This window comes from Yoonia sp. 208BN28-4, assembly GCF_037543925.1.
Lineage (GTDB): Bacteria > Pseudomonadota > Alphaproteobacteria > Rhodobacterales > Rhodobacteraceae > Yoonia.
In genome coordinates, this window is the sequence record NZ_JBBIFY010000003.1 from 343,326 (window position 1) to 456,796 (window position 113,471).

Annotated in this window: 107 protein-coding genes and 4 tRNA genes (2 of these 111 cut by a window edge); 61 read left to right on the top strand and 50 right to left on the bottom strand. The window is 58.8% G+C overall.

The window, feature by feature from the left end:
* From V8J84_RS11790 to pyrC, 9 genes are all read right to left on the bottom strand, one after another.
* Positions 1-590, bottom strand: the 5' portion of a protein-coding gene (locus V8J84_RS11790) for an ABC transporter ATP-binding protein (protein WP_339931346.1). It extends 130 nt beyond the left edge of the window; the window shows 590 of its 720 coding nt (coding positions 1-590); the start codon lies at positions 588-590; its stop codon lies beyond the left edge, outside the window.
* Positions 587-1,360, bottom strand: a complete 774-nt coding sequence (locus V8J84_RS11795) for an MlaE family ABC transporter permease (protein WP_339931348.1) — start codon at positions 1,358-1,360, stop codon at positions 587-589. The genes V8J84_RS11790 and V8J84_RS11795 overlap by 4 nt, the downstream gene beginning before the upstream one ends.
* Complete coding sequence (gene alr / locus V8J84_RS11800) at positions 1,361-2,395, bottom strand: alanine racemase (RefSeq protein ID WP_339931350.1); 1,035 nt, start codon at positions 2,393-2,395, stop codon at positions 1,361-1,363. It abuts the gene before it with no gap.
* 48 nt (positions 2,396-2,443) lie between these two features.
* Positions 2,444-3,247 (bottom strand): hypothetical protein, encoded by an 804-nt coding sequence (locus tag V8J84_RS11805; RefSeq protein ID WP_339931352.1) that lies wholly within the window; start codon positions 3,245-3,247, stop codon positions 2,444-2,446.
* Entirely contained in the window at positions 3,244-4,527 is a 1,284-nt protein-coding gene (locus V8J84_RS11810; protein ID WP_339931354.1) for a hypothetical protein, read from the bottom strand. The genes V8J84_RS11805 and V8J84_RS11810 overlap by 4 nt, the downstream gene beginning before the upstream one ends.
* 73 nt (positions 4,528-4,600) lie before the next feature.
* Positions 4,601-4,987, bottom strand: a complete 387-nt coding sequence (locus V8J84_RS11815; protein WP_339931356.1) for a VOC family protein — start codon at positions 4,985-4,987, stop codon at positions 4,601-4,603.
* A gap of 3 nt (positions 4,988-4,990) precedes the next feature.
* Positions 4,991-6,490, bottom strand: a complete 1,500-nt coding sequence (locus V8J84_RS11820; RefSeq protein WP_339931358.1) for a replicative DNA helicase — start codon at positions 6,488-6,490, stop codon at positions 4,991-4,993.
* A 202-nt stretch (positions 6,491-6,692) separates the two neighbouring features.
* Entirely contained in the window at positions 6,693-7,370 is a 678-nt protein-coding gene (locus V8J84_RS11825) for an orotate phosphoribosyltransferase (protein WP_339931360.1), read from the bottom strand.
* A gap of 57 nt (positions 7,371-7,427) precedes the next feature.
* On the bottom strand, positions 7,428-8,480 hold the full coding sequence (pyrC, locus tag V8J84_RS11830; RefSeq protein ID WP_339931363.1) for a dihydroorotase: 1,053 nt from the start codon (positions 8,478-8,480) through the stop codon (positions 7,428-7,430).
* A 159-nt stretch (positions 8,481-8,639) separates the two neighbouring features.
* Here pyrC and V8J84_RS11835 point away from each other — a divergent pair, with 159 nt between their 5' ends.
* Positions 8,640-9,260: a hypothetical protein gene (locus V8J84_RS11835; RefSeq protein WP_339931365.1), complete on the top strand. Its 621-nt coding sequence runs from the start codon at positions 8,640-8,642 to the stop codon at positions 9,258-9,260.
* On the opposite strand, the gene V8J84_RS11840 is transcribed toward V8J84_RS11835, so the two are convergent.
* Both V8J84_RS11840 and V8J84_RS11845 read right to left on the bottom strand, forming a co-directional pair.
* The gene (locus tag V8J84_RS11840; RefSeq protein ID WP_339931367.1) at positions 9,261-10,223 is read right to left on the bottom strand and encodes a phosphoadenosine phosphosulfate reductase; all 963 of its coding nucleotides are present in this window, start codon (positions 10,221-10,223) and stop codon (positions 9,261-9,263) included.
* A 104-nt stretch (positions 10,224-10,327) separates the two neighbouring features.
* A complete protein-coding gene (locus tag V8J84_RS11845) occupies positions 10,328-11,545 on the bottom strand; it encodes an acyl-CoA dehydrogenase (protein WP_339931369.1) in 1,218 nt (405 codons plus the stop codon).
* Positions 11,546-11,676: 131 nt separating this feature from the next.
* Here V8J84_RS11845 and V8J84_RS11850 point away from each other — a divergent pair, with 131 nt between their 5' ends.
* The 7 genes from V8J84_RS11850 to V8J84_RS11880 all read left to right on the top strand — a co-directional run bounded on the left by V8J84_RS11850 (position 11,677) and on the right by V8J84_RS11880 (position 19,251).
* Positions 11,677-12,579, top strand: a complete 903-nt coding sequence (locus V8J84_RS11850) for an AAA family ATPase (RefSeq protein WP_339931371.1) — start codon at positions 11,677-11,679, stop codon at positions 12,577-12,579.
* A 65-nt stretch (positions 12,580-12,644) separates the two neighbouring features.
* The gene (locus tag V8J84_RS11855; RefSeq protein ID WP_339931373.1) at positions 12,645-13,973 is read left to right on the top strand and encodes a vWA domain-containing protein; all 1,329 of its coding nucleotides are present in this window, start codon (positions 12,645-12,647) and stop codon (positions 13,971-13,973) included.
* Positions 13,970-14,443: a DUF1203 domain-containing protein gene (locus tag V8J84_RS11860; protein ID WP_339931375.1), complete on the top strand. Its 474-nt coding sequence runs from the start codon at positions 13,970-13,972 to the stop codon at positions 14,441-14,443. The genes V8J84_RS11855 and V8J84_RS11860 overlap by 4 nt, the downstream gene beginning before the upstream one ends.
* A complete protein-coding gene (locus tag V8J84_RS11865; protein ID WP_339931377.1) occupies positions 14,436-15,389 on the top strand; it encodes an XdhC family protein in 954 nt (317 codons plus the stop codon). Before V8J84_RS11860 ends, V8J84_RS11865 begins: the two co-directional genes overlap by 8 nt.
* A 127-nt stretch (positions 15,390-15,516) precedes the next feature.
* Positions 15,517-16,002, top strand: coding sequence for a (2Fe-2S)-binding protein (locus V8J84_RS11870; protein ID WP_339931379.1), 486 nt, complete (start codon positions 15,517-15,519; stop codon positions 16,000-16,002).
* Positions 16,003-16,073: 71 nt separating this feature from the next.
* On the top strand, positions 16,074-18,446 hold the full coding sequence (locus V8J84_RS11875) for a xanthine dehydrogenase family protein molybdopterin-binding subunit (RefSeq protein WP_339931381.1): 2,373 nt from the start codon (positions 16,074-16,076) through the stop codon (positions 18,444-18,446).
* A 13-nt stretch (positions 18,447-18,459) separates the two neighbouring features.
* Positions 18,460-19,251, top strand: coding sequence for an FAD binding domain-containing protein (locus V8J84_RS11880; protein ID WP_339931383.1), 792 nt, complete (start codon positions 18,460-18,462; stop codon positions 19,249-19,251).
* Between the two features lie 86 nt (positions 19,252-19,337).
* Here V8J84_RS11880 and V8J84_RS11885 read toward each other — a convergent pair whose 3' ends face one another.
* Positions 19,338-20,483 carry a phytanoyl-CoA dioxygenase family protein gene (locus V8J84_RS11885; protein ID WP_445285970.1) on the bottom strand — a complete coding sequence of 382 codons (1,146 nt, stop codon included), beginning with the start codon at positions 20,481-20,483 and terminating at the stop codon, positions 19,338-19,340.
* A 152-nt stretch (positions 20,484-20,635) separates the two neighbouring features.
* On the bottom strand, positions 20,636-21,241 hold the full coding sequence (infC, locus tag V8J84_RS11890; RefSeq protein WP_339932048.1) for a translation initiation factor IF-3: 606 nt from the start codon (positions 21,239-21,241) through the stop codon (positions 20,636-20,638).
* 145 nt (positions 21,242-21,386) lie between these two features.
* Here infC and V8J84_RS11895 point away from each other — a divergent pair, with 145 nt between their 5' ends.
* Positions 21,387-22,472, top strand: coding sequence for a hypothetical protein (locus V8J84_RS11895; protein ID WP_339931385.1), 1,086 nt, complete (start codon positions 21,387-21,389; stop codon positions 22,470-22,472).
* Positions 22,473-22,549: 77 nt separating this feature from the next.
* Here V8J84_RS11895 and V8J84_RS11900 read toward each other — a convergent pair whose 3' ends face one another.
* The 6 genes from V8J84_RS11900 to cysG form a co-directional block, all read right to left on the bottom strand.
* Positions 22,550-23,398 (bottom strand): ferredoxin--NADP reductase, encoded by an 849-nt coding sequence (locus tag V8J84_RS11900; protein WP_339931387.1) that lies wholly within the window; start codon positions 23,396-23,398, stop codon positions 22,550-22,552.
* 82 nt (positions 23,399-23,480) lie between these two features.
* Positions 23,481-23,891, bottom strand: a complete 411-nt coding sequence (locus V8J84_RS11905; protein ID WP_339931389.1) for a DUF934 domain-containing protein — start codon at positions 23,889-23,891, stop codon at positions 23,481-23,483.
* A gap of 61 nt (positions 23,892-23,952) precedes the next feature.
* Positions 23,953-24,642 carry a phosphoadenylyl-sulfate reductase gene (locus V8J84_RS11910; protein WP_339931391.1) on the bottom strand — a complete coding sequence of 230 codons (690 nt, stop codon included), beginning with the start codon at positions 24,640-24,642 and terminating at the stop codon, positions 23,953-23,955.
* The gene (locus V8J84_RS11915; protein ID WP_339931394.1) at positions 24,632-26,302 is read right to left on the bottom strand and encodes a nitrite/sulfite reductase; all 1,671 of its coding nucleotides are present in this window, start codon (positions 26,300-26,302) and stop codon (positions 24,632-24,634) included. The genes V8J84_RS11910 and V8J84_RS11915 overlap by 11 nt, the downstream gene beginning before the upstream one ends.
* 4 nt (positions 26,303-26,306) lie before the next feature.
* Positions 26,307-26,606, bottom strand: coding sequence for a DUF2849 domain-containing protein (locus tag V8J84_RS11920; protein ID WP_339931396.1), 300 nt, complete (start codon positions 26,604-26,606; stop codon positions 26,307-26,309).
* The gene (gene cysG, locus V8J84_RS11925) at positions 26,603-28,000 is read right to left on the bottom strand and encodes a siroheme synthase CysG (RefSeq protein WP_339931398.1); all 1,398 of its coding nucleotides are present in this window, start codon (positions 27,998-28,000) and stop codon (positions 26,603-26,605) included. Before cysG ends, V8J84_RS11920 begins: the two co-directional genes overlap by 4 nt.
* 141 nt (positions 28,001-28,141) lie before the next feature.
* On the opposite strand from cysG, the gene V8J84_RS11930 reads away from it, so the two are divergent.
* Positions 28,142-28,603, top strand: a complete 462-nt coding sequence (locus tag V8J84_RS11930; RefSeq protein ID WP_339931400.1) for an Lrp/AsnC family transcriptional regulator — start codon at positions 28,142-28,144, stop codon at positions 28,601-28,603.
* Positions 28,604-28,835: 232 nt separating this feature from the next.
* On the opposite strand, the gene V8J84_RS11935 is transcribed toward V8J84_RS11930, so the two are convergent.
* Positions 28,836-29,999 (bottom strand): cytochrome P450, encoded by a 1,164-nt coding sequence (locus tag V8J84_RS11935; protein WP_339931402.1) that lies wholly within the window; start codon positions 29,997-29,999, stop codon positions 28,836-28,838.
* A 60-nt stretch (positions 30,000-30,059) separates the two neighbouring features.
* Between V8J84_RS11935 and V8J84_RS11940 the strand changes: the two genes are divergently transcribed.
* The 5 genes from V8J84_RS11940 (at position 30,060) to V8J84_RS11960 (ending at position 36,455) form a co-directional block, all read left to right on the top strand.
* The gene (locus tag V8J84_RS11940) at positions 30,060-31,796 is read left to right on the top strand and encodes a sensor histidine kinase (protein WP_339931404.1); all 1,737 of its coding nucleotides are present in this window, start codon (positions 30,060-30,062) and stop codon (positions 31,794-31,796) included.
* Positions 31,793-33,019, top strand: coding sequence for a sigma-54-dependent transcriptional regulator (locus V8J84_RS11945; protein ID WP_339931406.1), 1,227 nt, complete (start codon positions 31,793-31,795; stop codon positions 33,017-33,019). The genes V8J84_RS11940 and V8J84_RS11945 overlap by 4 nt, the downstream gene beginning before the upstream one ends.
* Positions 33,020-33,248: 229 nt before the next feature.
* Positions 33,249-34,271, top strand: a complete 1,023-nt coding sequence (locus V8J84_RS11950) for a DctP family TRAP transporter solute-binding subunit (RefSeq protein ID WP_339931408.1) — start codon at positions 33,249-33,251, stop codon at positions 34,269-34,271.
* 76 nt (positions 34,272-34,347) lie between these two features.
* Positions 34,348-35,034: a TRAP transporter small permease gene (locus V8J84_RS11955; RefSeq protein WP_339931410.1), complete on the top strand. Its 687-nt coding sequence runs from the start codon at positions 34,348-34,350 to the stop codon at positions 35,032-35,034.
* Between the two features lie 5 nt (positions 35,035-35,039).
* Positions 35,040-36,455 (top strand): TRAP transporter large permease, encoded by a 1,416-nt coding sequence (locus tag V8J84_RS11960; RefSeq protein WP_339931412.1) that lies wholly within the window; start codon positions 35,040-35,042, stop codon positions 36,453-36,455.
* Between the two features lie 126 nt (positions 36,456-36,581).
* On the opposite strand, the gene tpiA is transcribed toward V8J84_RS11960, so the two are convergent.
* The 4 genes from tpiA to V8J84_RS11980 are packed head-to-tail and all read right to left on the bottom strand — an operon-like array spanning position 36,582 to position 38,404.
* Complete coding sequence (tpiA, locus tag V8J84_RS11965; protein ID WP_339931414.1) at positions 36,582-37,325, bottom strand: triose-phosphate isomerase; 744 nt, start codon at positions 37,323-37,325, stop codon at positions 36,582-36,584.
* Positions 37,326-37,342: 17 nt separating this feature from the next.
* Positions 37,343-37,639 carry a TfoX/Sxy family protein gene (locus V8J84_RS11970; RefSeq protein WP_339931416.1) on the bottom strand — a complete coding sequence of 99 codons (297 nt, stop codon included), beginning with the start codon at positions 37,637-37,639 and terminating at the stop codon, positions 37,343-37,345.
* Entirely contained in the window at positions 37,636-37,998 is a 363-nt protein-coding gene (locus V8J84_RS11975; RefSeq protein ID WP_339931418.1) for a HesB/IscA family protein, read from the bottom strand. Before V8J84_RS11975 ends, V8J84_RS11970 begins: the two co-directional genes overlap by 4 nt.
* Before the next feature lie 43 nt (positions 37,999-38,041).
* Complete coding sequence (locus V8J84_RS11980) at positions 38,042-38,404, bottom strand: SUF system Fe-S cluster assembly protein (RefSeq protein ID WP_339931420.1); 363 nt, start codon at positions 38,402-38,404, stop codon at positions 38,042-38,044.
* 185 nt (positions 38,405-38,589) lie between these two features.
* Between V8J84_RS11980 and tgt the strand changes: the two genes are divergently transcribed.
* From tgt to V8J84_RS12045, 13 genes are all read left to right on the top strand, one after another.
* Positions 38,590-39,717 carry a tRNA guanosine(34) transglycosylase Tgt gene (gene tgt / locus V8J84_RS11985; RefSeq protein ID WP_339931422.1) on the top strand — a complete coding sequence of 376 codons (1,128 nt, stop codon included), beginning with the start codon at positions 38,590-38,592 and terminating at the stop codon, positions 39,715-39,717.
* Between the two features lie 80 nt (positions 39,718-39,797).
* Complete coding sequence (locus tag V8J84_RS11990) at positions 39,798-40,571, top strand: hypothetical protein (protein WP_339931424.1); 774 nt, start codon at positions 39,798-39,800, stop codon at positions 40,569-40,571.
* Positions 40,572-40,689: 118 nt separating this feature from the next.
* The gene (locus V8J84_RS11995) at positions 40,690-41,271 is read left to right on the top strand and encodes a hypothetical protein (RefSeq protein ID WP_339931426.1); all 582 of its coding nucleotides are present in this window, start codon (positions 40,690-40,692) and stop codon (positions 41,269-41,271) included.
* Positions 41,272-41,342: 71 nt separating this feature from the next.
* Entirely contained in the window at positions 41,343-41,915 is a 573-nt protein-coding gene (locus tag V8J84_RS12000; protein WP_339931428.1) for a hypothetical protein, read from the top strand.
* Positions 41,916-42,170: 255 nt separating this feature from the next.
* On the top strand, positions 42,171-44,582 hold the full coding sequence (lon, locus tag V8J84_RS12005; RefSeq protein ID WP_339931430.1) for an endopeptidase La: 2,412 nt from the start codon (positions 42,171-42,173) through the stop codon (positions 44,580-44,582).
* Between the two features lie 159 nt (positions 44,583-44,741).
* Positions 44,742-45,158, top strand: coding sequence for an HU family DNA-binding protein (locus tag V8J84_RS12010; RefSeq protein ID WP_339931432.1), 417 nt, complete (start codon positions 44,742-44,744; stop codon positions 45,156-45,158).
* A gap of 53 nt (positions 45,159-45,211) precedes the next feature.
* Positions 45,212-45,286, top strand: a tRNA-Val gene (locus V8J84_RS12015).
* A 51-nt stretch (positions 45,287-45,337) separates the two neighbouring features.
* Positions 45,338-45,634 (top strand): hypothetical protein, encoded by a 297-nt coding sequence (locus V8J84_RS12020; RefSeq protein ID WP_339931434.1) that lies wholly within the window; start codon positions 45,338-45,340, stop codon positions 45,632-45,634.
* Entirely contained in the window at positions 45,631-46,191 is a 561-nt protein-coding gene (locus V8J84_RS12025; RefSeq protein ID WP_339932050.1) for a histidine phosphatase family protein, read from the top strand. The genes V8J84_RS12020 and V8J84_RS12025 overlap by 4 nt, the downstream gene beginning before the upstream one ends.
* A 42-nt stretch (positions 46,192-46,233) precedes the next feature.
* A tRNA-Val gene (locus V8J84_RS12030) sits at positions 46,234-46,309 on the top strand.
* A gap of 155 nt (positions 46,310-46,464) precedes the next feature.
* Entirely contained in the window at positions 46,465-47,403 is a 939-nt protein-coding gene (locus tag V8J84_RS12035) for a pirin family protein (RefSeq protein WP_339931436.1), read from the top strand.
* Positions 47,404-47,549: 146 nt separating this feature from the next.
* Positions 47,550-47,626 (top strand) — tRNA-Asp (locus V8J84_RS12040).
* A 36-nt stretch (positions 47,627-47,662) separates the two neighbouring features.
* A tRNA-Asp gene (locus V8J84_RS12045) sits at positions 47,663-47,739 on the top strand.
* A gap of 108 nt (positions 47,740-47,847) precedes the next feature.
* On the opposite strand, the gene V8J84_RS12050 is transcribed toward V8J84_RS12045, so the two are convergent.
* Together V8J84_RS12050 and V8J84_RS12055 are read right to left on the bottom strand one after the other, a co-directional pair.
* Positions 47,848-48,807, bottom strand: a complete 960-nt coding sequence (locus tag V8J84_RS12050; RefSeq protein ID WP_445285976.1) for a calcium/sodium antiporter — start codon at positions 48,805-48,807, stop codon at positions 47,848-47,850.
* Between the two features lie 146 nt (positions 48,808-48,953).
* Positions 48,954-50,330, bottom strand: a complete 1,377-nt coding sequence (locus tag V8J84_RS12055; protein ID WP_339931440.1) for a M20/M25/M40 family metallo-hydrolase — start codon at positions 50,328-50,330, stop codon at positions 48,954-48,956.
* A gap of 199 nt (positions 50,331-50,529) precedes the next feature.
* Here V8J84_RS12055 and V8J84_RS12060 point away from each other — a divergent pair, with 199 nt between their 5' ends.
* From V8J84_RS12060 to V8J84_RS12080, 5 genes are all read left to right on the top strand, one after another.
* Positions 50,530-51,111, top strand: coding sequence for a cytochrome P460 family protein (locus tag V8J84_RS12060; protein WP_339931442.1), 582 nt, complete (start codon positions 50,530-50,532; stop codon positions 51,109-51,111).
* Positions 51,112-51,369: 258 nt separating this feature from the next.
* The gene (hemA, locus tag V8J84_RS12065) at positions 51,370-52,593 is read left to right on the top strand and encodes a 5-aminolevulinate synthase (protein WP_339931444.1); all 1,224 of its coding nucleotides are present in this window, start codon (positions 51,370-51,372) and stop codon (positions 52,591-52,593) included.
* Between the two features lie 113 nt (positions 52,594-52,706).
* Complete coding sequence (locus tag V8J84_RS12070) at positions 52,707-53,903, top strand: helix-turn-helix domain-containing protein (protein WP_339931446.1); 1,197 nt, start codon at positions 52,707-52,709, stop codon at positions 53,901-53,903.
* Between the two features lie 91 nt (positions 53,904-53,994).
* Positions 53,995-55,128, top strand: a complete 1,134-nt coding sequence (gene ispG, locus V8J84_RS12075; RefSeq protein WP_339931448.1) for a flavodoxin-dependent (E)-4-hydroxy-3-methylbut-2-enyl-diphosphate synthase — start codon at positions 53,995-53,997, stop codon at positions 55,126-55,128.
* A gap of 46 nt (positions 55,129-55,174) precedes the next feature.
* On the top strand, positions 55,175-55,759 hold the full coding sequence (locus tag V8J84_RS12080; protein ID WP_339931450.1) for a thermonuclease family protein: 585 nt from the start codon (positions 55,175-55,177) through the stop codon (positions 55,757-55,759).
* A gap of 36 nt (positions 55,760-55,795) precedes the next feature.
* On the opposite strand, the gene V8J84_RS12085 is transcribed toward V8J84_RS12080, so the two are convergent.
* Positions 55,796-56,563: an MBL fold metallo-hydrolase gene (locus V8J84_RS12085; protein WP_339931452.1), complete on the bottom strand. Its 768-nt coding sequence runs from the start codon at positions 56,561-56,563 to the stop codon at positions 55,796-55,798.
* A 66-nt stretch (positions 56,564-56,629) separates the two neighbouring features.
* Positions 56,630-57,370 carry a DsbA family protein gene (locus V8J84_RS12090; RefSeq protein WP_339931454.1) on the bottom strand — a complete coding sequence of 247 codons (741 nt, stop codon included), beginning with the start codon at positions 57,368-57,370 and terminating at the stop codon, positions 56,630-56,632.
* Positions 57,371-57,468: 98 nt separating this feature from the next.
* Between V8J84_RS12090 and V8J84_RS12095 the strand changes: the two genes are divergently transcribed.
* The 5 genes from V8J84_RS12095 (at position 57,469) to V8J84_RS12115 (ending at position 64,497) form a co-directional block, all read left to right on the top strand.
* The gene (locus tag V8J84_RS12095) at positions 57,469-58,614 is read left to right on the top strand and encodes a pyridoxal phosphate-dependent aminotransferase (RefSeq protein WP_339931456.1); all 1,146 of its coding nucleotides are present in this window, start codon (positions 57,469-57,471) and stop codon (positions 58,612-58,614) included.
* Entirely contained in the window at positions 58,608-59,822 is a 1,215-nt protein-coding gene (locus V8J84_RS12100) for an N-acetylmuramoyl-L-alanine amidase (protein ID WP_339931458.1), read from the top strand. Before V8J84_RS12095 ends, V8J84_RS12100 begins: the two co-directional genes overlap by 7 nt.
* 134 nt (positions 59,823-59,956) lie before the next feature.
* A complete protein-coding gene (locus V8J84_RS12105; RefSeq protein WP_339931460.1) occupies positions 59,957-62,473 on the top strand; it encodes a penicillin-binding protein 1A in 2,517 nt (838 codons plus the stop codon).
* Between the two features lie 79 nt (positions 62,474-62,552).
* Positions 62,553-63,680 carry a peptide chain release factor 2 gene (gene prfB, locus V8J84_RS12110; RefSeq protein ID WP_339931462.1) on the top strand — a complete coding sequence of 376 codons (1,128 nt, stop codon included), beginning with the start codon at positions 62,553-62,555 and terminating at the stop codon, positions 63,678-63,680.
* A 61-nt stretch (positions 63,681-63,741) separates the two neighbouring features.
* Positions 63,742-64,497, top strand: coding sequence for a DUF2189 domain-containing protein (locus V8J84_RS12115; protein ID WP_339931464.1), 756 nt, complete (start codon positions 63,742-63,744; stop codon positions 64,495-64,497).
* A 52-nt stretch (positions 64,498-64,549) separates the two neighbouring features.
* Here the strand turns inward: V8J84_RS12115 and V8J84_RS12120 are convergent, their stop codons facing one another.
* From V8J84_RS12120 to bcp, 4 genes are all read right to left on the bottom strand, one after another.
* Positions 64,550-65,059: a bactofilin family protein gene (locus V8J84_RS12120; protein WP_339931466.1), complete on the bottom strand. Its 510-nt coding sequence runs from the start codon at positions 65,057-65,059 to the stop codon at positions 64,550-64,552.
* Entirely contained in the window at positions 65,049-66,356 is a 1,308-nt protein-coding gene (locus V8J84_RS12125; RefSeq protein ID WP_339931468.1) for a M23 family metallopeptidase, read from the bottom strand. Before V8J84_RS12125 ends, V8J84_RS12120 begins: the two co-directional genes overlap by 11 nt.
* 195 nt (positions 66,357-66,551) lie before the next feature.
* Positions 66,552-67,364 carry a ferritin-like domain-containing protein gene (locus tag V8J84_RS12130; protein ID WP_339931470.1) on the bottom strand — a complete coding sequence of 271 codons (813 nt, stop codon included), beginning with the start codon at positions 67,362-67,364 and terminating at the stop codon, positions 66,552-66,554.
* A 17-nt stretch (positions 67,365-67,381) separates the two neighbouring features.
* Positions 67,382-67,849 carry a thioredoxin-dependent thiol peroxidase gene (gene bcp / locus V8J84_RS12135; RefSeq protein WP_339931472.1) on the bottom strand — a complete coding sequence of 156 codons (468 nt, stop codon included), beginning with the start codon at positions 67,847-67,849 and terminating at the stop codon, positions 67,382-67,384.
* Positions 67,850-67,921: 72 nt separating this feature from the next.
* On the opposite strand from bcp, the gene V8J84_RS12140 reads away from it, so the two are divergent.
* From V8J84_RS12140 to lpdA, 5 genes are all read left to right on the top strand, one after another.
* Entirely contained in the window at positions 67,922-71,236 is a 3,315-nt protein-coding gene (locus V8J84_RS12140) for a YhdP family protein (protein ID WP_339931473.1), read from the top strand.
* A 2-nt stretch (positions 71,237-71,238) separates the two neighbouring features.
* Complete coding sequence (gene queA, locus V8J84_RS12145; RefSeq protein WP_339931474.1) at positions 71,239-72,303, top strand: tRNA preQ1(34) S-adenosylmethionine ribosyltransferase-isomerase QueA; 1,065 nt, start codon at positions 71,239-71,241, stop codon at positions 72,301-72,303.
* Positions 72,304-72,397: 94 nt separating this feature from the next.
* Complete coding sequence (locus V8J84_RS12150) at positions 72,398-73,756, top strand: MFS transporter (RefSeq protein ID WP_339931476.1); 1,359 nt, start codon at positions 72,398-72,400, stop codon at positions 73,754-73,756.
* Positions 73,743-74,318 carry a DUF924 family protein gene (locus V8J84_RS12155; RefSeq protein ID WP_339931478.1) on the top strand — a complete coding sequence of 192 codons (576 nt, stop codon included), beginning with the start codon at positions 73,743-73,745 and terminating at the stop codon, positions 74,316-74,318. Before V8J84_RS12150 ends, V8J84_RS12155 begins: the two co-directional genes overlap by 14 nt.
* Positions 74,319-74,552: 234 nt before the next feature.
* The gene (gene lpdA / locus V8J84_RS12160; RefSeq protein ID WP_339931480.1) at positions 74,553-75,947 is read left to right on the top strand and encodes a dihydrolipoyl dehydrogenase; all 1,395 of its coding nucleotides are present in this window, start codon (positions 74,553-74,555) and stop codon (positions 75,945-75,947) included.
* Positions 75,948-76,022: 75 nt separating this feature from the next.
* Here the strand turns inward: lpdA and V8J84_RS12165 are convergent, their stop codons facing one another.
* Entirely contained in the window at positions 76,023-79,196 is a 3,174-nt protein-coding gene (locus V8J84_RS12165) for a vWA domain-containing protein (protein WP_339931482.1), read from the bottom strand.
* Between the two features lie 108 nt (positions 79,197-79,304).
* Complete coding sequence (locus tag V8J84_RS12170; protein WP_339931484.1) at positions 79,305-79,943, bottom strand: hypothetical protein; 639 nt, start codon at positions 79,941-79,943, stop codon at positions 79,305-79,307.
* A 304-nt stretch (positions 79,944-80,247) separates the two neighbouring features.
* On the opposite strand from V8J84_RS12170, the gene uvrA reads away from it, so the two are divergent.
* Both uvrA and V8J84_RS12180 read left to right on the top strand, forming a co-directional pair.
* On the top strand, positions 80,248-83,121 hold the full coding sequence (gene uvrA, locus V8J84_RS12175) for an excinuclease ABC subunit UvrA (RefSeq protein WP_339931486.1): 2,874 nt from the start codon (positions 80,248-80,250) through the stop codon (positions 83,119-83,121).
* A gap of 4 nt (positions 83,122-83,125) precedes the next feature.
* A complete protein-coding gene (locus V8J84_RS12180) occupies positions 83,126-83,725 on the top strand; it encodes a GIN domain-containing protein (RefSeq protein ID WP_339931488.1) in 600 nt (199 codons plus the stop codon).
* Here the strand turns inward: V8J84_RS12180 and mmsB are convergent.
* The 6 genes from mmsB to V8J84_RS12210 all read right to left on the bottom strand — a co-directional run bounded on the left by mmsB (position 83,722) and on the right by V8J84_RS12210 (position 89,287).
* Positions 83,722-84,588, bottom strand: coding sequence for a 3-hydroxyisobutyrate dehydrogenase (gene mmsB, locus V8J84_RS12185; RefSeq protein WP_339931490.1), 867 nt, complete (start codon positions 84,586-84,588; stop codon positions 83,722-83,724). The genes V8J84_RS12180 and mmsB overlap by 4 nt on opposite strands.
* The gene (locus V8J84_RS12190) at positions 84,585-85,628 is read right to left on the bottom strand and encodes an enoyl-CoA hydratase/isomerase family protein (RefSeq protein WP_339931493.1); all 1,044 of its coding nucleotides are present in this window, start codon (positions 85,626-85,628) and stop codon (positions 84,585-84,587) included. Before V8J84_RS12190 ends, mmsB begins: the two co-directional genes overlap by 4 nt.
* On the bottom strand, positions 85,625-86,764 hold the full coding sequence (locus V8J84_RS12195; protein ID WP_339931495.1) for an acyl-CoA dehydrogenase family protein: 1,140 nt from the start codon (positions 86,762-86,764) through the stop codon (positions 85,625-85,627). Before V8J84_RS12195 ends, V8J84_RS12190 begins: the two co-directional genes overlap by 4 nt.
* Positions 86,765-86,887: 123 nt before the next feature.
* Entirely contained in the window at positions 86,888-87,235 is a 348-nt protein-coding gene (locus tag V8J84_RS12200; protein WP_339931498.1) for a plastocyanin/azurin family copper-binding protein, read from the bottom strand.
* A 70-nt stretch (positions 87,236-87,305) separates the two neighbouring features.
* Positions 87,306-87,728 (bottom strand): hypothetical protein, encoded by a 423-nt coding sequence (locus V8J84_RS12205; RefSeq protein ID WP_339931500.1) that lies wholly within the window; start codon positions 87,726-87,728, stop codon positions 87,306-87,308.
* A gap of 59 nt (positions 87,729-87,787) precedes the next feature.
* Positions 87,788-89,287, bottom strand: a complete 1,500-nt coding sequence (locus tag V8J84_RS12210; RefSeq protein ID WP_339931503.1) for a CoA-acylating methylmalonate-semialdehyde dehydrogenase — start codon at positions 89,285-89,287, stop codon at positions 87,788-87,790.
* Positions 89,288-89,425: 138 nt separating this feature from the next.
* Here V8J84_RS12210 and V8J84_RS12215 point away from each other — a divergent pair, with 138 nt between their 5' ends.
* Both V8J84_RS12215 and coaD read left to right on the top strand, forming a co-directional pair.
* Entirely contained in the window at positions 89,426-89,860 is a 435-nt protein-coding gene (locus V8J84_RS12215; RefSeq protein WP_339931505.1) for a CBS domain-containing protein, read from the top strand.
* 78 nt (positions 89,861-89,938) lie between these two features.
* A complete protein-coding gene (gene coaD / locus V8J84_RS12220; protein WP_339931507.1) occupies positions 89,939-90,433 on the top strand; it encodes a pantetheine-phosphate adenylyltransferase in 495 nt (164 codons plus the stop codon).
* Positions 90,434-90,489: 56 nt separating this feature from the next.
* Here coaD and V8J84_RS12225 read toward each other — a convergent pair whose 3' ends face one another.
* The 3 genes from V8J84_RS12225 to V8J84_RS12235 form a co-directional block, all read right to left on the bottom strand.
* Positions 90,490-90,648, bottom strand: a complete 159-nt coding sequence (locus V8J84_RS12225; protein WP_339931509.1) for a hypothetical protein — start codon at positions 90,646-90,648, stop codon at positions 90,490-90,492.
* Between the two features lie 221 nt (positions 90,649-90,869).
* Complete coding sequence (gene gap, locus V8J84_RS12230; RefSeq protein WP_339931511.1) at positions 90,870-91,871, bottom strand: type I glyceraldehyde-3-phosphate dehydrogenase; 1,002 nt, start codon at positions 91,869-91,871, stop codon at positions 90,870-90,872.
* A gap of 99 nt (positions 91,872-91,970) precedes the next feature.
* Entirely contained in the window at positions 91,971-92,114 is a 144-nt protein-coding gene (locus V8J84_RS12235) for a hypothetical protein (protein WP_339931514.1), read from the bottom strand.
* Positions 92,115-92,283: 169 nt separating this feature from the next.
* Here V8J84_RS12235 and V8J84_RS12240 point away from each other — a divergent pair, with 169 nt between their 5' ends.
* A complete protein-coding gene (locus tag V8J84_RS12240; RefSeq protein ID WP_339931516.1) occupies positions 92,284-93,141 on the top strand; it encodes a transferrin-binding protein-like solute binding protein in 858 nt (285 codons plus the stop codon).
* An 18-nt stretch (positions 93,142-93,159) separates the two neighbouring features.
* Here the strand turns inward: V8J84_RS12240 and gap (V8J84_RS12245) are convergent, their stop codons facing one another.
* The gene (gene gap, locus V8J84_RS12245) at positions 93,160-94,161 is read right to left on the bottom strand and encodes a type I glyceraldehyde-3-phosphate dehydrogenase (RefSeq protein WP_339931518.1); all 1,002 of its coding nucleotides are present in this window, start codon (positions 94,159-94,161) and stop codon (positions 93,160-93,162) included.
* Between the two features lie 182 nt (positions 94,162-94,343).
* Here gap (V8J84_RS12245) and V8J84_RS12250 point away from each other — a divergent pair, with 182 nt between their 5' ends.
* On the top strand, positions 94,344-94,724 hold the full coding sequence (locus V8J84_RS12250) for a DoxX family protein (protein WP_339931520.1): 381 nt from the start codon (positions 94,344-94,346) through the stop codon (positions 94,722-94,724).
* Here the strand turns inward: V8J84_RS12250 and V8J84_RS12255 are convergent.
* Positions 94,696-95,391, bottom strand: coding sequence for a DUF4329 domain-containing protein (locus V8J84_RS12255; RefSeq protein ID WP_339931522.1), 696 nt, complete (start codon positions 95,389-95,391; stop codon positions 94,696-94,698). The genes V8J84_RS12250 and V8J84_RS12255 overlap by 29 nt on opposite strands.
* A 31-nt stretch (positions 95,392-95,422) precedes the next feature.
* Entirely contained in the window at positions 95,423-97,441 is a 2,019-nt protein-coding gene (gene tkt / locus V8J84_RS12260) for a transketolase (RefSeq protein ID WP_339932052.1), read from the bottom strand.
* Between the two features lie 280 nt (positions 97,442-97,721).
* Here tkt and V8J84_RS12265 point away from each other — a divergent pair, with 280 nt between their 5' ends.
* Positions 97,722-98,195, top strand: coding sequence for a hypothetical protein (locus V8J84_RS12265; RefSeq protein WP_339931524.1), 474 nt, complete (start codon positions 97,722-97,724; stop codon positions 98,193-98,195).
* A gap of 3 nt (positions 98,196-98,198) precedes the next feature.
* On the top strand, positions 98,199-98,591 hold the full coding sequence (locus V8J84_RS12270) for a cell division protein ZapA (protein ID WP_339931526.1): 393 nt from the start codon (positions 98,199-98,201) through the stop codon (positions 98,589-98,591).
* Positions 98,592-98,661: 70 nt separating this feature from the next.
* Here V8J84_RS12270 and grxD read toward each other — a convergent pair whose 3' ends face one another.
* From grxD to V8J84_RS12290, 4 genes are all read right to left on the bottom strand, one after another.
* The gene (gene grxD, locus V8J84_RS12275) at positions 98,662-99,021 is read right to left on the bottom strand and encodes a Grx4 family monothiol glutaredoxin (protein ID WP_339931528.1); all 360 of its coding nucleotides are present in this window, start codon (positions 99,019-99,021) and stop codon (positions 98,662-98,664) included.
* A 61-nt stretch (positions 99,022-99,082) separates the two neighbouring features.
* The gene (locus V8J84_RS12280; protein WP_339931530.1) at positions 99,083-99,319 is read right to left on the bottom strand and encodes a BolA family protein; all 237 of its coding nucleotides are present in this window, start codon (positions 99,317-99,319) and stop codon (positions 99,083-99,085) included.
* 105 nt (positions 99,320-99,424) lie between these two features.
* Positions 99,425-101,584, bottom strand: a complete 2,160-nt coding sequence (gene purL / locus V8J84_RS12285; RefSeq protein ID WP_339931532.1) for a phosphoribosylformylglycinamidine synthase subunit PurL — start codon at positions 101,582-101,584, stop codon at positions 99,425-99,427.
* A gap of 354 nt (positions 101,585-101,938) precedes the next feature.
* Positions 101,939-102,847 (bottom strand): LysR family transcriptional regulator, encoded by a 909-nt coding sequence (locus tag V8J84_RS12290; protein ID WP_339931534.1) that lies wholly within the window; start codon positions 102,845-102,847, stop codon positions 101,939-101,941.
* Positions 102,848-102,999: 152 nt separating this feature from the next.
* Between V8J84_RS12290 and V8J84_RS12295 the strand changes: the two genes are divergently transcribed.
* From V8J84_RS12295 to V8J84_RS12340, 10 genes are all read left to right on the top strand, one after another.
* The gene (locus V8J84_RS12295; RefSeq protein ID WP_339932054.1) at positions 103,000-106,419 is read left to right on the top strand and encodes an indolepyruvate ferredoxin oxidoreductase family protein; all 3,420 of its coding nucleotides are present in this window, start codon (positions 103,000-103,002) and stop codon (positions 106,417-106,419) included.
* Between the two features lie 75 nt (positions 106,420-106,494).
* Positions 106,495-107,307, top strand: coding sequence for a glutamate racemase (locus V8J84_RS12300; RefSeq protein WP_339931536.1), 813 nt, complete (start codon positions 106,495-106,497; stop codon positions 107,305-107,307).
* Positions 107,308-107,461: 154 nt separating this feature from the next.
* Entirely contained in the window at positions 107,462-108,490 is a 1,029-nt protein-coding gene (gene argC, locus V8J84_RS12305) for an N-acetyl-gamma-glutamyl-phosphate reductase (protein ID WP_339931538.1), read from the top strand.
* Positions 108,487-108,954, top strand: a complete 468-nt coding sequence (gene ccmE / locus V8J84_RS12310) for a cytochrome c maturation protein CcmE (protein ID WP_445285971.1) — start codon at positions 108,487-108,489, stop codon at positions 108,952-108,954. The genes argC and ccmE overlap by 4 nt, the downstream gene beginning before the upstream one ends.
* A 47-nt stretch (positions 108,955-109,001) precedes the next feature.
* A complete protein-coding gene (locus V8J84_RS12315) occupies positions 109,002-109,616 on the top strand; it encodes a holin-associated N-acetylmuramidase (RefSeq protein WP_339932058.1) in 615 nt (204 codons plus the stop codon).
* The gene (locus V8J84_RS12320) at positions 109,604-110,161 is read left to right on the top strand and encodes a holin family protein (protein ID WP_339931540.1); all 558 of its coding nucleotides are present in this window, start codon (positions 109,604-109,606) and stop codon (positions 110,159-110,161) included. Before V8J84_RS12315 ends, V8J84_RS12320 begins: the two co-directional genes overlap by 13 nt.
* On the top strand, positions 110,151-110,369 hold the full coding sequence (locus V8J84_RS12325) for a pseudouridine synthase (RefSeq protein ID WP_339931542.1): 219 nt from the start codon (positions 110,151-110,153) through the stop codon (positions 110,367-110,369). The genes V8J84_RS12320 and V8J84_RS12325 overlap by 11 nt, the downstream gene beginning before the upstream one ends.
* A gap of 74 nt (positions 110,370-110,443) precedes the next feature.
* Positions 110,444-112,414: a heme lyase CcmF/NrfE family subunit gene (locus V8J84_RS12330; RefSeq protein WP_339932060.1), complete on the top strand. Its 1,971-nt coding sequence runs from the start codon at positions 110,444-110,446 to the stop codon at positions 112,412-112,414.
* A complete protein-coding gene (locus V8J84_RS12335) occupies positions 112,411-112,854 on the top strand; it encodes a cytochrome c-type biogenesis protein (RefSeq protein WP_339931544.1) in 444 nt (147 codons plus the stop codon). Before V8J84_RS12330 ends, V8J84_RS12335 begins: the two co-directional genes overlap by 4 nt.
* 72 nt (positions 112,855-112,926) lie before the next feature.
* On the top strand, positions 112,927-113,471 hold the 5' portion of the coding sequence (locus V8J84_RS12340; protein ID WP_339931546.1) for an enoyl-CoA hydratase-related protein. The gene runs 232 nt beyond the window's last position; 545 of the gene's 777 nt are visible here — the first part of the coding sequence; the start codon lies at positions 112,927-112,929; its stop codon lies beyond the right edge, outside the window.

Below are 113,471 nucleotides of genomic sequence, written 5' to 3' on the forward strand. Positions count from 1 at the left end.
ACGCTGGTCATGTCGTGGGTGATCGTCACGGAAGTCACGCCCAGATCGGTGACCACTTCTCGGATCAGCGCGTTGATTGTGCCGGCACGGATCGGATCAAGCCCTGTTGTCGGTTCGTCAAAGAAAATCACCTTGGGGTCGGCTGCAATCGCACGGGCCAGACCCGCGCGCTTTTGCATACCGCCGGACAGTTCGGCCGGAAGTCGGTCGGCGACATCGGCCTCCAATCCGACGCGGGCCAGCTTTGCAATGGCGATGTCACGGGCCTTGGCGCGGCTATGGGTGCGCAGCAGGCGAAACGCCACGTTCTGCCAGACGGGCAGGCTGTCAAACAGGGCGGCCCCCTGAAATAGCATGCCAAAATCGGCCAGGAAGTGATCACGATTGGTAGGTGTCAGCGCTTGCCCGTCGATAGTGATGCGACCCGCGTCAGGGGTCACAAGGCCAAGGATGCATTTCAGCATGACCGACTTGCCAGACCCTGACGCGCCGATCACAACCATGCTTTGCCCACGCGGCACATCAAGATCAACGCCGCGTAATACCGGCTTGTTATCAAACGCTTTATGAATGCCGTTGAGCGTGATCATCGGGTGAAAAACGCCTCTGTCAAAAAGAAGTTCGCGGCAAGGATCAGGACCGATGCCGCAACCACGGCCCCTTTTGTCGCGGACCCGACGCCAGCCGCGCCACGCGCTGATTGCATCCCGAAGTAGCAGCCCATCACGGCAGCGATGAAGCCAAAGGCGGCCCCCTTGACCAGTGACGAGATCAGATCGCGGCTTTCCAAGAAATCCACGGTGTTTTTGATATAGCTGGCCGGATTGAACCCCAGCCGTTCGGTGCCGACGATATAACCGCCCATGATGCCAATCGTGTCACCCACCGCGACCAAAAGCGGCACGACGAGCGTGGCGGCCAGCACGCGCGGCACTGTGAGGTATTTCATGGGATGGGTCGACAGCGTGACCAATGCGTCGATCTGTTCGGTCACTTTCATCGTGGCAATCTCGGCCGCGATGGATGATGTTACGCGGGCTGCGATCATCAGACCGACCAGTACGGGGCCCAGTTCGCGTACCATACCAATCGCCACGATCTGCGGGACAACCGCTTCGGCAGAAAAACGTGCGCCGCCTGCGTAGATTTGCAACGCGAGGGCGCCGCCGGTGAACAGGGCGGTCAGGCCGACAACAGGAAGTGACAGAAACCCGATCTGGATCAGCGCCTTGCCAAATTCACCGCTGTAAAACGGGGGCCGGATCAGATGCGCCAAGGTTTGTGCGACAAAGATCGCAACACGTCCGATGGCCGCAAGACCGGCCAGAACAGCGGCCCCGATTGCGGCCACAAAGCGCATCTACCCGATGGTCCGGCGCGAATAGCGGCTGCCAAGCGACGTCAGGATTTCATAACCGATTGTGCCAGCGGCACGGGCCAGATCATCAACCGATTGCTGCGGGCCAAGCAAGGTCAGCGCCTGCGGTGTTTCCGGCAGGTCGGTCACATCGACTGTGATCAGGTCCATCGACACGCGCCCCACAAGGCGGCAGGGGGTATCGTCATAGTAGAACATCGCCCGATCGGACATCGCGCGGATGAGGCCATCAGCATAACCCGCTGATACGGTTGCAATCTTTGACGGACGCTCTGCCTGCCATGCGTTGCCGTATCCCACCACTTCGCCTTCATCCAGATCGCGGATCTGGATCACTGGCAGGTCAAGGCGCGCGACAGTTCTGGACTGTCTGAACGGCTCACCACCATAAAGGCCGATGCCCGGACGCGTTTGATCAAAGTGATAGTCCTTGCCGAGCAGGATACCGCCAGTGGCCGCCAAGGATCGCGGTGTGGTGATCCCGTCCGTCATCTGGTGGAATACGTCCAGCTGATAAGGGTTCATCGGGTGGTCAGGTTCATCCGCGCAAGCCAGATGCGACATGACCACGGTCGGACGTTGGGCCAGCGCGATCTGCGCGATGGCGGCCCATTCATCCCATTCCATGCCAAGACGGTTCATCCCTGTATCAAGCTGGATGCCAAACGGGTGTCCGGGCAGGCTTTCAAGATGGCGTGTCACCTGATCAATGGAGTTCAGCATGGGCGTCAGGCCCAGATCGCCAATCATATCGGTATCGCCGCGCATATGCCCTGAAAACACGCCGATCTCGACGTTCGGGCCAAGCGCCTGCCGCACAGCCGCGCCTTCTTCCGCGACGGCCACATAGAACTTGCGAGCGCCAGCCTTGGCCAGCGCCTTGGCAACGGTGCCAGCGCCAAGCCCGTATCCATCTGCTTTGACAACGGCTGCCGTTTCACAGTTGGTTTTTGCGTCCAGCGCGCGCCAGTTTTCGGCAATCGCGCCAGCATCAATCGATAGGTGTCCAGTACTCATGGCAAACCTATTGTTGGCAGATGCGGCGCAGGTCAAGGGGGAAGGGGCTTATTCCTCTGGCGCTGGCAGGAAATCGTAGGCCACAAGCTCGTCCTGGGTCAGGATATAGATTTCGTCGGGTGGTGTGATCAGCGCGTGTTGCATGACCAGTGGGTCGATGCCCATGTCGTTCAGATAGGTCATCACATCGCCCTGACCGCGCTGGATGTCCTCGACTGCCAGAAACGCCGGCAAGGCCACGTTTTCACCAAAAAAGTGCTGGTGCACACCGACCCAAGCCCCCTCGGGAATGGTGCGGGTGATGCCAGCGGCAAGGATGTAGGGGCAGGCGGACAGGCACACGTCGCTTTCCGACATGGCCGTTGCGGCATCAATCGCGCGAAGCTGACGTCCAATGGCCAGCGCATCACCGACCGAACCGCCGGGCGAATTGAGAAACACAATCTCGGGGTCTTCGCGGGTGGCAATGTACTCTGCAAAGCGGTCTGCGTCACCACCTGCAATCGCACCCGTCACAACAAGCGCGCGTTGCCCGTCCCAGTTGGTTGCCTCGAACAAAAGCCGTGACGGCATATCGCCAGTTGCGGGAAGGGGGCGGCTGTTGGGGCTGGCTTCGCGGGTTGGGACACGGGCCGGATCATAGCGGCGGGTCTGGTCGCCGGGGCGCAAGGGTTCGGTGAGTGCCGGTGCGTTGGACGGGCTGGCCAGTTGCGGCAGCACACGCGCCATGTCGCCACCAAACAGCACGGCAGCAAAGCCGAACTGCACCAAGAGCACGGCCTTGAGCATCCGCGCCGCTGTCCAGAACGGCGGGCGCGGGGGCGCTTCGGTCGGGTGCAGCGTCGCGCTCATTCTGCGGGCTGCTTGGTTTCGACCACAGTGACTTTGGCAGGCTGTGGCTGTGGCGCTTGGCTATCCTCAATCTCGCGCAGCGCCGTCATAGCAGCACGCAGGTCGGCCAGTGTCATCATGTCTTCGGACGTTGATCCGTCACGGCCCGCGCGGATCGCGGATTGCGTGACGGCGATGATCAGGACAAGGACCATTGGCAACAAATCAATCGCAATGGCGCCCGCCCAAGAGGGGATAAAATTGCCCGCATACCGGATGACCGCATCGGCGGTGGAAATTGGTGTATAGACCGTATCAGGAGCAGGTGCCATTTCCGTGACAGAGGTCGCCGCAAGGCGCAGCGTCTCGGCCCGTTGGCCCAACACAACCAGCACCGAATCCACCGTAGCGGCCTGTTGGTCGCGGGTGACGGCGTTGTTTGTGCTTAACTGCGGTGTGACGACAGAGGCCGACAAATCCTGCGCGGCCCGCACGACAAGGGGGGCCACCGAAAGCTGGCGCAGCTGCGTGATGATATTTGCAAGGCGCACCGCCTCTTCGCTGAACAAGACTGAGCGGGGTTCAACCGGGCCCGCCTCAACCGTCAGCGCGCGCATCCGGCTCAGGATCGCGTTCCCTTCGGCAAAGGCGGCGTCCACAAAGGGTTGCTGGCTGGCGATCTGGTTTTCGAGTGCTGCCAATTCGTCGGATTTCTGTTGCAGCAGGCGGAACACGGCCCCTTCGCCCGCAATGCCGGACAGGTTGCCAGTGGCTTCCTGATTGCTCAGGTCCTCAAACCCTTGCCGCACGCGTGCGACATCGCGCTGCAGACCTTGGGCGCTGACAGCTATGGTATTGGCCCGCTCCAACGCTGTTTGGTAGTCCTGAACGGTGGTCGCAAGGTGCTGTTCCACGGCCGCCGCTCCTGCCAAGGCGGCGGCGTTCAGCCACGACGACATGGCGATAATCGCAAGACTGCCCATGCACATCGACAGGAAGAGCCCGATCCGTGCCCCCGCCGTGCGCACCGCTGGCAAAAGTCGCATCAGGTAGGACCAGAACACAAAGATCGCGACCGACACCGCAACGGAATACGCCATCGCCGCAAAGAAACTAAGCGCGCCGGTGTCATCAAGCAGGGATGACACGCCAAGGTAGGTATAGATGCCCGATGCCACGGCCAGCACGCCAAGGGCCGTGCCTGTGATGCCATCCAGCCATCCAAGATGTGTTTCAAGTTCGCGCGAATGGCGCAGGGCCTGTGCTTGGCTGCGGCTGGTGTGGCGGTCGTGATCTGGCATATGCGGCGTCCCTCTGGGTTTGAGCTAAGATAGGGCGCGTGTGGCCAAGTCGCAAATCACGGGGGCGTTTACCTCAGGCCTCTCGGTAACCTGCGGGCGGGTTGCTGCGGCAATGCGCCAAGCGAGAGGCCAGCGACCCGTCGTGCAGTTCCAGCTTGTGGCCATCCGGGTCCAGGAAATAGAGCGACGCGCCCTCGCTGCGGTTTTCTTTCCAGCGGGGGGCGGTGATGCGGGCGCTGTCGGTTGCGAAATTGTCGGTGGCAAAGGCGATATGCGTATCATCATCGCGTGGCATCACTGTCGCAGCAACCTCGAGGCACAGCCATAGCGATCCGATCTCCAGATACGCGCCGCGATCCCAGATTGCTGCGACGCGTGCGCCCAACATGTCATGGTAAAACGTCACCGACCTGGCCAGATCGGTGACGCAAAGGGTGATGTGGTTCACGCCCGTCAGCATGGATCAGAATTCCTGATCGCCGCCGCCTTCGGTCTGCCATGGTTTCACAAGGTTGCCAAAGCGGGTGAAGCGACCCTCGAATGACAATTCAACGGTGCCGATGGGACCGTGACGCTGCTTGCCGATGACAACCTCGGCCTTGCCGTGCAGGCGCTCCATCTCTTCTTGCCACGCGGCCATCTTTTCCATCTCGTGATCGCCGGGCTTTTCGCGCTCTTTGTAGTATTCCTCGCGATACACAAACATCACGACGTCGGCGTCCTGCTCGATCGAACCGGATTCGCGCAGGTCTGACAGTTGCGGGCGCTTGTCCTCGCGGCTTTCCACCTGACGCGACAGCTGTGACAAAGCGATAACGGGGATTTGCAATTCCTTTGCAATCGCCTTGAGGCCCATCGTGATTTCGGAAATTTCGTTCACACGGTTTTCGGAGCGTCCGGTGCCGCGCACAAGCTGCAAGTAGTCCACCATCAGCACGTCCAGCCCATGTGTCCGCTTCAGCCTGCGGGCGCGGGCGGCCAGTTGCGAAATCGGTAGGGCAGGCGTGTCGTCGATGAAAAGCGGACAGGCCTCAAGCTGTTTGGCGGCATCCACAAAGCGGCGGAACTCGGCCTCGGTCATATCACCGCGCCTGATCTGCTCGGACGGCACTTCGGAGGCTTCCGACAGAATACGCGCGGCCAGCTGGTCTGCGGACATCTCAAGCGAATAAAACCCGACAACGCCGCCGTTCACAGCCCCCTCGGACCCGTCTGGCATGGTGCCTTTGCGGTAGGCCTTGGCGATGTTGTAGGCGATATTGGTGGCCAGCGATGTCTTACCCATCGACGGACGACCGGCAAGGATCAGCAGGTCCGACTTGTGCAAGCCACCCAGCTTTTTATCCATATCAATCAGGCCGGTCGAAACTCCCGACAAATCCCCATCACGCTGGTAGGCCGCGTTGGCAGAGTTGACCGCGGTGGTGACCGCCTTGAGAAAGGACTGAAAGCCGCTTTCTGTTGTGCCTTGCTCGGCCAGACGGTACAGTTCTTGCTCGGCTTCCACGATTTGTTCGCGTGGCTCCGAGGCGACATCAACCTTGGCGGCCTTGGCGGCGATTGTCTGGCCGACCTCGATCAGATCGCGGCGGGTGGCCAGATCATAGATCATCTGGGCATAGTCCTTCGCCGCAAAGGCCGAGATCGCAGCCGCAGCCAGACGCGCCAGATACGCAGGACCGCCCAATTCCTTGAGCCCTTCGTCATCCTCCAGAAACGCCTTGAGCGTGACAGGCGAGGCCAGCGCGTTCTTGGCGATGCGGTTGGCGGCCACCTCAAAGATGCGGGCATGTACGGGATCGTAGAAATGTTGCGGCCCGATGATGGACGCTACGCGGTCAAACACATCGTTGTTGGTCAGAATCGCGCCCAGCAGTTGCTGTTCCGCCTCAATGGAATGGGGCATGGTTTCGGCCTCTGCCGTCTCCACGCCGCTTGCGTTGAATGTGGTGATCTCGTTCATTTTGCTTTTGTCCCGCTCGCCAGTGTCCCCGTGCAGGGTCTTACCGCAACGGCTTGCGCGCCGCCTATCTGGATAAGTCTTGGCCTGATGTGGATGTTTACCACATCTTGGGCATTTGTCACCGGATTTGGTGGAACGCAGGCGCGAAATCGCAACATAGGGTAAACACAGCGCGCAAGTTATCCCGCGCTGTGGATAAGTTTTATGTCGCGCGTGCCGCTGACCATGCGTCGGGGTCGTTCAGATAGGTTTCAACCTCGGCCAAAGTGGCATCGTCATAGGCACCGCGTGCTTTGGCTTCGGCCAGAACGTCCCACCATGTGCACAAGTGCAGCAGTTGCACGCCATGATCGGCCAGCGTTTTTTCCACACCGTCAAAGATGCCGTAGTAGAAAATCACGGCTGTGGCTGAGCAACTAGCGCCTGTGTCACGGATTGCGTCGACGAATGACAGCTTTGATCCCCCGTCCGTGGTCAGGTCTTCGACCAACAGCACGCGCTGACCTTCTGTCATCACACCTTCGATCCTGGCGTTGCGTCCGTAACCCTTGGGCTTTTTGCGGACGTAAGTCATCGGTAGGGCCAGCCGTTCAGCCACCATGGCAGAAAAGGGGATGCCCGCGGTCTCACCACCGGCGATATTGTCAAACGCCTCGAACCCCGCTTCGCGCATGATGGTGACGGATAGGAAATCCATCAATGTGGCGCGGATGCGCGGGAACGAGATCAGCTTGCGGCAGTCCACATAGGTGGGGGCCTGCTTGCCCGATGCATGCGTGAACGGCTCGGTCGCGTTGAAGTCAATCGCGCCAATTTCAATCAGCATACCGGCAGTCAGGCGGGCCATTTCTTCTTTGGTGGGGAAACTGGTCGGGATCATGGTGCGCGTCTCATCTTCATTTGGCCAAAACAACTCCCGCCGGAGGCTCCTGCGGGATTAATCAGCAACCCGCCAGTGCAGCGGAAAGCCGGGGTCGAATACGGTCACGGGGCCATCACCGGTGGCGATATGGCTGGGATAGGTCACAGGCTCTCCCCGTGTCAGGGTCATTGCCTCGTCACTGGCGGACAATCCGTAGAATCGCGGTCCGTTCAGCGACGTGAACGCCTCGAGCTTATCAAGCGCGTCGGCGGCTTCGAACACTTCGGCAAGGCACGACATCGTGTTGCTGGCCGAAAACACACCGGCGCAGCCGCAAGCCTGAAGCTTGTTGGGGTCCGTGTGCGGCGCAGAGTCTGTGCCAAGGAAAAACCGTTTGTCACCAGACACCGCGGCCTGAACCAGCGCCACGCGATGCTGTTCGCGTTTGGCGACAGGCAGGCAATAGTAATGCGGCCTGATTCCGCCTGCCAGAATATGGTTGCGGTTGATGATCAGGTGATGCGTGGTGATCGTTGCAGCAAGGTTCTTGGGTTGATCGCGCACGTAGTCGACTGCGTCCAGCGTCGTGACATGCTCCATCACAATCCGCAGATCAGGGTTTTTCTTGCGGATGGGTTTCAGGATCTTGTCGATAAAGACCGCCTCGCGATCAAAGATATCAACATCTGAATGGGTCACCTCGCCGTGGATACACAGTGGCATTCCGATCTCGGCCATCTTTTCCAGAACGGGGCGCACCTTTTCAAAGTCGCGCACGCCCGAGGCTGAATTTGTCGTGGCCCCGGCGGGGTATAGCTTGACCGCTGTAGCGATCCCGTTGGCGTGGGCTGCGGCCACATCTGCGGGATCGGTGTCTTCGGTCAGATACAGCGTCATCAACGGCGTGAAGGACATGTCAGCGGGCAGGGCGGCCATTATGCGGGCGCGATAGGCGCTTGCATCCGCAGCCGTGACCACCGGCGGCATAAGGTTCGGCATGATAATCGCACGTCCGAAATGGCGCGCTGTTTCAGGAAGCACGGCGCGCAGCATGGCGCCATCCCGCAGGTGCAGGTGCCAATCATCTGGGCGGCGGATCGTAAGGCTGGTGGTCGGTTTATCTGTCATGCGCATCCCTTAAACCGAAAACGTGATGTCTGGCCAGAGACTACACCGAAATTGACGACAGACCAAAGGCAGACAAGTCCCGTGCAAGGTCAGGTATTCGCGGCCTTGGCAGCGACAGTCTTTTTTGGAACACTCATCCACAATTCCAAGGAGAGATTTATGAGACCACTTTTTCAATATCTGACCACCGCTGTGGTCATGGCCGTATCACCGATGGCGCTGCACGCGGCCTGCTTTGACACATCCGACCTTGGCCGTGGGCTTGTTGTCACGTTCGAGGACGGCAATCAGGTATTTATGCAGCGCACCGGCACTGGCGATGTGGCCGTCCGGGAAACCTACAATAACGACGACTATGACACGCTTTATACGGGGCCATACGGTCTGTATTTCAGGGAAGAAGTTGATGTGCTGAACGGTGTCATCCAGCCCGCGTCACGGTTGCAAATTGATTTCAGCGTGGGTGACAGCTTCCCGCCCGAACCCGCTATCGGCGTCAGTTGGAGCGGTCCGACGGTCAATATCTGGACCGATGGCAATACCCGCGACGAGATTTACAGCGTCAAGATATCCGACAAGACGACATATGACATTTCAGGATGCACCTATGAGGCCCTGATTGCGCAGGTGCGCTATGAATGGCCCAACGAAGGTGGCGGGTTCGGTCTGGAATACGCATATCTTCCGGCGATTGGGTCCGCGTTTCTGCTGTCGAGCGCGGTGGATGACGGGTCTATCCCGCCAAACGTGCCCGCATCGCTGGAACGGATGAGCAAATAGCTATTCAGCCGCTTCGATATTGAACGGTATGGTCGGGTTGTGACCCTTGGCCAGCAGCTCTTCCAGTTTCTTGGAAAAGAACCCGTCTGGGCCTTCGCGCAGCACGTAGGCTGCGACATTGGCCGCCAGAACCGGATGGTCGCGGCGGATCATCTGGCTGAACAGCCCGCGACGGTAGCGGATATGGCTGCGGCGGGCGCGGATCAGCTTGGCAAATGATGCGGTATCAAGCGTGTCGTCCATCGCGTTGCGGATCATCTCGTTGTGGATGTCCAGCTCATCAAGGCTGAACTCAAGGCGGTCGCCCATGCAAACGCACCGCAAAGGGGTCATATTCTTGCGGGTGAAAAGGGCGGCATGCACAGCATCCATCTGTAGCAATGGATCAAAGGCAATGAACGCTTCCTGCGTGGCATCGATCATGTCAGGCGCATAGCCGTACCGGCTTGTGAAGTCGTTGCGCCGCTGCTCGGTATGGCGCGGATCGAAACCCGTGATGCGCGGGTCCAATGTGGCTTGCGGGCGGATGGCCAGCACGGTGCAACCGGGGGCGGCCACGCTATAGGCCGCTGCTGCATAACCCGCCGCATTCGCACCGTGAAACAGAACCTTGTCAAAGTCCTCGAAAAAGCCGTCGTCAATCAGCCGGTCGAAATAGCCAAAGATCGCAGGGTCGCGGAACCAGCTTTCGCTGTCTGAGATGATCGCCAGATGGGACCAGCCTTCTTCACGCACAAACTTAAATCCGCGTGGCTCTGCGTCGGGGTAGTGCTTGCGAATAATCTCGGCGTCTTCAAAGGTGACCAGCAATTTGGGTCCGGCATCGATGAAAGCGACCATATGATTGTCGCCCAGAGGTTCAAAATACCCCAGATCGTCGGCGATAGCGTCAAGTTGATCGACCCAAAGATCAGGTTCCAGACCTTTCAGGCCGGATTCAAATGCAATCCGCGTGTCTTTCATCATCACACCTTTTCAATCAACTTATCGCTTCGCGTTGCGGGCCTGTATCCTTTTGCATTGCGGCAAAATTGGGCAGTTGCCGTGCCAGATTTGCGATAATTTTCTTAGAAAAACGCCTGTAGCCCTGTTTGCGCGCGACCAAGGATCAGGGCGTGCACGTCATGCGTGCCTTCATAGGTGTTGACCGTTTCAAGGTTCACCATGTGGCGCATGATCTGGAAATCCTCGGAAATGCCGTTGCCGCCGTGCATATCGCGGCTCATCCGCGCGATATCCAGTGCTTTCCCGCAGTTGTTGCGTTTCATCATGCTGATTATCTCGGGTGCTGCGCGGCCTTGGTCCAAAAGGCGACCTGTTTGCAACGCACCTTGCAGGCCCAGCGTGATCTCGGTCTGCATATTGGCCAGTTTCAACTGGAACAGTTGTGTCTGGGCCAAGGGCTTGTTGAATTGCTTGCGATCCAGTCCGTATTGCCGTGCCGCATGCCAGCAGAACTCTGCCGCGCCCATCACGCCCCACGCGATGCCATAGCGTGCACGGTTCAGACAGCCGAACGGCCCCTTGAGACCCTGCACACCGGGCAGCAGCGCGTCTTCGCCCACTTCCACGTCTTTCATCACAATCTCGCCGGTGACAGAGGCCCGCAGCGACAGCTTTCCGCCGACCTTGGGCGCGGACAGGCCCGCCATGCCTTTCTCAAGTACAAAGCCGCGAATTTTGCCGTCGTGCGCGTCGGATTTCGCCCAGACGACAAAGACATCGGCAATAGGGCTGTTGGAAATCCACATCTTGGAGCCGTTCAGCACGTAACCGGTGTCGGTTTTCTTGGCCGTGGTTTTCATGCCGGCCGGATCGCTGCCCGCGTCCGGTTCCGTCAGGCCGAAACAGCCGATCAGATCACCCGCTGCCAGACCGGGCAGGTATTTCTTTTTCTGCTCTTCGGACCCGTAGGCGTGGATCGGATACATCACGAGCGATGATTGCACCGACATCATCGACCGATAACCACTGTCCACCCGTTCAATCTCGCGAGCGACAAGGCCGTAGGTCACGTAAGACGCGCCAAGCCCGCCGTATTCTTCGGGAATCGTCAGGCCCAACAGACCCGCGTCACCCATCTGTTTGAAAATTCCGGCATCCACTGTCGCCTCGCGGTAGGCATCCGTCACCTTGGGCTGCAAGACATCCTGCGCAAAGGTGCGGGCCGCGTCACGCAGCATCCGCTCATCCTCGGACAACTGATCCTCAAGGCGCAGTGCATCAGCCCAGTCAAATGGCCCAAGGTCGGGGCCGTGACCTGCGGTATGGACGGTATCTTTCATCGGGCAATGCTCCTGCGGTGGGTTTGGCGCAAAGATACGGGGTTGAGCCACCAACGGCAATGGGGCCACATGCCGCTGGCTCTTGACGCCACGCTGTCAGGGTGCAGTTCTAGCACGGCAGGGGGGATGACATGGCATTTGACGACATTGATGCGGTACAGGCCGCGCTGGCCCGACAGGATTACGTCTGCGGCAGGCCCTTGGCCACAGTCGCCTTTCTTGCGCTCAAACTGGGCCGCCCGCTGTTTCTGGAAGGCGAGGCTGGGACTGGAAAAACCGAGATCGCCAAGGCTATCGCCGCAGCACTTGGCCGCCGCCTGATCCGGTTGCAATGTTACGAGGGGCTTGATGCGTCGTCGGCTGTCTACGAATGGAACTTCGCTGAACAGATGATCGCCATCCGCGCGGCCGAGGCTGCGGGCGGCGCTGACCGCGATGCGCTGAAATCGGAGCTTTTCACCGAAGATTACCTGATCGCGCGCCCGTTGCTTGAGGCCATGCGCCCGCAGCCCGGCGGCGCGCCTGTCTTGCTAATCGACGAGTTGGACCGCACGGATGCCCCGTTTGAGGCGTTTCTGCTTGAGGCGCTTAGCGATTTCCAAGTCACGATCCCTGAACTGGGCACGATCAAAGCGCCCGAGCCACCCATCGTCATCCTCACCTCCAACCGCACGCGCGAAGTGCATGACGCCCTCAAGCGCCGGTGTCTCTATCATTGGGTTGATTACCCCGATTTCGATCGTGAGTTGGAGATCCTGCAGGCCCGCGCGCCAGAGGCATCGAAAGCACTGAGCGAGGAGGTCGTTGCCTTTGTCCAACGCCTGCGCGGCGAAGATCTGTTCAAAAAGCCGGGCGTGGCCGAAACCATTGACTGGGCGAAATGCCTGCTGGCGCTTGATGTGATCAATCTGTCGCCAGAGGTCATCAGCGACACACTTGGCGCTGTGCTGAAATATCAGGACGATATCCAGAAACTCCAAGGCGCCGAGGCCAAGCGTATTCTTGACGATGCCCGCAGCGGTCTGCCTTCCTAGATGCTTCTTTTGGACGGAAATACTTTACGGGGGTTTGGGGGTGTAAAACCCCCATTCAGCACATCGTGCTGACACATCCGGCTCTTGACCTGCCGGACGATCCCAAGCTGGCTGGCAACATCACCCACTTCGCCCGCGCCTTGCGCCGTGCGGGCCTGCCGATTGGATCGGGGCGGGTGCTGAATGCGATTGCGGCTGTTCGGGCTGCGGGCTTCACCAACAAACCTGATTTCTACTGGACGCTACACGCCTGTTTTGTGTCCAAACCGGAAGAGCGTCTTATCTTTGCACAAATCTTCCGCCTCTACTGGCGCGATCCGCAGTTCATGGAACACATGATGGGATTTCTGACGCCGATGGTGCGCGGCATGCAGGAAGAGCGCCTCGCCGCACCAGCCGAACGGCGCGCAGCACAGGCTTTGCTGGACGGGCAGGACCATGATGTGCCGGATACAGCGACAGATGGCGACGAGGTCGAGATCGACATTGACGCCAGCCAGACGGCAAGCGCCGAGGAACGGCTAAAAACGCTGGATTTCGAACAGATGAGCGTCGCTGAAATGGCGCAGGCCAAACGGGTTTTGGCTCGGATGCGGCTGCCGATCAAACCGCTGCAAAGCCGCAGGACGCAGCGCCTTGCGGGGCCGTTGCCCGATTGGCGCGGGACCATGCGGGCCGCCATGCGCCAAGGCGGCGAGATCAGCGCCATGGCCACACAGCGGCGGCGCGAAACATATCCCAATCTGATTGTGCTGTGCGATATCTCTGGTTCCATGTCGCAGTATTCCCGCGCGGTTCTGCATTTTGTCCACAGCGTCGCAAACGCCAAGGGGCAGGGCTGGGCCGAGGTCCACGCCTTTACCTTTGGCACACGCCTGACAAACATCACCCGCCATCTGCGCCAGCGGGATGTGGATGCCGCGTTGGCTGCCGCAGGGGCAGAGGCGCAGGATTGGGAAGGCGGCACGCGGATTGCGGCGTGCCTTGATCGGTTCAATCGTGACTGGTCGCGCCGTGTCGCGGGGCGGGGTGCCGTAGTCGTGCTGGTCACCGATGGATTGGACCGTGATTCCGATGCCGATCTGGGGGCTGTGATGCGCAAGTTGCGCTTGTCATCACGGCAGCTGATCTGGCTGAACCCGCTTTTGCGTTGGGACAGATTTGTGCCCAAAGCGCGCGGGGTGGCGCAGATGCTGCCGCATGTCACCAGCTTTCGCGCGGGCCACAATATCGCGTCGCTAGAAGGGTTAGCCGATGCGCTGGGCCGCCCCGATGATGCAGGTGATAAAGCCCGCTTTCTTGCGCTGATGGGTGATAAAGCGCAGGATACGGATCGTCTGGGCTGGTCGCTGACCGGTAAGCTGCCGTCACACACACAAGGAGCTTCCCGATGACCATCGCCTTTCTGCCATACGACCAAGAAACTGTTGACCATCTGCGCGCGGGGGGAGGCGATGCCTATTGCAATCCCGCCGAAAGGGCTGTCTCGGATGGGCAAGGGATGCCATGCCGGTCGTGCCTGCAGGATATTCCGGCGGGCGCTGACATGCTGATTTGCGCTGCCCGCCCGTTTCCTGACCCGCAGCCCTACGCAGAAACCGGCCCGATTTTTCTGTGCGCTGATGCGTGCCAGCCGTATGACGGGGGCGATTTGCCACCCGTGCTGACAACATCGCCTGATTACCTGCTGAAAGGCTACAGTGCGGATCACCGAATCGTTTATGGCACGGGTCAGGTGACAGACAGCGCCGCCATCGTGGCCTATGCGCAGGATCTGCTGGCGCAAGACGGGATTGCCTTTGTCGACGTGCGTTCTGCCCGTAACAACTGCTTTCAAACGCGGATTGTCCGGCGCGATGACTAATCTGTTGGCATTGGCACTGGGTTGGCACGATGCGGGCCGCAAGGTGGCGCTGGCCACGGTTGTAGACACGTGGGGCTCTGCGCCGCGTCCGACAGGTAGCCATCTCGTGATTGACGCGGACGGCGCGATGGAAGGGTCGGTGTCCGGCGGATGCGTTGAAGGTGCTGTTGTGGCCGAGGCGCAGGACGCGCTGGGCGAGGGGGCGTCACGCTTGCTCGAATACGGCGTCAGCGATGATGATGCCTTTGCCGTTGGGCTTGCTTGTGGCGGGCGTATCCGCGTGCTGGTGGATACGATTGGCGGATCGCTCCCCGTTGATCTTTTGCGCGACCTTGTGGCGATGCGGGCGGCAAAAACGCCTGTGTCTTATGTGGTTGATCTGGAGGGCGCATCGCGCGAAATTGGCCAAGTGGCAGACGATCCGGCACGTTTTCGGTCAGATCGGTCTGGCATCGCTGAGGACGGGCGGACGTTCACACGCATTTATAATCCGCCACTACGGCTGATTGTGGTCGGGGCCGTCCACATTGCCCAGCATCTGGTGCCGATGGCGCAGGCCTGCGGGTTTGATACCGTTGTCATCGATCCACGTGGGGCCTTTGGCAGCGCGGCACGGTTTCCTGATCAGGACATTGATGATGCGTGGCCGGATGATGCAATCGCGGCATTGGCGCCCGATGCGCGCACGGCCGTTGTCACGCTCACACACGATCCCAAGCTGGATGATCCTGCAATTATCGCAGCGCTGGATAGCCCTGCGTTTTATATCGGCTCCCTCGGATCAACGCGCACGCACGCCAAGCGCGCCGCGCGGCTGGACCGCGATCTGACACGGCTGCATGCGCCCGTGGGGCTCGATATCGGCTCCAAAACGCCTGCTGAAATTGCGGTCAGCATCATGGCCCAAATCATTGCGCAGTTGAGGCGTCCAAGTGACGCGGCATAAGGCCTAAGTCTGTCCTCTGTCGGAACAAATCCGCGCGACCGTGCAGGTGCAGCGACGTTTATAGGTTCTCAAGTCGCTGTGTCCCGTGCTTAACTCCACCCAAAGATGCACAGATCGGGAGGATGTCATGCCGCAAATCTCAATGACGGTGAACGGAAAAGAAGTTTCAGGAGAGGTCGAAGGGCGCACGCTGCTTGTCGATTTCCTGCGTGGCGATTTGCGCCTGACAGGAACGCACGTGGGCTGCGACACCAGCCAGTGTGGGGCCTGCGTCATTCACGTTGATGGCCAGTCGGTCAAATCCTGCGCGATGTTCGCGGTTGAGGCGGATGGCGCTGATGTGGCCACCATCGAAGGGCAAGCCAATGCAGACGGATCGCTGAATGTGATCCAGCAGGCGTTTCAGGACCACCACGGGCTTCAGTGCGGTTTTTGCACACCAGGCATGGTGATGACCGCAGCGGCGCTTTTAAAAGAGAACCCCAAGCCCAGCGAAGCTGATGTGCGCCAGTATCTTGAAGGCAATATCTGCCGCTGCACAGGCTATCATAACATCGTCAAGGCGATCATGGCCGCGTCCGGTCAGGATGTGTCGGCCATCGCAGCCGAATAAGAATTTTCTAGAAAATTTGTTGGGCCATGCAGAATTCCAGAATTTTGCGGCCAGCAACGGGAGGACTATGAATGCCGAAGGATCATGATGGAATTGGTGCCGACACAAAGCGCCGCGAAGACGTCCGGTTTCTGACAGGACGCGGGAAATATACAGACGATATTCAAATCGCAGGGCAGGTGCATGCCTGTTTCGTGCGCTCTGACGTGGCCCATGGCGAGATTGTGTCGATTGACAGCTTCGCCGCCGAGGCGATGCCTGGCGTGTTGGCCGTGTTTACCGGTGCCGACTTTGCCGAAGTAGGCGGCAACCCCGCTGGCTGGCTGATCAATTCGCGCGATGGCGAGCCGATGAAAGAGCCCAAGCGCCCCGTTTTGGCACACGGCAAGGTGCGCCACGTGGGCGATGCCTACGCCGCCGTGATTGCGGAAACGCCAGAGCAAGCGCAGAACGCCGCCGAGGCGATCGAGGCCGACATCAAGGAACTGCCTGCTATTGTGGATATGGCAGAGGCGCTGAAAGGCGGCCGCTTTGTCCATGATGAAATTGAAACCAACCAGTGTTTTGACTGGGGCTGGATCGAGGATAACCGCGCTGCCACCGATGAGGCGATCAAGAACGCACCGCACGTCACGACGCTGGAACTGGTGAATAACCGCCTTGTGCCCAACGCAATGGAGCCACGCGCGTCTACCGGCATTTATGATCCGGGCACAGATGAATACAAACTGTACACCACATCACAGAACCCGCACCTGACGAGACTGCTGATCTGCGCGTTTGTGATGGGTATCCCAGAGAACAAACTGACCGTAATCGCGCCTGACGTGGGTGGCGGTTTCGGGTCGAAAATCTACCACTATGGAGAAGAGGCACTGGTGCTGGCCGCGTCCAAACGTCTGGGCCGCCCCGTGCGCTGGACGGCGTCCCGTTCCGAGGCGTTTTTGACAGATGCCCATGGCCGCGACCACGTGACCAAGATCGAACTGGCCTGCGAAAAGGACGGCACGTTTATCGCCTTCCGCACCGAAACCATGGCCAATGTGGGCGCCTATTTGTCGAACTTCTCGACCGCGACACCCACGTTCCTGCACGGAACGCTGATGGCGGGCAACTACACCGTTCCCAACGTCTATGTGAACGTGAAGGCCGTGTTCACCAACACTGCCCCCGTTGACGCTTATCGTGGCGCTGGGCGGCCAGAGGCCACCTATTCGCTTGAGCGGGTGATCGACATGGCAGCCCGCGAGTTGGACATGGATCCGATGGAATTGCGCCGCAAGAACTTCATCAAGCCCGATCAGTTTCCATACGCCAGTGCGGCAGGTCTGGAATATGACACCGGCAACTACGACCAGCTTGTCGATAAGATGGAAGAAATGTCCGACGCCGCAGGCTTCGCGGCCCGCCGCAAGGAAAGCGAGGCCAAAGGCATGCTGCGCGGGCGCGGCGTGAACGCCTATATCGAGGCATGCGGCATCGCACCGTCGAACCTTGTGGGCATCCTCGGGTCGCGCGTTGGTCTTTATGACGCGGCGACTGTGCGCGTGAATGCCACCGGCACGCTGTCGGTTATGGTCGGCGCACACAGTCACGGGCAGGGGCACGAGACAGCCTTCCCGCAGGTTGTGGCCGATATGTTGGGCATTGATGCAAGCTCTATCGACATCGTGCACGGTGATACGTCGAAAATTCCGTTCGGGATGGGGTCTTACGGCTCTCGCTCGCTGGCTGTTTGCGGCTCTGCCGTGGTGCGTGCCACCGAAAAGGTGATCGCCAAAGCCAAGAAGATCGCGGCACACATGTTGGAAGCTGCCGAGGGCGATATCAGCTTTGAGGATGGTAACTTTAGCGTGGCTGGCACCGATAAATCGGTCAGCTTTGGTGAGGTCGCTTTTAAGGCTTACGTCCCCCACAACTTCCCGCTGGAAACGGTGGAACCGGGGCTGGAAGAGACAGCGTTTTATGATCCTGCTAACTTCACCTATCCATCTGGCGCCTACACCTGCGAGGTCGAAGTGGACCCCGATACGGGCAAGGTGCGGGTGGACCGGTTTACTGCCGTCGATGATTTCGGCAACGTGATCAACCCGATGATCGTGACCGGACAGGTGCACGGCGGTTTGGCGCAAGGCATCGGGCAGGCGATCTACGAAGAAACAACGTATGACGACAACGGTCAGCTAACCTCGGCATCCTACATGGATTACTGCATGCCGCGCGCGGACGATCTGCCGTTCTATGGCGTGGACCATTCCTGCGCCACGCCCTGCACGCACAACCCGTTGGGCGTGAAAGGTTGCGGCGAGGCGGGGGCGATCGGATCGCCGCCAACAATCGTCAACGCCGTGATCGACGCGCTGCAATCGGGCGGCAAAGACGTGAAACATATCGACATGCCTCTGACGCCGAACCGCGTCTGGGCCGCGATGAACGCAAACTAAGGAGACCGCGACAATGTATGAATTTGAAATCAAGCGGCCAACGACGATTGCGGATGCGGTCAAGGCACTTTCGGAAGAAGACGCGCAGGCGCTGGCAGGGGGTCAAACGCTGATCCCGACGCTGAAGGCGCGTCTGGCGATGCCCTCTGCATTGGTCAGCCTGACAGACATTCCCGAGCTTAAGGGCGTCTGTCAGGCCGATGACGGTGCCGTGTGCATTGGGGCAGGGACCACCCATGCGGCGGTGAAGGCGGAATGCGCATCGCTGTATCCGGCACTGTCTGAACTGGCATCCCACGTGGGCTGTCCTGCGGTGCGCAATCGCGGCACAATCGGTGGCTCTGTCGCCAACAACGATCCATCGGCCTGCTATCCGGCAGCCGTGCTGGGGTCGGGGGCCACGGTCATCACCAACACGCGCGAAATCGCGGCTGATGACTTCTTTGACGGGATGTTCGCCACGGCACTGGACGAGGGTGAGATCATCACCGAACTGCGCTTTCCGGTGCCGGAAAAGGCGAATTACCAAAAGTTCGTGCAGCCTGCGTCCCGCTTTGCCTTGGTCGGCGTGTTTGTCGCCAAGTACGCCGATGGCGTGCGCGTTGCCGTCACTGGCGCGTCCGAGGATGGCGTCTATCGTTGGTCAGAAGCAGAGGAGGCGCTGTCGTCGAACTTTAGTGCTGACGCTTTGGGCGGACTTAGCGTGGAACCTGACGATATGATCGCTGATCTGCACGGATCCAAAGACTATCGCGCCCATCTGGTGAAAGTCATGACAGGGCGCGCGGTAAAAGCTGCGGGCTAAATCCGAGCGATACTTTTTGAGAGGCCCCGCATTCAAGCGGGGCCTTTTGCTTTGCCGGACCTTAGCTTGTGATCCACTGTCTACGGTCAGGCTGACTGCCGCTGTCTCAACGCCTCAAGTGATGCGCCAAACTGAACCGGCGTCCAGTCTTCGGCCAAAGCGCGGCGCATAATGTCGGCTTGGCTGGCGGGGGCCAGCCCACCAACTGGCGGATCGGTATCAAGGTTCGTGGGGAAGGAATACCCCTCTGCACAGGCCGCGACGGCTGCATCCTGCAAAGGCTGCGGCAAGGCCAGCTCTTTCAAAGCCGGGAAAAGCGCTTTGCACATTGCGCCACGGTCCACATTCTCCAACGCGCGGCCAAAGGCAGAGGACACCTGTAGAAGGTTCGCCATGCGGTCGATGTCGGTGGTGCGGTTTTCCCCAGCCGCGTGAAACAGGGCTGGATTGAAAAACAGCGCATCACCCTTGGAAAGGGGAAGCTGGATGAAATGATCCTCGAAATAGTCCCGAAAGGCTGGCAACCGATACGCCTGATAGCCCGCCCGATATTTCTGCGAGAACGGCAATAGCTTGGTCGGGCCGCTGTCCACCGGCATATCGCAATGGGCAACGGCCCCCTGAAGCGTCAGGAACGGTGACAGGTCGTGCACATGCGAGGGGTAGGCGGCTGACACGTCATTGGTCTGAAACCCCAGATGATAATCGCGATGGCAGGTCTGTGCAGAACCGCCGGGATAGACCAGATTGACCTGTGCCGTCATTTGATAGTTCGGCCCAAGCCACGCCTCGGACGCGGCCTGCAAGGCGATGTTACCGAAATAGGTCGCAAAAACCTTTGGATCGGCAAGGCACAGTTTTTGCAGGCTGTTCCAGACACGATCATTGGTGCCCTTTGAGAAATGATCCGCATTGCTGCCACCGGCTGCTTTTTCGCCTTGGATGGTATCGAGATAAATCTGCGTCGCCGCATCGATCGCGCTGTGATCGCTGTAGGCGCGGCGCAGAACGATCACACCCGCACCATCGCGCATCACCGCAGCCCATTCTGCAAGCAGGGTCTGGCGATCGGGTCCAGATAGGACATCGGTCAGTGCGGCAATGTCATAAACTGGGACGGCGCTTTGCACGTCAGCGGCATAGGGAGTGGGTGTTGGGTGCGATTGCTCGCACAGCGCGGCAAAGGCCGCGATATCGCAGGTGGTTTCATCGAAATATGCGGGACCGGTCATCGTCATCCTTTCGATCATCGCTCTTGCCTGAACAGGAAACGCCGACGACCTGCTGTGGTCAATCTTTCTTTGGATATTACCATCCAAACGCAAAAAAGGCGCCGCATACGGGCGCCTTTTCGTTCATCCTATCAGACGGCTGAGGCCGGTCGTTACTTCGACAGCGGCCCGATCAGCATGACCATTTGACGGCCTTCCATCTTGGGGAAGTTCTCGATCTTGCCGTGTTCTTTGGTGTCCTCGGCCACACGCTCAAGCAGTTGACGCCCCAGATCCTGGTGGGCCATCTCGCGACCACGATAACGCAGGGTGACTTTCACCTTGTCGCCGTTTTCCAGAAACTTGAAGACATTGCGCATCTTCACATCGTAGTCGTGATTGTCCGTATTCGGGCGGAACTTCACTTCCTTGATCTCGATGATCTTCTGCTTCTTGCGGGCCTCGGCCTCTTTCTTCTGGGTTTCGTATTTGAATTTCCCGAAGTCCATGATCTTGCAGACAGGCGGCGATGCGTTGGGCGAGATTTCGACCAGATCAAGTCCGGCATCTTCTGCCATGACCAATGCACGTTCGGGTGTCACCACCCCGACGTTTTCGCCTTCCGCCCCGATAAGACGGATTTCTGCGGCCCTGATACGTTCGTTGATCCGTGGGCCAGTGTCGCGCTGTGGTGGCGCGTTATGGGGTCTGCGTCCTATGGTACTTATCCTTTGATTGTTCAGCAGGTGTTCCGACAAGGTAAAGCTGCGACAGGCCACCTTCAACCCGCAAAACGGGGCAAAAAAGCGAAGTTATCGGCAATTTTCCCCACTTGTGGATACTTTTACTTCCTTGTGCGTTCTGACATATGACCTGTAAGGCCCGAATGGGGCCGCTGCCTGATCAATTGAAAGGATCATTCTGATGAGAGCGATATTAATTCTTGTCGTTGCCGCGATTCTCGGCTTCTTCGGCTACCAGTATGCCGCAAATGGCCGGACCCCGACCGAGGCGTTTGGTGTTCTGACCGGCGCGGCCGAAGAACTGGGCGCGGAAGCCGCTGACGCTGCAAGCGATGCCGCCGATGCCGTGGCTGACACCGTGTCCGAAGGTGCCGACGCAACCGAAGAGGCCGCAGAAGAAGCGGCTGCCGAAACAGCCGAATTGGTTGATGAAGCAGCACAGGCCGCTGACGATGCTGCATCCGACGCTGCTGCGGCCCTTAATGACGCGGACGAGCTGGAAGCGGACAACACCAACGAGAACGTCACAGACGTGACCGCTGAAGTTGATACACCCGTTGATGGTGAGCCTGCTGCCGAAACAGACGGCCCAACCGACGAAGAGCGCGCTGCTGCCGAAGCCGAAGCTGCTGCGAACGCGGCCGCCGAGCAGGCAGCTGCCGAAGAAGAAGCCGCTGAAGCTGCTGCTGCCGAAGCTGCTGCCGCAGAAGAAGCTGCCGCTGCTGAAGCCGCCGCCGCTGAAGAGGCTGCTGCTGCCGCTGCAGAAGAAGCTGCCGCCGCTGAAGCCGCTGCTGCAGAAGAAGCCGCCGCCGCTGCCGCTGAAGAAGCTGCTGCGGAACAAGCCGCTGCTGAAGCTGCTGCCGCAGAAGAAGCTGCTGCTGCCGAGGCTGCCGCTGCTGAAGAAGCCGCTGCTGCTGCCGAAGCCGACGCCGTGACTGAAGAGACAGCAGAAGCTGTTGCCGAGGAAACAACGCAGGCTGGTGAAGACGCAACATCCGAAGCTGCCGGCGCGGACGCTGATGCCGTGACTGACGAAACAGCAGAGGCGCTTGCCGAAAACATCACAGCTGCTGAAGAGGCGACATCGCCTGCCGATCTGCTGACGGCTGACGGCTTTGACGTTGATCAGGTGCTTGAGATGATCGACGGCTCTGACCTGTCGACTGTCCAGAAGACCGCACTTGCCGCAGCTGTGAATGCAGTCAAAGACGATCCGGCCTTGCTGGAAGCGACGCTGACACGTCTGCGCGAAGCGATGGGCCTCTAAGCCCTTTCAAATAGCGAAACAAAAAGGGCCGCGTCAGAAACGACGCGGCCCTTTTTCTTTGAATTCTGTGATACGGTCTAGCCAACAAAGGCCTTCTCGATCACAAACTCACCCGGTTCGGAATTCGCGCCTTCATTGAGGCCCGCCTTTTCCAGCAGCGTCTTGATATCAAGGTTGAAGGCCAGCGACCCGCAAACCATCGCACGGTCGGTGGCAGGGTTCAGAGGCGGCACGCCCAGATCGTCAAACAACTCGCCATTTTCGATCAGCGTCGTAATACGGCCCATCTTCAGGCTCTGCTCGCGGGTGGTCGTGGGATAGTACTTGATCTTGGCAAGGTTCTCTTCACCCAGCAGTTCGATCATCATCTCGTCCTGCTTGAGGTTCTCGATCAACTCACGGCCATAGGTCAACTCGTCCACATCACGGCAGGTGTGCGTCATGATGATCTCGTCGTAGTTTTCATATGTCTCCGGCTCGCGCAGCAAGCTGGCAAAGGGCGCAAAGCCCGTGCCGGTGGCAAAAAAGTAGAGCCGCTTGCCGGGCAGCAGCGCGTCATGCACCAGCGTGCCCACAGGCTTGGGCCGCAAGATAATCTCGTCACCCGGCTGGATGTGTTGCAGCTTGGACGTCAGCGGGCCGTCTGGCACCTTGATCGAATAGAACTCCAGCTCCTCGTCCCACGACGGTGACGCGATCGAATAGGCGCGCAGAAGTGGCTTTTGCTTGCCGGTCTCGGGGTGCGGATCGCCCATCAGGCCGATCATCACAAATTCACCCGACCGGAACCGCAGGCTGGCGGGGCGCGTCACGCGGAACGCGAACAGGCGGTCGGTATAGTGTTTTACGGATGTGACCGTCTGCGCGTCGGGCAGGGTGGGCACGGGCTTGGCATTGGCGTCAGTCACGGGGCGTTGCTCTGTCATAAGTCATATTGGCGACCCGCATACAGGGCCGCCCTCCGTTTAGTCATTGATCTGGATCAGGGAAAGGGTGCTTATCCGCGCATCATCCACGCAGGCGGCTTTGGTAGTCATGCGCCTGCCAGTTGGCACGCGCCAGCCACTGTGCCTCAGGTTGACGGCTGGCTAGATCGTCGCTGATCTCGACCTCGTCAAAACCCGACCGCCGCGCCATCGCGTATTGGTCCGCAATCACATGGCCCTTGGCCCGCAAACGCCCCTTGTAGCCCAAGCCGCGCAACCGCGTGGCCAGCGTAAAGCCGCGCCCGTCAGCAAAGCTGGGAAAATCAACGCGAATCATTGCCACGTTCAACAGTCCCGCAAGAGCAGCCGTATCGGTGTCGCTGGGCAGGTCCACGCCCTGCGGGCAATCGTTCGCTGGCTGTGTCTCAAGATCGCGGAACCCGCAGTCCCAGTCATCGGCGCCAAAGCCAGTATCGTTGACAATCACACTCATTGCGTCAGTCCTCCGGGCGCGGGGCCCATGCTCGCTTTTTTCAAAATACTCAAATCCGCGCTCACAAATGTATGCCACATTCGGTCTTTGCACTGCTTTCCCAGCGGCCCGCACGCGGATTGCTTACGTCGCTCACGCGGTTCGTGCAGGGCCAGCAACCGACAGAGGGGTAGCCCTTTGCCTCCAGTGGATGGCGCGGCAGATCATGCTCATTCATGTAGGCCGCAATCTCATCGCGCCCCCAACGGGCCAGCGGGTTCACCTTGATCCGGGCAGAGCCTACTTCCTTCTCGAACACGGGTAGGTCGGTGCGCTGCCCGCCGTGATATTGCTTGCGCCCTGTGACCCACGACCCGAAGCCCGCGAGGGCCTTTTGCAGCGGCTCGGTCTTGCGCAGGGTGCAACACGCATCAACATCCGCCTGATGCAAAAGCCCTTCGCTGTCGCGGATGAGGAGGCCGGCACGGTCGGGCCGGACGACGCGCACATCTGTCAGACCAAGCGTTTGCGCAACCTCGTGCTGATACGCGAGCGTTTCGGCAAACAGCATTTCGGTGTCCAGAAAGATCACCGGTACGGATGCGTCGATTTGGGCGGCCATATGCAGCAGAACGACGCTTTCCGCGCCAAACGAACTGACCAGCGCCGTGTCACCCAGCCGCACATCCTCAATCGCGTGGCGCAGAATGGTCTGCGCGTCACTTTTACGGTGCAACAGGTTCCGGCGGTCTGCGATTTCCTTAAGCGGCATTTTGAGCAGCCTTTTCTGGATAAAGGATGGCTTTGAAGGGTGCGGCACCCAGACGGCGGTAGGCTTGCAGGAATGTCTCGTCCGCATCCACGCGCAGGTCGAGATAGCCCAGCACAAGCCGCTCGATCGCGGGCACAATATCGTCGGGGCCAAAGCCGGGACCGGCGCGTTCGCCAATCGTCGCGTCCTCGGATCCGTCACCGCCCAGCGTGATCTGGTAGTTTTCCACGCCCGCACGGTCGAGGCCAAGGATACCGATGTGACCAACATGGTGGTGCCCGCAGGCGTTGATGCAGCCCGAGATTTTGATCTTCAGCGGACCCACGTCATGCTCCAGCTTCAACTCGTCGAACCGCGTGGCGATCTCTTGCGCCACAGGGATGGAACGCGCCGTCGCCAGCGCGCAATAATCCATGCCGGGGCAGGCGATGATATCGCTCACCAGCCCGATGTTCGCCGTTGCCAGATCGGCCTCGCGCAAGGCGGCATAGACAGCAGGGAGATCGGCTTTGTGGACGTGAGGCAGAATGACATTCTGCTCGTGGCTGATCCGCAATTCGTTGTGGCCGAAGGTCTCGGCAATATCTGCCAGTGCGCGCATCTGGTCGGACGACGCATCGCCCGGCGTGGCACCATGCTTCTTGATGCTGACACTCACGATGGCATAACCGTCCGCTTTGTGCGCTGTCAGGTTCGTGTCGGTCCAAGAGCGGAAGGCGGGGTTTGCCAGACGTGCGGCCTCATAGCCGTCCGTGCTGGCGGTCTTGAAAGCGGGCGGGGCGAAATGTGCTTCGATCTTGGTCAGCAGTTCCTGATCAAAGCCGCCAAATGTCGGCTTGATCTCGGCAAAGCGTGCCTCGACCAGCTCCTGAATTTTCTCCAGACCGTTCTCGTGGACCGTGATCTTGATCCGCGCTTTGTATTTATTATCGCGGCGACCCAGCAGGTTATAGACGCTGACAATCGCCTCGCAGTAGGGCAGCAGGTCAGAAACGGGCAGGAAGTCGCGGATCACTTTGCCGACCATCGGTGTGCGGCCAAGGCCACCGCCGACGATCACCTCAAAACCAGCCTCGCCAGCCGCGTTGCGCACCATGCGCAGGCCGATGTCATGCGCCTTGGTCACAGCGCGGTCATTGGGCGAGCCTGTCACTGCAATCTTGAACTTGCGCGGCAGGAACTGGAATTCGGGGTGATCGGTGGACCACTGGCGCAGCAGCTCGGCCACGGGGCGGGGGTCCGCGATCTCATCCGCGGCGGCACCGGCGAAGTGATCGGCGGTCACGTTGCGGATTGTGTTACCGGATGTCTGGATCGCGTGCATGCCGACTTCACCCAGCGCATCGAGCATGTCAGGCACATCGGGCAACTTGGGCCAGTTGTACTGGATGTTCTGACGCGTGGTGAAGTGGCCATAGCCTTTGTCCCACTTGTCCGCGACCTCGGCCAGCTTGCGCATTTGCGGCGCGTTCAGCGTGCCATAGGGAATGGCCACGCGCAGCATGTAGGCGTGCAGTTGCAGGTAAAGCCCGTTCATCAGGCGCAGCGGCTTGAATTCGTCCTCGGTCAGTGATCCGTCGACGCGGCGTTCAACCTGCGCGCGGAATTGGGCGTTACGTTCGGCAATAAAGGCGGTGTCAAAGTCGTTGTAGCGATACATGGGATTATGCCTCTGCCTGTTTGCCGTGGTTGTAGTTGGACGGGCCGCGTGTGCGGAACGTTTCGCGGAAGTGTGTTGGCTGCGGGCCGTCCGCGGTCTGTGTGACGTCCGCCAGATACGCCCCTGCGATGCGGTCCTGCTGTGCTTGTGCCTGCAGCAAACGCAGGTCGGCATCAGCTTCGTCGGTCAGTACCTCGGCCTGCGCGATGTCGCCTGTCCATGTGCTGTCTTGCGTGAACCAGACGGCGTCGCCTTCCAGAAGTGCGTTGGCGGTGATGACTTTGGGTGTGAAAGCGCGGCTCATTGGGCGGCCTCCTTGAGTAGCAATGTATTGGCAGCGGCCAGAGCGTGACGCGGGGCGAGGCCGTAGAATGTGATGGCGGGACCGGAGAGGTTCGCATTGGTCAACGTTGGTTCCAGTTGCGACAGGGTGGTCGCAAGGATGCGCTGATCGGTGCGGCTTGCGTTCTCGATCACGGTGACGGGCGTGTCAGGGTTGGCACCGTGCATCAGCAGGCGGCCCTGAATGAAACGCGCGGATTTCTTACCCATGTAGATCGCGGCAACTTCACCAGCGGCGGCCAGCGCACGCCAGTCGTGATCGGCAAAGCCTTTGGTGTCGTGGCCGGTCAGGAACCGAATCGCGGAGTTGCGACCCCGTTTGGTCAGCGACTGCCCGATGCCCGCCACGGCGGCAGAGGCAGCTGTGATGCCCGGCACGATACGGTAGGAGATGCCAGCGGCTTCAATCGCCTCGATTTCTTCGTCCAAGCGTCCAAAGACGGTTGGATCGCCCGCTTTCAGGCGCACAACATGCAAGCCCTTCGCGGCGTGTTCCACAATCAGCGCGTCGATATCGCCCTGCGCCATGGATGCGCCGAAGCCTTCTTTGCCAGCGTCGATAATCGTCGCTTCGCGACGCGCCAGTTCGAGGATTTCGGGCGTGACAAGGCGGTCGTGGATGACCACATCTGCTTTATCCAAGGCGTTGCGCGCTTTGAGCGTCAGCAATTCGGGATCACCGGGGCCAGCGCCGACCAGATCGACGTGACCAGCCTTGTCGGTGGTCATGATGTGTTCGTCCAGCAGTGTTTCCAGCGCGGGGATCACAGCGTCTTGGCCTGCTTCGATCGCTTTGGGACCACGGTTGAAATAGAACGCGGACCAGAAGTCGCGGCGTTTCGCGCCCATGGGCAACACGTCAACCGCGTGGCGGAACGTCTTGCCGATCCGTGCAAGCACGCCAAGGGACGCGGGCAGGGCGGCTTCGACATCGGCCTTGATCTTGCGGGCCAGCACGGGGGCTGCCCCTTCCGTGCCGATGGCCACGACCACGGGATCGCGGTCCACGATGGCGGGGGTGATGAACTGGCTGTCGTGCAGGTTGTCGACGATATTGACCAACGCGCCTTCTGCATTGGCGATGGCGGCTGTGCGGGCGTCCTCTTCCGCGTCCTCGTTGGCGGCGTAGAACAGGGCCGCACAGATCGCATCGCCGCGATCCATCGCGCGGGGGGTGAGGGTCAGCTTGCCCTCGGCAGCCCAGCGGTGGATTTCGGGGGCAGCGTCAACAGCGACCACATTGATGTGGCCTTCGGTCTTCATCAGAAGGCGTAGTTTGGCCAAAGCGGCATCACCCCCACCGGACACAACGATCCGGCGACCGGCGATGGCAAGGAAGATCGGAAAATGTTGCATGGTCGCTTACCTGCTGTCTTGTTCACCACTCAAGATAGAATAATGTTCTGGAAAATGCAGCCTATGCGCCGTAGTTAGGGACGTGTGTCCCGTGATCGGCTCAAATAGGGCCATGTGTTTGCGAAATGAGGAAAATCAGGAATGTCAGTACGGATCGACGAAACAGACCGGAAAATCCTTTCGGAGATGCAACGCGATGCGGCGCAATCGCTTGATGAAATTGCCAAAAATGTAGGCAGTTCGAAGACGCCTGTGTGGAATCGCATCCGCAAGATGAAGGATGCGGGGATCATCGGGCAGCAGACCGTGATGCTGGATGCGGAGGCGTTGGGGTTCGAGGCCTGCTTCTTTGTGTTAATCCGTACATCAGAGCATGAAGCGGACTGGCAGCAGCGGTTTTTGGCGGCCCTGAAGGCACGGCCTGAAGTGCAAGAGGCGCATCGGCTGGCGGGTGATATCGATTATATTTTGAAGGTGCGGGTCGCCAATGCGCGGGCCTACGACGCGTTCTATCAGGCGCTCATCTCAGAAGTGCGGGTGCATAATGTGACAGCGCTTTTGTCGATGGAAGAGATCAAATCGAGCGTTGCCCTGCCATTGTGATGGTCTGATCCAAAGGAGTGCTTCCGCACATTCTCAATATTGAAATAGGCATGGTGTCGCATCGTGGAGAGTGCGGCTTTGGTTGGGAGGAATGGGATTTCTGCTGGGAGGCGGTTTACGGGCAGGTCTGCCGTAAACCAGCCACTGCGATCCTGTTGTGGCGATTCCCCAAAGCCTCAAGGCAAACCACGCCAAGGCGTGGCGCGTGCCGCGGCCTTGACCCTTTGTGGAATCATCGTGTGACGGTGAGGGACTGTAAGCCGTGAAAATGAAAGACGTCGGCGTAGGCGGGGGGTGCGGCCAGTTTTAACTCGGGGCAGCGCTTAAACAGCACGTCGAGGGCGATCTTGACTTCGAGCCGCGCCAAAGGGGCACCGACGCAGAAGTGGATGCCGCCGCCAAAGCTGGTGTTTTGTTTGATCGGGCGTGTGGGATCGAATGTGTTCGGATTTCCGTAAGCGGCCTGATCGCGGTTTGCGGCACCTAGCAGACAGCCGATCTGGTCGCCGCGTTTCAGCGCCACACCGCCGATTTCGACGTCTTCGTAGACCCAGCGTGTGAACATATGCAGCGGTGGATCAAAGCGGAAAATCTCTTCGATTCCCTGATCGGAAAAATCGCGATGGCCTGTTTCCAGCAGGGTTTTCACGCCGTTCCCCAGTGTATGCACCGTCGCCTCATGGCCCGCGTTCAGCAACAGGATGCAGGTTGTAATTAGCTCGTCGGTGGTAAGCTTTTCGCCATCTTCCTCTGCGGCAATCAGGGTTGATATTAGATCATCACGGGGGGCTTTGCGCTTTTCAGCAATGTAATCTTGCAAAAACGCGGTGAATTCGCGGCATGCGACCACCGCTGCCGCCTCGATCTGGGGTGTGCGGCTGGCCTGATACATCGCGACCATTGCATTTGACCAGCGCAGCAGATTATCGCTGCTGTCTTCGGGAACGCCAAGCAGGCGGGCGATGATCCGCACGGGCACGGGCTGTGCATAGTGTGTCAGCAGATCAAAGGGTTCGGCCGGAAATGCGTCGATGAGGGTGTGACACAGCGCTGTGATTTCCGGGGCCAGTTCTGCAATCCGTCTGCTGGTGAAAGCGCGCAGGACCAGACCGCGCAGGCGGGTATGGCGGGGCGGTTCAAGTTCCAGCATGGAGTGTGCTTCGATGGCATAGAAAGGCTCCAATCCTTTTGGGACGGGCGGGGCGCATTCGGGCGGGGCTTCGCGGCCCATGCGCCTGTCTTTGAGTGCAGCACGCACGGCATCATAGGATACAGCACAGACCATATCATAGTCGGACCACCAGAAAACCTCGGCCTGCGCGCGGGCGCGGTCGTAAAACGGATAGGGGTTCTGGACGAAGGCGGGATCAGTAGGGGATTGTGAAAGGCGTAGCATAGCCGCGTTTGTGACGCTGGACGCTGGCCAAGGCAAGGCGGGCTGCGCTATGCGGGGGACATGACACAGCAGATTTTGCGCAACGGAACAATCGGAGCGGCCTGTCTGACCGTTATCGGTTGCTTTGCCGGTGTGGTCTGGTGGGTGGGATACGGCGCGGCACTTGATGGCTTGGAACGGCGGGGCCGGTCAGATCTTGCGCTGGCCGCTGATAGTCTGACCAGCGAGTTGGAGCAGTATCGCGCATTGGCTGTTCTGACAGCGGATCATCCGGTCGTTCTTCCGGCGCTTGAACGCGGTGTGCCAGATGCGGAGGTGCAAACCCTGCTGCGGCGGGTCGCGGACAAGTCGGGCGCGTATGATATCATTCTGGCCGCGCGGGACGGGACGATCCTTGCGGCGAGTTATCCCGATGCACTGCCTGATCTCGCGGTGGCCGAGTATTTCCAGCGTGCGCTTGACGGTGCGATGGGGGCTGATCACGTCTTCAGCGGCATCTATGGGCGGCGGGCCTTTCAGTTTGCCGCTCCGGTGTTTTCGGATGCGGGCCCGGTTGCGGGTGCGCTAATTGTGGTGGCTGATATCGAGGCGTTAGAGGCGTCTTGGCGCGGGGACCGCCCTGCGGTGTTTTTCACCGATACGGACGGCGTGATTTTTGTCTCTAATAGGTCAGAGCTAGTCTTTCGGCAAAGGACTGGTGGCGAACGGCCATTTGTTGATCACACGGCCCGCGACGTGCGCGGGCATGATCTATGGCGCGTCGATGGCGGGCGCTATCTGCCCGAACGGGCGCTGCATCTGACGCTTGATCTGCCGGTGATCGAGATGACGGGTGAAATTTTGCTCGACGTTGCGCCTGCGCGGCGCATGGCCCTGTTGCAGGTTGCTGTAGCAGCCGCGCTATGTCTGGCTTTTGTGGCGCTGCTATTGTCAGCCACCGCGCGGCGCCGTGCGCTCACGCAAGCCAACGCGGCCTTGGAAAAACGTGTGGCGCAGCGCACAGCGGCGCTGGAACAGGTGAACGCCGATTTGCAGCACGAGGTCACGGAACGGACAGCGGCAGAAGAGCAGCTCAAGCAATTGCAGGCCGATCTGGTGCAGGCGGGCAAGCTTAGCGCGCTTGGTCATATGTCAGCCGGTATCAGCCACGAATTGAACCAACCGCTCATGGCAATCCAGTCATATGCCGAAAACGCGCAGGGGTTCTTACAGCGGGACAGGGCGGATGTAGCCGGTGAAAACCTTGGCCGGATCTCGCAACTTGCCCGCCGCATGGCGCGGATCATCCAGAATCTGCGTGCCTTTGCACGGCACGAAAGCGCCCCGATCCGCAATGTCGAAGTGATTTCCATCATCGACGGCGCGGTTGAGACCGTCGCCCCCAAGGCTGAACAGACCCGTACCCGTATCATTTGGGAGCCGCCCGCCGACCCGTTGCATGTTATCGCGGGCGAGGTGCGGCTGGGGCAGGTGGTGGTTAATCTTCTGTCAAACGCGATGGACGCGATGGAGGGTCTGACCACGCGGCAGGTCACCGTGCGGGTAGACCGGACGGCGGAACAAGCCATGATCGTTGTCACGGATACAGGGCCCGGCATTACCGAGCCCGAGAAGATTTTCGATCCATTTTATTCGACCAAGCAGGTCGGGGATGGCATGGGGCTTGGCCTGTCGATTTCTTATGGATTGGTGCAAAGTTTCGGGGGCATGATCCGCGGCCAGAACTGCGCAGGCGGTGGCGCTGAATTTACAGTCACGCTTGAGAGGGCGGATGCGATGCAAGGGCAGGTGGCATGACAAAGACGGTCCTTTTGGTCGAGGATGAGCCTGAAATTCGCGCGGCCCTTGAGCAAACGCTGATGTTGGCAGACCTGACACCGCGGCTTGCGGGATCGTTTGTCGCTGCAAAGGATCAGATCAGGCGGGACTTTGACGGCGTTGTCGTCACCGATGTGCGGATGCCCGGGCGTGACGGCTTTTTTCTGCTAGATCACGTTCGGCAGATTGATCCCGAATTGCCGGTGATCTTGCTGACGGGCGAGGCGGATGTGCCAATGGCAGTTCGCGCCATGGCGGCAGGCGCGTTTGATTTTCTGGAAAAACCATGCGCGCCAAAGGATTTCCTGTCGGTCATTGAACGGGCATTAGCGGCCCGCGCACAGGTGCTTGATAATCGCCGCCGCAAAATCGCGCTTGATAGCGGGGATGCCGCAGAGCGGATGATCTTTGGACAATCGGCCAAATCCACGGCGCTGCGCGACAAGGTGCGCAGTGTGGCGCGTGTCGGCGGAGAGGTGCTTCTGACAGGCGATCAGGGCTCTGGCACGTCCAAGATTGCCGAAGTGATCCATTTGTTGTCAGCGGCAGCCCCGCATCCGTTCGTGAAGCGCGCTGGCGCATCATTGGGCAGCGCCGCTGTGGCCGAGGCGCTGGACGCTGCTGCAAACGGCACGCTTTACATCGACGAAGTGTCGGCCATGCCCGCCGAAGGGCAGTTCGCGCTGTTGGAACGTCTTGAAACGGGTGGCGGGGCGCGTGTGATTGCGGCGACGACCCGCCCGATCGAGGATGCCGTGCAGAACGGCGCGTTTCACGGCGACTTGTTCTATCGGCTTGATCTGTTGCGCGTCCGTATCCCTGCCTTGCGAGAGCGGCCGGAGGATATACCGGTTCTGTTTCGTGACTATGTGGCGCAGGCCTGCGAGCAGGCCAATTTGCCAATGCCCGATATTACGCCTGATGTGACTGCACGGCTAATGGCGCAAGACTGGCCGGGCAATGCGCGTGCGCTGATGAACACCGCCATGCGCTTTGTGATGGGATTGCATCAGGGCGATGATCCGGCAGGGCTGGGGCTTGCCGAGCAGATGGCGCAGATGGAACGCGCGTTGCTTGTGGGCGCGATGCAGCGGCACAACGGGCGCGTGACTGACATCGTGGTCGACCTCAAGCTGCCGCGCAAAACCTTCTATGACAAGTTGGCCAAACACGGCTTGCGGGCCGAGGATTATCGCGCCTGACCGATGTGCGGATTTCCGCACAGTTAGCGGCAACGGCTGTGCGTTTATCCGCGCAACCTGAAGTGATCGGTTCATTCTTCGCAACAGGAACGCCGCCTAAGCTACTTTAATAATTGCAAAAGTAGTAACTTCCAGCGGGTCGAAATATTGCAGCTTTGGAGGATCACGCCGCCGTGTTTAACTTTGCCCAGCTCATCAAGAGCGCGAACTATGTCTCAGGGAGGGACCTATGAAATTCTTGAAAGCCTCAGCGCTTGCCGCTGCCGCATCAATCGCTGCTACATCCGCATTCGCAGATGGCCACTCCGGCCCGGGCGGCTGTGACGAAGGCGAAATCGTTGTCAAATTCAGCCACGTCACAAACACCGACCGTCACCCCAAAGGCATCGCAGCAACCCTGCTGGCCGAGCGTGTGAACGCCGAGATGGACGGCACAATGTGCATGGAAGTTTTCCCGAACTCCACGCTTTATACAGACGAGCAGGTTCTGGAAGCCATGTTGCGCGGTGACGTTCAGATGGCGGCACCGTCACTGTCACTGTTTGAGTCGATCACCAAAGCCTACCGCTTGTTCGACCTGCCGTTCATGTTCACCAACATCGAAGCGGTTGACGCATTCCAAGCCTCTGAAACCGGTCAGAATATGCTCGACGCCATGCAGCGCCGCGGCGTTCAGGGTCTGGCCTACTGGCACAACGGCATGAAGCAAATCTCGGCCAACGTGCCGCTGATGGATCCAACGGACGCCAACGGTCTGAAGTTCCGCGTACAGCCATCCGAAGTGCTTGTCGCACAGATGGAAGCACTGGGTGCCTCGCCACAGCCAATGGCCTTCTCCGAAGTTTACGGCGCGCTGCAAACCGGCGTTGTGGACGGGCAAGAGAACACTTGGTCCAACATCTATGGCCAGAAGTTCTTTGAAGTGCAGGACGGTATCACCGAATCCAACCACGGCATCATCGACTATATGGTCGTGTCCTCTGTGGACTTCCTTGACAGCCTTGACGCCGACGTGCGTGACCAGCTGCTCAGCATCGTGGCCGAAGTGACCGAGACACGGAACACTGAATCCACACGCGTGAACGCAGAGGCCCGTCAGGCGATCATCGATGCAGGCGGCGAAGTGCGCCAGCTGACACCCGAACAGCGTGCGGCATGGGTCGAAACCATGAAGCCCGTCTGGGAACAGTTCGCTGATGAAGTTGGTCAGGAAAACATCGACGCGGCACAGGCCATCAACGAAAGCCTGTAAGCGATTGATCTGACATCGCTTTGGCCCGGCCCACACGGTCGGGCCAAAGTCACATATACCTGTTGGGGAGGGTGCCATGAGTGCCGGGTATAAGTACGAACCGCAAACGGGATTTGCGCGCTTCGTCCACAGTTTCGAGGAAAACGCGATCGCGACCGCACTTGGTCTGATGACCTTGCTGACGTTTGTGAACGTCGTGCTGCGTTATGCCTTCAATTCAAGCATTATCTGGTCGCTAGAGGTCGTGTTGGTGCTGTTCGCGTGGCTGGTGTTGTTTGGCATTGCCTACGGGTTCAAGATCACAGCGCACCTTGGGGTCGACGCCTTGGTCAACGTGCTGCCCTCGCGCGGCAAACGGATCATGGCGGTTGCCGCCGGTATCCTGACGCTGTTTTACGCAATGTTGCTGTTCAAAGGGGCGTGGGACTACTGGGCGCCGTTCGCCGAACTACCGCCCACCACCGGCCGTTGGTTCCCCACAGGGTTGAACTGGGACGCGCGGGGCACGTCGTATTTCGAAACGGACCAAATCCCCATGCTGGAATGGCTGCGCTGGCTGGAAGGCGCGATCAACTACGATGAACGCTACGCCAAGCTGCCGCGTGTTGTGCCTTATGTGATCCTGCCAATTGCGACCGCGCTGATATTTCTGCGCGTCATTCAAGCGTTCATTCGCATCCTGCGTGGCACGCAGGACAGCCTGATCGTATCCCACGAAGCTGAAGAGGCGGTCGAAGAAGCTGCCGCTTTGAATAAGGGTTAGACGCAATGGACGTTATCCTTCTTTTCACGATGATCATCGGCATGTTGCTGATCGGTGTGCCGATTGCGGTGTCGCTAGGCCTGTCGTCGATCATCTTTCTGCTCGCGTTCTCTGACACATCGCTTGGGTCTGTCGCACAGTCGCTTTATCAGGCGATGGCGGGGCACTACACGCTGCTGGCGATCCCGTTCTTTGTGCTGGCGTCGTCATTCATGTCGACGGGTGGTGTGGCGAAACGTATCATCCGGTTTGCGATTGCCTGCGTGGGCCACCTTCAAGGCGGTCTGGCGATTGCGGGCGTGTTTGCCTGTATGATGTTTGCGGCCTTGTCAGGGTCATCGCCTGCGACGGTTGTCGCCATCGGTTCTATCGTGATCGCGGCAATGACGCAGGTGGGCTACACCAAGGAATTCGCGGCCGGTGTGATCTGTAACGCAGGCACGCTGGGCATTCTGATCCCGCCATCTATCGTGATGGTGGTTTATGCCTCTGCCACGGACGTGTCGGTGGGGCGGATGTTCCTGGCTGGTGTGATCCCCGGCATCATGGCCGGTGGCATGCTGATGATCGCGATCTACGTCATCGCGCGGATCAAAAACATGCCCAAGGGCGAATGGCTGGGCTGGGGCGAGATCGGCGCCAGCTTCCGTGATGCGCTTTGGGGGCTTTTGCTGATCGTGATCATCATGGGCGGTATCTATGGCCACCCGTGGATCGGCTCCGCAGGGCTTTACTGGAAGGGCGGGGCGTTCACGCCGACAGAAGCTGCAGCTGTGGCGGCGGTTTATGCCTATATCGTTGCGACCTTCATCTACCGCGACATGGGGCCGCTTTATAACGGCGAGGGGAACCGCCCGACATCGCTGCTGCGCAAGCCTTGGGCTCTGGTGACAGGCCTGATCCATGCGGACACGCGGCGCACGCTGTTTGAAGGCGGGAAGCTGACGATCACGCTGATGTTCATCATCGCCAATGCGCTTATCCTCAAACACGTGCTGACCGACGAGCAGATCCCGCAGCATATCGCCGAGGCGATGCTGGCGGCGGGCCTTGGCCCTGTGATGTTCCTTGTGGTGGTCAATATCATCCTGCTGATCGGTGGCCAGTTTATGGAGCCGTCAGGCCTGATCGTGATCGTGGCGCCACTGGTGTTCCCCATCGCCATCGAGCTTGGCATTGATCCCATTCACCTTGGCATCATCATGGTGGTGAACATGGAGATCGGGATGATCACGCCGCCTGTGGGCCTGAACCTGTTCGTCACATCAGGCGTTGCAGGCATGCCGATGATGAGCGTTGTGAAAGCGGCGCTGCCGTTCCTGGCCGTGCTCTTCGTGTTCCTGATCATGATCACCTATATTCCGGCGATCTCTACCTTCCTGCCCACGACCTTTATGGGGCCGGAGATTATCGTGAACTAGCCTGATCCAAAGGGGCGCTTCCGCGCGTTTTTGATATTGAAATAAGAGGGGCGCCGCATCGTTTTGATGTGGCGCCTTTTCATTGTGTCGGAGCCTCCGGCGGGAGTATTTTGGGCAAAATGATACTCAGGCTGATTCAAGCGCCGCGATGATGGGAGAAAAGTCATCGGCTTTGAGGCTGGCACCGCCCACAAGCGCGCCATCGACGTCCGGAACGGCGAAAATCTCGGTGGCGTTGGAGCCTTTGACGGAGCCTCCGTAAAGGATGCGGACGTCTGCGCCGTCTGGAAAACGCGCGGTGAGGCGCTGGCGGATGTGGGCGTGGACCTCTGCGATCTGGTCCAGCGTCGGGACCTTGCCTGTCCCGATGGCCCAGACGGGTTCGTAGGCGATGACTGTGTTCTGGGCTGTGGCGGTGTCGGGAACAGAGCCTGCAAGCTGTGTGTCGATCACGTCAAGTGTCGTGTGGCTGTCACGCTCTGCCAGTGTCTCACCGATGCAGATCACCGCAATCAGGTTCGCGTCATAGGCCGCTTGCGATTTGTCAGCGATTTGTGCGTCTGTCTCATTGTGATCCGTCCGCCGTTCGGAGTGACCGGTGATCACTGCCGTGGCCCCGGAATCTGCTAGCATCTGGGCGCTGGTGTCACCGGTGTGGGCACCGTTGGTGTTGCCGTGACAGTCCTGCCCGCCGATCATCAGAGGGTGACCCGCGGCGATGGCAGCGGCGCGGTCAATCAGGGTGGCAGGCGGACAGATCAGCAGGTCAACGGACGGGTCAGGATGCGCGGCGGTCAGCGCTGTGATTTCGGACAGGCCTGCGCCAAGACCGTTCATTTTCCAGTTTCCGGCGGCAAGTTTACGGCGCATGGGCAGGTGTCCTTTGTTCAGAGCGTTTGCATGGTTTGGCGCGCCAGATCAGTCGCGACCTCGGGATCATCGAGCGCGTGATCGGGCAGGGACCAATAGGGCATGTTGTGAAATTGTGTGCTGCCATCATCGCGCAGCTGGTCCGACATCGGCGGCTGCGCCTTGAGGTAGATCTGCCCGTCGCTGCTGCACAGCGCGAAGATGTCACCTGCGTGATACAGGCAGATGCCGCCAAACATTTTGCGGTGGGTCAGGGCGCCGAGCGGGGCGAAAAGCTCTTTCGCGAAAGCGATATCGGCGTCTGTGATGCTCACTTCGCGGCGAGGGTTTCGTCGAATTTGATCGACTCGCCACAGCCGCAGGCATCAACCACGTTGGGATTACGGAACTTGAACCCTGCTTCGAGCAGGCTGACTTCGTAGTCGATCTCGGTGCCGAAAAGGAACATCTGCGCCATGGGTGCGATCATCACGCGGGCACCATCCTGTTCGACCACTTCGTCCATCGGATCAACCTCGGTCACGTAGTCCATGGTGTATTCCATGCCCGCGCAGCCGCCCTTTTTCACGCCGATGCGCAGACCCATATGGCCGTCCTTGGCCATAAGTTTCGCCACTTGTGCGGCGGCTTTGTCGGTGATGGTGACAGCTTGCTTTCCTGGGATGCCGAACATGCGTCTTACTCCTGATTGGAGGTTTTATACCAAAGGCGTGCGGCTACATAAAGCCCAGTTCCAGACGGGCCTCGTCGGACATCATTTCCATGCCCCATTGGGGTTCGAACACCATTTCGACGTCGACGTGTTTCACACCGGGCAGGGGTTCGACCGCATCGGCAACCCAACCGGGCATTTCGCCGGCAACCGGACAGCCTGGCGCTGTCAGTGTCATGATCACGTTCACCGCATTATCGTCTTTGATATCAATCGTGTAGATCAGGCCCAGATCGTAGATATTCACCGGAATTTCAGGATCATAGACGGACCGGATTGCCTGCACGACATCCTCGTATAAGGGATGGTCTGTGGTTGAGGGGGCAATCATCGGCGTGCCTTCAAGAGGGGGCGTGGCGTCGTTCATATCGGTGATCCTGCTATTCCTGACCAGTTATATAGGAATTGGCTGCGGTGGGGTAAAGGGGGCGCCAAAAGACGGGTATGATTTGCGTGCACCGGGCGTGCACTGCACGTGCACCGACAACGGCAGGATTGCGCGGCACGAACCGATACGGCATATGCCGATCTGTTGACGCAGGCGGTAACCACATGACCAAATTTAGTTTTACAAAGTCGGCTCAGGACGGAAAAGCACGGACGGGCGTGATCTCCACGCCGCGCGGTGATATTCGCACCCCTGCATTTATGCCTGTTGGCACAGCGGCCACGGTTAAGGCGATGATGCCGGAAAGCGTTGCCGCGACGGGTGCAGATATCCTGCTGGGCAACACCTATCACCTGATGTTGCGCCCCACGGCAGAGCGGATCGACCGCTTGGGCGGGCTGCATAAATTTATGAACTGGGACAAGCCGATCCTGACAGACAGCGGCGGCTTTCAGGTGATGAGCCTGTCGGACCTGCGCAAGCTGACCGAAGAGGGTGTGACGTTCAAAAGCCATATCGACGGGTCAAAGCATTTTCTGTCCCCCGAGACGTCGATGGAAATTCAGCGGCTGCTGGGGTCGGACATTGTGATGTGCTTTGACGAATGTCCTGCGCTGCCTGCGGACCGCACGCGATTGAATGACAGTATGCAGATGTCGATGCGGTGGGCTGCGCGGTCGCGTGAGGCGTTTGGTGATCGTCCCGGCCATGCGCTGTTTGGGATTCAGCAGGGTGGCTTGGAAGAGGATCTGCGCGAGGAGAGTGCCAAGGCTTTGGTTGATATCGGATTTGATGGCTATGCCGTTGGCGGGCTGGCCGTGGGTGAGGGGCAGGACGCGATGTTCTCTTGTCTTGATTTCGCGCCGGATCAGCTGCCTGAGGACAAGCCGCGCTATCTGATGGGTGTGGGCAAGCCTGACGACATTGTGGGCGCGGTGAAGCGTGGGATTGATATGATGGACTGCGTGCTGCCGTCGCGGTCAGGGCGCACGGGGCAGGTGTTTACCCGTCGCGGTGTGGTCAATATCAAGAACGCGCGGCACGCCGATGATCCGCGCCCCTTGGATGAAAACTGCGCATGCCCGGCCTGTTCAAATTATAGCCGCGCGTATCTGCATCATGTGTTCCGCAGTCAGGAAATGATCTCTGGCATGCTGCTGACCTGGCATAACCTGCGGTATTTTCAGGATATCATGGCGGGCATGCGGGAAGCGATTGCGGCGGGCACGTTTGCGGCTTGGGAGGCCGACTTTCATGCGGGCCGTGCGCAGGGCGATATCGAACCGCTCTGATCCCCCTTTCGCGGGGGATACCTGCCATTCCAGTGACGGCGGATAAGAGTGCCCAGCCCAATCCTATGACGGAGCATGACATGACGCGTGGACGAAATCGAAAGACCTTGGGGATCGTTTGCCTGATCGCAGGCCTCGCCGTCGCGCCCGCAATGGCCGAGGACGTGCCAACGCAGGATTTCTGGGATCATCCCGATCTGCGCGAACTTGGCTTTGACGAATATGCCGCAGTCGAGGCGTCGCTGGCGGCAAAACTAAAGGCGGTGCAGGACGGCACGCTTGATCAGGGCGAGATGATCGCGGACCTGACACCGAATGAATACCTGATCTTCACGTTCATGTTCCCCGATTGGGAAACCGAGACGTTTGATATCTGCAATCTGGGTGCTGCGGGACGGATACTCGGGTTGGAAGGTGATCTGGGCGGTGACGACTGGCAGATCACGATGACGCGCAATTATGTGACGCATAACGGCATTTTGCTCCCCAAGGATGATAACGAAACGACTATCCCCACATTGCCCGCCCGCTTGGATCGCAAGCGGGGCGGTTACGATCTATACATTGCATCACGCAAAGTGCCGGATGAGGTGCGGTGGCAGTCACCGGGAGATATCGGGCTTGATGTGACGGTGGACGAGGCGTTTGCGGGTGCCAGCACGTTGCGCGGCGAGATGGAACTGCTTGCCAATTGCGGGTTCGAAGATATGCCGACGATGATCTCTTACCGTGAGATGGATAACGGCTGGGATCAGACGATCATGTGGCCGCAAAGTCCCGATTACATCATCGGCATCACGCAATCACAGCGCCGCGATGCGTTGGCGACATATCATTTCCAGATGTCACGATAGGCCGGCGGCGCACTGCTCAAACCTCTGAAAAGGTGTGGAATCGCTGACTTGGCTGAAAGTGCCGCTTTTGACATGCTTGTTTTCGAAATTTTCGAGACGAGGAGATTTGATGATGTTTATGGGAACACGCACAGCTTTCGTTCTGGCGGCCGCCTTGTCAGGCAGCGCCGCTTTCGCACAGGACACATGGAACCCCTGCGGTCTTGATCCCGCGCAAATGGCACAAGAGGTTCGTGAGAACATCGCCGGCAGCTGGACCGTGAAAAACGGGCTGGGCATGTTCACCATCATGGGTGATGCGATGCCGATGCCGCCCGATGCAGATGCAGCCGCTGATTTTGTGCTCAAAGGCGACGAGCTTTGGGTCACGGATTGGGCCGAAGGATCGGACCGCGAATATCTGGTCCGAATTGGAGGCACAGACGGGGAGATCGCCGAGGCGTTTGATAAGCTCAATGCGTTTCCCACGATTTCGATCATTCCGGCCGAGGATGTGGCCACTGTGGCTGGCTGTACCCTTGCAGATGCGCCGCACCTGCAGCTGAGCGGGACATTGTCGATGGACGGCACCGTTCTTCAGTTTCAGGCTGATCTGATGGTGCTGGAAGAAAATCTGATGACCGGCGCCATGACGTTTCTGATGACCGGCGATTCCCCCGGATTTCTGGATGGCGTGCGACAAATCACGCTGAGACGCTAAGCAAAATCGTCGGGTAAGATGTGACCACCCGACGAACGAATGGACGATGCTACATTTTAAAAGGTTTTCCTATGCGCCCTGTTTTTTTATCCGCCCTGCCGGCACTTGGCCTTGCTGCATCTTCTGCGGCTGCTCTTGACGGTTGCAACATTGCGGCGTCGCAATACGCCAGCGTGGTCGAACCCGCCCTGATCGGGACGTGGTCGGCGATGCAGGGCGAAGGCATTTTGCAGGGCGGTGGGCAGGTGATCGGGTTTGATGCCGAGGACGCCCCGCCAGCCCAGGACGTGCAAATCTCGCAAATCGGCGGCGAGATGGTGCTGACGTTTCCAAATGGCCAAAGCCTGTATTTTGATGTGATGCGCAACACGGTTGGTGGCGATTACAGTATTGAGTTGGCCGAAGGGACGGGGCTTTCGGCTGTGATCGACGACCTGTGGGCGGGCAATGTGGCGTGTGATGAAAAGCAGCTCCCGCTCTTGAAGGTTGCAGGGCCAATGACGTCGGAAGACGGGGTTGTGATGGATATCAACGGGTGGCTGCATTTCATCGACGACACGACAATTTCGGGAACATGGCAATGGAATGCAACGGTGGAGGGCACCGATATGGTGATGCGGCATTTCCTCACACTGTCGCGCTAACGCGCGGGTGCGGGCCGACGCTTAATCAAATTGAGACAAAGTGTGCGTAAAAACACCTGCAAACGGGCTGTTTTACGCGACACGACGGCATTAGTGCGCTTGCGGCTGGTCGGTGAATTCGTCAAAGTTACTGCCAAGAAAAGGCAGTGTTGGTTGAAATAGCCAAAGCGCCGCCCAACTATAACAAACATGACAGGAAACAGGCCGCGTTGCCGCAAAGCGGGACCGGACTGTTGGCCAAAAAAGGAAAAGAGCATGCAAGAACGTCTCAGTTCATCTTACCCCGTCCTGCCGCTGCGCGACATCGTGGTTTTCCCCCACATGATCGTGCCGCTTTTTGTGGGTCGGGAAAAGTCTGTCCGCGCTTTGGAAGAAGTGATGAAGGACGACAAACAGATTTTGCTGTCCAGCCAGATTGATCCCGCAGAGGACGATCCAAAACAGGACGGTATCTATAAAGCCGGCGTGCTGGCCAATGTGCTGCAACTGCTGAAACTGCCCGATGGCACCGTGAAGGTGCTTGTCGAAGGACGCAGCCGTGTGCGCATCACCGAATTTGTGGACAACCCAGACTTCTTTGAAGCGGGCGCTGAATACCTGACCGAAATGCCGGGCAACGAAGAAGAGACAGAGGCGCTGACGCGGTCGGTCGCTACTGAATTCGAACGCTATGCCAAGGTCAAAAAGAACATCCCCGAAGAGGCGATGGCCGCTGTCAGCGACACTACAGAGCCTGCCAAACTGGCCGATCTGGTCGCCGGGCATCTGGGCATCGAAGTAAACCAGAAGCAGGAACTGCTTGAGACACTGTCCGTGTCCGAGCGTCTGGAAAAGGTCTACGGCCTGATGCAGGGCGAAATGTCTGTGCTGTCGGTTGAGAAAAAGATCAAAACCCGCGTGAAATCGCAGATGGAGCGGACCCAGCGCGAGTATTATCTGAACGAGCAGATGAAGGCCATTCAGAAGGAACTTGGCGATGGTGAGGACGGCCAGAACGAGGTCGCCGAACTGGAAGCCAAGATCGCCGAGACAAAGCTGTCCGACGAAGCCCGCGAAAAGGTGGATGCAGAGCTTAAAAAGCTCAAGAACATGTCGCCTATGTCCGCCGAGGCGACAGTTGTGCGCAACTATCTGGACTGGATTCTGGCTGTGCCGTGGGGCGTGAAGTCGCGCACCAAGAAGAACCTTAGTGCGGCGCAAAAGGTGCTGGATGACGACCACTATGGCCTTGAAAAGGTGAAAGAGCGGATCGTCGAGTATCTTGCCGTGCAACAGCGTTCCAAGAAGCTGAAAGGCCCGATCATGTGCCTTGTCGGCCCTCCGGGTGTGGGTAAAACCTCGCTGGGCAAGTCTGTTGCCAAAGCCACGGGGCGCGAGTTCATTCGCATCTCCTTGGGTGGTGTGCGGGATGAAAGCGAAATTCGCGGTCACCGCCGGACCTATATCGGCTCCATGCCCGGTAAGATCATTCAGGCGCTGAAAAAGGCGAAAACCACAAACCCGCTCATCCTGCTTGATGAGATCGACAAGATGGGTCAGGACTTCCGTGGTGATCCCGCCTCAGCGATGCTTGAGGTGCTTGATCCCGAACAGAACGGCACATTCGTCGATCACTACCTTGAGGTGGAATATGATCTGTCGAACGTGATGTTCCTGACAACGTCGAACTCTTACAACATGCCGGGGCCGCTTCTGGACCGGATGGAGATCATTTCGCTGTCGGGCTACACCGAGGACGAAAAGCGCGAGATCGCCCGCCAGCACCTGCTGCCCAAGGTCATGAAGAACCACGGCCTGAAGGACAAAGAGTTCAGCGTGTCCGATGATGCGCTGACGGCGATGGTGCGCGTTTACACCCGCGAGGCGGGCGTGCGTAACCTTGAGCGTGAGTTGGCGAAAGTGGCCCGTAAAGCGGTGACCAAGATCGTGAAGAAGGAACTGGATGTCGTTGAAGTGACAGCAGAAAACCTTTCTGACTATCTGGGCGTCGAAAAGCACCGCTTTGGTCTGGCCGAGGAAACCGATCAGGTCGGTGTTGTAACGGGTCTGGCATATACGTCTGTGGGTGGAGAGCTTTTGAACATCGAAGCGCTGCGCCTCCCGGGCAAGGGCCGGATGAAGACCACCGGTAAGCTGGGTGACGTGATGAAGGAAAGCATCGACGCGGCATCAAGCTACGTGCGGTCTATCGCGCCCGAGATCGGAGTGAAGCCGCCGAAGTTCGACAAGATCGACATCCACGTGCACGTTCCTGATGGTGCCACGCCGAAAGACGGACCAAGTGCCGGTCTGGCCATGGTGACGTCGATTGTGTCGGTGCTGACGGGTATTCCGGTGCGCAAGGACATCGCCATGACAGGCGAGGTGTCGTTGCGGGGTAACGCCATGCCAATCGGCGGATTGAAGGAAAAGCTTTTGGCGGCACTGCGGGGCGGGATCACCACGGTTCTGATCCCCAAGGATAACGCCAAAGACCTGCCCGACATTCCCGACAACGTCAAAGCGGGCCTGACGATCATTCCGGTAGAACACGTGTCAGAAGTGCTGGAGCACGCATTGACTGCCAAGCCGGAACCGATTGAGTGGGACGAAGCCGCAGAAGAAGCCGCCGCCGCGAAGGCCGCGCTTTCAAAGGGCGGTGACACGGCCGGTGCCGTGACCCACTAACGTCAAACAAGCGTAAGAAACGAAGGGGGCGTCACACAGGTGGCGCCCTTTTTGCGTGTAGCGGCACCATATCAGACGAAAAACCGCACGTTGATGCCATAGTTGACTGGCAAGGTGCTGCAAAAGCGATAAGCTGAACGCAACGCAAAGAGGTACAAGATGGCAGGCAAAAAGACAGACGACGACGGCACGGTCAAGCTCAGCGCGGTCAAGCCGGCAAAGGACGCGGGACCGGTTGCAAAGGTTGTCGCAGCGCCAAAGGCCGCTGTGGTCAAACCGGTCATCGTTGCCGGATCCGATAGCGGGCAGGGTGCTGCATCCGCAGGTGGGGCCGCCAAGGGGCGTGTGATCAAAAAGCAGGACTTTTTCGAACGCATCCTGAAACGCGGCGATATGAAGAAAAACCAGATCAAGCCGGGCGTGGAAGCAGCACTCGAGGTCATCAGCGATGCGCTTCTTGCCGGAGAAGAATTGCACTTGCCGCCCTTGGGCAAACTGAAAGTGCAGAACGTCAAAGATGTGGGCGGCGGTGCAAAAGCGCTGACGCTAAAACTGCGGACGCCAAAAGAGTTCTGATCGCGCAAAGGGGGCTTGCGGTGGTCTGGTGTGGGCGCTAAATCCACGCTGACGGGTGATTAGCTCAGTGGTAGAGCGCTTCGTTCACATCGAAGATGTCAGGAGTTCAAATCTCTTATCACCCACCATTTTTCCAAGGCGTGCCCATCGGCGCGCCTTTTTCATATGATCGGATCGCAATGGATCGTGCGGCATTGGAAGCAAACTGGCTGGCCCTGACCAAAACGGCCTTGCCGCAGGCCGCCAAGGGGCGCGACTGGCCTGTGCAACTTGATCATTGCTTTCAGCGCATCTGTCTGGATCATGCCTGTGGCGGGTGCTGGTACGACACAATCACCGACCGTCCAGCCTACAAAAAAGCGCCTGACGATATTCTGACGCGTGCGGTGCAGTTGGCACAGGATATTCTGGCCGACCACAGCGATCTGCACGCCCTGAACCGGCAATCCCTGATCTGGAGAGGCAAAGCCACATAATGTTTCCCGAGCTTTACATCCTGCGCCACGGCGAGACGACGTGGAACGCTGAAAACCGCATGCAAGGCGAGTTGAATTCGCCGTTAACGCCAAAAGGCGAGATGCAGGCCGCGCGGCAGTTCGAGATTTTGCGCACGCGGGCTTTGGACGGCTTTACCTTCCTGTGCAGCCCGCAAGGGCGTGCGTTTCAGACTGCCGCGATTGCCTGCGCGCCGTTCGCGACGACGATCCGCACGGATGATCGATTGCGTGAAATTGGTGTCGGGGACTGGTCGGGTCGTCTGCGCGACGAACTGCCGATGCCAGAAGGCAAAGACCCGTTCATGGCGCAGTATGAGATTGCACCAAATGGCGAAGGTTTCGCCGCGCTAGAGGATCGCTGCCACGCGTTTCTGGCCGATCTACAAGGCCCCTCCGTGCTGATTACCCATGGCATCACAAGCCGGATGATCCGCTCGATCGTGGGCGGCGAGGCGGCGATTTCCACGCCGACGCTGCATGGCGGTCAGGGTTGCGTCTATCATCTGCAAAATGGTGTGCAAAACTTGCTCACCTAAGGCTTGCACCGCCTCGCGGATTGCCCTAAACGACGCGTCATCGGGTGATTAGCTCAGTTGGTAGAGCGCTTCCTTTACACGGAAGATGTCGGGAGTTCGAGCCTCTCATCACCCACCATGCTTCCTTTAGATGTTGATGTTGGAATGTCCGATCGCGGGCGTTTGCGCTTTCGTGCGGTCACGCCGCCGTCAGCGCACAGATCCTCTGCGTGGCTACGGCGTTCTCATTTCCGCGCAACGGCTTATGTTAAGGTCTAACGTAGGAGACACATCATGAGCTGGAACCCCGCACTCGACCCCGATTGTCCAAAAGGCGATGCCGTGGATGCGATTGAAACCGTGATCGTGCCCCGTGCGCGCGATCTGGGCGGGTTCGAGGTGCGTCGCGCGTTGCCAGCGCCCAAGCGGCAGATGGTCGGGCCGTTCATTTTCTTTGACCAAATGGGGCCAGCCGAATTTCTGACGGGGCAGGGGATTGATGTGCGTCCGCACCCGCATATTGGCCTCGCGACGGTCACGTATTTGATGAAAGGGACCATCCATCACCGCGACAGCCTTGGCACGGATCAATGGATCGCGCCGGGTGCGGTTAATCTGATGACAGCGGGTCATGGAATCACCCACTCCGAACGGACAGACGGAGAGATTCGCAACACGCCGCACAGCCTGTTGGGTATCCAGACATGGATGGCCCTGCCAAAGGATGCCGAAGATGATCCTGCCGACTTTGTCCATATTCCAAAAGGTGATTTGCCGCTGCTTGAGGGCGAGGGCAAACAGGTCCGCCTGATCCTTGGGGATGCTTATGGCGAACGCGCCCCGGCTGAAACCGCGTCAGAGATGTTCTACCTGGATGCGCAGCTTGATCCGGGGGCAAAGCTGCCGCTGCCCGACAATCACGAAGACCGTGGGGCCTATGTCATGGACGGTGCCGTTACGATTGCGGGCGATACGTTTGAGGCTGGTCGGATGATGGTGTTCCGCCCCGGTGATCGTGTGTCAATGACTGCGGGCGAAGAGGGCGCGCGGGTGCTGCTTCTGGGCGGTGCCACGCTGGAAGGATCGCGTCACATCTGGTGGAATTTTGTAGCGTCGTCCAAGGAGCGGATTGATGCGGCAAAAGAGGCTTGGCGCGCGGGCGATTGGGCGCACGGGCGTTTTCAGTTGCCGCCGGGCGATGATGAGGAATTTATCCCGCTTCCAGACCGTTGAAACGGTGCCCGACCGCGGCAAAATCACGGCGGGATCAAGGTAGTTTTGCCTGATCGTGATTTTTCGCGTGTGGACCGCTTGACGCAGGTTATGCGCCCGCATAGAAGCCTCACACGTTCCGCCAAACAGCGGGAAATTGTAGATGCGCGGTTGTAGCTCAGTTGGTTAGAGTACCGGCCTGTCACGCCGGGGGTCGCGGGTTCGAGCCCCGTCAACCGCGCCACTACAAAGTTCCTGATCCGGCGGCATGTGAAAGTGCGCGGTTGTAGCTCAGTTGGTTAGAGTACCGGCCTGTCACGCCGGGGGTCGCGGGTTCGAGCCCCGTCAACCGCGCCACTTTTCTTTCTCCACATGCAGTGTTCACCGAGTGATACCTTTTCGGCGTACAGCTGGATCAAGCCCATATTTCTAGTGTTCGGCGACACAACGAATGGTTGCCAAGCGTCATTGCGCCGCGAAAACATAGATGCCGTAGCCGAGTAACATCATCATACCAATTCCGCGCCCGATCTGTGAACGTGTTAGCAAAAGGCCTATCAAGACGCCTGACGCACCAATCATGACCGGCAAATCGAACGTCAAGAAACGTGCAGTAACGGGTATGGGGGCGATCAGGGCTGTCACACCCAAAATTCCTAACACGTTGAAAATATTGGACCCGATTACGTTGCCGATTGCGATATCCGACTGGCGACGAAACGCGGCGATAAGTGACGTTGCAAGTTCGGGCAACGAGGTCCCGACGGCCACAATAGTCAGCCCGATGAACGCCTCAGACACGCCAAAACTCCGCGCCGCAGACACGGCGCCATCAACCAGGAACTGCGCTCCAAACATCAGTGCCGTAAGGCCAAATGCGACCCAAAACAGTGAAATTCCCATTGGAGATTGCTTGTCTGTGCTTTGAACGTCCACCGCGTCCTGCCGCGACATCTTGAAGGTCCAAACCAAGTAGGCAGTTAATCCGCCGACAAGAATGAGACCAGCCAAACGACCGACTTCGCCCAACGCAAAAAGCGGTGCCAGCAACAATGCTGATGCCGCCATAAATCTTAAGTCACGTCGCAAAGCGGCAACTTTGACGCGGATAGGCCATACAAGGCAGGTCAGACCAACAATCAGCAAAATGTTTGCGATGTTTGAGCCAATGATGTTGCCAATTGCGATATCTGGAACGCCGCGTAAGGCGGCTTGCACTGAGACCAAGAGTTCGGGTGTTGACGTGCCGAAGCCGACAACAGTCAACCCAATGACAAGCGGCGAAATCGACAGTCGCTGCGCAATATTTACGCTTCCCCTAACAAGCGCTTCGCCACCAAAAAACAAACCGATCAAGCCGGTCACAATATACAGATAGTCCAAGGAATTCCCCCGACGCAGCGTGCTGCTACGTATGGTGTGCATATTGGCTTTGACGCGCGATGCGACAAGAATGCCTTGAGAATAATTTATTTTGAAAAGCAGCCATTGGCGAAAGCGCAGCGGATGTCCGCTATGTCCCGCAAAACAGTCATCCACCCGTCATTGAACGTCGGTCTTGACGCGCGCCGTCAGTCTTTCGACAAAGCCGCTAAAATCCGCGCCCATGAGCGGATGCCTTTGTGGAAGCTCGACAGGTCGTACTTTTCGTTTGGGGAATGGATCGCGTCGTCGTCTTTGCCGAAGCCGATCAGCATTGCGTCCATGTCCAGTACGGTCTTGAAATGGCCCGCGATGGGGATGGAGCCGCCGCAGCCGACATAGGCCGCAGCGTTGGGCCATTCGTCTGACAGCGCGGCAGAGGCTTTGGCGAAAGCGGGGTTTTCGGTGGACATCTGGCCAGCGGCACTCGCGCCGTGGTCGCTGAATTCCACCGTGCAGTCGTCAGGGACCAATGAGCGGACCATCGCGCGGAAGTTGTCGCGGATGGCCAGCGGGTCTTGGGTGCCGACAAGGCGGAAGCTGATCTTAGCCGATGCTTTGGATGGCAGCACGGTTTTGAAACCGTCGCCGGTATAGCCCGAGATCATGCCGTTCACCTCGCAGGTGGGGCGGGACCAGATCATCTCAAGCGGGCGGCGGCCAACTTCGCCTGCGGGGATCGACAGGCCGACTTCGCCAAGGAAATTCTCATGGTCGAATTTCAGGTCGTCCCAGCTTGCGGCCAGTTCGTTGGACAGCTCCGGCACGCCGTCGTAGAAATCCGGCACGGTGATGCGGCCTTGGTCGTCGTGCAGGGAGGCGATAATTTTGGCCAATACCCGCGCGGGGTTCATCGCGATGCCGCCGTACATGCCAGAGTGCAGGTCGAGCGAGGGGCCGGTGATCGTGATCTCTTCGCCCAAAAGCCCGCGTAGCTGTGTGATGATCGCAGGCGTGCTGTCACCGTAAAGGCCGGTGTCACAGATCAGCGCCACGTCAGCGGTCAGTTCCTCTGCGTTGTCCTGCATGAAGGGGACCAGCGAGGGCGAGCCTGATTCTTCTTCGCCTTCGAAAAAGATCGAGATTTTCGCGGGCAGAGTGCCGTGCACGGCCTTCCACGCGCGGCAAGCCTCGACGAATGTCATCAGTTGGCCCTTGTCGTCGGATGAACCGCGACCACGGATGACCTTGCCCTTGGCGGTGTCTTCGATCTGGGGATCAAAGGGGTCGCGATCCCATAGATCAAGCGGATCAACGGGTTGCACGTCATAGTGTCCGTAGAATAACACGTGCGGCCCGTCGCCTTCGCCGTGTGCGACGACCATCGGATGACCGGGTGTGGGGCGTTTGGATGCGGCAAGTCCGATGCTTTCCAGATCAGCGACCAGCCAGTCGGCGGCGGCATCGCAATGTTCTTTATACGCCGGATCGGTCGAGATGGACGGAATGCGCAGCAGATCGAGCAGGCGTTCCGTGGCAGCAGGCAAATCGGCATCGATACGGGCGAGGACGGGATCAAGGGACATGAGGCGGGCCTTATGAAGGAATGGGTGTTCGCATCATACTGCGGGCAATCGGGGGCGGGGTGCAATCAGTTGGTAAGGTCAAGCAGCTACATTCCGCAGTAATCCTCTCCATTTCGTGAGAGGGCGTGTGTATCTATGACAGAATGTCGCAGCTAAGGTGCAGGCAATCAAACCAAGATCCAAGAGGGATGGAGACACCATGAAAATGATGATGACAGGCGTGGCTGCGGCGCTGGTAATGATGGCGGGCGCTGCAAGTGCACAAGACAGCTGTAATTTCACCGACGATCCTTATGACTTTGATCAGGCGCAGGTGGATGCACTTTATGAATGTGTCAGCGCCGATCTGGAAGAACGCTATGGCCGCGAAGGCCACGAGGTTGGCAGCGTCTACCGCACATGGGGGGCCACGGCGACAGGGCCGTTCCTGCCCGGTCCGCATGGTGACCGCTTCCTGAACACATTTGCAAACGACATCGCCTTTGAGACCTATGTGCAATACGGCTATGGCGAGGATTTCAGCATGCCTGTGGGCTCTGTGCTGGCCAAGGAAAGCTATAAGCTGCGCAATAACGGCAACCCGCGCCCCGGTCCGCTATTCATCATGACCAAGGTCGCCGAGGGCGAGGCGGATGAGTATGGCAACTGGGTTTATTCCGGCGTGCAGCCTAACGGGAAAACCATGGGCGTGAACCAAGCCTTTTGTCACGACTGCCATCAGGCTTTCGCCGATCAGGACAGCATGGGCTACCCCGCGCCAGAAGTGCGCCTGAACCAGTAGAATCGCTGTGTTCGCGGCCCTGCCGTGCGCCAAGGGATGACCCCAAGCATCCCGCAGCGCCACGGTGGGGCTGACATGTTGTCAGGACACAAATTTCTTGATCTGCATCAAGGCAGTGACAACGGGTGAGGCATATTGTCCGTTGAAACCCCATCCGTTGTTGCCCGCGCGCAGATCGGACTATATGAGGTTTAGAAATATTCTAAGACCCTTGCGACATCTGCTGTGTGCAAGGGGACGACTGCGAAGGAATGCCACGTGAACTATGACGCTCAGCTCGATCAGGCGATCAACCGTTTGCATGAAGAGGGGCGCTACCGCACCTTTATCAACATCGAACGGACGCGCGGACAGTTTCCGCATGCGGTCTGGACAAAGCCGGATGGCAATCAGGCACCAGTGACGGTTTGGTGCGGCAACGATTATCTGGGCATGGGCCAGCAGCAGGTCGTGATGGACGCCATGCACGAGGCGATTGCGGCCACAGGTGCAGGATCGGGCGGCACGCGCAACATTTCCGGCACAACGGTCTATCATAAACGGCTTGAGGCTGAACTGGCAGATTTGCACCGCAAGGAAGAGGCGCTGCTGTTCACGTCGGCCTATATCGCAAATGACGCCACACTTTCCACACTGCCAAAGCTGTTTCCGGGCTTGATCATTTATTCAGATGCGCTGAACCACGCTTCGATGATCGAAGGTGTGCGCCGCAACGGCGGTGCGAAGCGTATCTTCCGTCACAACGACGTTGCCCACCTGCGTGAACTGCTGGAAGCAGACGATCCGAATGTGCCAAAGGTCATCGCCTTTGAGTCGATCTATTCCATGGACGGCGATTTCGGCCCACTGGAAGAGATTTGCGATCTGGCACAGGAATTTGGCGCGCTGACCTATCTGGACGAAGTGCACGCAGTAGGCATGTATGGTCCACGCGGCGGCGGTGTTGCTGAACGTGACGGCCTGATGGGGCGGATCGATATCATCAACGGCACGCTGGCCAAGGCTTACGGCGTGATGGGCGGCTATATCGCCGCATCTGCCAAGATGTGCGACGCGATCCGGTCTTATGCGCCGGGCTTCATCTTTACCACGTCGTTGCCGCCAGCGGTTGCAGCGGGGGCGGCCGCTTCGGTCGCGCACCTCAAGACAGCACAGCACTTGCGCGACGAACATCAGACGCAAGCGGGTATCCTGAAGCTGCGGCTTAAGGGGTTGGGTCTGCCGATCATTGACCACGGCAGCCACATCGTTCCGCTGATCGTCGGCGATCCGGTCCACACGCAAAAGCTGTCTGATATGCTGCTGTCGGACCACGGAATTTACGTGCAACCGATCAATTTCCCGACCGTGCCACGCGGCACGGAGCGTCTGCGCTTTACCCCGTCGCCGGTCCACGGTCCGCGCGAGATGGACGCGCTGGTTTCCGCGTTGGACACGCTATGGTCCCATTGTGCGCTGAATCGTGCCGAACTTGCGGGTTAATCTGTTTCTGCGGATGCAAACATTGTCGTGATGTGTTAGCAATTCGTTAGACGATGTAGTGACGTCGAATCGCGATGCACTACATCTGGGGACTTAAGGCGACGGGACAGCCAATGATTGTGCGAGGCTTCAGGCGAGCGAAAGCGACTGAGGAAGTCGAATCCAACGGATTCGACGCCTTCGAGTTGCGCCTTGGCGACCTGATGCGCGGTGAGCGTGCGACCATGGGAAAGAGCCTTTTGGACGTGCAGCGCGAGCTGAAAATCAAGGCGGCCTATATCGCGGCCATCGAAAACTCCGATCCGACAGCCTTTGACACGCCCGGCTTTATTGCGGGTTATGTGCGGTCCTATGCGCGTTATCTGAACATGGACCCCGATTGGGCGTTTGACACGTTCTGCCGTGAAAGCGGCTTTGCCACGGCCCACGGGATGTCCGCTGCCGCATCTGCCGCCAAACCAGTGCGCGTGGATATGGGTCCGATTGGGAGCAAAGACATCTTCTCAGGCTCGGCCACGCCGTTTGTTCCGGCAGGCGACAGCATGTTCGGGCGGGTTGAGCCCGGTGCGGTTGGATCGCTTTTGGTGCTGGTGGCCCTGATTGGCGGCCTTGGCTACGGCGGCTGGACCGTCTTGCAAGAGGTGCAGCGGGTGCAGTTCGCGCCGGTTGAGCAAACACCAACAGTTGTTTCCGACATCGATCCGTTGGCTGGTGCGACCGCATCGCAAACCGCGACAGATGATGTGGCAGGCTTTGTCGCGCCGTCGACAGAGGCTTTGGATCGTCTTTATCGCCCGCAGGCGCTTGATGTGCCTGTGCTGGTGTCGCGTGATGGCCCTATCGCCAGCCTGAACCCCGGCACATTTGGCGCCGTGGTGCCTGAAACCGACTTGACCACTGCTTTGGCAGACGCCGGTGTTGTGGCGCCCGCCATCGAAGCCCAGACACCAGCCATCCAAGTGCTGGAAGGCCCCGTGCCAGAGGTCCAGCTTGTCGCGGCCAGTGCGGCCTGGGTCCGCGTGCGCGCGGCTGATGGCGCTGTGATCTTTGAAGGGATCATGGAAGAAGGCGATACGTTTGCGCTGCCAGCCACTGAAGAAGCACCAACCCTGCGTGTTGGTGAAAGCGGCGGCATCTACTTTTCGGTCAACGGGCAGATGCACGGGCCTGCCGGTCCACGCGGGTCGGTCACATCGAACCTTGAATTGTCTGCCGCCAACCTTAGCGGTAACTTCCCGACGGCCAATCCATTTGGCGACGCGGCACCGGCTGTGCCGACAAACGTCGCGCAAGTGCAAGCCGACCAGTAATTCTTTCCCATGTGCGCTGAAACGGCCCGTTGCCCCCGTGCGACGGGGTGCTTAGGTTATGGGCAACTGACAGATCAAAGGCTTCCTCTTCATGTCGCTCAATCATATTCGCCCGTGGCGCAACATCTATCGCCGTGAAAGCCGCCAGATCATGGTGGGCAGTGTGCCTGTTGGTGGTGGCGCGCCGATCTCTGTGCAGACGATGACAAATACGCTGACGACAGATGTGAAGGCCACGATCGCACAGATTAATGCCGCGTCTGATGCTGGTGCCGATATCGTGCGTGTGTCTGTGCCGGATGAGGCGTCTTCAAAAGCGCTCAAAGAGATTGTGCCAGAGGTTTCGGTGCCTTTGGTCGCCGATATCCATTTCCACTACAAACGCGGGATTGAGGCGGCAGAGGCGGGTGCGGCGTGTCTGCGGATCAATCCGGGCAACATCGGTGACGAAAAGCGCGTGAAAGAGGTCATCAAGGCCGCGCGGGATCACAACTGTTCGATCCGCATTGGCGTGAACGCAGGGTCGCTTGAAAAGCACCTGCTGGACAAATATGGCGAGCCAACCCCTGACGCGATGGTCGAAAGCGGGCTGGATCACATCAAAATCTTGCAGGACAACGATTTCCACGAGTTCAAAATTTCCTGCAAAGCGTCTGACGTCTTTATGGCGGCGGCAGCTTACCAGAAACTGGCCGATGCCACTGACGCGCCGATCCACCTTGGAATTACCGAGGCGGGCGGCCTGATTTCCGGCACCGTGAAATCCGCTATTGGCATGGGCAACCTGCTGTGGATGGGGATCGGCGACACCATTCGTGTATCGCTGTCCGCTGATCCGGTGGAAGAGGTGAAGATGGGATTTGAAATTCTCAAATCCCTTGGCCTGCGGCACCGTGGTGTGAACATCATTTCCTGCCCGTCCTGCGCACGGCAGGGCTTTGACGTGATCAAAACGGTCGAAAAGCTGGAACAGCGTCTGGAGCACATCAAGACGCCCATGTCGCTGTCGATCATTGGCTGCGTGGTCAACGGACCGGGTGAGGCGCTGATGACCGACGTCGGCTTTACAGGCGGCGGTGCGGGGTCGGGGATGGTCTATCTGGCTGGCAAGCAAAGCCACAAGCTCAACAACGACGAGATGGTCGATCACATCGTGGAGCAGGTCGAGAAAAAGGCCGCCGAACTGGATGCGGCCAAGGCAGACGAGACGCAAGCGGCGGAGTAGTCCGACACTGTTGGCTGAAACTAGCATGATGCTTGTAGGGTGATCTATGGAACTGGGTGTTCTTATCCTTGTTGCTGTAATCGTTTGGTTATGCTGGCCGAAAACAAGACCGAGCGAACCTCTATCAAGCCCACCACGGAAAACCGCGCAGCCGTCCCGTCGCCCAAAACCGCAAGTTCGTCCGAAGAAACCTGCCATCGCCAGAGGGCATCAGCTTAAGGGCTTAGCTTACGTTATAGATGGCGATTCACTTCGAATCAAAAAAACCGAAATCAGGCTGTTTGGCGTGGATGCGCCCGAGTTTCATCATCCGTTCGGTAAAATGGCAAAAAGCAAGCTTATCAAGCTGGTGAAAGGCCATGTCGTTTGCGCAGAGATTATTGATAGCGACGATCATAACCGATGCGTTGCGATTTGCTATCTCGCTGACGGACGAGATCTGTCGGCTGAGATGGTCAAAGCCAATCTCGCACTTGATTGGCCAAAGTTTTCGGGCGGTGCCTACAAACACTTGGAGCCGCCGGATGCGCGGCGCAGAATGTGGTTGGCGGACGCACGGCAGCGAGGACACATGCATGTGTGGGCGAAGTTTGATGCGCAAACAAAAAAGAAATCTCAAAAGTCGCAGTGACGTTTCTTTGATCACTGCGACGATTGAAACTTTAATTTAGCTATACCAGCCGCCCATTTTCGCGGCGATGCCATCGGCGAGCATTTCGGCGAACTCTTGTGGGTCTTGCGTGCCGTTGTCGCGCCCGCGGTAGTGGTAGGGGTAGACGTTTTTCGGCTCAAATTCGTTCACGGCAGAGGCGGCGGCTTCGGCGTCCATCGTGAACGGCAAGTTCATGCAGACAAAGGCCAGGTCGATGTTCTCAAGCGCGCGCATTTCGGGGATGTCTTCGGTATCGCCCGAAATGTAGATCCGCATTTCATCAACCTCGACCAGGTAGCCGTTGTCGCGTCCGACGGGGTGAAAATCGGTGCGGCCTTCGGTGATGTTGTAGGCGGGGATGGCGTAGACATCCAACTTGTTGAATTGTGTCGCGTCACCGTTGTCCAGTGATGTGGCGTTGGCCTGCATCGCCTCGGGCAGCATGCCGTAAACGGATGAATTGGCGATGATCGGCATGCCGTCTGTGACGACGGCATCAAGCAGGGCCTGATCGTAGTGATCGCCATGTTCGTGTGTGATCAGGATCATGTCGGGGGCCGGCTTGTCCGCATAGGCGGACGGATCGCCAACCGGATCAACCCAAACCGTGCCTTCGGGTGTGGTCATCACGAAAGAGGCGTGACTGATCGGGTGGATTGTCACTTCGCCATTGGCGGTCGGAAACGTGTCAGGCGCATGGCCGTCAGCGCGGGCGGTAAATGGCAGAACGGTCAGCGCTGTTGCAGCTGACGTCTGGACGAGGAATTGGCGGCGGTTGGGCATCGGGATACTCCTTAAGGGTCGTTGATCCCTTCAAGAAATAGCCCGACGATTACCTTTGTCGAAGTTTTAGCCCGCGTCAGCGCGGACCTGCGCGACAATCGCTTCCATTTGGGCCAGTGGCACATACCCACGGACCATCTGGTCCTCGAACACAAACGACGGCGTGCCGCTAATCTGAAGCTGCTGTCCCAACTGGCGGTTCTTTGCGATAATCTCGCTCACTTCGGGGCCTGCCATCAGGTCCGAAAGTGCCGCGTGGTCAAACCCGAAGGCACCGGACACTTGCGACAAAGACGCGTCAGACACATCGCCACGAAATTCGATCAGCGTGTCATGCACGGTCTTGTAGGTCTCGTCGCCTTCCATGAGTTGCACCGCAATGGCGTAGCGTGATGCCAGATCGGACTGCTCGCCAAGGATCGGGAACTCCTTGATAACATAGCGGATATTCGGGTCAGCGGCGAGAAGGGCGGTCACTTCCGGGTGGGCGCGTTTGCAGTAACCGCAGCGATAATCCATGAACTCAACGATGGTGATGTCGCCATCGGGATTGCCGCCAACAAAGGAGTGACCGTCGTCAAACAAGGCGGCTGCGTTGCGCGAAACCATGTCACTGTCGGCTTGTGCGGCGGCTGTCGCCTCGCGCTGTTCCAGCACGCCGATTGCCTCCATCAACACTTCGGGGTTTTCCATCAGGTATGCACGCACTTCAGCGCGGAACGCCGCACGTTCATCGGCGGTCATTTCTTGGGCGGCGGCAGGCAAGGCAAGCGCGGCACTGAATGCAAGGGCAAGACGGTAAGACATAAGGGGAAACTCGCTCTGGTGGCCGAAGTGGCGTCTGATGGATTGCACCCCGCGCACAGGCAGGGCAAAACCGTTGCAACAGGTATAAGGGACGGCGGATGCAAAGCTCAACCCGTGGGGATGTCGATCCCTTCATTGTGATGGATGTGATGGAGGCGGCACGACAGGCCGAGGCGCAGGGCCGTCACATAATTCATATGGAGGTCGGCCAGCCCGGCACTGGTGCGCCGCGCGACGCGGTTGCCAAGCTGCAGGCCGAGCTGGATCAGCCGCTTGGCTATACCGTGGGATTGGGGTTGCCTGAATTGCGCGCGCGGATCGCGCAGCACTACAAAGACTGGTATGATGTGGACATCGACGCAGGGCGCGTTGTGATAACCGCAGGCGCGTCCGGTGCATTCATTCTGGCGTTTAGTGCATTGTTTGATAACGATAATAAGGTTGGTTTGGGTGCGCCCTGCTATCCATCTTACCGCCAGATTCTTAAGGCGATGGGGCTAGAGGCGGTGACGATGCCAACGACGCTAGAGAACCGCTTTCAGCCGGTGCCGTCGGATGTTGTGGCGCATAATCTGGACGGTCTGATTGTGGCCTCACCTGCCAACCCCACCGGCACGATGCTGGATCACGCAGAGCTTGCCGCATTGGCGGAAGCCTGCGCAGACAACGGTACGGCGCTGATCTCGGACGAGATTTATCACGGGATCGGTTATGATCGGCGTGCCGTGTCCGCGCTTGAGGTGACCGACGATGTTTACGTGGTCAATTCGTTTTCAAAATACTTCTCTATGACCGGCTGGCGGGTGGGCTGGATGATTGTCCCCGAGGATCACGTTCGGACGGTCGAACGTCTGGCGCAAAATATGTTCATCTGCGCGCCACATGCGGCACAGCGTCTCGCCTTGCACGCCATCGGCGCGCCCGACGAACTTGAGGCAAATCTTGATGTCTATCGCGCTAACCGTGACATGATGATTGCGGGGCTGACGCAGGCGGGTTTTACAAAATTTGCACCGCCTGACGGGGCATTCTACATCTATGCCGATGTATCCGACTTTACCGATGACAGCCTGAGCTTCGCGTCAGAAGTGCTTGAAAAGGCGGGTGTGGCCGTGACCCCGGGTCTTGATTTTGATCCGGTTGACGGGGGCAAATGGCTGCGATTTTCATATGCGCGCGCCACCGCCGATATTGCCGAAGGATTGAAGCGATTGCAGACATTTATGGCAGAGCGCCAATGCTGAAGCGTGCTTTTGCCCTCGCAGCACTTATGGCGCTTCCCGCTGTCGCGCAGGATTTCAGCGGGCTGGCGCGGGTCGATATGGGGCAAAGCCAGATCGTGGACGCGGGGCGCAGCTTGCAGATTGACCTGCATCTCAGCCAGACCGTGCCGTATCGGGTTTTCACGTTGGATGAACCGCCGCGTCTGGTCGCAGACTTTCGCGAAGTGGACTGGACCGGGGTCAATCGCGCCGGCTTGGACAACGCCGATCTTGCGGAAGATGTGCGGTTTGGCGTGCTGCGCCCAGGCTGGTCGCGCCTTGTGATCGCCATGGCCGGACCGCTGGGTATCGCGCAGGCCGGAATGACGGTTGAGCCTGACAGCGGGGCGGCGCATCTGGCGATTATGCTTAATCCCGTCACTGAAGATGCATTCGCCGCCAACGCAGGGGCGCCGCAAACGCAAGGTTGGGGGCCGCTTGTGCCTGAAACGCCAGATCTGCCGGCGCCGGTGCCGGACGCGGACGGCACGCTGACCATCGTCATTGATCCCGGCCACGGCGGCATTGACCCCGGTGCCGTGACTCACACCGTGCACGAAGCTGATCTCATGCTGGCCCTTGGTATCGAAGTGGCTGACGCATTAAACCGTGCCGAGGGGTTTCGCGCCATCCTGACCCGTGATGCGGATGTTTTTGTGCCGCTTGAGGCGCGCATGTCGATCGCGCGGGCTGCGGCGGCGGATTTGTTTATTTCGTTGCATGCCGATGCGCTGGAAGAGGATGAGGCCGAGGGCGCGTCCGTTTACACGCTGAATGCTGAAGGCAGTGACCGCGCGTCGCAACGCATGGCTGAACGTCACGAAAGGGGTGATCTGCTGGCAGGATTGGACCTGACCGGACAGGACGACACGATTGCCGGCGTGTTGATGGACCTTGCGCGTGCCGAAACAGCACCACGGGGGCAGCGGTTTGCAGATACGCTGGTGGCGGGCCTTGAGGGCGCAGGGGCCAAACTGAATTCCCGCCCCAGACGTGAAGGGCGGCTGGCTGTTCTGAACGCGGCTGATTTTCCGTCGGTCCTTGTCGAAGTGGGGTTTTTGTCAAATGCGGATGACCGCGCGCTTTTGCAAACCGCCCAAGGCCGCGCGCGTATCGCAACCGGCATTGTGTCCGCGATCCAGACATGGGCGCTGGACGAGGCTGTGCGCGCGCCTTTCGTGCGCCAGTAGCGTGAAGTAAAATCTTCAAGAAGACGTGACATAAATCAGGGCAGATTTAGGCTGATCTGTGCCGATCCGCTTTTGACCATTGCGGCGCGGCGGCGTATACCAGCCACCAAGCGTTTCATAAGGAACATCAGGCAGTGCTGCGTTTTATCATGTCATTTTTCGGGGGCATCTTTTCGATGCTCACGCTTGGGATCGCAATGGGTGCGCTGGCCCTTGGTGCGATCTTTTATATGTATGGACGCGATCTGCCTTCCTACGAGGTGTTGTCGCAATACACGCCCAAGACCATCAGCCGGATTTATTCGTCCGAGGGGCAGATTATTGATGAATTTGCCACGGAACGGCGTTTGTTCACACCTGCCGAGGAAATCCCCGATCTGGTGAAGCACGCGTTCATTTCTGCCGAAGATAAGAATTTTTATACGCACAACGGCTTTGATGCACGCGGTATGGCTGCGGCTTTTGTCGATGCGGTGCGGTCGCGTGGTGAGGATTTGCGCGGTGCGTCGACGATCACGCAGCAGGTGATGAAGAACTTCCTGCTGGATGGATCGCGATCCGCCGAGCGGAAGATCAAAGAGATCATTCTTGCAGTGCGGATCGAAGGGTCCATGCCGAAAGAGCGTATCCTCGAGCTATACCTGAACGAGATTTTTCTGGGTCAGAATAGCTTTGGCGTGACCGCAGCGGCGCTGACATATTTCAACAAACCGCTGTCCGAGCTGACGGCGGGCGAGGCGGCGTATCTGGCATCATTGCCAAAGTCACCATCAAACCGTCACCCGGTGCGTGAACGCGATACCGCGATTTTCTGGCGCAACAACACCCTGCGCGAGATGTTTGAAAACGGATATATCGACAAGGCGACATATGACGCCGAGCGTGAGGCACCGTTGTTGTCGGTGCAGGGCGGTGACTATGAAAGCTTCCGCTCTGAATTGCCGCCGCGCGATTATTTCACCGACGAAATCCGCCGCCAGCTTAGCCAGAACTTTGGTGAAGAAGAGTTTTTCTCGGGCGGTTTGGCAATCCGCGCCACGGTGGATGCCGAATTGCAGGTTGTTGCGGCCCATGCGCTGCAACGCGCGCTTGAGAATTTTGATCGCGGGCAGGGGCGCTGGCGTGGAACGGGCGAAACCGTGCCTGTTGAAACGCTGGACAACGAAGACGAGTGGCGCGCAGCCCTTCGTGATGTACGAGTGCCGCGTGATATCACGCTTGAGAACCCGTGGTATCCGGCGGTTGTCCTGACGGTTGGCGAGGGCGAGATGGACGTCGGTATCGAAGGCGTTGCCGAGACCGAAGCCGAGCCCACAATCATACCGCGCCGCGATATCGAATGGATGCGCGGCAGCTTTGCCGATAATTTTGAGCGCGGCGATGTCGTGCTGGTCCGGCGCATGACGCAGGACAGTGATGGTGCATTCATTCGCTGGACGCTGCGGCAAGTCCCGGAAGTGCAGGGCGGGTTCATGGCGATGGACGTGAACTCTGGCCGCGTGATCGCGATGCAGGGTGGATTTTCTTACCAGCATTCGGTCTTCAACCGTGCGACACAGGCACAGCGCCAGCCGGGGTCGGCCTTTAAGCCGTTTGTCTACGCCGCTGCACTTGATTCCGGCTATTCGCCAGCGACCATCGTGGTGGACGCGCCAATCGAGATCAACACGCCGCAGGGTGTCTGGCGTCCGCAAAACGCGTCCCGCCAGTTCTATGGCCCCACGCCGTTGCGCACCGGTATCGAACAGTCGCGGAACCTGATGACCATCCGCCTCGCGCAAGAGGTCGGCATGGGCACTATCGCGGAATATGCCGAACGCTTTGGCGTTTACGAGAATATGAACCGCGTGCTGGCTGCATCGCTTGGCTCGGATGAGACCACGCTGTTCAAGATCGTTGCGGCCTACGCCATGTTTGCCAATGGCGGTGAACGGGTTGAACCTACGCTGGTGGACCGTGTGCAGGATCGCTATGGCGACACTGTCTATCGGCACGACCAGCGCAACTGTGTGAACTGCGAGAACCTTGCGCTGGCCGGTGGTGAGGCACCGCGCATCATCACCAACCGTGAACGGGTGATGAACGAAATTACCGCTTATCAGCTGACATCCATGATGCGCGGCGTTGTGGATCGCGGGACGGCGCGGCGCGCGATCAATCAGTCTGTGCCGATCGCTGGTAAAACAGGTACGACAAACGACAGCAAAGACGTCTGGTTTGTCGGCTTTTCCAGCAACATCGTCGCAGGCTGTTATATCGGCTACGATACCCCTCGCACGATGGCGGGCGCGTCCGGTGGCGGCACCTGTGCGCCCGTGTTCAACACCTTTATGACCGAGGCCGTGCGCCGTTTCGGCGGTGGCGCGTTCAACACGCCAGAGGATTGCCAGTTCATCAAGATTGACCGGTTTAGCGGTGCGCGTCTGCCAGACGGCGCAAGTGGTGACAATGTGATCGCTGAATGTTTCCGCCCCGGCGAGGAGCCTGTGTTCGGCATTACCTTTGACGGTGGTTTTGCAATGGCGGGCGATCTGCCGCTGTTTGAAGAGGTCAGCCGCCAGACCCGTCAGGTGCAGACATCAACCGGTGGAACGGCTACGGTTGGCCCCAATGCGTCCTTCGGGTCGCTGTCGTCAGGCGGGCTTTACTAATACCGCTTCTTGCCCGCGCGTGATGCGCGGGCTATCACCCCATTCCAAAGACCACCCCAGCGCCAAAGGGCCATTTGTCATGCGTGCAGAGACACAACAACTTGTAGCGGCCATCGAAAAGTCGCTGACGCTGCTTGCGCAACGGATGGATCGGGATACCGCGTCGCACCGGCTGGAAGAATTCAACGCGCGTGTTGAAGATCCGACCTTGTGGGATGATCCGGCGAATGCACAAAAACTGATGCGCGAACGTCAGATGCTGGTCGATGCGATGGCCGGATACGACGGCATCAAGCAGGACCTGCAGGACAACGTCGACCTGATCGAACTGGGCGAGATGGAAGATGACGCCGAAGTGGTGGCCGAGGCTGAAGCAGCACTTAAGGCGCTTGCCGACAAAGCCGCCGAGAAAGAGCTTGAGGCCCTGCTGAATGGCGAGGCCGACGGCAACGATACCTTCCTTGAGATCAACTCGGGCGCGGGTGGCACCGAAAGCTGTGACTGGGCCAATATGCTGGCGCGGATGTATGTCCGCTGGGCCGAGCGTAAGGGCTACAAGGTCGAGCTTCAGTCCGAAACACCGGGTGAAGAGGCCGGGATCAAGTCTGCCGCCTATAAGATCAGCGGGCAGAACGCCTATGGCTGGCTGAAGTCGGAAAGCGGTGTGCATCGCCTCGTGCGCATCTCGCCGTTTGATAGTGCTGCCAAGCGGCACACGTCTTTTACGTCCGTAAAGGTCTATCCGGTTGTCGACGATAACATCGAGATTGAGGTGAACCCGTCAGATATCCGCATCGACACCTACCGGTCATCCGGCGCGGGCGGTCAGCACGTCAACACGACCGACTCTGCTGTGCGGATCACACACGCGCCGACAGGGATCGTGGTTACCAGTTCTGAAAAATCCCAACACCAGAACCGTGATATCGCGATGAAGGCGCTGAAATCGCGTCTTTATCAGATTGAGCTGGATAAACGCTCTGCCTTGGTCAACGAGGTGCACGAGAATGCGGGCGACGCGGGCTGGGGCAACCAGATCCGGTCGTATGTTTTGCAGCCATATCAGATGGTGAAAGACCTGCGCACCCGGTACGAAACATCGGACACCCAAGGTGTGCTGGATGGTGATCTGGACGGCTTGATGGCGGCCACGCTAGCCATGGACGTGTCAGGGATGAGCCGCGCCGACGCCAATAGCGAAGACTAGGGTCTTGCAATAAATCCACGCTGGCGGCACCCTTATCCCATTGTTGCAAAGGGGTGAGACGATGGCAGAGCAATCGGTTATCACGCGGATCGGGCAAATCGGCTTTACCGATATTGCCGATGTTTTGCGCCTTGGCTTCAACGATTTTCGCAAAGCGCCGCAGTTCGGGCTGTTCTTTAGCGCGGTCTACGTGTTGGGCGGTTTTATCATGCTGTGGCTGGGCGCAGGGCACGTAACATGGACTCTTGCCACGTCGCTTGGCTTTCCATTGTTGGCCCCGTTTGCGGCTGCCGGTCTTTACGAGACAAGCCGCAGACTTGAAACCGGAGAGCCGCTGACGTGGCGCGGGGTTCTGGGTGTCGTCTGGCAAGAGCGCACGCGCCAATTGCCGTGGCTGGGTGCCATCATCGTATTCTACTTTCTGTTCTGGACCTTTCTGGCGCACATGATTTTTGCGCTGTTCATGGGGCTTGGGCCGATGACGAACATCTCGCAAAGCTGGGATATTCTGTGGACGCCGCAAGGGATGACGATGTTGGCCGTCGAGTTTGGGGTGGGGGCCGTGCTCGCGTTTCTGCTTTTTGCCCTGACTGCCGTGAGCCTGCCATTGGTGCTGGACCGTGAAGTTGATTTTGTAACGGCCATGCTGACAAGCCTGCGCTGCGTGTCTGACAATTTGCTGGTGATGCTTGTCTGGGCGATCCTGATCGCCATTGGCACGTTTCTGGCGTTACTGCCCTGGTTCCTCGGGCTTGTGATTTCGCTGCCTTTGTTCGGTCATGCGACGTGGCACATGTATCGCAAACTGGTCGCCTGAAACGAAAAAGGGCGCCGCAAGGGCGCCCGTTTCCAAAATGTTTGACAAGGCGTTAGCCCTGCTGGGATTTGGCTTCCGGCATTTTTGCCTTTGCCTGACCGCCAGTGGACAGCGGATCATCCTGACGCTGCACGGAACCCTCAAAGTGCGCGCCGCTTTCAATCGCGATGGTCTTGTGGATGATATCACCCTCGACCCGTGCGGTGGATGTCAGGCGGACCTTCAGGCCACGCACGCGGCCCACAACGCGGCCATTGACGACAACATCGTCGGCCATCACTTCGCCTTTGACGGTGGCGCCTTCGCCAACTGTCAGCAGGTGCGCGCGGATGTCACCATCAACCTGACCTTCGATCTGGATATCGCCGGTGGTCTTGAGGTTACCAGTGATGTGCAGGTCAGAGGACAGCTGCGATGCGGCAGGCTTTGCCTTTGGGGGCGAGGCCTTGAAATCGCTTGATGCAGGGGCTGGCGCAGGCTTTGCGGAAGCGGTCGCATCTGCTTTGGGTGCGGTATCGCCGGCTTTTGGGCCAGGCTCATTGATTTTGCTTTTAGAAAACATCTTGTCCAGCTCTTATGTAAGTCATTGGATTGACGGGAGTGCCGCCGACGCGGATCTCATAGTGAAGGTGCGGTCCGGTCGACCGTCCGGAATTCCCCATATCACCAATCCGCTGTCCGCGCGAGACCCTTTGTCCGACAGACACGCGCATCGAGTTGAGGTGGGCGTAGCGTGTCTCGATCCCGAACTCGTGCTGGATCTTGATCAGACGGCCATAACCGGATGACCAGCCAGCACTGGTGACGACGCCATCAGCCGTAGCATAGATGGGTGTGCCAATGGGTGCGGCGAAGTCGGTGCCTGCATGCAAGCGCCCCCAACGTTGACCGAAGCCGGATGTAAAGCGGAAGGCTGCTTTGACGGGTGTGTCAAAAGGCGCGCGCTCTGCGGCGATACGGTAAAGGTTGATGCGATCCATCGACGATAGGATGCCATTGGCACGCGCCGCATCAGGATCGGGTGCACCGCCACGTGTCGAGAATTGCAGCGGGGTAAGGGGGCCGCCCTGACCGGAATAGCCACGGCGCACCTGCGCCAGGAGGTTGTCAGGGTTCATGCCGGCGGCGCGGAACATGTCGTCAAGCGGTTCAACCGACACCAGCATCGCTTCTTCAAGCTGGCGGAAAATCTCGTCGTTCTTTTCTTGCAACAGGCGCAGTTCAAGCTCTGTCTCGGCTGCGTGATCCAGTGCAAAGCGGGCGTCTGACGCGATCGAATCGCGCTCTGCGGCTGTTTCGGCAAGGGCTGTTGCCAGCAGGTCGACGGTGCTGTTGGCTTCGGCGGAAAGCGTGGCTGCCGCTGTGCCGTTCGGATCGTCGGCCATCAACGCCAGCTGGTCGCGGGCGTCTTCACGTTCGCGCATCGTGTTGCGCAGGGTGGCCTGAACAACTTCCAGACCTGTCTCAAGCTCGCGGCGCTGATCTTCGGATCGCAGCAATTCCGACTGCATCATCGAAATCTGCTCAAGCGCGGAGGAAAAACGCTCTTGCGCTGCGACAGCTTCTTCCGCGCGGTTGTCGCGCTCGGCCGACAGGGCATTGAGGCGGTTTTCGTAGATCATCTGGTCCCGCTCGGCTTGCGCGCGGAAGTTGCCGGACCCGATGCTGTCCATCAGCAGGATCGCGGTTGCGATGATAGTCCAGGCAACAAGTGCCGTCGCCCCGGCCCATGCTACCAGCTGCGTTTCGGATTTGAGGCGAATGAATCGCGTCTCAGTATCAGATCGCAGGAAAAGGCGCTTTTCTGGAAAGTGCCGTTCAAGAAATGCGTGTAGTCGCGTTGTCAGCCGTGAGCGCACGTAAAATACCTCTGTCCCGTCCCGTAAACCAGCGGCAGGTTCCCACGCCTTTGGCGCCGCTGAGCGTCTTGTTAGTGGACCTGCGACTTTGCAGCAACAAATAATCCTTATTTGATTGCTATAACGGCGGGTTAAGCCTGTTTTGGGCGGGTTTCTGCCGACCGATTCGCGTCAAGAGTGACATGCCGCCGCAGTTCAGCGGCCCTGATTGGCCAGAGGCCAGTAGAAATCAGGGGGAATCCCCGCCTCGGCGCGCTTTTCTTCATTGAAGGGCGGACGCAGCGTGCTGTGGAAATATCGCCCGACGAGATCGTGAAATGTGGGTGTCGGATCAAGCCCGTCGCGGCCACACAGATAATGAAACCATTTTGACCCGTAGGCGACGTGGTGCACCTCATCGGCATAGATCTCGTCCAGTGCGGCGACCGCGTCGTGGGCTTTGGCCTGTTTGAACAGCTTGATCATGCCGGGCGTGACATCCAGCCCGCGCGCCTCGAGCACCATAGGGACGACGGCAAGACGGCCCATCAGATCGGCTGTGGTATCGGACGCGGCGCGCCACATGCCAGCGTGGGCTGGTAATGCGCCGTAGTGGCTGCCAGCGGTTTCGAGGCAGTCGCACATCAGGTTGAAGTGCTTTGATTCCTCGTCTGCCGCTTTGACCCAGTCGTCGTAGAAACCAATGGGAAAGCGTGTATCGGTGAAGCGCGCGATTAAGTCCCAGTGCAGATCAACGGCGTTCAGCTCAATATGCGCTACGGCATGCATCATCGCGATGCGCCCTTCCGGCGTGCCGGGTTTGCGCACGGGCACGTCGCGCGGTTCAAGCAGCGCAGGGGTGTCTGGTCGTGCTGGCATGTCAGGGGGCGTTGCCGCGCCAATGTCGGGGGTCTGTCCGGCAGCCCGCGCGTCGCGCCATTGGGCTGCATAGTGGCGCGACAGTGCCGTTTTTTCACGTCCATCAGCTGTGCGCAGAACATCGCACGCCATTTCAGCCAATGGTTTCATGTGTTTAATCCCTGCTATTAAAGCGACTTCACGGCGTCCAGAACCGCATCCACGTGGCCGGGCACCTTCACCTTGCGCCAGACCTGCGCAATCTTGCCGCTTTCATCAATCAAAAACGTCGCCCGTTCGATCCCCATGTAGGTTTTGCCATACATGTTCTTTTCCACCCACGTGCCATATCGTTCGCAGACGTCGCCGTCCTCGTCAGACAACAGGGGGATGCCAAGTTCGTATTTGGCACGGAATTTGGCGTGCTTTGCGACAGTATCTTTTGACACGCCCCAGACAGTTGCGCCCGCAGCGGCGAAGTCTTCCAGCGCTTCGGTAAAGCCGATCGCCTCTTTCGTGCAGCCGGGGGTGTCGTCCTTGGGGTAGAAATAGACGACGACCTTTTTGCCCTGCATATCCGACAGATTGGCAAGATCGCCTGTGTCGGTTGGCAGATTGATGGCCGGGGCGGGATCGCCAGCAACAGGTGCGGTCATGGTTTTGTCCTTTCATGCTTTGTTGGTTTTGTTTTAGGTCGCAACGCGCAAAGATAAACCCATGCCAGCCTGATGAGCGTGATGACAGACGAAACTTCCACGACAGATGCGCCAGAAACCGATGCCGCGCAGGTAACTGCCGCGCCGGTCAAACGGGGCCGTCATGTGATGTGGCACGGTCTGCGTGTGGTGTGGTTGCTGGCGTTTTTGCCTGTCGTTTTCGCGCTGATCGCGGCGGTGATGCTGATCGAAAGGGATATTTCTGCGCCGAGCTGGATCAAATCCCGCGTGGCTGCGGCTGCGTCCGATGTGCTTGGCGGTGACGTGAGCTTTGGCGAGATTTACGTCAATATCGGGCGCGATCTGCATCCGACGGTCAAGCTGGTCAATACATCTGTCACAGATGCCAATGGCGCTAGGATCGCGCGAATTGCCCAGATCAGCGGGCTGATGTCGCCGCGCGGGCTTGTGTTCCAGCAAGAGGTTCTGATGCAGAATATCACGCTGTCGGGCGCGCGGATCGATTTGCAGCGCAACGCCAATGGCAGTGTCGCACTTTCGTTTGGTGAGGGGAGTGCCGCTGGCGCACAGCAGGCCGGACGGCTGACAGGTCTGCTGGATCAGGCGGATCAGGTGCTTGAACAGCCGGGCTTTGCCGCGTTGGAAACGATTCGTGCGGAGAATCTTATCGTGGACTACACCGATTTGCGGGCCGGTCGGCGCTGGACGGTGGATGGCGGCACGCTCACGCTTGATCTGCGCGATGCGCGCACCGAACTGCGTGCAGACGTGGCCCTTTTGTCAGGCGGGGCCGGTGTCACGACGCTGGTGCTGAATTACGCCAGCCCCCGTGGCACCCGCGCGGCCGATTTGGGGCTGAGCATCACCGGCGCGGTTGCCGCTGATATTGCCACCCAATCGCCCGCTCTAAGCTGGCTGGGCGATGTGGACGCGCCATTGTCGGCAACCCTGCGCACGACGCTTGACGATAGCGGAGAGCTTGGCCCGCTGAGTGCGACGCTGGAAATGGGGGAGGGTGTCTTGCAGCCCAATGCCGCCACCGCGCCCATCGCGTTTGACAGTGCAAAGATGTATTTGGTTCTGGACAGCCAGAAAGACCAGATCCGGTTCGATCAGGTCGAAGTGGCCAGCAGTCTGGGGTCTTTTACCGCCACAGGACAAGCGTTTCTGGGGCCGGAACTGAACGGCCTTCCGCAATCGCTGGTGGGGCAACTGGCCTTTCGCGACCTTGATTTGCGGCCCTCTGACGCCTTGGCGGCACCGCTGGATTATGACGCAGCACAGGTTGACCTGCGACTGAACCTTGAGCCGTTTTCAGTTGATATCGGGCAGTTTTATCTGGAAGGCACCGATCTGACTGTGCATGGCAACGGGTCCGTCGCGGCAACCGATGCCGGATGGCGCGTGGCCTTGGATGTGCAAAGCCCGGCGCTTTTGCAGACTGATGTGCTGGCGCTGTGGCCTTTGGATGTGCAGCCGTGGTTGCGCGGCTGGATCACGGACAATCTGGATGTGGGTGCGCTGACGGATTTGTATGTGGCGCTACGGTCTTACCCCGATCAGGATGTGCAGCTGTCGGGTCATTTCGGGTTTGACCGCGCCAGCGTGCGCTACTTGCCGGACATGCCGCAGATCACCGATGCCAGCGGGATCATGAATTTTGGCGGGCCGCAGTTTGCGGTCAGTCTGGATCAGGGCAGGGTGACACCCCCCGAAGGCGGTGTGCTGAACGTCGCGGGATCGACCTTTGCTATTACGGACACGCTGGCAGAACCGGCCCCGGCCACTTTGGATTTGCGCATTTCGGGGTCAATGGCGGCCTCTATGTCGTTGATTGACCAACCACCGTTTTTATACGCCGACTGGCTGGGTATCCCCATCGCCTTCGCTGAGGGGCGCGCGCAGACGCGGGTGCAGGTGGACATGCCGATGACCTCTGAGGTGTTGCCGGAGCAAATCCGCTACCAGATAGATGCCACGATTGAGGATTTCAGTTCTGACTGGATTGTCACGGGCAGCAGCCTGAGCGCGGACAGGCTGGTGATGGCGATGGACAATGCGGGCATGTCGGTTACCGGTGACGCGCTTTTTGCGGGCATTCCTGTCAGCGGCGTGTGGCGCCAACCCTTTGCGCCCGGATCAAGCAGCACCGTTTCAGCTGATATGACGCTGTCGCAGGCCACGCTTGATGCCTTTGACGTGGCCTTACCGCCGGGATCGATCACCGGACGCGGACCTGCGGACCTAGATTTGACGATCAATCCCAGAGGATCAATCAACTACCGCGTCACATCCAACCTGCGCGGCGTGGGCGTTTCGGTTCCGGCTTTGGGATGGTCGAAGGGGCGTAACAGTGCTGCAGATTTCCGGCTGGTCGGCACGCTGGGCAATACCACCACGATCGACCGGATCGCAATCAACGGCGACGGGCTTGAAGCGGATGGGCGGATCGTGCTGAACCGTGACGGCAGCCTTGATCGGGCGGTATTCAGCAAACTGCGGGTTGGGAACTGGTTGAACGCGCCTGTGACGTTGCGCGGGCGTGGAGGCAACCGCGCGTTTGCCGTGGCGATCCAGGGCGGCGCGCTTGATTTACGGCGTGCCGACTTTGGCGGAGAGGGCGATGGGGGGCCGCTCACCATTGCACTGGACCGCTTGCAAATCACCGACGATCTGGCGCTGACACGCTTTGCCGGTGAATTTGACGGTGGCGGCGGGCTTTCGGGCACTTTCACCGCGCTGTTGAACGGCGAGGCGGCTGTTGCGGGCACGATTGCACCGCAGAACGGCGGGTCGGCGGTGCGGATCAGGTCAGACAACGCGGGTGATGTGATCCGTGCCGCAGGTCTGGCGGCCAACGCGGTGGGTGGCACGCTTGATCTGGGGCTGGTGCCAACTGGCGCCACGGGCACATATGACGGCACCATCGCAATCCGGCGCATCCGTGTGCGCGATGCGCCTGCTATGGCCGCCTTGCTGGATGCGGTCAGTGTTGTTGGCGCATTGCAGCAGTTGGATGGACAGGGACTGGCCTTTGAAGATGTCGACGCGCGGTTCCGACTGACCCCCAACCAGTTGATCCTGACGCAATCAAGTGCGGTCGGGGCAGGGCTTGGCATCTCGCTTGACGGGATTTACACGCTCGCCAACGGAGCGATGGATTTTCAGGGCGTGATCTCGCCGTTCTATCTGCTTAATGGCATCGGGTCTGTTCTGACCCGTCAGGGGGAAGGCTTGATCGGCTTTAACTTTAATCTTTACGGCAATGCGGACGCACCGCAGCTGAGCGTAAACCCGTTCTCGGCGCTGACCCCGGGCATGTTCCGCGAGATTTTCCGCCGTCCACCGCCTGAGGTGACGCAATGACGATGGGTGCGAAACCTGCGGGCAAGCTGTCGGACTTCGACTTTGACCTGCCAGATGACCTGATTGCCGTGCGCCCCGCAAAGCCGCGGTCGTCATCGCGGTTATTGCTGGCGCAAGGCGGGGGGATCACTGATCGCCACGTCTATGATTTGCCCGATATGCTGCGCCCCGGTGACCGTCTGGTGCTGAATGACACCAAGGTTATTCCGGCGCGATTGACTGGCGTGCGACACCGGCCAAGCGCCGATGGCGCAGGTGCGGCCCGGATTGAGGCGACATTGCTGGACCCCCGCGCAGATGGCACGTGGGGCGCGCTGATCAAGCCGCTGCGCAAGGTGCGCGATGGTGAAGTGATCGTCTTTTCGGATGATCTTTCCGCAACGGTGACAGGCCGCGATGATGGTCAGGCCACGCTGTCCTTCAACCTTACGGGCGACGATTTTGACGCAGCCTTGAACGCGGTGGGTGCTATGCCTTTACCGCCATATATCGCCGCAAAACGACCAGCGGACGAGGCGGACAAGGAAGATTACCAAACCTATTGGGCGGCCCGCACGGGTGCCGTTGCAGCGCCAACGGCGTCGCTACATTTTGACGGGCCGCTTCTGGAGAAACTGGCAGCCATGGGTGTGACCTTTACCCACGTTACCCTGCATGTTGGTGCGGGCACGTTCCTGCCGGTCAAGGTTGATGACATCGCCGATCATAAAATGCATGCCGAATGGGGTGAGGTCAGCCAAAAGGCCGCTGACGAGATTAACGCCACCAAGGCCGCGGGCGGTCGCGTCATTCCGGTTGGCACCACGGCGTTACGCCTGATCGAAAGTGCCGCGACGGATACTGGCCTTGGTCCTTGGCGCGGAGAGACGGATATCTTCATCACACCGGGATTCGCGTTTCGGGTGGCTGACGGGCTGATGACCAACTTCCACCTGCCTAAATCAACACTGATGATGCTTGTCTCCGCCCTGATGGGACGGGACCGGATCATGGAGATTTACGACCACGCAATTGCGGAGCGATATCGTTTCTTTTCGTACGGGGATTCTTCACTTCTGCTGCCCTAACGTCGGGACGGACACGGATTTGTCGTTTGTCACCTAGACGGGCGCAAATCGCGGGCGTAGGTGCGCCAAAAGTGCAAGCGCGAAAGGCTGCGTTATGATCTCGGTATTCAAAGGCTCCTGGCCGCTTTATCTGGGCATGTTCATGCTGATGGTGGGCAACGGCCTGCAAGGCACGCTGCTTGGTTTGCGCGCGGATGTAGAAGGGTTTTCGACCTTCGCAATCTCGATTGTGATGTCGGCCTATTTTCTTGGATTTCTCTTCGGCTCGCGCCTGACACCCAAGCTGATCAGGGCGGTTGGACACGTGCGCGTGTTTGCGGCCCTCGGATCAATGGTGTCGGCGGTTCTGATCCTTTATCCCACGCTGGTAGATCCGATTGCGTGGACGGTGGGGCGCGTCATTATCGGGTTCTGCTTTTGCGGCGTCTATATCACGGCGGAAAGCTGGCTGAATGATGCGGCGACCAACGAAACGCGTGGCCTGTCGCTGTCGATCTACATGATCGTCCAGATGGGCGGCATCGTTTTGGCGCAGTATATTGTCAGCCTTGGTGACGTGTCCGGCTTTGTCCTGTTTATTATTCCGTCGGTTTTCGTGTCTCTGGCCTTTGCCCCGATCCTGCTGGTCAAACGTACGCAACCCGAGTTTGGACAAACGAAACCCATGTCGGTTCCTGATCTGGTGCGCGCATCACCGCTGGCCAGTGTCGGAATGTTCCTGATGGGCGGGGTGTTTGCGGCCCAGTTCGGGATGTCGGCGGTCTATGCGTCGCGTGTGGGGTTGTCGGTCGCCGAAGTTTCGCTGTTTGTCTCCGCGATCTACATATCCGCATTGATCCTGCAATTTCCCATCGGCTGGCTGTCGGACCGCATTGACCGCCGCCTGCTGATTATCGGTGTGTCGATCATCGGCGGGGCGGGGAGTTTTATCGCGCTGATGTCCGAAAGCCTTTGGCCGATTGTCATCAGCGGCGCCATCGTGGGCGGCATGTCAAACCCGCTTTATGCGCTGCTGATCGCCTACGCCAACGACTACCTTGAGAAAGACGATATGGCGGCCGCGTCAGGTGGTTTGTTGTTCGTCAACGGGGTGGGGGCCATTGCGGGCCCGCTGTTCCTTGGCTGGATGATGGAGACCATCGGCAACTGGGGCTATTGGGCGTTTCTGGCGGCCCTTCAGATCGGGATCGCGTGCTACGCGGTTTTCCGGATGACGCGCCGTTCGCGGACAGACTTCGAGATCGAAAATGCGCCTTACGTGCCACTTGCGGCCTCTGGTACGGCTGTCGCGGCGGAGTTCGCGCAAGAGGTTTATCTTGATACCGAATATTATGAGCATAAAACTTATGATGAGTTTGCCGAGGAAGCCGAAGCTGACACAGACGAGACAGCCCAAGCCGAAGACGCCACACTGACCCAAACCACGCAGGAGCCTTCGGATGCGCAGCGTTGAAGAAATCAACCGGTTCTGGTTGGAAGAGACCGGCCCGAAGGGGTGGTATGAACAAAGCGATGCGCTGGATACAAAGATCACCGATATGTTCCGCGACACCTGGGAAGAGGCGCGTGAGGGGGCTTGCGGCTTGTGGTTGACAGACCGGCACGGCGCGATGGCCTATCTGATCCTGACCGATCAATTCCCGCGCAATATGTTTCGCGGGCAGGGCAAGGCATTTGCCACAGACGGAAATGCGCGGGCGGCTGCAAAGGTGGCGATTGATCGCAAGTGGGATTTGCAGTGGGAGGAACCGGCACGCCAGTTCTTTTATCTGCCACTGATGCATTCAGAAAGCCTTGTGGATCAGGATCGTTGCGTGCGTCTGGTGCGCGACCGGATGCCGGAAACGGGTAACAGCACGCTGCTACACGCGCGCGCCCACCGCCGCGTGATCCGCGCCCATGGCCGCTTTCCCTTCCGCAACGAAGCCTTGGGGCGTGACGACACGGCAGCCGAAAAGGCATTTATGGCCGAGGGTGCCTATGGTGCGATCGTGCGGGAATTACAGGCCGAATAGCCTGTGATAATAATTGGATAGCAGTCTGTCGGATTGAGACATCGATCCAGCTGCGAAACGAACGATAAGTGTCCCGAGTGTCAGGGCCTGCACGGTAATGTGGGTTGCTATGACCAGTTGAAGGGCCGTGCGCTGCGTTGCACCCAGCGGTTAGCTGGCATGACCCAAGGTCACTGGCGATCCTGCTGAAAGTAGTTTAACACTCAACTAGTTTTACCTTCGGAGGATACTGGCATGGCCGCGACAAGTTTTGACCTGATTGTAATTGGTGCCGGACCGGGCGGCTATGTAGCTGCCATTCGCGCCTCCCAGCTTGGTCAGAAGGTTGCGATTGTCGAACGCGAGCATCTGGGCGGCATCTGCCTGAACTGGGGCTGTATCCCCACCAAGGCCATGTTGCGCACGTCCGAGGTGTTCCACCTCATGCACCGCGCCAAGGAATTTGGCCTGAAGGCGGATAACATCGGCTATGATCTTGATGCTGTCGTGAAGCGGTCGCGCAATGTTGCAGGTCAGCTGTCGGGCGGCATCGGCCACCTGATGAAAAAGAACAAGGTCACCGTCTTTATGGGCGAGGCGACGATCCCTGCCAAAGGCAAGGTGTCGGTGAAGACCGAGAAGGGCACAGAAGAGCTGACGGCAAAGAACATCATCCTTGCTACGGGTGCGCGTGCACGCGAATTGCCGGGGCTTGAGGCGGATGGCGATCTGGTCTGGATGTATAAAGACGCGCTGACGCCCAAGCGGATGCCCAAGAAGCTGCTGGTCATCGGGTCGGGCGCAATTGGCATCGAATTTGCCAGCTTCTACAACACGTTGGGCGCTGACACGACTGTGGTCGAGGTCATGGACCGCGTGCTGCCTGTCGAGGACGAGGAGATCTCCAAGTTCGCGAAAAAGCAGTTCGAAAAGCAGGGCATGAAGATCATGCAAAAGGCGATGGTCAAGCAGCTTGACCGCGGCAAAGGCAAGGTCACCGCGCATATCGAAGTGGGCGGTAAAGTTGAGAAGCACGAGTTTGATACTGTGATTTCCGCGGTCGGCATCGTCGGCAACGTCGAAGGCTTGGGTTTGGAAGAGTTGGGCGTGAAGATCGACCGCACTCACGTTGTGACAGACGAATACTGCCGCACAGGCGTGGACGGTCTGTTCGCTATCGGTGACATCGCAGGCGCCCCATGGCTGGCGCACAAGGCGTCGCACGAAGGTGTCATGGTGGCTGAATTGATCGCAGGCGGGCATCCGCACCCTGTGAAGCCAGAAAGCATCGCAGGCTGCACCTATTGCCATCCTCAGGTTGCCTCTGTCGGCTTCACCGAGGCGAAGGCCAAGGAGCTGGGCTATGACGTGAAGGTCGGGCGTTTCCCCTTCATCGGGAATGGTAAGGCGATTGCTTTGGGTGAGCCTGAGGGCATGATCAAAACGGTGTTTGACGCCAAAACGGGCGAGCTTCTGGGCGCACACATGGTTGGCGCGGAAGTGACTGAACTGATCCAGGGCTATGTCGTGGGCCGCCAGTTGGAGACCACCGAAGAAGACCTGATGGCCACCGTCTTCCCACACCCGACACTGTCGGAAATGATGCACGAAAGCGTGCTGGATGCTTACGGGCGCGTGATCCACATGTGATGTACGCGAGAGCGTAATATAAGGAAGGGGCGGTGCACGTGATGTGCACCGCCCCTTTTTTAATTGGCGTAGGAGTTACTCTGCTGTGACCGTGAAAGGCACATTCGCCAGAACGACACCGCCCTGATGCATGATGTAGCGGATTTCATAGTCGCCCGGCGCCTCTGGCAGTTCCAGCATCAGGGGATTGCCCGCGCTGGTGCGGGTATAGGACGTGTAGCGATCACCGCCGACCAGATAGATTGCAACATAATCGCGTGAATAATCCGGTCCATCCCAACCTACAGGGATCGCTGTGTCAGCAACGCCACTGGGCGGCGCGACAAGCTGCGCTTTGATCGCCTCTACCGTGATAGGCGAGCGGGCGACGACCTTACCGCCTTGTTGCAGCACATAGCGGATTTCATAATCGCCCGCGGTCGGCGGCATGGGGATGACAGCAGGATTACCGGCGCTTGTGCGCACGTAATTGACGTAGCTGTTGTCGCCGACTTCCGACACGGCGATGTAATCACGATCATAGTCGGGCCCATCCCACGTCACGGTGACAGGTTCACCGATATTGGCGGTTGCGGGCGCGCTGACCTCGGCCTTCACGGGTTCAAGGGTGATGATCCGGCTGGCCAGCACATCACCGCCCTGTTGCAGGTGATACCGAATTTCGTATTCACCGGCCTCGGTTGGCATCAGAAGCTGCACGGGGTTTCCTGAACTGGTGCGGGTATAGTTGATATACCGCTCGCCCACGGGACCAACCGCAATGTAATCACGGTCATAATCAGGGCCGTCCCAGCCAACAGAAACGGTGCTGCCCGCAACGGCTGTGTCGGGCGCTGTCACCATTGCACCAACGTCCACGATTTTCAGCGGGGCGGAGGCGATGATATCGCCGCCCTGATGCAGCTGGTAGCGCACCTCGTAGTCGCCCGGCTCGTTCGGCAGAAGCAGGCCCAGCGGATTGCCAGCGCGGGTGCGGGTATAGTTGATGTACCGCTCACCGGGTTTGCCAACCGAGATATAGTCGTTGTCATAATCCGGCCCGTCCCACGCAACGGTCAACGTGCTTCCGGCGGTTGCTTCGGCATCAAAGGTCAGATTGGCCGCCACATCCGTCACTGTGATGTCATGGGTTGCGATGATCTTACCGTTCTGATGCATCTGATAGCGGATCTGATAGTCACCGGGTTCGGTGGGCATCAGCAATTGCAACGGATTGCCAGCGCGGCTGCGGGTGTAGTTGATATACCGCTCGCCCGCAGGGCCGACTGACAGGTAGTCGTTGTCATAGTCGGGGCCGTCCCAACCGACGGTCAGACTTTCACCGGCGATCGCCGTATCAGGCGCTGTGATGGAGCCTTTGAGATCGGTCACCTCAATCGGTGCGCTCGAGATAACAGCGCCACCTTCGTGCAGGTGATAGCGGATTTCGTACTGGCCCGGTTCCGTGGGCATCATGACGCCCAATGGATTGCCTGCGCGGGTGCGTGTGTAGTTAATGTACCGCTCGCCCACAGGGCCGACGGCGATGTAATCATTGTCGTTGTCAGGACCATCCCAAGCAACCATGACCGTCGCCCCAATGGGGGCTGTGGGTTCGAATTGCAGGCTGCCTTGCGCCTCTGTCACTTCAATCGGCTGCGTAAAGATCGTTTCGCGGTCGCGGAAGCGGTAGCGCAGCTCGTAAATGCCGGGTTCGGACGGCGCAGTGAGTGTCACGGTTTGCCCATTGGACGTGTAGCTATAGTCGCTGTAGCCACCTTCGGACGGGCCGATCTGGATATTGTCAAGCGGCGCATTCGGGCCTGTCCACGTGACGTCAAAGCTGCTGCCTACCTCGACGCTATCAGGTGCATCAAGGGCCAATTCAGCGGGCGTCACCTCAAGCGGTCGCGTATAGATCGTTTCGCGGTCGCGGAACCGGTAGCGCAATTCGTAAGTGCCAACGGTGCCCGGTGCAGTCATCTCAAGCGGATTGCCGCGTTCGGTGTAGATATAGCTATCATAGCCACCAGCCGGATCACCGATCTGGATGTTATCACCACCCGCGTCAGGCCCTTCCCAAGTTAGCGTGAACGTCTCACCCACAGCGACGCTGTCAGGCGCATCAATAAAGACAGGTTGATCCTGCACCAGAATGGGCTGCGAATAGATCGTTTCGCTGTCTTTCCAGACATAGCGCAGTTCGTATTCGCCCGCATTTCCTGGCGCGACGAGTGTCAGCGGGTTGCCCGCGCTGGTATAGGTATAATCCAAGTAGGTCCCGCCGATTTCGGCAATCTGGATGTTGTCCAGACCGTCATCGGGGCCGGTCCAACCGACGCTGAAGGTCTCACCGATAATGACCTCGGAGGGGGCATCAAGGGACGCGGTTGGTGTGGCTTCGGGAAAGACAAACACCTCGACCTGAGGTGAGCGGTTCACGGCAATTTCGCGCGTGACCTCAAGTTCGTCGATCAGGCGGTAGGCGGTGATCTCATACGTGCCTTCCAGTGTGTCGCTGACAAAGGGGTTTTCGGTGTCACCGTCCTGTGCGTCGCCAAATGTCCAGATGACAGGGTCTTCGACGAGTGGGCCTGTCTCGGACGCGATCCGAGCTTCAAGCGTCAGGTCAATCAGCGCCGGTTCGGGATCTTCGACTACGGCGGTCAGCGCATCTGTCAATTCGATAGCATTGTCGGCGGTCAGGAAATCACCGCCGGTTTCGTCCGCAATACATTGCATCTGCGCAAGCGCGTCCGCGTCAGATCCCACGTCAAAACCGATCACATGAGCGGTAAAGTCGATGCCTGCTTCTTCCAAAAGACGTGCAGCGGCGCAGGGGTCGGGATTGCAGGTTTCAACACCGTCGCTGACCAGAATGACCGTGGCGCTATCCTCGGTGTAGCGCAACGCTTCTGCGGCAGCGATGATGGCGTCGGTCATGGGCGTCTTGCCCAGCGGTTTGATCCCATTCACTGCGTCGATGATGGCGTCGCGCGTGCCGGGGGCAGGGGCCACGACTGTTTCGATGTCGGTGCAGTTTCCGCGCTCGCGGTGGCCGTATACTGTCAGACCAAGACCCTGATCATCGGGAAAGGTCTGAAGCAGGTCGCCAACAACGTCTTGCGCGATGGTGATCTTTGCGACCCCGTCAATTTGCCCCCACATGGACCCTGACCCGTCCATCACAAGGATAGTATTCGGGCGGTCTTGGGCAACAGCACCGGTGGCAAGGCTGACACCTGTCAGAAGGGCGGGCAAAAAGCGCATTAAAATCTCCATCGCAATAATGTCGTTAGCTAAGCATAGGGGCCAGCCTGTTGGCTAGCCCCGCTGCGGTAAAGGTCAGGAAACCCTGACCGGATGGCAAAGCAACCCTTAGCTGCCGTCCAAGGTCAGAACACCGTAGACATCGCCAAGATCACCAAAACCGCTGAACACGCCGATAGCAGTCGTGCCGTCCCCGACGAATTGACCGCCGACCTTGCCCACAACACCCAGATCTGTTCCGCTGGCAGTATAGCTGAACTGCATGTTCAAATCGACGTCCGACCCTGTCGCAGTGCCGCGCCCGATTTCGCCGGAAATGGCGTTCCGGATGTTGGAGAATGCAACAGAGGTGCCGCTCGCATCCGTGACGTTTTGCAGTTCAACCGTTCCCGCAACCGAATTGGCCAGCAACGGAGACCCAAACTCGCGCAGCAATTCGATTTCACCGTCGTAGATGCGCAGCGGGTTGTTCCTGCCGTCCGTCTCCACCAACGCAAAATCACCATCAAAACGTGCTGTTCCTGTTGGAATTGTTGTGGCCGGGTCTTGCCCGTTGGCGGTTGCAAAACGCGAAAGCGCGGTGCTGGTTGTCGTGGCCGGATTGGTGATCAGGTCAACACGGGTGACTGAATCCGCATAAATCTGGGTGCCTGACGGCATCTGCATCATGTCTTCGGTGTCATTTCCACCGCAGGCAAGCAGAAACAAAGGGGCAGTCATCAGAATGGCTATGCGTTGCATGGTCATGTTCAGAACCTTTCAATCCGTTCAAATTATTTAACTATTAAAGCTGGTCGCAAGCCGGTTGTCTTTCCCCCCAAATGAATGGTGGGGAAACCCTGACCATTTCCGCTTTAGGTTTGGTTGGCGACAAATATCCCATTCAGATCATTATTGGCTGTGGGATCACTGTCAGCGGGCCATTTCCCATCCCCCATGCCGGGGGAACGTGGAATTAATTTTGCGTGTTCGTGTAATGTTCTTTATAAGCACTGGTGCTGCCGCACGATCCGACTATGTGTAAAGGCTGCAAGGCTTGGGGGCTGGACAAATGGCTGAACTAAAGAACATCGAAGTGCGCGGTGCGCGCGAACACAACCTCAAGAATATTGACGTTGATATTCCGCGCGACCAGCTTGTTGTGATTACCGGCTTGTCTGGCTCCGGCAAGTCCAGCTTGGCGTTTGACACGATTTATGCCGAAGGGCAGCGGCGCTATGTCGAAAGCCTGTCGGCCTATGCCCGCCAGTTTCTTGATATGATGGAAAAGCCGGATGTGGATCACATCTCCGGCCTCAGCCCAGCCATTTCGATTGAACAGAAGACCACGTCGAAAAACCCCCGTTCGACGGTCGGCACGATCACCGAAATTTATGACTATCTGCGCCTGCTCTTCGCCCGCGTCGGCACGCCGTATTCGCCCGCCACCGGCATGCCGATTGAGGCGCAGCAAGTGCAGGACATGGTCGACCGCGCCATGACACTGGCGGAAGGAACGCGCGGTTATCTGCTGGCCCCGATCATCCGCGACCGCAAAGGCGAGTACCGCAAGGAATTCCTGGAGCTACGCAAGCAAGGTTTCCAGCGGGTGAAAGTAGACGGTGAGTTCTACGATCTGGACGAGCCGCCAACTCTCGACAAGAAATTCCGCCATGACATCGACGTGGTCGTGGACCGGATTGTTGTGCGCGAGGGGCTGGAGACGCGGCTGGCAGACAGTTTCCGCACAGCACTTGATCTGGCCGACGGCATCGCGATCCTTGAGACCGCGCCGAAAGAGGGCGATCCGGTCCGTCTGACGTTCTCGGAAAACTTTGCCTGTCCGGTGTCTGGCTTCACCATCCCCGAGATCGAGCCGCGTCTGTTTTCATTCAACGCTCCCTTCGGGGCTTGCCCAAGCTGTGATGGTTTGGGGGTCGAGCTGTTCTTTGACGAAGGGCTGGTTGTCCCCGATGTAACCCTGAAAATCGCGGACGGTGCGCTGGCCCCATGGCGCAAAGGCAAATCGCCTTACTTCCTGCAAACCATTGAAGCGATTGCCAAGCACTACGGCTTTAACAAATCCGCCCGCTGGAAGGACTTGGAACCTAAGGTGCAAGAGGTGTTTCTGCGTGGCTCCGGCAAGGAAGAGATCAAGTTCCGCTATGACGAAGGCGGGCGCGTTTATCAGGTCTCCCGCCCGTTTGAAGGCGTGATCCCCAATATGGAACGCCGCTACCGCGAGACAGACAGCAACTGGATCCGCGAAGAATTCGAGCAATACCAGAACAACCGTCCCTGCGGCACCTGCGGTGGTTTCCGCCTGCGCGAAGAGGCTTTGGCGGTGAAGATCGGGTCATCGGGCGATGACCTGCTGCACGTCGGTCACGTGGTGCAAATGTCGATCAAAGAGGCATTTGACTGGTGCAAGACCGTGCCAGCCGACCTGACCAAACAGAAGAACGAGATCGCCCATGCGATCCTGAAGGAAATCCGCGAACGGCTTGGGTTCTTGAATAACGTCGGCCTTGATTACCTGACGCTGTCCCGTAATTCCGGCACGTTGTCGGGGGGTGAGAGCCAGCGTATCCGTCTCGCCAGCCAGATCGGGTCCGGTTTGCAAGGGGTGCTTTATGTGCTGGACGAGCCGTCGATTGGCCTGCACCAGCGCGACAATGATCGTCTGCTAACAACGCTGAAAAACCTGCGCGATCAGGGCAATACGGTGATCGTGGTGGAACATGATGAGGAAGCGATCCGCGAGGCGGATTATGTGTTCGACATCGGGCCGGGGGCCGGTGTGCACGGCGGGCAGGTTGTCGCAAAGGGCACACCGCAAGAGATCATGGCGAACAAGGATTCCATTACGGGCCAATACCTTGTCGGCACGCGCGAGATTGAGGTGCCGAAAAAGCGCCGCAAGGGCAAAGGCAAAAAGCTGACCGTGGTGAAGGCCACGGGCAACAACTTGCAAAACGTGACCGCCGATTTCCCGTTGGGGCAATTCGTGTGTGTGACTGGTGTGTCTGGCGGTGGCAAGTCCACGCTGACCATCGAGACGCTGTTCAAGAATGCCTCGCAAAAGCTGAACGGCTCGCGGCAAGTGCCAGCGCCTTGCGAAACGATCAAAGGGTTCGAGCATCTGGATAAGGTGATCGACATTGACCAGCGCCCGATTGGGCGCACGCCACGGTCAAACCCGGCGACTTACACCGGTGCGTTCACCCCGATCCGCGACTGGTTTGCCGGTCTGCCGGAAAGCAAGGCGCGCGGCTACAAGCCCGGTCGCTTTAGCTTCAACGTCAAAGGCGGGCGGTGCGAGGCGTGTCAGGGTGACGGTGTCATCAAAATCGAGATGCACTTCCTGCCAGACGTCTATGTGACCTGCGAAACCTGCAAAGGTGCGCGCTACAATCGCGAGACCTTGGAAATCCAGTTCAAGGGCAAGAGCATCGCCGATGTGCTTGATATGACTGTGGAAGATGCGCAGACGTTCTTTACCGCCGTCCCGTCGATCCGCACGAAAATGGATGCGCTGGTGCGTGTGGGGCTTGGCTATATCAAGGTCGGACAGCAGGCGACCACGCTTTCGGGCGGTGAGGCGCAGCGCGTGAAACTGTCCAAGGAACTGGCGCGGGCCAGCACGGGGCGCACGCTTTATATCCTCGACGAGCCCACAACGGGCCTGCATTTCGAGGATGTGCGCAAGCTGCTTGAAGTGCTGCACGAGTTGGTCGATCAGGGCAATTCCGTGATTGTGATCGAACACAACCTTGATGTTGTCAAAACTGCCGATCATATCATCGACATCGGTCCCGAAGGGGGCGACGGCGGTGGCAAGATCGTGGCGAAGGGCACACCCGAACAGGTGGCCAAAATCGCCGAGAGCCATACTGGACGCTACCTTGCGCCCATGCTGGGCTTGGGGACGCTGGCAGCGGAGTAACGCGATGACACGGTTGGCGATGGTATTGGCAGTTTGTGCGGGCGCCGCGCAGGCCGAGGAATTGGTGATCGACCAGACCGGCTTTACCGCCATCCACGTGAACGAGGACGTGACCGTCAACATCACCTATGGCGATGAATACAGCGTCGTGGCGCGCACGGTCGATGGCGATTTGAGCAAGTTGGACGTCAACCGGTATTCTGGCTGGCTCGTTTTTAACCGCGATACGCGCTGGTTTATCTTTCCCAACGGACGGACGGATGAATTCATCGTCGATATCACCACGCCTGTCTTGAACGAGGTGAAGTCATTTGATGGATCGCGCGTTTTTGTGACGGGTCTCACCGCTGACGCATTGCGGGCCGAAGCCGCGACAGGCGGGACGCTGACGTTGCTGGATGCGTCAGTCGATGACCTTGCGCTTGTGGTAAATGACGGGTCCATCGCGGCCGATGGCACATGCGAAACGGTCGCGTTGACGGGAACTGCCGGATTTGTGGATGCGTCGGCGCTTGCTTGCGCGACAGGCACTGCGCCGCCGCAAGATGTGATCCAATCCATGTTCGGCGACAGTGTCCGGCTCGAGGTGAAGCCCGCAGACTAGCGTCCGCGCTTTTCAAACCGCGGCAGCATCGCCGAGAAATCGCGGCCAAGCCCGTCTTCCTCTTCCACAAACTGTGCGTAAAGTTCGGTCGCGCGGGCACCCATGGGCGTGTCGGCGTCCACGGCCTCTGCCGCCATTTGCGACAGGCGTAAATCCTTGAGCATCAATTCCGCCGCGAAACCGGGCTTATAGTCATTATCCGCAGGCGATTGCGGGCCGATACCCGGGGCGGGGCAGTAGGCGTTCATCGTCCAGCTATAGCCCGACGATGTGCTGACCACGTCGAACATCGCCTGACGATCCAGCCCGAGTTTATCAGCCAGGACAAAGGCTTCGGTCGTGGCGATCATTGTCGCACCCAAGATCATGTTGTTGCAGATTTTGGCCGCTTGGCCGTTGCCAGCGTCACCACAGTGCACGGCCTTTTGCCCCATGATGTCAAACAGCGGCTGAACGGTGGCAAAAGCATCCTCTGGCCCGCCTGCCATGAAGGTGAGCGTGCCGTTTGTCGCCCCGCCAATTCCGCCGGACACGGGGGCGTCAACCGCGCCCAGACCGGCTGCGGCGGCTTGCTCTGCCACGGCGCGGGCGCTGTCCACATCAACGGTTGAACAGTCCAGATGCACTGCGCCGGATTTCATCGCCGGATGAATTTCAGCGGCGACACTGCGCAGAATGTCACCGTTGGGCAGCATGGTGATGACGACGTCAGCGCCCGCAGCGGCCTTTGCGGCGCTGTCGGCCATGGTTAGACCGTCAGGCGCGGCAGCAGTGTCAAAACCCGTCACCGCATGGCCCGCCGCGGCAAGGTTCGCGGCCATCGGTGCGCCCATGTTGCCAAGTCCGATAAATCCGATTTTCATGGGCTTTCCTCCAGTTTCAAAGCGTCGTTGCCCAAAGGCAAGGTCATGCGCAAGACGTCGCCACCCGTTACGTCCTGCCAAGTGGCGTGCTGCCATTTCGGGCTGCGGTCACGGTCGATAATTGCGGCACGGATGCCTTCGATAAAGTCGCCGTGTTCCATTGCCCGATAGGTAAAGCGAAATTCCTGATCCAGCGCGTTTTCAATCGTCTGGCGGGTGCGAACGCGGTGGATAAGCTCGACCGTGACAGCAAGCGACAGTGGCGCGTGGCGGCCCATCAGCTTGGTCGCGTGGGCGAGGGCGGGCGGCAGATCATCGGGCATCGCGCGGTAGATGTCGCCCAAAGTCTCGCCGCCAAACACGCTGTCGATGTCGCTTTGCCAGCTCGCAAGGCGGCTGACGGGGGCAGGGGCGGCGGTGCTGTCAATCGCTGTCCAATCGCCGGTGTCGCAAAGCGTCGCCTTCAATTCATCCCATTGGTCTTGGGGGATAAAATAGTCGGCGAAGCCTGCATAAATCGCGTCGCCTGCGTCCATGCGGTCGCCTGTCAGGCCAAGGTATTCGCCCAGCCGTCCCGGTGCCTGGGCCAGCAAAAGCGAGCCGCCCACGTCAGGCACCAGCCCGATGGAAACCTCCGGCATGGCAATCTGGCTGGTTTCGCAAACGATCCGGTGCGACGCGTGGCAAGACACGCCCACGCCGCCGCCCATCGTGAAGCCCTGCATGAAGCTGACGACGGGTTTGGGGAAATGGAAAAACTTGGCGTTCAGGCGGTATTCGTCGCGCCAGAACCGGCGCCCATAGTCGAAGTCACCGCGCAGGCCGCTGGCATACATCTCGGCAATATCGCCGCCGGAACAGAATGCCTTGTCGCCAGCGCCTTCCATGATGACGAGTTTCACCGCGTCATCGTCGCACCATGTGTCCAGCGCGTCTTCGATGGCCAGACACATCTCCCACGTCAGCGCGTTCAGCGCCTTGGGGCGGTTGAGCGTGATGCGGCCTGCGTGGCCATCTTTGCGGATGATGATGTCGGTCATTTGGCCAGCATGTGCCGCGCGGTGATGACGCGCATGATCTCGTTGGTGCCTTCAAGAATTTGATGCACCCGCAGATCGCGCACGATCTTTTCGATGCCGTAGTCGCCCAAATAGCCGTAGCCGCCGTGCAGTTGCAGGCATTGGTCGGCCACCTGACTTCCCGCTTCGGTGCACAGCTTTTTGGCCATCGCACAGAAGGCCGTTGCATCCGGTGCGCCTGTGTCCAGTTTCCACGCCGCCTGGCGCAGGAATGTGCGGGCGGATTGCAGAGCGATCTCTGCGTCAGCAAGGCGGAATTGCAGGCCTTGGAACTGGTCGATGGTTTTGCCAAAGGCCTTACGTTCGCCCATGTAGGCAACGGTCTGGTCCAACGCGGCCTGCGCAGCACCGATGGAGCACGCGGCAATATTCAGGCGGCCCCCGTCGAGCCCTTTCATGGCATAGGTAAAGCCTTTGCCTTCTTCGCCCAAAAGGCCGTCAGCGGGGATATGCGCGTCGTCCAACTGCACCTGCCGTGTGGGTTGCGACCGCCAACCCATCTTGTCTTCCAGCCCGCCGTAGGACAGGCCATCTTTACTATCGTGGATCAGGAACGCGCTCACGCCTTTTGGCCCGTCATCACCGCTGCGGGCCATGACGATATAGGCGTCTGAGTAGCCACCGCCGGAGATGAATGCCTTGGTGCCAGTGAGCGCATACCCTTCGTTGGTGCGCTGCGCCTTGGTCTTCAGCGCCGCGGCGTCAGAACCTGAACCGGGTTCGGTCAGGCAATAGGACAGCACGGTGTCCATGGTCAGCGCCTTTGGCAGCACATCCGCCTTCATTGCATCAGATCCGAAGTCGTCGATCATCTTGGCGCACATATTATGGATCGACAGGAACGCCGCGACGGATGCGCAGGACTGCGACAGCGCCTCGAACACCAGCGTGGCATCCAGCCGTGACAGACCTGATCCGCCACTTTCCTCCGAGACATAAAGCCCGCCAAAGCCAAGCGCGGCCAGTTCGGGCCAAAGCGATTTTGGAATCTCGCCGTCCGCCTCCCATTGGCGGGCGTGCGGCGCGATATGCTCGGCCCCGAAGGCCTGTGCCATATCGAAAATCGCGGTCTGTTCTTCGGTGAGTGCAAAATCCATGGTGATCCCCGATGTGCAGGAATTGAACGCTTGTTAAATTCTTGCCGGAATAGGGATCGTTGTCAAAGCAAAAGGGCGCAGCAAGCGCCGCGCCCTTTTTTCCAAACCCCGAGGATAGTTGGATTAGCTGATTGTTATCGTGCCGCGCATGTTGGCATGCGGGCGACAGCGATAGTTGATCGAACCGGCAGAACCGAACGTGAGACTTGCCGACTGTCCAGGTTGCAAGAGGCCGGTATCAAACAGATTGTTCGTGGATTCCCACGCGCTGTGCGCGGTGCTATCCTGATTAACCCAAGTCACAGTATCGCCGGCCTTGATCTGCAAGTTCGCTGGCGAAAATGCGAAGTTCTGGATGACAACCGTGTGGTTTGTGGCGTGGCCGTCGGCGTTTGCGGAGGTGACCGCAAGCGGTAAAACGGCCGCAGAGGCGGCGATACGCAATGCGGCGCGGCGTGTCAGATTGGTCATTGAAATCTCCCTGATATGTATTTGCTTATGGTTAAGACACGAGCCTAGCGGAAAAGAGTTTCAAAATTGATTAAATATCTTCGGTATCAAAGAAAAGTGAGAGATCGTTTTCCTTTTGTCCAAGATATTCAATGGCTTGCTGCTTGGTTTCGGCAATCAGGGGGATGACAGCGGGGACATGCTCCCATGATTTGCGAACCATGACAGCCATATCAAGTCCTGTGGGGTTGGGCGCATACATCACCAGAATCGTCTCGAACCCTTCGGGCAGGACAATGTCCGCGGTCTTTGCCTGAAGCGCCAGCACGCCGACATATTCGGGGTCAAAGCTGGTGACGCCTGAAAAATCGACAAGGTGTTTCTGGCCCGGTGCGGCATCCGGATGGGCGTGATAGGCGGCCAGCGTGTCTTCGCCTTGCTGAACGGTGAAATGGTCCCAATACCGCAACACAGCAATGCCGCGAGACTTTAGTATCCTGAGACTTGCGCCCATAATTCACCCCCCGCAATGACAAAGGCCCGACCAAACTGGCCGGGCCCAATTGTGATTGATTAGTCCATAGGCTTGAAGTTGAACTCACCGCCTTCTTTGATCCCCGACGGCCAACGCGATGTGATCGTCTTGGTGCGGGTGTAGAACTTGAAGGCATCCGGTCCATGCTGGTTCAGGTCACCGAAGACCGATTTTTTCCAGCCGCCGAAGGTGTGATAGGCCAAAGGCACAGGGATCGGCACGTTTATTCCGACCATGCCGATATTGATCCGGTTGGCAAAGTCACGCGCGGTGTCGCCGTCACGCGTAAAGATCGCGGTGCCGTTGCCGTATTCGTGGTCCATGGCCATGCCGATGGCCTCTTCATACGTCTGGGCACGGACGCAGGACAGAACAGGGCCGAAGATTTCTTTTTTGTAGATGTCCATATCGGTCGTCACGCGGTCAAACAGATGCGCGCCGACGAAGAACCCGTCCTCATAGCCCTGCAGGCTGAAGTCGCGGCCATCGACGACAAGTTCTGCGCCTTGGTCGATCCCGGTCTGCACAAGGCCAAGAATGTTTTCCTTGGCGGCAGCGGTCACGACGGGGCCGTAATCCACATCGTTGCCGGATGTATATGGCCCGACCTTCAGCTTTTCGATGCGTGGCACGAGCTTTTCGACCAGACGGTCGGCGGTATCCTCGCCCACAGGTACAGCGACGGAAATGGCCATGCAGCGTTCGCCCGCAGCGCCGTAGCCCGCGCCGATCAGCGCGTCGGCGGCCTGATCCATATCCGCGTCGGGCATGATGATCATGTGGTTCTTGGCACCGCCGAAACACTGCACGCGCTTGCCGTTGGAACAGCCGCGCCCGTAGATGTATTCAGCAATAGGGGTGGAGCCGACAAAGCCGATGGACTGGATCACATCGTGATCGATGATCGCGTCCACAGCCTCTTTATCGCCGTTCACAACCTGAATGATGCCTTTGGGCAGGCCTGCTTCCTCAAGCAGCTCGGCCAGCATCAGCGGGACGGATGGATCACGCTCTGACGGTTTGAGGATGAAGGCGTTGCCGCAGACAATGGCGGGCGCGAACATCCACATCGGGATCATGGCCGGAAAGTTGAACGGCGTGATACCTGCGGACACGCCAAGCGGCTGTTTCATCGAATACATGTCGATGCCGGGGCCGGCCGAGTCGGTGTAGTCGCCTTTCAGCAATTCCGGCGCGCCAATGCAGTATTCAACCACCTCAAGCCCGCGCTGCACGTCGCCCTTGGCATCGGGGATTGTCTTGCCGTGCTCACGGCTGAGCGCCTCGGCCAGTTTATCCATGTCGCGATTGAGCAAGCCCACAAAGGCCATCATCACGCGCGCGCGGCGTTGTGGGTTGGTGGCAGCCCATGCAGGCTGTGCGGCAGCGGCGACCTGAACCGCGTGCGCCAGTTCTTCGGCGTTGGCCAGCGGCAGCTTGGCTTGCACTTCGCCTGTGGCGGGGTTGAAGACGTCGGCAAAACGGCCAGACGTGCCTTTGACGTGTTCGCCGCCGATGTAGTGGGTCAATTCTTGCATGGGTTCCTCCTGAGACTTGCGGCGACCATAGGCGGGCTATGCAGGGCGGGCAATCGCCAGCGTAAAAATTCGCACCGCTTGACAAATAGCCCTGCAATTTGGGACGCTTGGGTGCAATCATTGCGAAAGGGCAGACCCATGATCGTATCGAAAATCCTGCAATCGAAGGCTGACAGTGGCGTGATCAGTGTCAAACCGGGGGATAAGGTGACGGACGCGGTCAAGCTGATGTCCGACAACCGGATCGGCACCGTGGTGGTGTCAGCGGATGGCGCATCTCTCGACGGGATTCTGTCCGAGCGTGATATTGTGCGCGAGATGGGCAAGCGTGGCACGGCCTGTCTGGACGAACCGGTCAGCGGTATGATGACCGCCAGGCTGGTAACCTGCACACCTGCGGACCAAGCCGACGCGGTGCTGGAGCAGATGACCCAAGGTCGCTTTCGCCACATGCCGGTGATGGATGATGGTAAAATGATGGGCCTGATTTCCATCGGTGATGTGGTCAAAGCCCGCCTGTCAGAGCTTTCGATGGAGAAAGACGCGCTGCAAGGCATGATCATGGGCCACTAAGGCCGTTTTCGCGCCTTGCCAAACGGTGCGTGATCGGATTGCTTGCGCCCACCACGACGACTGCTTTGAGGGCTGCCTATGCGCATCGGACTATATCCCGGCACTTTCGACCCGCTGCACCACGGGCATATCGATATTATCCGGCGTGGCTGCACGCTGGTGGACCGTTTGGTCATCGGTGTGGCGATCAACCGCGATAAAGGCCCGCTGTTTTCATTGGAAGAGCGTGTGGATATGGTCAAATCCCAATGCGAGCCCATCGGTGCGCAGACGGGGACCGAGATTGTCGTTCATCCCTTCGAGAACCTGTTAATCGACTGCGCCCGCGATGTGGGGGCAGGGGTCATCATCCGTGGACTGCGGGCTGTGGCGGACTTCGAATATGAATTCCAGATGGTGGGCATGAACCGGTCGCTGGATAACACCATCGAAACGGTGTTCCTGATGGCGGATGCGAAAAATCAGGCGATTGCGTCCAAACTGGTCAAGGAAATCGCGCGCCTGCACGGTGACGTGACCAAATTCGTCAGCCCTGCGGTCAAGCTTGCACTGGCGGAAAAGCTGACATCTTAAACGCGAAAAGCCGCCCCGGTTGGGACGGCTGGTGCGTTTTGCCGGTAAGGCGGTATTTAGCCGTAGACGGCTTTGTAGGCGATCTTGCCTGCATCTTCGCGATACATGCCCAGATCAAGTGCCACATCAAGCGGCATGTTTGCGATTTCACGCTTTGTCCGCAGGTAAGCTGCGTGTTTTTCAGCGGCGATGCGCATTGTGTTCAGTACAGACATTTTGCATCCTTTTCTCTTTGCAAGTTGTGTTGTCTTGCTCTGATATTTGGCGATGCGCGGGGCCGTAACAACGCCCAGAAACAGACAACCCGCATTGCGTTTTTTGCATAGGTTATGCGGGAACGTTGCGTGTGCTTTAGGCGTTATGATCATCGCTTGCGCGCAAGAAAAAAGGCGCACCCGCAAGGATGCGCCTTTGGTATCACGAAACGCGATAAGTCTTAGATCAGCTTGCCCATCGCAACAGCCGTATCGGCCATCCGGTTAGAGAAGCCCCATTCATTGTCGTACCAGCTCAGGATGCGGACCATGTTGCCGTCAAGCACCTTGGTCTGGTCAAGATGGAAGATCGACGAATGTGGATCGTGGTTGAAGTCAGAGCTGACCATTGGCAGATCGGTATAGCCCAACACGCCTTTCAGCGGGCCATCTGCGGCTGCGATAATTGCGTTGTTGACCTCTTCCACGGTTGTGTCTTTGGACGCTTCGAATGTCAGATCAACCACGGAGACGTTTGGCGTTGGCACGCGGATCGCAACACCGTCCAGTTTTCCGTCAAGGTCCGGCAGCACGAGGCCAACGGCTTTGGCGGCACCGGTGGATGTCGGGATCATGGACAAGGCGGCTGCGCGGGCGCGATAAAGGTCTTTGTGCATGGTATCCAGCGTCGGCTGGTCGCCGGTGTAGCTGTGGATTGTTGTCATAAAGCCTTTGGTGATGCCGATCGCATCATCCAGCACCATTGCCACGGGCGACAGGCAGTTTGTGGTGCACGACGCGTTTGACACGACGATATCGTCAGACGTCAGTGTGTAATGGTTCACGCCATACACGATGGTTTTGTCAGCGTCTTTGCCGGGGGCCGAGATCAGCACGCGGCTGGAGCCGTTATCAAGGTGCGCCTGGCAAGCCTCTTTGCTGGTAAAGATGCCTGTGCATTCTAGCACAACATCAACGTCGGACCACGGCAGATCGGCAGGGTTGCGGATCGCTGTGACCTTCATCGGGCCACGGCCCACGTCGATGGTGTCTTCGGTTGTGGTGACAGTTGCGGGGAAACGACCATGCACGCTGTCAAAGCGCAGCAGGTGCGCGTTTGTCTCAACCGGACCCAGATCGTTGATTGCGACCACTTCGATATCGGTGCGACCGCTTTCGATGATGGCCCGCAGCACGTTGCGCCCGATCCGACCGAAACCGTTGATTGCGACTTTGACTGCCATGATGGTTCTCCAATTCTGATTGGTAACGGGCCGAAACCCCAAATGTTGGCGCTAACATTGCGATTTATGCGCAAAGGTCAACCTCAGAACAGGTAGAGCCTAGCGCCAGAATGCAAGTATATCGATTACCGCGATCAAACGGCGAAACAGGAATGTCAGCGCATCTAGGTGAAGCACATAGTGATCCAGCGCAAAAAAGCCGATGATCAGAAGTGCGAGAAAGATCGCGATGCCATTTGTCATGGGTGCGGGTGTAGCGCGGCCTACGCGGCAGGCAAAGTGTGAACGGCGATTGCGGTGCAGGAACTTTTGCAAAGATGCATAATCGCGATGATGACCGATTGTCTCGAACGTGGGGAATTGATAATTTGCAGTATCGCGGTGCTGTGTCGCGACTCCACAGGGTATTAAAATGCTGAAACAAATCTCGCTCGTAAGCTGTCTTGGTCTTGTCGCGGCCTGCGGCGGCAGTGGCGGCGGGGGCGGTAGCATGACGATGAACCCGCCGACTGCTGCGCAATACACGCCACTGACCAACCGGATGTCGGTGCAAAGTGATGTCGTCGGTGTGGCTTACGTGGATAGCCTTGGGCGTATTTCGACGGCGCCGAACATCTTTGACACACAAGATGAGCAATACATTACGGTCAGCGGGACGTTTGATCACGCGACAGGAACGGCGCGCCTGTCACGTGATGGCACGGTTGTGACCGCGACAGCAGATTCGCAGGCATTGCAGGGGCGCGATTTGGGGCTTTACCGCTATTCGGGTGTCAGCAATCAGTTTCTGGTGCGCGATCCGGCCGATCCGGACAACAATGATATCGCGCAGTCATCGCAAGTCGTCTTTGGTATCCCGACACGCGATGCGGACATGCCGACGACGACAACCGCGCTTTATCAAGGTGACGCGGTCATCACGTACCAAACCGACGACAGCTTTAGCGGAATTCGGTCCGATGCCATCGTCAGCGCGAATTTCGCAGCGGGCCGTGTGACTGTGGCGATTGTGCCGGAAAGCACGCAAGACGACGATCCGTTTGACCGGTTCGAGCGGCGCAACATGATCATCGACGGATCAAGCTTTCGCGGTGGATTTGCGCGTTTCACGCTGGACGGCAAAGCGGTCAATCCGACTGGCACAACCCAATCCAGCTTTGCCCGTGGTGAGTTTTTCGGCCCTGTGGATGCAGAGCCTGCCGAGGTCGGCGGTATGATCCGCGTCACGGGATCAGACGCGGAAGTGACAGCGACCTTTATCGCGCGCTAAGGCGGCGGGCAGGGGCGGTTAGTGTAACCGTCCCATGGTGGCGGCAACATCGGCCATGCGGGCCGAAAAGCCCCATTCGTTGTCATACCAAGCCAGAACACGTACCGTTTTGCCGCCGACCACCTTGGTTTGATCCGGCGCAAAGATGCAGCTTTCGGTGGTGTGGTTGAAATCTATGCTGACCTTCGCCTCATCATCATAGGACATGACCATGCCCATGTAGCCGCCTGCAGCTTCGGCCACGATGGCGTTGATATCGGCGGCGGTGACGGACTTTCCTGCCTCAAAAGTCAGATCGACAGCCGAAACATTTGGCGTGGGCACGCGCATTGCCGTGCCGTCCAACTTGCCTGCCAGTTCTGGCAACACCTCGCCCAGTGCTTTGGCCGCACCGGTGGACGTGGGGATCATCGCCATTGCGGCAGCGCGCGCACGGTAAAGGTCGCTGTGACGGCGGTCCAACGTTGGTTGGTCGCCGGTATAGCTGTGGATTGTGGTCATGATACCGCGCTCGATGCCGACGGCGTCGTTCAGCACCTTGGCAAGCGGGGCAAGGCAGTTTGTTGTGCACGACCCGTTCGAGATCAGCTTTTCCTGCGCCATCATATCGCGGTGGTTGACGCCATAGACAACGGTGCGATCCACGTTGCGGGCAGGGGCCGAGATCAGCACCTTGCCTGCGCCACGCGTCAGGTGAACACCTGCCTGATTGCCATCGTTGAACTTGCCTGTGCATTCCAGAACGACATCCACACCGGACCAGTCCAGTTCCTGCGGATCATAGGTCGACATGACGTCAATCGGCCCGCGTCCCAGATCAAGCGTGTTGCCGTTGACCTTGACCGGTGTGCCAAAGCGCCCGTGGACACTGTCGTATTTCAGCAGATGCGCGTTTGTCTCAATCGGGCCGGTCGCGTTGATTTTGACTACCTGCACGTCGTTGCGCGCCGCTTCGGTGATGTGGGCCAGTGTGCAACGGCCAATCCGGCCAAATCCGTTGATGCCAATTGTAACCGTCATGGTGTCGCGCCTTCCGTCTTGCTGTTTGAGCGGACCCTAGGCCAGCGCACAACGGTGGGCCAAGAAAAATCAACATATTTTCAGCATGTTAACGGTAACAGGTGGCCGTGTTTTGGTGTTTGCGCTAACTGTTTGCGCAACCGTGTGCCGGTCTGGTGCACGAAAGGGATGGTAGGGCGAAAATGGCGAATCTGGGGTTACTGATCGCACGGGTTCTGATCGCGGCACTTTTCATTGGTGGCGCGGTGCAAAAAACGCTGAGCCCGCAAGATGCGGGTGCCTTGCTTGAGGGGTTTGCCCTGCCGTATTGGCTGGTCTGGCCGGCACTATTGTTCAACGCGGTTGCGGGGCTGGCATTGCTGGCTGGGGTGTTTGTAGGGCCAACGGCTGTCGCGCTTGGCATCTATTGCGCAGTGACCAGCGTGTTCCACTTCATCCCCGACGATCCGTGGCAGATGTCGATTTTCGTCAAGAACTGGGCGATTGCGGGGGGATGTTTTGCTTTGGCCGTTGCCGGTGCGGGGGACTGGCGGATCAGGACCCGCGGCGCGCCAGATCGGTAAGTGTGTAGCGGGGCAGGATGAACGCCTCACCTTCGGGCACAAAACCGGGGTCTACGGCAACGCAGCCCTGACCGCAGACCTGTATCGCCTCGCGTGTATCATTTTCGACGCGCCAGATGCGCCCGCCCGGGGTCGAGACATAGCCGTCGATCCCGAATTCAAAATCGCTTAGCAGGTCGGTCGTGGATGGCACTTCGTTATCATACTGCGGCCCGTAAGCACCGTGGGTGTGATAGCTGGCGAATATGCCCTGACCGGGCTGCGGTGCGAGTTGTTCACAGCTTGCAAAGTTGCCAGGCACGGGCGGTGTGGCCGTGATCTGACCGTTTGGCAGTTGCACAAAGTAGCCGCACAATTCACGGCGTTCACGAAAAGACCGCGCCTGAATGGAATTCAGAAAGTTGCGGGCAAATGTGTCTGCCACAGCCGCTGACGGTGGTGAGGGCGGAGCGACCGACCGCCCACCGCGCCGCACGGGCGCAGTTTGCGGCACAGAGGCCCGCGCGGGCTCTGACACAACCAAGCCGCCGGAGGGGCGCCGGATCACCTCGCCCTTGGGCGTCAGGCCGCCGATCTCGCCGCCGCTGACAAAGACCCGCTGGTTGCCCCCTTCAGAGCAGGCGGACAGAACTGTAAGCACGATGGCTGCAATCGATAAGCGTTTCATTATGCTGTCCTGTCCGTCTTGGGCGCGTCTTTTACTTGATCAGTGACTTCACCTTATCGGCAACGGCTTGCGGCGTAATCCCGAACTCTTCGAACAAACGCTCGGCTGGCGCAGAAGCGCCGAAACCGTGCATGCCGATGAATCCGGCCTTCTCGCGCTTGCCACGCTCACCAAAGAGCCAGCGATCCCAGCCAAAGCGGATACCCGCCTCGACAGCGACACGCACAGGGCCTGCAGGCAGCACGCGGCGACGATAGCTTTCGTCCTGCTCTTCAAACAGTTCCCAGCACGGCATGGAAACAACGCGCGTGCCGATCCCTTCGTTCTGCAGGATGTCACGGGCGGCAAGAGCGATTTCCACCTCGGAGCCTGTGGCCATCAGGATCGCCTGACGCTTGCCTTCGGCATCGGCCAGCACATAGGCACCTTGGGCGGACAGGTTCTTGGTCTTATGCTCGGTCCGCACGGTTGGCAGGTTCTGGCGTGACAGGCACAGCACATGCGGTGTCTTGTCAGATGTCAGCGCCATTTCCCACGCTTCTGCCGTTTCAACCGTATCTGCAGGGCGGAAGACGTTGGTGTTTGGCGTGGCGCGCAGCATAGCCAGATGTTCAACCGGCTGGTGTGTCGGGCCGTCTTCGCCAAGGCCGATGCTGTCGTGGGTCATCACATAGGTCACAGGCACGCCCATCAGCGCTGACAGACGCATCGCGCCGCGTGCGTAATCGGTGAAGCACATAAACGTGCCTCCGTAGGGCTTTGCCCCGCCGTGCAGCGCCATGCCGTTCATCGCAGCGGCCATACCATGCTCGCGGATACCGTAGTAGATGTAGCGCCCGTCGCGGCTGTCGGGGTGGAAAACGCCCAGATCACCGGTTTTGGTGTTGTTGGAGCCTGTCAGGTCAGCGGAGCCGCCGATGGTTTCGGGCATGATCGCGTTGATCACCTCAAGCGTCTTTTCAGACGACTTGCGCGTGGCCATTTTTGGCTGCGTTTCGGTGATCTGCTTTTTCAACGCGCGGATCACGGCGGACAGTTTCTTTGGTGCTTCACCGGCATAGGCGCGGTTGAACTCTGCCTGCTTGGTGCCGGACAGCTTTGCAAAACGCTCTTCCCAAGCCTTGCGGGTCTCGTCGCCGCGCGCACCGATCTTGGCCCAGCCGTCCAGAACGTCTTGAGGCACTTCAAAAGGGCCGTAATCCCAGCCGTAAGCCTCTTTCGCGGCGCGCAGCTGCTCTGGATCGGTCAAGGCACCGTGGCCTTTGGATGTGTCCTGTGCGGCGTGGCCCAAGGCGATGTGGGTTTTGCAGGCGATCATGGACGGGCGCGGATCGTTTTTTGCGGCGGCAATCGCCTCATCAATCGCGACGGGATCGTGGCCGTCGATCTCAAGCACATGCCAACCCGAGGCGGCAAATCGCATGGGCTGGTTGGTTTTATCAGCGATATCAACGGTGCCGTCGATGGTGATGTTGTTGTTGTCCCAGAACACGATCAGATGACCGAGTTCCTGCATGCCAGCCAGACCAATAGCCTCTTGGCTGACGCCTTCCATCAAGCAACCATCACCGGCGATGACGTAGGTGTAGTGGTTGACGATGTTCTTGCCCCAGCGCGCGCGCTGGATTTCTTCGGCAATGGCGAAGCCTACCGAATTGGCGATGCCCTGACCCAGCGGGCCAGTTGTCGTCTCGATCCCGCGGGCGTGGCCGTATTCAGGGTGGCCCGCAGTCTTTGCGCCCCACTGGCGGAAGTCTTTAATCTGCTGGAGCGGCATATCTTCGTAGCCGGTCAGATACATCAGCGAATACAGCAGCATGGAGCCGTGACCAGCCGACAGGATGAACCGGTCGCGATCGGGCCATGCGGGGTTCTTTGGGTCAAAGTTCAGGTGCTTTTCATAAAGCACCGTTGCCACGTCAGCCATGCCCATCGGCATGCCCGAGTGACCGGAGTTTGCGGCGGCCACGGCATCAAGTGTCAGGGCGCGGATGGCGGCGGCTTTCATCCAGTGGTCAGGGTGTGCGGAGCGCAGGGCTGCAATATCCAAGGCTAATGTCCAATCGGTCAGTGTCACAGGGTCTTTGACAAGCGTCATATCAGGGCAGGGCACAAGATCAAGCACGGTTGCTAAGTGTTTGGGGCGCCTAGCGTCCGGCGATTTGCGGGGTGCGGATTGTTGGCTTAGGCTTGCGTTTACCGTTTGCGATTCGATGCGCTGGCCAATGGACAGAGGTTGCGCCGCAGATGGTCGGCTGTTGGGGTAGCCGCAAAACGCAGGCTGGCCGCGCAAGACGGCCTAAAGGGACAAAGAACAAGGATATGGGCACATGAGCGATATCACTGCATTGGAAAGTCGCATCACCTCTGCGCTGGACCGGATCCGCGCCGGTGTGGACAAGATGAGCGAGGCCGCAGCCGCCGTGCCAGAGGTGGACGTGTCTGGCCTTCAGACCGACCTTGACGAAGAGCGCATGGCCAACGCGCAACTGCAAGAACGCCTGCGCACGCTTAAAGAACGGCATGATACGGCTTTGTCAGAGCTGGAAAACAAGGTGACCGGCCAGCAAGGGCAGATGGCGGCGATGGAAACCGAACTTCAAAAGCTCAGACAGGCCAACGCAGATATGCGCGATATCAACGGCAAGCTGCGCGATGCTGCGTCGGAAGGTGTTGTCGAGCCGGAGTTGATCAATCGGGCGATGATGGCCGAGATCGATGCGCTGCAGGCGCAGCGCACCTCAGAGGCGGCGGCGGTTGACGCGATCCTGAGCGAAATCAAACCCCTGCTGAAGGAGGGTTAAGCGATGCCTCATGTTGAAATTACAATTGGTGGTCGCCAGTTCGAAGTCGCCTGTCAGGAAGGTGAAGAGCATTATCTGCACTCTGCCGCAGCGATGCTGAACACCGAAGCCGCACATCTGTCAGAACAGATTGGCCGGATGCCCGAGGCGCGGATGCTGTTGATGGCGGGGCTGATGCTGGCGGATAAGACCGCAGGGTTGGAAGAAAAAGTGCGTGTGTCCGACAACAAGACGGCCGAACTGCAAGCGCGCATTGATGCGTTGGAAGGGCGGCCCGCACCAGCACCTGAACGCGTTGAAGTGCCTGTCGTCCCGTCCGAAGTGACCGACACGCTAGCCGAACTTGCGGCACGCGCAGAAGCGCTGGCCGATAGCGTTGAGACGAAAACAGCGTAAAGAGACGCCAAACGAAAAAGGCCCCACCGGATCGGCAGGGCCTTTTTCGTATTTGATGGGCTCTGACCGATCAGGCGTTGGCTTCGCGGATTTTGTCAGCGGCGTCTTTGTCGAAGGCCACGTTATTTTCTGCAAACAGCGTATCAAGCTCACCTGACAGGGTCATTTCGGTGATGATGTCGCAACCGCCAACAAATTCACCCTTGACATAAAGCTGCGGGATCGTGGGCCAGTCGGAGTAATCCTTGATGCCCTGACGGATCTGGTCATCGGCCAATACGTTCACGTCGGCAAACTCAACGCCCATGAAATTCAGGACGCCTGCCACACGGGACGAGAACCCGCACTGCGGCATGGACTTGGTGCCTTTCATGAAGAGCACAACATCGTTGCTGGTGACGGTGTCTTTGATTTGGGCTTCGGCAGTCATTTGTTCGGTTCCCTTTCGGCGGGGGGGCACAAAATACTGGAATTTTGTGACGGCGTTGAAATTAGTCGGGGGCTTTGGTGGTCAGCGCGAGGGCGTGCAATTCGCCGTTGCTGCCATCCATTTTGCCCTTGAGGGCTGCATAAACAGCGCGTTGCTGCTGGACACGGTTTTTACCGGCAAAACTGGCATCAATCACTTCGGCTGCAAAATGTGCGCCATCGTCACCCTGCACGGTGATCTGTGCGTCAGGAAATCCTTCGCGCAGAAGGGTTTCAATTTCAGCGGCAGTGATAGCCATAGATGTCGTCCTTTGCTGATGCTGCGTCTAAAGTATGGGCCGGTCGCACAGGCTGCAAGGGCAGGCGCATCCGGCAGACGTATTTTTGACCGATAGATGCGGGGGTTACGCGACCTGATCGGCGAAGGCGTTGCGATAAAGCGCGGCAAGGTCGGACAGTGGCGCAGATGTCGTGCCGTAGGTCACTTGATCGCCACCGGCCATTCCGACCCGCATGATCGGCAGGCTTGCGGCACCCGCACTGGCAATCAGCGTGTCCGCGTTTTCCTGCGACGTCGCAATCAGATAGCGGGCCTGATCTTCGCCAAACAGCAGTGCCGTATCATCGCTATCAAGTGTGATACCCAGACCGGCGGCTTCTGCCATTTCAAACGCGGCGAGCCCCAGACCACCATCGGACAGGTCGGTGCATGCGCCGATCAACCCGTGGTTTGCGCGGATAAAGTCGCCGTGTGCTTTTTCGGCTGTCAGATCGACGGGCGGCGCGTCACCTTCGACGCGGTCGAATGCCTCGGCCAACAGCGCAGACTGGCCAAGGTGGCCGTCTGTCTTACCGACGACAAGCAACACATCGCCGTCCGCCATCTGACCTGTAATCGCAAGATCGGGCGTGGCGATCAGGCCAACCGCCCCGATGGTGGGCGTGGGCAGGATGCCGGTGCCGTCCGTTTCGTTGTAAAGCGAGACATTGCCGGACACGATGGGCATATCAAGCGCCGCAACAGCTTCTCCGATGCCTTTGATCGCGCCGACAAACTGGCCCATGATCTCTGGTTTTTCGGGGTTGCCGAAGTTCATGTTGTCAGTCGTGGCCAACGGGGTTGCGCCGACAGCGGTCAGGTTCCGGTAGGCTTCGGCCACCGCCTGTTTGCCGCCCATGACGGGGTTTGCTTTGACGTAGCGCGGCGTCACATCGCTGGTGAAGGCTACGGATTTGGGCGTGCCGTGAACCCGCACGATACCAGAGCCGGCACCCGGTGCGCGGGCGGTGTCGCCCATGACCTGCTGGTCGTATTGCTCATAGACCCACTGTTTGCCCGCGTAATTAGGGCTGCCGATGAGCGCTTTGAGACCCGCAATAGGATCAATGGTCAAGGCTTCGGTAAAGGGGGCTGCGGCAGGCGTTTCCACCCAAGGGCGGTCGTACTCAGGGGCAGAGCCTGACAGGGTCGCCAGCGGCAGGTCGGCTTTGACCTCACCGTTGTGCAAAATCAGGAAGCGGTCTTCGGCAATAGTCTCGCCGACGATTGCAAAATCAAGGTCCCATTTTTCAAACACGGCGCGGGCTTCGGCCTCAAGGTCTGGCTTCAGGACCATGAGCATGCGTTCCTGCGACTCTGACAGCATCATCTCGTAGGCGGTCATGTTCTCTTCGCGCTGCGGCACGTCTTCGAGGTTCAGCTTGACGCCTAACCCGCCTTTGTCGCCCATTTCCACCGCAGAGCAGGTGAGGCCAGCGGCACCCATGTCCTGAATGGAAATCACGGCACCCGTGGTCATCAGTTCCAGCGTGGCTTCCATAAGGCGTTTTTCGGTGAAGGGATCGCCAACCTGTACGGTGGGGCGCTTGTCCTCAATTGTGTCGTCGAATTCAGCCGATGCCATTGTTGCACCGCCCACACCGTCACGGCCTGTCTTCGCACCCAGATACACGACGGGCATGCCCACACCGGAAGCGGCGGAGTAGAAGATCTTATCCGTATCCGCGAGGCCAGCCGCGAAGGCATTGACGAGACAGTTGCCATTGTAGGACGCATCAAAGCGCACCTCACCACCAACAGTCGGCACACCAAAGCAATTCCCGTAGCCGCCGACACCCGCAACAACACCGTTCACCAGCTGCTTCGTTTTCGGATGCGATGGCAGGCCGAACGACAGGGAATTCATCGCAGCAATTGGCCGCGCGCCCATGGTGAATACGTCGCGAAGAATGCCACCCACGCCAGTGGCGGCACCCTGATAGGGTTCGATGTATGAGGGGTGGTTGTGGCTTTCCATCTTGAACACGATGCACTGCCCGTCACCGATATCCACGATGCCTGCGTTTTCACCGGGGCCGCAGATGACCTGCGGGCCTTCGGTGGGCAGGGTGCGAAGCCATTTCTTGGACGACTTATAAGAACAGTGTTCGTTCCACATGGCCGAAAAAATGCCAAGCTCAGTAAACGTCGGCTCGCGGCCGATGATCTCGAGAATGCGATCATATTCGTCGGGCGACAGACCGTGCGCGGCGATCAGGTCTGGTGTGATGGCAGGTTCGGTCATGGCATATCCCCCATAAGTTGCCCCAGCGTTTAGGCGATCACACCAACGGACAAAAGCCGGAAGCTGCAAAAAGCTGCGCGATTGGCAAAAAAAATGCCGGGCACAAGGCCCGGCAAAGTCCAACAGGGAGGTTGAAGATGATGAGCGTTACAGCATCATCGCCTTCAAGAGGTCAGATAGGAGGCAAACTGAGTCCGATCAAGAAAAATGGGCCAAATGAATCGCAAACCCGCTATGCTGTGAGCGCATAGCTTTGAGCGCATAGCTTTGAGCGCAGGTAGCGCCGTGCCGACGATGCAACGGCTTGCCATACGTAAAGCCCGCTCGTGATGTTGGCAGATTGAACCTCTGGGGTCAGCTGCGGTCAGCCGCATCCCTGATCTTCTTGCGATGCGCGAAAATCTCTTCTTGCACAAAGTCCCGAAAGGCGCTGATCCGCTTGGATTGGCGAAGCTCTTCTGGGTAGGCGAGAAACACAGGCACTTCGCCGCTTTCCAGATCGGGCAGCACGCGCACCAGATCGGGGAAATCCTCGGTCACGTAGTCGGGCAGGACCCCGACGCCAAGATTGTTCAGCACCGCCTGTAGCACGCCGAAATAGTTGTTCACCGTCAGCAGGCTGGGCGCATCGTAGGACATCAAGTGCTGAACCAGCGTGGCACCTGCGGACACCTGTGCGGACGACAGGGACTGGCAGATCAGGCGGTGGTTGCCGATTTCTTCGATATCATTGATCGTGCCGCGCTCCTCCAGATAGCCCGGGCTGGCGTAAAGCCGCATCCGCACGGACATCAGGCGCTTGCGGATCAGATCAGCCTGTGACGGCTCTTTCATACGGATTGCGACATCGGCCTCGCGCATGGGCAGGTCCAGCACCCGCTCTTCCAGCATGAGGTCGATTTTTAGATCGGGGTATTTTTCATAAAGCTTCGGCAGGCGCGGGGCGAGCCAGAGTGTGCCGAAACCTGTGGTGGTCGTCACGCGCAGTTCGCCGAACACTTCTTCTTCGCTGTCACGGATGCGGGCGGCCGCAGCCTCAAGCCTTCGGTTCATCGACCGCGTGGCATCAAACAGCAGTTCGCCCTGTTCTGTCAGAATCAATCCGCGGGCATGGCGGTGGAAAAGCGTTGTGTTCAGCGATTCCTCTAGCGCGCGCACCTGACGCGACACGGCTGATTGTGACAGATGAAGCGCATCGCCCGCGTGTGTCAGGCTACCTGCGTCTGCAACGGCGTGAAATATTCTAAGCTTGTCCCAGTCCATTACGCACCCTTACCATCAATGTTACCGCTCGCAGTGGTTGATCCTTACGCGATAGCGGCAAAAGGTTGCAAACACTGATCGCGGGGAATTATCCGCTTTGTAGGTCATAGTTTATGACCTATCATGGTTGCATCACGCAGGGGAGGCGCATGATGACATCACAGGACATTAGCTTAAACGACCGTTACGATTTGACAAAATCGCCAGTGCTGTTGAACGGCACACAGGCGCTTGTCCGCCTGATGTTGATGCAAAAGGCGCGTGATGAGGCAGCAGGGCTCAACACTGCGGGCTACGTGACCGGCTACCGCGGATCACCGCTGGGCGCTGTTGATATGCAGATGAGCCGCGCAGCAGAGCTTTTGGGCAAGGCCGATGTCACCTTCCAACCGGGTCTGAACGAGGATCTGGCCGCGACGGCGCTATGGGGCAGTCAGCAGGCCGAACTGCGTGGTGAGGGCAAATACGACGGTGTTTTTGGCTTATGGTATGGTAAGGGACCGGGCGTTGACCGCTCTGGCGACGTGATGCGGCACGCCAATATGGCGGGCACATCGCCCCACGGCGGCGTCATCATGGCGATGGGCGACGACCACACCGGCGAAAGCTCGACAACATTACACCAGTCAGATTGGGCGATGGTCGATGCCTATATGCCAATCGTGTCGCCTGCTGGCGTGCAAGAGATTATCGACTACGGCCTCTATGCGTGGGCGCTGTCACGCTACGCAGGCGTCTGGGTTGGTCTGAAGACAATGAAAGACACAATCGAGGTCACGTCGGTTGTGGATTGTGCGCCGGACGGGCGTGAGTTTGTGCGTCCTGACATGGATTTGCCGGCAGAAGGGCTGAACATCCGCCTTGTCGACACGCCCGTGGCACAAGAAGCGCGGATGATCGACCACAAACGGTTTGCCGCCGAGGCGTTCAGCCGTGCCAACAAGATGGACAACCGTGTCTGGGGGCAGGCCGGTGCAAAGATCGGCTTTGTTGCCGCAGGTAAAAACTGGCTTGATCTTCAGCACGCACTGTCGCTGCTGGGTGTGGATGAAGCAAACGCCGCCGAGATGGGCATCACGACCTATAAGGTCGGGCAGGTCTGGCCGCTTGATATGGCGTCATTCCACGAATGGGCCGAAGGGCTTGATCTGGTGGTCGTCGTCGAAGAAAAGCGCAAGCTGATCGAGGTGCAGGTCAAAGAGGCGCTGTTTGATGACACAAACACGCGTGTTTACGGCTGGCACAAGGGCGATGAGCATTCCGAAGGCCGCCGCGAAGAGGTGTTCCCGACCCGTTTCGCGCTTGATCCGATCTGGATCGCAGAAAAAATTGGCGGGATACTGATTGAGGAAGGGTGCGGCTCTTCTGGCGTGACGTCCGGCCTTGCCGCACTGGCCGAGGCCCGCAAAGCCGACAACCAGCCAGAGATCGCAGCCCGCCTGCCGTATTTCTGTTCGGGCTGTCCGCATAATTCATCCACCAAAGTGCCTGAAGGCAGCCGCGCCTATGCGGGCATCGGGTGTCACTACATGGTGCAATGGATGGACCGCGATACCGTCGGCTTTACCCAGATGGGCGGCGAGGGGGCGAATTGGGTGGGTGAGGCGCCGTTTTCGACGCGCGATCATGTGTTCCAGAACCTTGGCGACGGCACATACAACCACTCGGGCGTGCAGGCGATCCGCTTTGCGCTGATGGCGAAGACCAACATCACCTACAAAATCCTCTACAATGACGCGGTCGCGATGACCGGTGGACAGGGGAACGACGGGGGGCTGACCGCCGACCAGATTTGCCGCGAACTGCTGGCCATGGGCGTGCGCAATGTGGCGTTGGTTTATGACGACAAAGAAGACGTGGACCTTGCGCAATTTCCTAAGGGGCTTGCTGTGCACGAGCGGGACGAGATGCCTGCGGTGCAGGAAACATTTAGCAAATACAAAGGCGTGTCCTGCATTGTTTATGTGCAGACCTGTGCCGCTGAAAAGCGACGCCGCCGCAAGCGGGGACTTTTCCCGGACCCAGACAAACGTGTGTTTATCAACACGGATGTCTGCGAAGGCTGCGGCGATTGCGGCGTGCAGTCCAACTGCGTCTCCATCGTGCCGGTCGAGACCGAGCTGGGCCGCAAACGCGCGATTGACCAGTCGTCGTGCAACAAAGACTTTTCGTGCGTCAAAGGGTTCTGTCCGTCCTTCGTGACAATTGAAGGTGCACAAATCCGCAAGGCCGCGACCCAATCTGTCGATATTCCTGATCTACCTGATCCCACGCTGCCAGCAATCAACGGCACGCATAACGTGGTCATCACCGGCGTTGGCGGTACAGGCGTTGTGACCATTGGTGCGGTCATGGCGATGGCTGCGCATATTGATGGCAAGGGCGCTGGCATGATGGAGATGGCTGGCCTCGCGCAAAAGGGTGGCGCGGTCCACATTCACTGCCGGATTGCCGAAAACCCAAGTGATATCAGCGCCATTCGCGTGGCGACAGGCGAATGTGATACCCTGATCGGTGGCGATTTGGTTGTCAGCGCGGGGGCCAAAACGCTTGGTCTGATGAAAACCGGACGGACCAAGGGCGTGGTAAACAGCCACGAGATTATCACCGGTGACTTCACACGCGACACCGCGTTCAAATTGCCATCCGACCAGCTGCGCCTGTCGCTGGAGGCGCGCCTGCAAGACAATGTGGCGCTATTTGATGCGTCCGATTTGGCCAAGGCGCTGATGGGTGACAGCATCTATTCCAACATGATGATCTTTGGCGCGGTCTGGCAGCAGGGGGCCATCCCCATCGGGTTTGATGCGATCATGCGCGCGATCGAATTGAACGGTGCGGCTGTTGAAAGAAACAAGCGTGCTTTCGAACTGGGACGCTGGGCGTTTCTGCATCCCGAGCAGGCCAGCCGTGTCGGCACATCAAATGTTGTGAGCAAGCCTAAGACTTTGCAAGAGAAAATTGATTTTCGCGCAGAGCATCTGACGGCCTACCAAAGCAAACGGTTGGCGAAGCGATACCGCAAGTTTCTGGCGCAATTTGCAGATAACGATCTGCAAGAGGCCGTGGCCGAGGGCTATCACAAGTTGCTGGCTTATAAGGATGAATACGAGGTCGCACGCCTGTTGCAGGACACGTTGACAAAGGCACAGGCGGAGTTTGATGGCGACCTGAAAATCACGCATCACCTTGCACCGCCGCTTGTCAGCAAAACCGGATCGGATGGTCGCCCGCAAAAGAAAGAGTACGGTGCTGCAATGGCCCGGATGTTCCCCGTCCTGGCCAAGTTCAAACGCCTGCGTGGCACGCCATTTGATCCCTTTGGCCGCACGGTCGAGCGGCGGATGGAGCGCGCCTTGATCACTGAATATGAGAGCGATCTCAATAATTTGACGGGCGAACTTTCTCCGGCTGTGCAGGCCGCCGCGATTGCGCTTGCGCGTTTGCCGCTTGATATTCGTGGCTTTGGTCCCGTGAAGGAAGCAAACGCGCGCAAGGCTGCGAAACGTCGCGAAGAATTGCTGGCTGTGATCAGCCAAGGGGGACGCCAAACCGCGCAGGCCGCCGAGTAAACACTGTCATGGATTTCCGTACGAAACGGGCCTATTGTGATTACAAAATAACAGGCAGAGCAAAGGTCACGTCAGATGGCAGTAGGTATTTTCGACAGCGGGCTGGGCGGTCTGACCGTTCTGGATGCAGTGCAAAAGCGGCTTCCCGATGTGCCGTTTGTCTATTTCGGTGATCACGCCCATGCGCCATATGGCGTGCGCACGGACGATGACATTTACAACCTGACCACAGCCGCCACGGAAAGACTGTGGGAAGCCGGTTGCGATCTGGTCATTCTTGCGTGCAACACCGCCTCTGCTGCGGCCTTGCGCAGGATGCAGGAAAGCTGGGTGCCGACCGATAAGCGCGTCTTGGGCGTTTTTGTCCCGCTGATCGAGGCGCTGACAGAGCGTGACTGGGGCGATAACAGCCCGCCACGCGAGGTGGATGTGAAGCATGTGGCGCTTTTTGCCACTCCAGCTACCGTGCGTAGCAGGGCATTCCAGCGCGAGTTGGCGTTTCGCGCGATTGGTGTTGATGTTGAAGCGCAGGCCTGTGGCGGCGTTGTTGATGCTATCGAAGAAGGTGACATGATACTGGCCGAAGCGCTGGTGAATAGCCACGTTGACGCGCTCAAACGCAAGATGCCTGTGCCAGATGCGGCTGTTTTGGGCTGCACACATTACCCGCTGATGGCCGAAGCGTTCCAAACGGCTTTGGGTGCTGACGTGAAGGTGTTCAGTCAGGCCAATCTGGTGGCCGACAGCCTTGCCGATTACCTGACACGCCGCCCCGAGATGCTGGGAAGTGGCACCGACAGCGCGTTTCTGACGACAGGTGATCCCAAGCGTGTGTCCGGCAATGCCACGCAATTCTTGCGACGACAGATCACGTTCGAGGCTGCCTGATAGCACTTCTCCGGCGGCGCTCCCCCTGCGAAGCATGAGTCTGGCGCATCCTCTAACGCCAGCGCCGTTCCCGCGTTACCCCAGAAAGCCTTGCATCATCAGCCGTGTGAGGCCAAAACGCTTATCATCGTTACAGCTTTGAAAGACTGGTCCCATGACACAGAATATCGCGATCCTCGGTGCGTCCGGCTATACCGGTGCCGAACTGGTCCGATTGATTGCGACCCATCCGTCGTTTCGCATTGTGGCCCTTGCTGCCGAACGTAAGGCAGGTCTGTCGATGGCCGATGTGTTTCCGCATCTGCGGCACCTTGATTTGCCAATGCTGTGCAAGATCGACGAGATCGATTTTGGCGATGTTGATCTCGTTTTTGCCGCTTTGCCCCACGGGCTGAGCCAGGCGCTTGTGCGCGACTTGCCTGACACGGTGAAGGTTGTTGATCTTGGCGCCGATTTCCGGCTGCGCGATCCGGCAGAGTATCAAAAGTGGTACGGGGTCGAGCATGTCGCACCCGAACTTCAGAAGTCGGCCGTCTATGGCCTGACCGAGTTTTACCGCGATGACATCAAAAATGCCCGCCTTGTCGCGGGGACAGGGTGTAACGCGGCAAGCGTCCAGTTTGCCCTGCGCCCGTTGATTGAAAAGAACCTGATCGATCTCGATGACATCATCTGTGATTTGAAAAACGGTGCATCCGGTGCGGGACGGGCGTTGAAAGAACACATGCTGTTCACCGAGCGCGCCAGTGATGCGGCCGGGTACGCCCAAGGCGGCAAGCACAGGCATCTGGGCGAGTTTGATCAGGAGTTCAGCCTGATTGCGGGCAGGCCGATTGCAATCCAGTTCACGCCGCATCTTGTCCCGATGAGCCGTGGCATTCTGGCGTCGTGCTATCTGAAGGGTGAGGCGCAAGCGTGCCATGACGCGCTGGCTGAGGCTTACGCGGACGAGCCGTTCGTCGTGGTGCTGCCATTTGGCCAACACCCCAGCACAGGTCATGTCGCCGGATCGAACTTCTGTCACATCGGCGTGAGCGCGGACCGTATTTCGGGGCGTGTGCTGGTGACAGCAACGCTGGACAACCTATGTAAAGGGTCGTCAGGACAGGCGATGCAGAACGCAAACCTGATGCTTGGTCTGGACGAAACGGCAGGTTTGATGTTGGCACCGGTGTTCCCATGAGCGGTTTGAAAAGTCTTAAAAAGCGGCGGCGCGTCCAGATTATCGCGCTATCAGGGGCCTGCGTTGCGGCCGTGCTCGCGATTTTGTGGTTTTTGCCTGACGAGTCGTTCCAGTTCTTCCGCTCGCCCAGCGAGGTGGTCGCGGCACCACCGCCACCGAACGAGCTGTTCCGCATTGGCGGGCTTGTGGCCGAGGGCTCAATCGAGCGTGGTGTGGGCGAAGAGGTGCGGTTCTCGGTGACTGATGGCGGCGCTGTCGTGCCGGTTACATTCGAAGGGATTTTGCCTGATCTTTTCGCAGAGGGCCAAGGCATGGTGGGCCAAGGCCGCTATGTCGACGGGACGTTCCAAGCCGTCGAAATCCTTGCCAAACACGATGAGACCTACATGCCCCAAGAGGTCATCGATGCCTTGAAAGAGCAGGGCACTTATGTGGCACCGGACGGTGAGGTCGTCACCAATTAACCTTTGCGGCGCAGCTTGATCCCCGACGAATAGCCGGGGGAATGGCCATGCAGACTGTCACCGAAATTGCGACCCAGATCGTGCGCCGTGAAGGCGGCTATGTGAACGATCCTGATGATCCGGGCGGTGCCACCAAGCACGGCGTCACGATCCACACGATGCGCAGGCTTGGCCTTGATCTGGACGGCGACGGGCAGGTGACAACCGCCGATGTGCGGCTTTTGGATGAAGATCAGGCCGTCGCAATTTTCATCGATCACTACTTTGTCGGTCCGAAAGTTGCCCAGTTACCCGCAATGCTTCAGGCCAGTGTATTTGATATGTATGTCAATGCAGGCAACAACGCGGTCAAGATTTTGCAGCGCCTTTTCAACGAGATGCGGATCAATGTGAAAGTTGATGGCGTCATCGGTCCGCAGACGATCGGGGCGGCTGAACAGGCGGTTGAGGCGGCCCCTGATCATATTGTTGATGCCTACGGGATCGCGCGGCGCAACTATTACTACACGCTGGCCGATCAGCGTCCGGCAAGCCGCAAATACGCGCGCCGACGCGACGGTGGCAAAGGCGGCTGGATCGCGCGCGCCGAAGAGTTTCTGTCGGATCGCTATCACTTCACCGCAGCACAACATGCCGAAAGGACAGCACAATGGGGGTCTTGAACGGATTAATGGCGCTTCTTTTTGGTGGCGACAGGAATGTGATCGCTGAAACAGCAGAAGTATTCCGCGAGAACAGCGAAAATGCAGGTGAACGCGGGGCCGCGATCCAGTCGGCAGCGTTGCAGCAGTTTGCGCAAGAGTTTGCGCGCAATCGCCGGTCGATCTTTGATACGGTCATTGACGGCGTGAACCGGTTGCCGCGTCCGATGATGGCGCTTGGTACATTAGCGCTTTTCGGAGCTGCGATGCATGATCCGGCTTGGTTTGCGGCCCGTATGCAGGGGTTATCGTTGGTGCCCGAGCCGCTGTGGTGGTTGATGGGCGCAGTTGTCAGCTTCTACTTTGGCGCACGACATCAGGCGAAAGGGCAGGAGTTTCAGCAATCCATTGCGGAAACGCTCGCACGAACCGGTGCCGTCCGCGATAATATTGAAGCCCTGTCTGCGAAACCGGCCCAACCGGCGGAGATGCCGCAAGAGCCGCGGGCGCCCATCGAGACAGATAACGCGGCGTTGCGTGACTGGCTGGCGTCTTATGACAGATGATTGGCGGCATAAAACCGATCTGCGCCTTGCAGCGCTTGAGACGAAAAGCGCAGTGGATGCTGTGCACCGTGCGAATGTGGCGGACAGGCTGGGCTATATCGAAGACCTGCTGAAATGGATGATGCGTCTGATCATTGGCGCGGTGATCATGTCAGCTATCGCGTTTATGCTGCGCGGCGGTCTGCATCTGACACAATCGCTCACGTAAACTGCGCCAAAATGTGACAGGCGCACTTGGCTTTGCGCCTGTCAGCGCGGGTGCGGCTGCGCTATGATCGGCGCATGATTACAGAGCTTGGACATTTCGCGCTGATTCTGGCCTTCGTGGTCGCAATCGTGCAGACCGTGGTGCCACTTGTGGGGGCGCACAAAGGCTGGCGATCGTGGATGGCATTGGCCGAACCTGCGGCCACAGCGCAATTCATCTTGGTCGGCTTTTCTTTTGCTGCGTTGACGTGGGCGTTTGTAACCTCCGATTTCTCGCTTTCGCTGGTTTACCAGAACTCGCACAGCGCCAAACCGATGATCTATAAAATCAGCGGAGTCTGGGGCAATCACGAGGGATCAATGCTATTGTGGTTGCTGATCCTCGCCCTGTTTGGTGCGTGCGCTGCGTGGTTTGGCAAAGAGCTTCCTGAAAGTTTGCGGGCGCGTGTTCTGGGCATACAGGCTTCTGTCGGCGTGGCCTTCTTTGCGTTCATCCTTTTCACGTCCAATCCGTTTTTGCGTCTTGCGGTCCCGCCGCTGGACGGGCGCGATCTGAACCCGTTGTTACAAGACCCCGGTTTGGCGTTTCATCCGCCGTTTCTCTATTTGGGCTATGTCGGCCTGAGCATAACGTTCAGCTTTGCAGTTGCGGCCTTGCTGGAAGGGCGCGTGGATGCGGCTTGGGGCCGTTGGGTGCGCCCGTGGACCTTGGCCGCGTGGGTGTTCCTGACAATCGGCATCGCGCTCGGCTCTTGGTGGGCGTACTACGAATTGGGTTGGGGCGGTTTCTGGTTTTGGGATCCGGTCGAAAACGCATCTTTGATGCCTTGGCTGATTGCCGCAGCGCTGCTGCACTCCGCGATTGTGGTGGAGAAACGTGAGGCGCTGAAAAGCTGGACGATTCTGTTGGCCATCCTCGCATTTGGCTTTTCGCTGCTGGGCACCTTTATCGTGCGGTCCGGTGTGCTGACGTCGGTGCATGCGTTTGCCAATGACCCCGAAAGAGGGGTCTGGATTTTGCTGATCTTGGGCATCTTCTTGGGCGGCTCTCTGACGCTTTATGCCGCCCGCGCGGGTGCGCTTGAAGCAAAGGGCGTGTTTGGCACGGTGAGCCGTGAAAGCGCGCTGGTGCTCAATAACATCCTGCTGGCGGTCAGCGCATTTGTGGTTTTCATCGGCACCATCTGGCCCTTGGTGGCAGAGATGATGTTCGACCGCACCTTGTCGGTTGGCCCACCATTCTTCGATGCGGCCTTCTCGCCGTTCATGGTGGCACTTGCGGTCGCTTTGCCGCTGGGATCTCTCCTTGCATGGAAGCGGGGAACGCTGTCGCGCGCGACGAAACCGCTGTGGGGTTGGGCAATCCTTGCGATTGCGCTCGCCGGTTTGGCCTATGCGATGCAAAGCGACAGATCGGCTTTGGGGCCATTTGGCGTGGCCTTGGGTGTCTGGGTTGTCGGCGGTGCTTTGGTTGATCTGTGGCTGCGTGGCGGTCGGGACAGCTGGCGCATCCGCCTGCGGCGGATTGGCAAGCTGCCGCGTGCGGACTGGGGCAAAGCCGTTGCGCATATCGGGGTCGGGATCACGACATTTGGCGTTGCAGCCGTTCTGGCATGGGAGGCAGAGGATATCCGCGTTGCCGATATCGGAGAAAGCTGGGATGTTGGCGCCTATACCTTCACGCTGGCCGATGTGCGACAGGCGCAAGGGCCAAATTACGTGACCACGCTTGCCGATATTGCCGTTGCGAGGAACGGGCGCGACATATCGGTGCTATCGCCAGAAAAGCGGTTCTATCCGGTTGCCAACATGCCCACGACAGAAGCTGCAATCAGCAACGGTATTCTGCGCGATCTTTACGTGGTCATCGGCGATCCGCAGGACAGCGGGGGCTATGCGGTGCGGGTCTATATCAAACCCTTTGCAAACTGGATTTGGGGTGGCTGCATGCTGATGGCGCTTGGCGGTTTCCTGTCGCTGTCAGATCGCCGTCTTCGGATCGGCGCCGGTAAAACACGCAAGGCTGTCGGGGTGCCTGCGGAATGAAGCGGCTGCTGATCATTCTGGCTTTGCTGGCGGCCCCGGCGTGGGCCGTCGAACCGGGCGAGGTGCTGGACGATCCCATCTTGGAGGAGCGTGCGCGCACTCTATCAGCCGGATTGCGGTGCCCTGTCTGTCGCAATGAAAGCATCGACGAATCAAACGCGACCTTGGCCAAGGAACTGCGTCTTGTGGTGCGTGAACGACTGGTGGCAGGTGACACGGATCAGCAGGTCATGGACTATCTTGTGGCCCGCTACGGAGAATTTGTTCTGCTCAGACCAGACACGAGCGGCGCAAATCTGATCCTGTGGCTTGCCGCACCGGCGATGTTTCTGGCCGCCTTGGGCATCGGCTATGCCACAATTCGTCGCCGCCGCACCGTCCAAGCCAATCCGCTGAGTGCGGATGAACAGGACGCGCTGGACAAAATTTTGCGCTCCTGACGTCCGGTTTCGCTTTCCTGACACGGGCAACCGCTTATCAATGCGAAGACGCTTTAGTAAGGAACGCTGCAAATGGACTACCAGACAATCGAACTTGTGATCCGCAACGATGTGGCGGTCATTACGCTGAACCGGCCTGATGTGATGAACGCGCTGAACACGCAGATGCGCGCCGAGATTACACACGCTGTGCGCGCCGCAGAAGAGGATGCACGCGTGCTGGTGATGACAGGGGCAGGGCGGTCGTTCTGTTCTGGTCAGGACCTTGGCGACGGTGGATCGGCGGCAACGCTTGATCTGGAACGCACGCTGCGCGACGAATACGTGCCGATGCTGCGCGCCATCTTTGACTGTAAAATCCCGACCATTGCCGCGGTGAACGGTCCGGCGGCGGGTGCGGGTGCCAACCTTGCGCTGGCGTTTGACGTGGTGCTGGCCAGCTATGATGCCTATTTTGTGCAGGCCTTCACCCGGATCGGCCTGATCCCCGATGCAGGCGGCACATACTGGCTGCCACGGCAGGTCGGGTCCGCGCGTGCGATGGGGGCATCCCTTTTTGCCGATAAGATCGACGCCACGCAGGCGGCCGATTGGGGTATGATCTACGAGGCGATCCC

What these genes read in the sequence shown, in the direction of transcription:
- purL (WP_339931532.1), bottom strand. Translation starts at nt 101,584, where the DNA reads ATGACCGAACCTGCCATCACACCAGACCTGATCGCCGCGCACGGTCTG.
- V8J84_RS12255 (WP_339931522.1), bottom strand. Translation starts at nt 95,391, where the DNA reads ATGAAACGCTTATCGATTGCAGCCATCGTGCTTACAGTTCTGTCCGCC.
- V8J84_RS11870 (WP_339931379.1), top strand. Translation starts at nt 15,517, where the DNA reads ATGCCGCAAATCTCAATGACGGTGAACGGAAAAGAAGTTTCAGGAGAG.
- V8J84_RS12150 (WP_339931476.1), top strand. Translation starts at nt 72,398, where the DNA reads ATGATCTCGGTATTCAAAGGCTCCTGGCCGCTTTATCTGGGCATGTTC.
- V8J84_RS11850 (WP_339931371.1), top strand. Translation starts at nt 11,677, where the DNA reads ATGGCATTTGACGACATTGATGCGGTACAGGCCGCGCTGGCCCGACAG.
- V8J84_RS11950 (WP_339931408.1), top strand. Translation starts at nt 33,249, where the DNA reads ATGAAATTCTTGAAAGCCTCAGCGCTTGCCGCTGCCGCATCAATCGCT.
- V8J84_RS12115 (WP_339931464.1), top strand. Translation starts at nt 63,742, where the DNA reads ATGGCAGAGCAATCGGTTATCACGCGGATCGGGCAAATCGGCTTTACC.
- V8J84_RS11915 (WP_339931394.1), bottom strand. Translation starts at nt 26,302, where the DNA reads ATGTATCGCTACAACGACTTTGACACCGCCTTTATTGCCGAACGTAAC.
- V8J84_RS11825 (WP_339931360.1), bottom strand. Translation starts at nt 7,370, where the DNA reads ATGATCCCGACCAGTTTCCCCACCAAAGAAGAAATGGCCCGCCTGACT.
- V8J84_RS12205 (WP_339931500.1), bottom strand. Translation starts at nt 87,728, where the DNA reads ATGGGCGCAAGTCTCAGGATACTAAAGTCTCGCGGCATTGCTGTGTTG.
- argC (WP_339931538.1), top strand. Translation starts at nt 107,462, where the DNA reads ATGACACAGAATATCGCGATCCTCGGTGCGTCCGGCTATACCGGTGCC.
- V8J84_RS11795 (WP_339931348.1), bottom strand. Translation starts at nt 1,360, where the DNA reads ATGCGCTTTGTGGCCGCAATCGGGGCCGCTGTTCTGGCCGGTCTTGCG.
- V8J84_RS12280 (WP_339931530.1), bottom strand. Translation starts at nt 99,319, where the DNA reads ATGGCTATCACTGCCGCTGAAATTGAAACCCTTCTGCGCGAAGGATTT.
- cysG (WP_339931398.1), bottom strand. Translation starts at nt 28,000, where the DNA reads ATGCAACATTTTCCGATCTTCCTTGCCATCGCCGGTCGCCGGATCGTT.
- grxD (WP_339931528.1), bottom strand. Translation starts at nt 99,021, where the DNA reads ATGACTGCCGAAGCCCAAATCAAAGACACCGTCACCAGCAACGATGTT.
- V8J84_RS12070 (WP_339931446.1), top strand. Translation starts at nt 52,707, where the DNA reads ATGATTGTGCGAGGCTTCAGGCGAGCGAAAGCGACTGAGGAAGTCGAA.
- tgt (WP_339931422.1), top strand. Translation starts at nt 38,590, where the DNA reads ATGACCAAATTTAGTTTTACAAAGTCGGCTCAGGACGGAAAAGCACGG.
- V8J84_RS12010 (WP_339931432.1), top strand. Translation starts at nt 44,742, where the DNA reads ATGGCAGGCAAAAAGACAGACGACGACGGCACGGTCAAGCTCAGCGCG.
- V8J84_RS12035 (WP_339931436.1), top strand. Translation starts at nt 46,465, where the DNA reads ATGAGCTGGAACCCCGCACTCGACCCCGATTGTCCAAAAGGCGATGCC.
- V8J84_RS12300 (WP_339931536.1), top strand. Translation starts at nt 106,495, where the DNA reads ATGGCAGTAGGTATTTTCGACAGCGGGCTGGGCGGTCTGACCGTTCTG.
- lon (WP_339931430.1), top strand. Translation starts at nt 42,171, where the DNA reads ATGCAAGAACGTCTCAGTTCATCTTACCCCGTCCTGCCGCTGCGCGAC.
- ispG (WP_339931448.1), top strand. Translation starts at nt 53,995, where the DNA reads ATGTCGCTCAATCATATTCGCCCGTGGCGCAACATCTATCGCCGTGAA.
- V8J84_RS11905 (WP_339931389.1), bottom strand. Translation starts at nt 23,891, where the DNA reads ATGAGTGTGATTGTCAACGATACTGGCTTTGGCGCCGATGACTGGGAC.
- V8J84_RS12180 (WP_339931488.1), top strand. Translation starts at nt 83,126, where the DNA reads ATGACACGGTTGGCGATGGTATTGGCAGTTTGTGCGGGCGCCGCGCAG.
- alr (WP_339931350.1), bottom strand. Translation starts at nt 2,395, where the DNA reads ATGAGTACTGGACACCTATCGATTGATGCTGGCGCGATTGCCGAAAAC.
- V8J84_RS12060 (WP_339931442.1), top strand. Translation starts at nt 50,530, where the DNA reads ATGAAAATGATGATGACAGGCGTGGCTGCGGCGCTGGTAATGATGGCG.
- V8J84_RS12240 (WP_339931516.1), top strand. Translation starts at nt 92,284, where the DNA reads ATGCTGAAACAAATCTCGCTCGTAAGCTGTCTTGGTCTTGTCGCGGCC.
- V8J84_RS12195 (WP_339931495.1), bottom strand. Translation starts at nt 86,764, where the DNA reads ATGGATTTTGCACTCACCGAAGAACAGACCGCGATTTTCGATATGGCA.
- V8J84_RS11980 (WP_339931420.1), bottom strand. Translation starts at nt 38,404, where the DNA reads ATGAACGACGCCACGCCCCCTCTTGAAGGCACGCCGATGATTGCCCCC.
- gap (WP_339931511.1), bottom strand. Translation starts at nt 91,871, where the DNA reads ATGGCAGTCAAAGTCGCAATCAACGGTTTCGGTCGGATCGGGCGCAAC.
- V8J84_RS12320 (WP_339931540.1), top strand. Translation starts at nt 109,604, where the DNA reads ATGGGGGTCTTGAACGGATTAATGGCGCTTCTTTTTGGTGGCGACAGG.
- V8J84_RS12165 (WP_339931482.1), bottom strand. Translation starts at nt 79,196, where the DNA reads ATGCGCTTTTTGCCCGCCCTTCTGACAGGTGTCAGCCTTGCCACCGGT.
- lpdA (WP_339931480.1), top strand. Translation starts at nt 74,553, where the DNA reads ATGGCCGCGACAAGTTTTGACCTGATTGTAATTGGTGCCGGACCGGGC.
- V8J84_RS11810 (WP_339931354.1), bottom strand. Translation starts at nt 4,527, where the DNA reads ATGCCAGATCACGACCGCCACACCAGCCGCAGCCAAGCACAGGCCCTG.
- V8J84_RS12250 (WP_339931520.1), top strand. Translation starts at nt 94,344, where the DNA reads ATGGCGAATCTGGGGTTACTGATCGCACGGGTTCTGATCGCGGCACTT.
- V8J84_RS11840 (WP_339931367.1), bottom strand. Translation starts at nt 10,223, where the DNA reads ATGAAAGACACGCGGATTGCATTTGAATCCGGCCTGAAAGGTCTGGAA.
- V8J84_RS12080 (WP_339931450.1), top strand. Translation starts at nt 55,175, where the DNA reads ATGGAACTGGGTGTTCTTATCCTTGTTGCTGTAATCGTTTGGTTATGC.
- V8J84_RS12235 (WP_339931514.1), bottom strand. Translation starts at nt 92,114, where the DNA reads ATGACAAATGGCATCGCGATCTTTCTCGCACTTCTGATCATCGGCTTT.
- coaD (WP_339931507.1), top strand. Translation starts at nt 89,939, where the DNA reads ATGCGCATCGGACTATATCCCGGCACTTTCGACCCGCTGCACCACGGG.
- V8J84_RS12225 (WP_339931509.1), bottom strand. Translation starts at nt 90,648, where the DNA reads ATGTCTGTACTGAACACAATGCGCATCGCCGCTGAAAAACACGCAGCT.
- V8J84_RS12055 (WP_339931440.1), bottom strand. Translation starts at nt 50,330, where the DNA reads ATGTCCCTTGATCCCGTCCTCGCCCGTATCGATGCCGATTTGCCTGCT.
- V8J84_RS12155 (WP_339931478.1), top strand. Translation starts at nt 73,743, where the DNA reads ATGCGCAGCGTTGAAGAAATCAACCGGTTCTGGTTGGAAGAGACCGGC.
- V8J84_RS11990 (WP_339931424.1), top strand. Translation starts at nt 39,798, where the DNA reads ATGACGCGTGGACGAAATCGAAAGACCTTGGGGATCGTTTGCCTGATC.
- prfB (WP_339931462.1), top strand. Translation starts at nt 62,553, where the DNA reads ATGCGTGCAGAGACACAACAACTTGTAGCGGCCATCGAAAAGTCGCTG.
- gap (WP_339931518.1), bottom strand. Translation starts at nt 94,161, where the DNA reads ATGACGGTTACAATTGGCATCAACGGATTTGGCCGGATTGGCCGTTGC.
- V8J84_RS11960 (WP_339931412.1), top strand. Translation starts at nt 35,040, where the DNA reads ATGGACGTTATCCTTCTTTTCACGATGATCATCGGCATGTTGCTGATC.
- V8J84_RS12050 (WP_445285976.1), bottom strand. Translation starts at nt 48,807, where the DNA reads ATGCACACCATACGTAGCAGCACGCTGCGTCGGGGGAATTCCTTGGAC.
- V8J84_RS12120 (WP_339931466.1), bottom strand. Translation starts at nt 65,059, where the DNA reads ATGTTTTCTAAAAGCAAAATCAATGAGCCTGGCCCAAAAGCCGGCGAT.
- V8J84_RS12325 (WP_339931542.1), top strand. Translation starts at nt 110,151, where the DNA reads ATGACAGATGATTGGCGGCATAAAACCGATCTGCGCCTTGCAGCGCTT.
- mmsB (WP_339931490.1), bottom strand. Translation starts at nt 84,588, where the DNA reads ATGAAAATCGGATTTATCGGACTTGGCAACATGGGCGCACCGATGGCC.
- V8J84_RS12295 (WP_339932054.1), top strand. Translation starts at nt 103,000, where the DNA reads ATGACATCACAGGACATTAGCTTAAACGACCGTTACGATTTGACAAAA.
- V8J84_RS12190 (WP_339931493.1), bottom strand. Translation starts at nt 85,628, where the DNA reads ATGACCGACATCATCATCCGCAAAGATGGCCACGCAGGCCGCATCACG.
- pyrC (WP_339931363.1), bottom strand. Translation starts at nt 8,480, where the DNA reads ATGACAGATAAACCGACCACCAGCCTTACGATCCGCCGCCCAGATGAT.
- V8J84_RS11955 (WP_339931410.1), top strand. Translation starts at nt 34,348, where the DNA reads ATGAGTGCCGGGTATAAGTACGAACCGCAAACGGGATTTGCGCGCTTC.
- V8J84_RS11930 (WP_339931400.1), top strand. Translation starts at nt 28,142, where the DNA reads ATGTCAGTACGGATCGACGAAACAGACCGGAAAATCCTTTCGGAGATG.
- V8J84_RS12170 (WP_339931484.1), bottom strand. Translation starts at nt 79,943, where the DNA reads ATGACCATGCAACGCATAGCCATTCTGATGACTGCCCCTTTGTTTCTG.
- V8J84_RS11805 (WP_339931352.1), bottom strand. Translation starts at nt 3,247, where the DNA reads ATGAGCGCGACGCTGCACCCGACCGAAGCGCCCCCGCGCCCGCCGTTC.
- V8J84_RS11910 (WP_339931391.1), bottom strand. Translation starts at nt 24,642, where the DNA reads ATGCCGCTTAAGGAAATCGCAGACCGCCGGAACCTGTTGCACCGTAAA.
- V8J84_RS12090 (WP_339931454.1), bottom strand. Translation starts at nt 57,370, where the DNA reads ATGTCTTACCGTCTTGCCCTTGCATTCAGTGCCGCGCTTGCCTTGCCT.
- V8J84_RS11860 (WP_339931375.1), top strand. Translation starts at nt 13,970, where the DNA reads ATGACCATCGCCTTTCTGCCATACGACCAAGAAACTGTTGACCATCTG.
- V8J84_RS12130 (WP_339931470.1), bottom strand. Translation starts at nt 67,364, where the DNA reads ATGAAACCATTGGCTGAAATGGCGTGCGATGTTCTGCGCACAGCTGAT.
- V8J84_RS11865 (WP_339931377.1), top strand. Translation starts at nt 14,436, where the DNA reads ATGACTAATCTGTTGGCATTGGCACTGGGTTGGCACGATGCGGGCCGC.
- V8J84_RS11885 (WP_445285970.1), bottom strand. Translation starts at nt 20,483, where the DNA reads ATGACCGGTCCCGCATATTTCGATGAAACCACCTGCGATATCGCGGCC.
- V8J84_RS11845 (WP_339931369.1), bottom strand. Translation starts at nt 11,545, where the DNA reads ATGAAAGATACCGTCCATACCGCAGGTCACGGCCCCGACCTTGGGCCA.
- V8J84_RS12140 (WP_339931473.1), top strand. Translation starts at nt 67,922, where the DNA reads ATGAGCGTGATGACAGACGAAACTTCCACGACAGATGCGCCAGAAACC.
- V8J84_RS12315 (WP_339932058.1), top strand. Translation starts at nt 109,002, where the DNA reads ATGCAGACTGTCACCGAAATTGCGACCCAGATCGTGCGCCGTGAAGGC.
- V8J84_RS12085 (WP_339931452.1), bottom strand. Translation starts at nt 56,563, where the DNA reads ATGCCCAACCGCCGCCAATTCCTCGTCCAGACGTCAGCTGCAACAGCG.
- V8J84_RS11815 (WP_339931356.1), bottom strand. Translation starts at nt 4,987, where the DNA reads ATGCTGACGGGCGTGAACCACATCACCCTTTGCGTCACCGATCTGGCC.
- V8J84_RS12095 (WP_339931456.1), top strand. Translation starts at nt 57,469, where the DNA reads ATGCAAAGCTCAACCCGTGGGGATGTCGATCCCTTCATTGTGATGGAT.
- V8J84_RS12265 (WP_339931524.1), top strand. Translation starts at nt 97,722, where the DNA reads ATGAGCGATATCACTGCATTGGAAAGTCGCATCACCTCTGCGCTGGAC.
- V8J84_RS11895 (WP_339931385.1), top strand. Translation starts at nt 21,387, where the DNA reads ATGAGAGCGATATTAATTCTTGTCGTTGCCGCGATTCTCGGCTTCTTC.
- V8J84_RS11820 (WP_339931358.1), bottom strand. Translation starts at nt 6,490, where the DNA reads ATGAACGAGATCACCACATTCAACGCAAGCGGCGTGGAGACGGCAGAG.
- V8J84_RS11900 (WP_339931387.1), bottom strand. Translation starts at nt 23,398, where the DNA reads ATGACAGAGCAACGCCCCGTGACTGACGCCAATGCCAAGCCCGTGCCC.
- V8J84_RS12270 (WP_339931526.1), top strand. Translation starts at nt 98,199, where the DNA reads ATGCCTCATGTTGAAATTACAATTGGTGGTCGCCAGTTCGAAGTCGCC.
- V8J84_RS11940 (WP_339931404.1), top strand. Translation starts at nt 30,060, where the DNA reads ATGACACAGCAGATTTTGCGCAACGGAACAATCGGAGCGGCCTGTCTG.
- V8J84_RS12020 (WP_339931434.1), top strand. Translation starts at nt 45,338, where the DNA reads ATGGATCGTGCGGCATTGGAAGCAAACTGGCTGGCCCTGACCAAAACG.
- uvrA (WP_339931486.1), top strand. Translation starts at nt 80,248, where the DNA reads ATGGCTGAACTAAAGAACATCGAAGTGCGCGGTGCGCGCGAACACAAC.
- V8J84_RS11920 (WP_339931396.1), bottom strand. Translation starts at nt 26,606, where the DNA reads ATGAGCCGCGCTTTCACACCCAAAGTCATCACCGCCAACGCACTTCTG.
- ccmE (WP_445285971.1), top strand. Translation starts at nt 108,487, where the DNA reads ATGAGCGGTTTGAAAAGTCTTAAAAAGCGGCGGCGCGTCCAGATTATC.
- bcp (WP_339931472.1), bottom strand. Translation starts at nt 67,849, where the DNA reads ATGACCGCACCTGTTGCTGGCGATCCCGCCCCGGCCATCAATCTGCCA.
- V8J84_RS11935 (WP_339931402.1), bottom strand. Translation starts at nt 29,999, where the DNA reads ATGCTACGCCTTTCACAATCCCCTACTGATCCCGCCTTCGTCCAGAAC.
- V8J84_RS12200 (WP_339931498.1), bottom strand. Translation starts at nt 87,235, where the DNA reads ATGACCAATCTGACACGCCGCGCCGCATTGCGTATCGCCGCCTCTGCG.
- V8J84_RS12210 (WP_339931503.1), bottom strand. Translation starts at nt 89,287, where the DNA reads ATGCAAGAATTGACCCACTACATCGGCGGCGAACACGTCAAAGGCACG.
- V8J84_RS12335 (WP_339931544.1), top strand. Translation starts at nt 112,411, where the DNA reads ATGAAGCGGCTGCTGATCATTCTGGCTTTGCTGGCGGCCCCGGCGTGG.
- V8J84_RS11975 (WP_339931418.1), bottom strand. Translation starts at nt 37,998, where the DNA reads ATGTTCGGCATCCCAGGAAAGCAAGCTGTCACCATCACCGACAAAGCC.
- V8J84_RS11945 (WP_339931406.1), top strand. Translation starts at nt 31,793, where the DNA reads ATGACAAAGACGGTCCTTTTGGTCGAGGATGAGCCTGAAATTCGCGCG.
- V8J84_RS11995 (WP_339931426.1), top strand. Translation starts at nt 40,690, where the DNA reads ATGGGAACACGCACAGCTTTCGTTCTGGCGGCCGCCTTGTCAGGCAGC.
- V8J84_RS12100 (WP_339931458.1), top strand. Translation starts at nt 58,608, where the DNA reads ATGCTGAAGCGTGCTTTTGCCCTCGCAGCACTTATGGCGCTTCCCGCT.
- V8J84_RS12000 (WP_339931428.1), top strand. Translation starts at nt 41,343, where the DNA reads ATGCGCCCTGTTTTTTTATCCGCCCTGCCGGCACTTGGCCTTGCTGCA.
- V8J84_RS11835 (WP_339931365.1), top strand. Translation starts at nt 8,640, where the DNA reads ATGAGACCACTTTTTCAATATCTGACCACCGCTGTGGTCATGGCCGTA.
- tpiA (WP_339931414.1), bottom strand. Translation starts at nt 37,325, where the DNA reads ATGCGCCGTAAACTTGCCGCCGGAAACTGGAAAATGAACGGTCTTGGC.
- V8J84_RS12330 (WP_339932060.1), top strand. Translation starts at nt 110,444, where the DNA reads ATGATTACAGAGCTTGGACATTTCGCGCTGATTCTGGCCTTCGTGGTC.
- V8J84_RS12290 (WP_339931534.1), bottom strand. Translation starts at nt 102,847, where the DNA reads ATGGACTGGGACAAGCTTAGAATATTTCACGCCGTTGCAGACGCAGGT.
- V8J84_RS11875 (WP_339931381.1), top strand. Translation starts at nt 16,074, where the DNA reads ATGCCGAAGGATCATGATGGAATTGGTGCCGACACAAAGCGCCGCGAA.
- V8J84_RS11880 (WP_339931383.1), top strand. Translation starts at nt 18,460, where the DNA reads ATGTATGAATTTGAAATCAAGCGGCCAACGACGATTGCGGATGCGGTC.
- queA (WP_339931474.1), top strand. Translation starts at nt 71,239, where the DNA reads ATGGGTGCGAAACCTGCGGGCAAGCTGTCGGACTTCGACTTTGACCTG.
- V8J84_RS12215 (WP_339931505.1), top strand. Translation starts at nt 89,426, where the DNA reads ATGATCGTATCGAAAATCCTGCAATCGAAGGCTGACAGTGGCGTGATC.